The organism is Pseudomonas sp. GW456-L12 (assembly GCF_059424045.1).
Window position 1 is genome coordinate 1 of the sequence record NZ_JBWKZA010000019.1, and the last position, 115,343, is coordinate 115,343.

The 115,343-nt window shown below is 61.5% G+C and carries 99 protein-coding genes and 2 pseudogenes (1 of these 101 running past the window's edge); 39 read left to right on the forward strand and 62 right to left on the reverse strand.

The genetic code is table 11. The features are described 5' to 3' along the window. Positions 1-1,913 (forward strand): T1SS-143 repeat domain-containing protein (locus AC07Y9_RS21480; protein ID WP_371858249.1); only part of this gene is annotated, 1,913 nt, incomplete at its 5' end. A 244-nt stretch (positions 1,914-2,157) separates the two neighbouring features. Here the strand turns inward: AC07Y9_RS21480 and AC07Y9_RS21485 are convergent. From AC07Y9_RS21485 to tagH, 16 genes are all read right to left on the reverse strand, one after another. After that, positions 2,158-2,874, reverse strand: a complete 717-nt coding sequence (locus AC07Y9_RS21485) for a response regulator transcription factor (RefSeq protein ID WP_087092156.1) — start codon at positions 2,872-2,874, stop codon at positions 2,158-2,160. 573 nt (positions 2,875-3,447) lie between these two features. Further along, positions 3,448-4,845 carry a TolC family outer membrane protein gene (locus AC07Y9_RS21490; protein WP_173679807.1) on the reverse strand — a complete coding sequence of 466 codons (1,398 nt, stop codon included), beginning with the start codon at positions 4,843-4,845 and terminating at the stop codon, positions 3,448-3,450. A gap of 2 nt (positions 4,846-4,847) precedes the next feature. Then, positions 4,848-6,161 carry an HlyD family type I secretion periplasmic adaptor subunit gene (locus tag AC07Y9_RS21495; RefSeq protein ID WP_102680777.1) on the reverse strand — a complete coding sequence of 438 codons (1,314 nt, stop codon included), beginning with the start codon at positions 6,159-6,161 and terminating at the stop codon, positions 4,848-4,850. Then, positions 6,154-7,929, reverse strand: a complete 1,776-nt coding sequence (locus AC07Y9_RS21500; protein WP_102680776.1) for a type I secretion system permease/ATPase — start codon at positions 7,927-7,929, stop codon at positions 6,154-6,156. The genes AC07Y9_RS21495 and AC07Y9_RS21500 overlap by 8 nt, the downstream gene beginning before the upstream one ends. A 458-nt stretch (positions 7,930-8,387) precedes the next feature. Beyond that, the gene (tagQ, locus tag AC07Y9_RS21505) at positions 8,388-9,326 is read right to left on the reverse strand and encodes a type VI secretion system-associated lipoprotein TagQ (RefSeq protein ID WP_102680775.1); all 939 of its coding nucleotides are present in this window, start codon (positions 9,324-9,326) and stop codon (positions 8,388-8,390) included. 144 nt (positions 9,327-9,470) lie between these two features. Next, on the reverse strand, positions 9,471-11,135 hold the full coding sequence (locus AC07Y9_RS21510) for a formylglycine-generating enzyme family protein (protein ID WP_173899271.1): 1,665 nt from the start codon (positions 11,133-11,135) through the stop codon (positions 9,471-9,473). 73 nt (positions 11,136-11,208) lie between these two features. Next, a complete protein-coding gene (locus tag AC07Y9_RS21515) occupies positions 11,209-12,396 on the reverse strand; it encodes an ABC transporter permease (RefSeq protein WP_102680774.1) in 1,188 nt (395 codons plus the stop codon). Continuing rightward, positions 12,396-13,112 (reverse strand): ABC transporter ATP-binding protein, encoded by a 717-nt coding sequence (locus AC07Y9_RS21520; RefSeq protein WP_102680773.1) that lies wholly within the window; start codon positions 13,110-13,112, stop codon positions 12,396-12,398. Before AC07Y9_RS21520 ends, AC07Y9_RS21515 begins: the two co-directional genes overlap by 1 nt. Then, positions 13,112-16,171: a serine/threonine-protein kinase gene (locus tag AC07Y9_RS21525; protein WP_102680772.1), complete on the reverse strand. Its 3,060-nt coding sequence runs from the start codon at positions 16,169-16,171 to the stop codon at positions 13,112-13,114. Before AC07Y9_RS21525 ends, AC07Y9_RS21520 begins: the two co-directional genes overlap by 1 nt. 34 nt (positions 16,172-16,205) lie before the next feature. Then, complete coding sequence (locus AC07Y9_RS21530; RefSeq protein ID WP_102680771.1) at positions 16,206-16,931, reverse strand: PP2C family protein-serine/threonine phosphatase; 726 nt, start codon at positions 16,929-16,931, stop codon at positions 16,206-16,208. 34 nt (positions 16,932-16,965) lie between these two features. Next, positions 16,966-17,658, reverse strand: a complete 693-nt coding sequence (gene tagF, locus AC07Y9_RS21535; RefSeq protein ID WP_102680770.1) for a type VI secretion system-associated protein TagF — start codon at positions 17,656-17,658, stop codon at positions 16,966-16,968. Beyond that, positions 17,655-21,167 carry a type VI secretion system membrane subunit TssM gene (tssM, locus tag AC07Y9_RS21540; RefSeq protein WP_102680769.1) on the reverse strand — a complete coding sequence of 1,171 codons (3,513 nt, stop codon included), beginning with the start codon at positions 21,165-21,167 and terminating at the stop codon, positions 17,655-17,657. Before tssM ends, tagF begins: the two co-directional genes overlap by 4 nt. Then, positions 21,164-22,531: a DotU family type VI secretion system protein gene (locus AC07Y9_RS21545; RefSeq protein WP_102680768.1), complete on the reverse strand. Its 1,368-nt coding sequence runs from the start codon at positions 22,529-22,531 to the stop codon at positions 21,164-21,166. The genes tssM and AC07Y9_RS21545 overlap by 4 nt, the downstream gene beginning before the upstream one ends. A gap of 6 nt (positions 22,532-22,537) precedes the next feature. Then, the gene (tssK, locus tag AC07Y9_RS21550) at positions 22,538-23,872 is read right to left on the reverse strand and encodes a type VI secretion system baseplate subunit TssK (RefSeq protein WP_007930438.1); all 1,335 of its coding nucleotides are present in this window, start codon (positions 23,870-23,872) and stop codon (positions 22,538-22,540) included. A 21-nt stretch (positions 23,873-23,893) separates the two neighbouring features. Next, a complete protein-coding gene (tssJ, locus tag AC07Y9_RS21555; RefSeq protein ID WP_102680782.1) occupies positions 23,894-24,364 on the reverse strand; it encodes a type VI secretion system lipoprotein TssJ in 471 nt (156 codons plus the stop codon). A gap of 107 nt (positions 24,365-24,471) precedes the next feature. Next, positions 24,472-25,884 carry a type VI secretion system-associated FHA domain protein TagH gene (gene tagH / locus AC07Y9_RS21560; RefSeq protein WP_102680767.1) on the reverse strand — a complete coding sequence of 471 codons (1,413 nt, stop codon included), beginning with the start codon at positions 25,882-25,884 and terminating at the stop codon, positions 24,472-24,474. A gap of 380 nt (positions 25,885-26,264) precedes the next feature. On the opposite strand from tagH, the gene tssA reads away from it, so the two are divergent. The 18 genes from tssA (at position 26,265) to AC07Y9_RS21650 (ending at position 45,200) form a co-directional block, all read left to right on the forward strand. Continuing rightward, positions 26,265-27,287: a type VI secretion system protein TssA gene (tssA, locus tag AC07Y9_RS21565; RefSeq protein ID WP_256580987.1), complete on the forward strand. Its 1,023-nt coding sequence runs from the start codon at positions 26,265-26,267 to the stop codon at positions 27,285-27,287. A 65-nt stretch (positions 27,288-27,352) separates the two neighbouring features. Continuing rightward, positions 27,353-27,868, forward strand: a complete 516-nt coding sequence (gene tssB, locus AC07Y9_RS21570) for a type VI secretion system contractile sheath small subunit (protein WP_087092181.1) — start codon at positions 27,353-27,355, stop codon at positions 27,866-27,868. A 15-nt stretch (positions 27,869-27,883) separates the two neighbouring features. After that, positions 27,884-29,377, forward strand: a complete 1,494-nt coding sequence (gene tssC / locus AC07Y9_RS21575) for a type VI secretion system contractile sheath large subunit (protein WP_102680766.1) — start codon at positions 27,884-27,886, stop codon at positions 29,375-29,377. A gap of 97 nt (positions 29,378-29,474) precedes the next feature. Then, positions 29,475-29,963 (forward strand): Hcp family type VI secretion system effector, encoded by a 489-nt coding sequence (locus tag AC07Y9_RS21580; protein ID WP_009044340.1) that lies wholly within the window; start codon positions 29,475-29,477, stop codon positions 29,961-29,963. A gap of 75 nt (positions 29,964-30,038) precedes the next feature. Further along, positions 30,039-30,470: a type VI secretion system amidase effector protein Tae4 gene (locus AC07Y9_RS21585; protein WP_037005248.1), complete on the forward strand. Its 432-nt coding sequence runs from the start codon at positions 30,039-30,041 to the stop codon at positions 30,468-30,470. Further along, the gene (locus tag AC07Y9_RS21590) at positions 30,467-30,907 is read left to right on the forward strand and encodes a hypothetical protein (RefSeq protein ID WP_085530539.1); all 441 of its coding nucleotides are present in this window, start codon (positions 30,467-30,469) and stop codon (positions 30,905-30,907) included. The genes AC07Y9_RS21585 and AC07Y9_RS21590 overlap by 4 nt, the downstream gene beginning before the upstream one ends. A 46-nt stretch (positions 30,908-30,953) precedes the next feature. Beyond that, positions 30,954-31,082, forward strand: a complete 129-nt coding sequence (locus AC07Y9_RS21595; RefSeq protein WP_007923470.1) for a hypothetical protein — start codon at positions 30,954-30,956, stop codon at positions 31,080-31,082. Next, positions 31,070-31,585, forward strand: a complete 516-nt coding sequence (tssE, locus tag AC07Y9_RS21600; RefSeq protein ID WP_007923472.1) for a type VI secretion system baseplate subunit TssE — start codon at positions 31,070-31,072, stop codon at positions 31,583-31,585. Before AC07Y9_RS21595 ends, tssE begins: the two co-directional genes overlap by 13 nt. Then, positions 31,582-33,441, forward strand: a complete 1,860-nt coding sequence (gene tssF / locus AC07Y9_RS21605) for a type VI secretion system baseplate subunit TssF (RefSeq protein ID WP_102680765.1) — start codon at positions 31,582-31,584, stop codon at positions 33,439-33,441. Before tssE ends, tssF begins: the two co-directional genes overlap by 4 nt. Beyond that, positions 33,423-34,457, forward strand: a complete 1,035-nt coding sequence (gene tssG / locus AC07Y9_RS21610) for a type VI secretion system baseplate subunit TssG (RefSeq protein WP_062822735.1) — start codon at positions 33,423-33,425, stop codon at positions 34,455-34,457. Before tssF ends, tssG begins: the two co-directional genes overlap by 19 nt. Further along, entirely contained in the window at positions 34,450-37,182 is a 2,733-nt protein-coding gene (tssH, locus tag AC07Y9_RS21615; protein WP_102680764.1) for a type VI secretion system ATPase TssH, read from the forward strand. The genes tssG and tssH overlap by 8 nt, the downstream gene beginning before the upstream one ends. A gap of 30 nt (positions 37,183-37,212) precedes the next feature. Beyond that, positions 37,213-39,438, forward strand: coding sequence for a type VI secretion system Vgr family protein (locus tag AC07Y9_RS21620; protein ID WP_102680763.1), 2,226 nt, complete (start codon positions 37,213-37,215; stop codon positions 39,436-39,438). A gap of 17 nt (positions 39,439-39,455) precedes the next feature. Beyond that, positions 39,456-39,902: a DUF6484 domain-containing protein gene (locus AC07Y9_RS21625; protein ID WP_102680762.1), complete on the forward strand. Its 447-nt coding sequence runs from the start codon at positions 39,456-39,458 to the stop codon at positions 39,900-39,902. A 15-nt stretch (positions 39,903-39,917) separates the two neighbouring features. After that, the gene (locus AC07Y9_RS21630) at positions 39,918-41,030 is read left to right on the forward strand and encodes a DUF2169 family type VI secretion system accessory protein (protein ID WP_102680761.1); all 1,113 of its coding nucleotides are present in this window, start codon (positions 39,918-39,920) and stop codon (positions 41,028-41,030) included. Beyond that, complete coding sequence (locus AC07Y9_RS21635; protein WP_102680760.1) at positions 41,030-42,064, forward strand: 3-oxoacyl-ACP synthase; 1,035 nt, start codon at positions 41,030-41,032, stop codon at positions 42,062-42,064. Before AC07Y9_RS21630 ends, AC07Y9_RS21635 begins: the two co-directional genes overlap by 1 nt. Next, on the forward strand, positions 42,065-43,012 hold the full coding sequence (locus tag AC07Y9_RS21640) for a DUF4150 domain-containing protein (RefSeq protein ID WP_009044350.1): 948 nt from the start codon (positions 42,065-42,067) through the stop codon (positions 43,010-43,012). A 10-nt stretch (positions 43,013-43,022) separates the two neighbouring features. Then, a complete protein-coding gene (locus tag AC07Y9_RS21645; RefSeq protein ID WP_102680759.1) occupies positions 43,023-43,937 on the forward strand; it encodes a beta propeller repeat protein in 915 nt (304 codons plus the stop codon). Positions 43,938-43,940: 3 nt separating this feature from the next. Next, positions 43,941-45,200 carry a TIGR02270 family protein gene (locus AC07Y9_RS21650; protein ID WP_102680758.1) on the forward strand — a complete coding sequence of 420 codons (1,260 nt, stop codon included), beginning with the start codon at positions 43,941-43,943 and terminating at the stop codon, positions 45,198-45,200. A 73-nt stretch (positions 45,201-45,273) separates the two neighbouring features. Here the strand turns inward: AC07Y9_RS21650 and AC07Y9_RS21655 are convergent, their stop codons facing one another. From AC07Y9_RS21655 to AC07Y9_RS21680, 6 genes are all read right to left on the reverse strand, one after another. Next, positions 45,274-46,179: a LysR family transcriptional regulator gene (locus AC07Y9_RS21655; RefSeq protein WP_102680757.1), complete on the reverse strand. Its 906-nt coding sequence runs from the start codon at positions 46,177-46,179 to the stop codon at positions 45,274-45,276. 212 nt (positions 46,180-46,391) lie between these two features. Next, positions 46,392-47,018: an isochorismate family cysteine hydrolase YcaC gene (gene ycaC, locus AC07Y9_RS21660; protein ID WP_007924341.1), complete on the reverse strand. Its 627-nt coding sequence runs from the start codon at positions 47,016-47,018 to the stop codon at positions 46,392-46,394. A 68-nt stretch (positions 47,019-47,086) separates the two neighbouring features. Next, complete coding sequence (locus tag AC07Y9_RS21665) at positions 47,087-48,925, reverse strand: amidohydrolase (protein WP_053262080.1); 1,839 nt, start codon at positions 48,923-48,925, stop codon at positions 47,087-47,089. 118 nt (positions 48,926-49,043) lie between these two features. Beyond that, positions 49,044-49,673, reverse strand: a complete 630-nt coding sequence (locus AC07Y9_RS21670) for an antibiotic biosynthesis monooxygenase (protein WP_102680756.1) — start codon at positions 49,671-49,673, stop codon at positions 49,044-49,046. After that, positions 49,666-50,082, reverse strand: a complete 417-nt coding sequence (locus AC07Y9_RS21675) for a DoxX family protein (RefSeq protein ID WP_087092193.1) — start codon at positions 50,080-50,082, stop codon at positions 49,666-49,668. Before AC07Y9_RS21675 ends, AC07Y9_RS21670 begins: the two co-directional genes overlap by 8 nt. A gap of 125 nt (positions 50,083-50,207) precedes the next feature. Continuing rightward, the gene (locus AC07Y9_RS21680) at positions 50,208-51,131 is read right to left on the reverse strand and encodes a LysR family transcriptional regulator (RefSeq protein WP_102680755.1); all 924 of its coding nucleotides are present in this window, start codon (positions 51,129-51,131) and stop codon (positions 50,208-50,210) included. A 291-nt stretch (positions 51,132-51,422) separates the two neighbouring features. On the opposite strand from AC07Y9_RS21680, the gene AC07Y9_RS21685 reads away from it, so the two are divergent. Next, the gene (locus AC07Y9_RS21685; RefSeq protein ID WP_102680754.1) at positions 51,423-51,848 is read left to right on the forward strand and encodes a helix-turn-helix domain-containing protein; all 426 of its coding nucleotides are present in this window, start codon (positions 51,423-51,425) and stop codon (positions 51,846-51,848) included. A 131-nt stretch (positions 51,849-51,979) separates the two neighbouring features. On the opposite strand, the gene AC07Y9_RS21690 is transcribed toward AC07Y9_RS21685, so the two are convergent. The 7 genes from AC07Y9_RS21690 to AC07Y9_RS21720 form a co-directional block, all read right to left on the reverse strand. After that, positions 51,980-54,226, reverse strand: a complete 2,247-nt coding sequence (locus AC07Y9_RS21690) for a lipase family protein (protein WP_102680753.1) — start codon at positions 54,224-54,226, stop codon at positions 51,980-51,982. Further along, complete coding sequence (locus tag AC07Y9_RS21695; protein WP_102680780.1) at positions 54,223-55,011, reverse strand: hypothetical protein; 789 nt, start codon at positions 55,009-55,011, stop codon at positions 54,223-54,225. Before AC07Y9_RS21695 ends, AC07Y9_RS21690 begins: the two co-directional genes overlap by 4 nt. Positions 55,012-55,106: 95 nt before the next feature. After that, positions 55,107-55,901, reverse strand: coding sequence for a hypothetical protein (locus AC07Y9_RS21700; protein WP_087092197.1), 795 nt, complete (start codon positions 55,899-55,901; stop codon positions 55,107-55,109). Beyond that, positions 55,898-56,746: a DUF4123 domain-containing protein gene (locus AC07Y9_RS21705; RefSeq protein WP_102680752.1), complete on the reverse strand. Its 849-nt coding sequence runs from the start codon at positions 56,744-56,746 to the stop codon at positions 55,898-55,900. The genes AC07Y9_RS21700 and AC07Y9_RS21705 overlap by 4 nt, the downstream gene beginning before the upstream one ends. Further along, positions 56,743-58,818 (reverse strand): type VI secretion system Vgr family protein, encoded by a 2,076-nt coding sequence (locus AC07Y9_RS21710; protein WP_087092199.1) that lies wholly within the window; start codon positions 58,816-58,818, stop codon positions 56,743-56,745. Before AC07Y9_RS21710 ends, AC07Y9_RS21705 begins: the two co-directional genes overlap by 4 nt. Before the next feature lie 348 nt (positions 58,819-59,166). Then, on the reverse strand, positions 59,167-59,991 hold the full coding sequence (locus AC07Y9_RS21715; protein WP_102680751.1) for an alpha/beta fold hydrolase: 825 nt from the start codon (positions 59,989-59,991) through the stop codon (positions 59,167-59,169). A 32-nt stretch (positions 59,992-60,023) separates the two neighbouring features. Then, positions 60,024-60,599 (reverse strand): flavodoxin family protein, encoded by a 576-nt coding sequence (locus tag AC07Y9_RS21720; RefSeq protein ID WP_102680750.1) that lies wholly within the window; start codon positions 60,597-60,599, stop codon positions 60,024-60,026. Between the two features lie 389 nt (positions 60,600-60,988). On the opposite strand from AC07Y9_RS21720, the gene AC07Y9_RS21725 reads away from it, so the two are divergent. After that, entirely contained in the window at positions 60,989-63,805 is a 2,817-nt protein-coding gene (locus AC07Y9_RS21725; RefSeq protein WP_102680749.1) for an ATP-binding protein, read from the forward strand. Here the strand turns inward: AC07Y9_RS21725 and AC07Y9_RS21730 are convergent. Together AC07Y9_RS21730 and AC07Y9_RS21735 are read right to left on the reverse strand one after the other, a co-directional pair. Next, entirely contained in the window at positions 63,752-65,248 is a 1,497-nt protein-coding gene (locus AC07Y9_RS21730) for an ATP-binding protein (protein WP_102680779.1), read from the reverse strand. The two genes, AC07Y9_RS21725 and AC07Y9_RS21730, sit on opposite strands and share 54 nt — an antisense overlap. Positions 65,249-65,400: 152 nt before the next feature. After that, positions 65,401-66,351 carry a GlxA family transcriptional regulator gene (locus AC07Y9_RS21735; RefSeq protein WP_102680748.1) on the reverse strand — a complete coding sequence of 317 codons (951 nt, stop codon included), beginning with the start codon at positions 66,349-66,351 and terminating at the stop codon, positions 65,401-65,403. Between the two features lie 222 nt (positions 66,352-66,573). Between AC07Y9_RS21735 and AC07Y9_RS21740 the strand changes: the two genes are divergently transcribed. Then, positions 66,574-67,296, forward strand: a complete 723-nt coding sequence (locus tag AC07Y9_RS21740; protein WP_085530517.1) for a pirin family protein — start codon at positions 66,574-66,576, stop codon at positions 67,294-67,296. Between the two features lie 210 nt (positions 67,297-67,506). On the opposite strand, the gene AC07Y9_RS21745 is transcribed toward AC07Y9_RS21740, so the two are convergent. From AC07Y9_RS21745 to AC07Y9_RS21755, 3 genes are all read right to left on the reverse strand, one after another. Next, complete coding sequence (locus AC07Y9_RS21745; RefSeq protein WP_102680747.1) at positions 67,507-67,911, reverse strand: DUF3077 domain-containing protein; 405 nt, start codon at positions 67,909-67,911, stop codon at positions 67,507-67,509. A gap of 462 nt (positions 67,912-68,373) precedes the next feature. Then, positions 68,374-69,981 carry an MFS transporter gene (locus tag AC07Y9_RS21750; protein WP_102680746.1) on the reverse strand — a complete coding sequence of 536 codons (1,608 nt, stop codon included), beginning with the start codon at positions 69,979-69,981 and terminating at the stop codon, positions 68,374-68,376. A gap of 109 nt (positions 69,982-70,090) precedes the next feature. After that, positions 70,091-70,735, reverse strand: a complete 645-nt coding sequence (locus tag AC07Y9_RS21755; protein ID WP_092160408.1) for a hydrolase — start codon at positions 70,733-70,735, stop codon at positions 70,091-70,093. A 407-nt stretch (positions 70,736-71,142) separates the two neighbouring features. On the opposite strand from AC07Y9_RS21755, the gene AC07Y9_RS21760 reads away from it, so the two are divergent. Then, the gene (locus AC07Y9_RS21760) at positions 71,143-72,501 is read left to right on the forward strand and encodes an OprD family porin (protein WP_102680385.1); all 1,359 of its coding nucleotides are present in this window, start codon (positions 71,143-71,145) and stop codon (positions 72,499-72,501) included. On the opposite strand, the gene AC07Y9_RS21765 is transcribed toward AC07Y9_RS21760, so the two are convergent. Then, a complete protein-coding gene (locus AC07Y9_RS21765; RefSeq protein WP_102680386.1) occupies positions 72,471-75,353 on the reverse strand; it encodes an ATP-binding protein in 2,883 nt (960 codons plus the stop codon). The genes AC07Y9_RS21760 and AC07Y9_RS21765 overlap by 31 nt on opposite strands. Before the next feature lie 830 nt (positions 75,354-76,183). Between AC07Y9_RS21765 and idi the strand changes: the two genes are divergently transcribed. Then, positions 76,184-76,732 (forward strand): isopentenyl-diphosphate Delta-isomerase, encoded by a 549-nt coding sequence (idi, locus tag AC07Y9_RS21770; RefSeq protein WP_102680388.1) that lies wholly within the window; start codon positions 76,184-76,186, stop codon positions 76,730-76,732. Between the two features lie 130 nt (positions 76,733-76,862). Here idi and dctA read toward each other — a convergent pair whose 3' ends face one another. The 10 genes from dctA to AC07Y9_RS21820 form a co-directional block, all read right to left on the reverse strand. Further along, positions 76,863-78,185 carry a C4-dicarboxylate transporter DctA gene (gene dctA, locus AC07Y9_RS21775; protein ID WP_102680389.1) on the reverse strand — a complete coding sequence of 441 codons (1,323 nt, stop codon included), beginning with the start codon at positions 78,183-78,185 and terminating at the stop codon, positions 76,863-76,865. A gap of 503 nt (positions 78,186-78,688) precedes the next feature. Continuing rightward, on the reverse strand, positions 78,689-78,946 hold the full coding sequence (locus tag AC07Y9_RS21780; RefSeq protein ID WP_124298114.1) for a hypothetical protein: 258 nt from the start codon (positions 78,944-78,946) through the stop codon (positions 78,689-78,691). Between the two features lie 78 nt (positions 78,947-79,024). Further along, entirely contained in the window at positions 79,025-79,963 is a 939-nt protein-coding gene (locus AC07Y9_RS21785) for an AraC family transcriptional regulator (protein ID WP_102680390.1), read from the reverse strand. A gap of 22 nt (positions 79,964-79,985) precedes the next feature. Further along, a complete protein-coding gene (locus tag AC07Y9_RS21790) occupies positions 79,986-80,819 on the reverse strand; it encodes an oxidoreductase (RefSeq protein WP_102680391.1) in 834 nt (277 codons plus the stop codon). A gap of 899 nt (positions 80,820-81,718) precedes the next feature. After that, the gene (locus tag AC07Y9_RS21795; protein WP_102680392.1) at positions 81,719-82,732 is read right to left on the reverse strand and encodes an alcohol dehydrogenase catalytic domain-containing protein; all 1,014 of its coding nucleotides are present in this window, start codon (positions 82,730-82,732) and stop codon (positions 81,719-81,721) included. Between the two features lie 56 nt (positions 82,733-82,788). Next, entirely contained in the window at positions 82,789-83,538 is a 750-nt protein-coding gene (locus AC07Y9_RS21800; protein ID WP_009044397.1) for a glucose 1-dehydrogenase, read from the reverse strand. 638 nt (positions 83,539-84,176) lie between these two features. Beyond that, a complete protein-coding gene (locus tag AC07Y9_RS21805) occupies positions 84,177-85,094 on the reverse strand; it encodes a LysR family transcriptional regulator (RefSeq protein WP_102680393.1) in 918 nt (305 codons plus the stop codon). Between the two features lie 8 nt (positions 85,095-85,102). Beyond that, entirely contained in the window at positions 85,103-85,660 is a 558-nt protein-coding gene (locus AC07Y9_RS21810) for a DUF924 family protein (RefSeq protein WP_085534361.1), read from the reverse strand. After that, positions 85,657-87,411 (reverse strand): monovalent cation:proton antiporter-2 (CPA2) family protein, encoded by a 1,755-nt coding sequence (locus AC07Y9_RS21815; protein ID WP_102680394.1) that lies wholly within the window; start codon positions 87,409-87,411, stop codon positions 85,657-85,659. Before AC07Y9_RS21815 ends, AC07Y9_RS21810 begins: the two co-directional genes overlap by 4 nt. A 27-nt stretch (positions 87,412-87,438) precedes the next feature. Next, positions 87,439-87,708 carry a hypothetical protein gene (locus AC07Y9_RS21820; RefSeq protein WP_053262084.1) on the reverse strand — a complete coding sequence of 90 codons (270 nt, stop codon included), beginning with the start codon at positions 87,706-87,708 and terminating at the stop codon, positions 87,439-87,441. 730 nt (positions 87,709-88,438) lie between these two features. On the opposite strand from AC07Y9_RS21820, the gene AC07Y9_RS21825 reads away from it, so the two are divergent. The 6 genes from AC07Y9_RS21825 to AC07Y9_RS21850 all read left to right on the forward strand — a co-directional run bounded on the left by AC07Y9_RS21825 (position 88,439) and on the right by AC07Y9_RS21850 (position 94,390). Continuing rightward, positions 88,439-89,098 (forward strand): YdcF family protein, encoded by a 660-nt coding sequence (locus AC07Y9_RS21825; protein ID WP_087092260.1) that lies wholly within the window; start codon positions 88,439-88,441, stop codon positions 89,096-89,098. A gap of 934 nt (positions 89,099-90,032) precedes the next feature. Next, entirely contained in the window at positions 90,033-90,491 is a 459-nt protein-coding gene (locus AC07Y9_RS21830; RefSeq protein WP_009044404.1) for a (2Fe-2S)-binding protein, read from the forward strand. Continuing rightward, a complete protein-coding gene (locus tag AC07Y9_RS21835; RefSeq protein ID WP_102680395.1) occupies positions 90,488-92,689 on the forward strand; it encodes a xanthine dehydrogenase family protein molybdopterin-binding subunit in 2,202 nt (733 codons plus the stop codon). Before AC07Y9_RS21830 ends, AC07Y9_RS21835 begins: the two co-directional genes overlap by 4 nt. A gap of 11 nt (positions 92,690-92,700) precedes the next feature. Next, positions 92,701-93,270 carry a hypothetical protein gene (locus AC07Y9_RS21840; RefSeq protein ID WP_009044406.1) on the forward strand — a complete coding sequence of 190 codons (570 nt, stop codon included), beginning with the start codon at positions 92,701-92,703 and terminating at the stop codon, positions 93,268-93,270. 470 nt (positions 93,271-93,740) lie between these two features. Beyond that, positions 93,741-94,031 (forward strand): type II toxin-antitoxin system ParD family antitoxin, encoded by a 291-nt coding sequence (locus AC07Y9_RS21845; protein ID WP_087092263.1) that lies wholly within the window; start codon positions 93,741-93,743, stop codon positions 94,029-94,031. A 2-nt stretch (positions 94,032-94,033) separates the two neighbouring features. Continuing rightward, positions 94,034-94,390: a type II toxin-antitoxin system RelE/ParE family toxin gene (locus AC07Y9_RS21850; RefSeq protein ID WP_102680396.1), complete on the forward strand. Its 357-nt coding sequence runs from the start codon at positions 94,034-94,036 to the stop codon at positions 94,388-94,390. Positions 94,391-94,626: 236 nt separating this feature from the next. On the opposite strand, the pseudogene AC07Y9_RS21855 reads toward AC07Y9_RS21850, so the two are convergent. The 3 genes and pseudogenes from AC07Y9_RS21855 to AC07Y9_RS21865 all read right to left on the reverse strand — a co-directional run. After that, positions 94,627-94,899 (reverse strand): annotated as a pseudogene (locus AC07Y9_RS21855) (Arm DNA-binding domain-containing protein); the annotation flags it as partial. 376 nt (positions 94,900-95,275) lie between these two features. After that, positions 95,276-95,500, reverse strand: coding sequence for a hypothetical protein (locus AC07Y9_RS21860; protein ID WP_102680397.1), 225 nt, complete (start codon positions 95,498-95,500; stop codon positions 95,276-95,278). A 121-nt stretch (positions 95,501-95,621) separates the two neighbouring features. Further along, entirely contained in the window at positions 95,622-95,876 is a 255-nt protein-coding gene (locus tag AC07Y9_RS21865) for a DUF2790 domain-containing protein (protein WP_102680398.1), read from the reverse strand. A gap of 369 nt (positions 95,877-96,245) precedes the next feature. On the opposite strand from AC07Y9_RS21865, the gene AC07Y9_RS21870 reads away from it, so the two are divergent. From AC07Y9_RS21870 to AC07Y9_RS21890, 5 genes are read left to right on the forward strand one after another with little or no spacing between them, the layout of a single operon-like run. Then, entirely contained in the window at positions 96,246-97,181 is a 936-nt protein-coding gene (locus AC07Y9_RS21870) for an MBL fold metallo-hydrolase (RefSeq protein ID WP_087092267.1), read from the forward strand. 14 nt (positions 97,182-97,195) lie between these two features. Beyond that, positions 97,196-97,498: a hypothetical protein gene (locus AC07Y9_RS21875; RefSeq protein WP_087092268.1), complete on the forward strand. Its 303-nt coding sequence runs from the start codon at positions 97,196-97,198 to the stop codon at positions 97,496-97,498. Further along, a complete protein-coding gene (locus tag AC07Y9_RS21880) occupies positions 97,495-98,328 on the forward strand; it encodes an MbnB/TglH/ChrH family RiPP precursor modification enzyme (RefSeq protein ID WP_087092269.1) in 834 nt (277 codons plus the stop codon). Before AC07Y9_RS21875 ends, AC07Y9_RS21880 begins: the two co-directional genes overlap by 4 nt. Next, on the forward strand, positions 98,325-98,984 hold the full coding sequence (locus tag AC07Y9_RS21885) for a putative DNA-binding domain-containing protein (RefSeq protein ID WP_087092270.1): 660 nt from the start codon (positions 98,325-98,327) through the stop codon (positions 98,982-98,984). The genes AC07Y9_RS21880 and AC07Y9_RS21885 overlap by 4 nt, the downstream gene beginning before the upstream one ends. A 12-nt stretch (positions 98,985-98,996) precedes the next feature. Then, the gene (locus AC07Y9_RS21890) at positions 98,997-99,587 is read left to right on the forward strand and encodes an HvfX family Cu-binding RiPP maturation protein (protein ID WP_087092271.1); all 591 of its coding nucleotides are present in this window, start codon (positions 98,997-98,999) and stop codon (positions 99,585-99,587) included. A 178-nt stretch (positions 99,588-99,765) separates the two neighbouring features. Here the strand turns inward: AC07Y9_RS21890 and AC07Y9_RS21895 are convergent, their stop codons facing one another. Then, on the reverse strand, positions 99,766-100,641 hold the full coding sequence (locus AC07Y9_RS21895) for a LysR substrate-binding domain-containing protein (RefSeq protein WP_087092272.1): 876 nt from the start codon (positions 100,639-100,641) through the stop codon (positions 99,766-99,768). A 670-nt stretch (positions 100,642-101,311) separates the two neighbouring features. Here AC07Y9_RS21895 and AC07Y9_RS21900 point away from each other — a divergent pair. Beyond that, the gene (locus AC07Y9_RS21900; protein ID WP_146021780.1) at positions 101,312-101,794 is read left to right on the forward strand and encodes a hypothetical protein; all 483 of its coding nucleotides are present in this window, start codon (positions 101,312-101,314) and stop codon (positions 101,792-101,794) included. 360 nt (positions 101,795-102,154) lie between these two features. Here the strand turns inward: AC07Y9_RS21900 and AC07Y9_RS21905 are convergent, their stop codons facing one another. Continuing rightward, positions 102,155-102,919 carry a hypothetical protein gene (locus tag AC07Y9_RS21905; RefSeq protein ID WP_146021781.1) on the reverse strand — a complete coding sequence of 255 codons (765 nt, stop codon included), beginning with the start codon at positions 102,917-102,919 and terminating at the stop codon, positions 102,155-102,157. A 602-nt stretch (positions 102,920-103,521) separates the two neighbouring features. On the opposite strand from AC07Y9_RS21905, the gene AC07Y9_RS21910 reads away from it, so the two are divergent. Both AC07Y9_RS21910 and AC07Y9_RS21915 read left to right on the forward strand, forming a co-directional pair. Next, positions 103,522-103,998: a flavodoxin-dependent (E)-4-hydroxy-3-methylbut-2-enyl-diphosphate synthase gene (locus AC07Y9_RS21910; protein ID WP_256580968.1), complete on the forward strand. Its 477-nt coding sequence runs from the start codon at positions 103,522-103,524 to the stop codon at positions 103,996-103,998. Positions 103,999-104,005: 7 nt separating this feature from the next. After that, positions 104,006-104,413 (forward strand): hypothetical protein, encoded by a 408-nt coding sequence (locus tag AC07Y9_RS21915; RefSeq protein WP_494990226.1) that lies wholly within the window; start codon positions 104,006-104,008, stop codon positions 104,411-104,413. A 146-nt stretch (positions 104,414-104,559) separates the two neighbouring features. Here AC07Y9_RS21915 and AC07Y9_RS21920 read toward each other — a convergent pair whose 3' ends face one another. Both AC07Y9_RS21920 and sodC read right to left on the reverse strand, forming a co-directional pair. After that, positions 104,560-104,919 carry a CesT family type III secretion system chaperone gene (locus AC07Y9_RS21920; protein WP_087092288.1) on the reverse strand — a complete coding sequence of 120 codons (360 nt, stop codon included), beginning with the start codon at positions 104,917-104,919 and terminating at the stop codon, positions 104,560-104,562. 230 nt (positions 104,920-105,149) lie between these two features. Then, the gene (gene sodC / locus AC07Y9_RS21925; RefSeq protein ID WP_102680399.1) at positions 105,150-105,671 is read right to left on the reverse strand and encodes a superoxide dismutase family protein; all 522 of its coding nucleotides are present in this window, start codon (positions 105,669-105,671) and stop codon (positions 105,150-105,152) included. An 809-nt stretch (positions 105,672-106,480) separates the two neighbouring features. Between sodC and AC07Y9_RS21930 the strand changes: the two are divergent. Then, a pseudogene (locus AC07Y9_RS21930) lies at positions 106,481-107,133 on the forward strand (transposase); the annotation flags it as partial. Between the two features lie 606 nt (positions 107,134-107,739). On the opposite strand, the gene AC07Y9_RS21935 reads toward AC07Y9_RS21930, so the two are convergent. The 10 genes from AC07Y9_RS21935 to AC07Y9_RS21980 form a co-directional block, all read right to left on the reverse strand. Next, positions 107,740-108,669, reverse strand: a complete 930-nt coding sequence (locus AC07Y9_RS21935; RefSeq protein ID WP_158246000.1) for a hypothetical protein — start codon at positions 108,667-108,669, stop codon at positions 107,740-107,742. A gap of 526 nt (positions 108,670-109,195) precedes the next feature. Then, positions 109,196-110,215 (reverse strand): BUD32 family EKC/KEOPS complex subunit, encoded by a 1,020-nt coding sequence (locus AC07Y9_RS21940; protein ID WP_146021782.1) that lies wholly within the window; start codon positions 110,213-110,215, stop codon positions 109,196-109,198. A 584-nt stretch (positions 110,216-110,799) separates the two neighbouring features. Next, entirely contained in the window at positions 110,800-111,270 is a 471-nt protein-coding gene (locus tag AC07Y9_RS21945) for a type II secretion system protein M (protein ID WP_102680402.1), read from the reverse strand. Between the two features lie 7 nt (positions 111,271-111,277). Further along, positions 111,278-112,390, reverse strand: a complete 1,113-nt coding sequence (gspL, locus tag AC07Y9_RS21950; protein WP_256580969.1) for a type II secretion system protein GspL — start codon at positions 112,388-112,390, stop codon at positions 111,278-111,280. 86 nt (positions 112,391-112,476) lie between these two features. Beyond that, entirely contained in the window at positions 112,477-112,926 is a 450-nt protein-coding gene (locus AC07Y9_RS21955; protein ID WP_087092690.1) for a hypothetical protein, read from the reverse strand. Continuing rightward, positions 112,913-113,635, reverse strand: coding sequence for an oxygen-regulated invasion protein OrgB (locus AC07Y9_RS21960; RefSeq protein WP_173679795.1), 723 nt, complete (start codon positions 113,633-113,635; stop codon positions 112,913-112,915). The genes AC07Y9_RS21955 and AC07Y9_RS21960 overlap by 14 nt, the downstream gene beginning before the upstream one ends. After that, positions 113,607-114,179, reverse strand: coding sequence for an OrgA/MxiK family T3SS sorting platform protein (locus AC07Y9_RS21965; protein WP_087092688.1), 573 nt, complete (start codon positions 114,177-114,179; stop codon positions 113,607-113,609). Before AC07Y9_RS21965 ends, AC07Y9_RS21960 begins: the two co-directional genes overlap by 29 nt. Beyond that, positions 114,163-114,885, reverse strand: a complete 723-nt coding sequence (locus AC07Y9_RS21970) for an EscJ/YscJ/HrcJ family type III secretion inner membrane ring protein (RefSeq protein WP_102680405.1) — start codon at positions 114,883-114,885, stop codon at positions 114,163-114,165. Before AC07Y9_RS21970 ends, AC07Y9_RS21965 begins: the two co-directional genes overlap by 17 nt. Further along, on the reverse strand, positions 114,882-115,190 hold the full coding sequence (sctI, locus tag AC07Y9_RS21975; protein ID WP_172963083.1) for a type III secretion system inner rod subunit SctI: 309 nt from the start codon (positions 115,188-115,190) through the stop codon (positions 114,882-114,884). The genes AC07Y9_RS21970 and sctI overlap by 4 nt, the downstream gene beginning before the upstream one ends. A gap of 72 nt (positions 115,191-115,262) precedes the next feature. Then, positions 115,263-115,343, reverse strand: the 3' portion of a protein-coding gene (locus AC07Y9_RS21980; RefSeq protein WP_087092686.1) for an EscF/YscF/HrpA family type III secretion system needle major subunit. Its footprint extends 183 nt past the window's final position; the window shows 81 of its 264 coding nt (coding positions 184-264); its start codon lies beyond the right edge, outside the window; it ends in the stop codon at positions 115,263-115,265.

The following is a 115,343-nucleotide window of genomic DNA, read 5'->3' on the forward strand; positions in this document are numbered from 1 at the left end:
ACGATGAAAACGACATCACCCTCAACCTGGGCACCTTGCTGCAAGCCACCGACAAGGACGGCGACACGGTGACGGCCGCCGCCGAGAAACTGGTGATCACCGTCGATGACGACACGCCAACGGCGAATGGCAGCGCCGAGGCCGGAACCGTCGATGAGGACGGCCTGGCCAACGGCATCGCCGGGGGTATCGGCGACGTACCGGGCGAGGTCACCACGGTCAGCGGCAACGTCAGCGGCATCTTCCAGTCCGGGGCCGACGTACCGCTGAGCTACTCCTTGTCGAGTAACACCAGCGGCTTGCCAGCCCTGAGCTCCGGCGGAGTGGCACTGACCTACAGCGTCCTGGGCAGCACCCTGACCGCCAAGGCCGGCGCGACTGACGTGTTCACCCTCAGCCTGACGGTAGCGGGTGCCTACACCTTCAGCCTGCTCCAGGCCCTGGATCACGCGGCCGGCAACGACGAGAACGACCTGACGATCAACCTGGGCAGCCTGCTGCAAGCCACCGACAAGGATGGCGACACGGTGACCGCCGCGGCCGACAAGCTGGTGATCACCGTCGATGACGACACCCCTACCCTGGCCTTCGGCAACCTGATCGGTACCGGTACCGACCATGCACAACAAGGCTATTGGGACATGGCGGCCGGCGCCGACGGGCTGGGTGCGGCCGGGCTGGACATCTCGCTGGTGAACGGCCAGTTCACCCTGGTCCGGCCGGACGATACGACCACCACCGGCACCGGTACGCTGGTCGAGCAGTCGCCGTCACCAGACGCCAATGGCGCGTATCAGTTCGCGGGCACCTTGACCGGTGACTTCGACAACAACGCGGCAACGGCCAACACCACCGTCCACTACACCCTGAGCGCCTACGCCAACGGCACCTATGCGCTGGACCTGGAGGAAGGCTTCCGTTCGACCGTGGTCCTCAGCAGTGCCGACGGCTCGCTGGATGCCGGTGGCCCGGATCCGGTGCGCACGCTGACCATCGGTAGCGAGGACATCGTGTTCTTCGGTGCCAACCCGCTGGCTCCGGCAAGCGGCGCGAACAGCATTCAGACCGGCATCGGGCTTGGAGCGTCCGACCCTACCGAAGCGCAGTTGCAGACCAACCCGCTACCGTCCTACATCGGCTCGGCGGCCTTGAACGTCAGCACGGCTGGTATCGGCATCGCCAACAATCTGCTCCAGGGAGACAACCAGGCGGCAATCGGCGCGGCCGATGAAAGCTTCGTGGTCAACCCGGAAAGCCTGCTGACGAGCATGAAGGTGTTTATCGACAACTCCGTGGGCGGTTACAACACGGCCACCGAGGACCTGTACTACAGGGTCTTCTACGAAGATGGCACCTTCTCCAACCTCATCGAGGTCAACACCCTGACGCCAGAGGCCGGTGGACAGGTGTCCTTCACCGTCGAGCAATCGGCTACATCGTTGATCGATGCGGTCCAGCTGACGATGGCCCGGGGCGAGATCAAGATCCCGACGATCGAGTTCACCCACGAGACCGAGAGCCTGGCCAGCGACGTCAAGCTGGCGTTCAACGCGACGGTGACGGACAAGGATGGCGACACGGCGACCAGCGCGTTCGACGCCAACCTGTTCGCCAACGACACGACCGACGTGCTCTTCGACTTCAGGCTGGTGGGCACCACGGGTGAGCGGGATGCCTTCAACATCGACCTGTCGGTCGCCGAGAACCAGTACCAGGTCACAGGCTTCGATGCCGGAGCCGGCCAGCGCGATGCAGTGGTGCTCATTGGTGACCCGGGCGCCACTGTGCAGTCGATCAACAACGCCGGCGCCGACAGCATCGTGACGGTGGCCGAGACGGGCGGACAGATAACGACCATTACCCTGGTCGGAGTCGATCTGCTCAATACCGATATCGTAATGGGCAGCGTCTGAAACCTCGCACATGCGAATGAAAGCGAGGGTGGCCTGGAAACCACCCTCGCTTTTTTTTGCCGCTACCGTCCAAAACGCTCTCACTCGCCTCCACGCCAAACGCCCAGGCAGCCCAAGGCTCACAGAGCACGGCGACATGCCTGCGCATTCATGGGGCAGGAAACGACGAGAACGGCATCACCCTCGATCCGGGCAGCCTGGACAGCGACAAGGACAGCCACAGGGCTGCCTTGTCTTGATCAGCTCATTTCAATTCCACCCACGTGGAGTCAGGCGGTTCTTCGTTGTCGGTGAGCCCGTGCTTGAGCGCATACATCAGCAAGTCGATGCGGTTGATCAGGTTGAGCTTCTGATAAATGTTGCTGAGGTGGTTGTGCACGGTGTGCTCACTGATGCCCAGGCGCTCGGCGATGCTCATGTATTTGGCGGACGGGTCGCCGACGATGGCGCGAATCAGCTCCCGCTCGCGCAGCGTCAGCCGCGCCTGCTTCGCCTGCTCCAGGTTGCATCGCACGGGTATATGCCGGGTCGCGGCATAGCCGGAAAGCCCGCCGGACCAGGCGCGGTCCAGTCCAGCGTCGTGATGATGGACCTTGATGATGGCCCGGACGATCGATTCCGTCGGGTCTTCCGCCAGCACGATGCCGCGCGCGCCCGCCTCGATCGCCTGGGCAACCGGAACGGATTCGTACAGGCCCTTGAGCACCAGCAATTTCATTTCCGGGCTGCGGGTCAGCCCTGCGACGACCTCCAGGGGGTTCAGCGCATCCGGAAAGAAACTGAAAAAGATCACATTGGGACGCAGCTGATCGGCAAGGTCCAGCGCATTGGTGTAGGTGGTGGCCTGGCCACTCACCTCCATCCGGGGCCTCCTCGCATTGATCAAATCATGGAGCCCCATAAGCACGAGGGGGCGGCAATCGATCAGCATCACGCGTATCGTTTTTGTATGGTCTGGCATGATCTTCCTGCCTCCCCTTGAAAAACGATGACCTTCATACGCGTTGGCCTTCCTTGATCGGCCACTCGCTCTTGAAGGACGGATGCGAGCGCCGAAAGGCTCTGAAACGTGCCCGCCCGGGTCTTGGCGACCCGGGGTACAGGCAGAAATTGCGCAGGTTTCCCACAGCCGGGCAAAGCTATTGAAACGGCATAAATAAGAATAACTATCAATAGCTTGCACGTGTCGCAGGGCATCCGCGAGCCCTCAACTGAGTCTAGGCCAGCCCACTGCGCTGCCTGCCAACCCATCCGTCGGTCTTCGACCCAAGCCTGGTGCGGGTCGCTGGGCCGAGGTTGCCCTGGGGCGCCCTATCCCCCGCAAATCAAGCTCTTAGGCTCGCCACGAGCGAGCCGCGGGCAAAGTCGGATCCAACCAGGCTCGTCAAGTAACAGACGAATGGCGCGCAGATAAGTCAGTAGGTAATGAGAGCGTCAATTTATCGACGGGACCGGCAGCGCCATTAAATCACCGGTTCAACGCCGGTCCTCTGCGCAAGCGATTCTTCAGCCGGGGCAGAAATGCCCCGGTGTCTTACTCCTGGTCCTCGATGCCAACGCCCATGGCCTGGCCGGCGCTACCGGGACTCAGCCAGGCATTCACATTCTCGACACTTTCGACCGGTGGTTTTCCCGCCCAGCGATTGAGGGTGAAGACGTTGCTGAGGAACTCGTATTGCGTCTTGAGCAGGTCGCGCCGGGCGCGGAACTCGTTGCGCACGCTGGTCAGTACATCGACGGCGTTGACCATGCCGTAGCTCAGCCCCTTCTCCGCCGCCACCCTGGACAGCTGTGCCGAGGCCAGGGCCGAACGACTGGCGTCGATCTTTTCGCCGTTCGAATTGGCGGTCAGGTAGGCGCTGGTGATCTCCTTGACCACCCGGCGCCGGATCGCTTCCAGCTGCTGCTCGGCGACCAGTTGGTCCTGGTAGAGCCCACGGACCCGCGCCGAGGTCGAGCCACCGCTGTACAGCGGCACCTGAACGCCGATACCGGCGACATAGCTGTCGGTGCGGGGCGCCAGGGTATTGTTGTAGCCCTCGTTGGTTTGTTGCGCGCTGAGGTTCAGGCTCACCGTCGGATAGTGCCCGCCCTTGCCACTGCGCAACGCTGCGTTCGCGGCTTCGGCGCCGCTTTCGCTGGCCTTGAGCGTCGGGTTCAGCTCCATGCCATCGCGCACCCAGGACTCCAGGCTCTGCGCCGAAACCCGCAGTTGCGCGCCATCGCGAATCCGGTTGAGCTTCTCCTTGACCGGCCGGCCGACGAGCTCCGCCAGCGCCTCGCGACTGATGCGGGCCTGGTTGCGGGCATCCAGTTCCTGGGCCGCGAGCAAGTCCACCCGGGCCTTGAGGTCGAGCTGGTCGGTAATCATCGCCAGCTGCTTTTCGTACAACGCGTTGACCCGGTCCAGGCTCTTTTGCGTGGTCCGGCGCTCGGCCCTCACCAGCTCCAGCTCATCCTCGGCCGCCAGCGCGGTGAAATAACGCCGCGCCAGCTCCACCGCGGCCTCGGCCTGGGCGTCCAGCGCTTCGGACTCGGACTGCTTGGCCAGGCTCTTGAACTTCTGGTAGTTCTCCCACGCGGCCTTGTTGTAGAGGTACTGGCGCAGCACCAGGCTGTAGCTTTCGCTATCGTAACTGCGCTCCTGTATCAGGTCGTTTTCCTGGTGGATCCGGTTCGTCCCGGCATTCAGCGACAGTTGCGGCAACAGCGCCCCCAGCGCCTCGCGTTGATGTTCCTTGCCGGCCTGCGCTTGCGCAAAAGAGGCCAGGACCTGTGGATCTTCCAGCCGCGCCTCGCGATACAACTGCATGAGGTCGGTGGAATAGGTCGAGGCATTGACCCCGGTTGATGTTCCTGCAGCGGTTTGCGCCAAGGCGGCCCCCGCGGCAAGCATAAATGCACTCCCTAGCAGAATTGACGACGCTCCCACGGTCACTCCTCGATCATTGATTGAGACATCACATCCCGGGCCGGCTGCATCAAGTACTGCAACAGCGTGCGCTGCCCGGTGACGATCAACACGTCCGCCGGCATTCCCGGCAATAACTTGCGCTCACCCAAGGTGCGCGCGCCGTGCTCGGTGACCCGGACCCGCGCCAGGTAATAGGCGGTCCCGGTCTTTTCATTGGTCAACCGGTCGCCCGAGACGCTGCTGACCTCGCCTTCGATCACCGGCGTGGTCGAGCTCTTGAACGCGCCGAAACGGATATCGGCGCGCTTGCCGATGGCGATACGGTCGATGTCCACCGGCGCCACCTGGGCCTCGATGACCAGTTCCGACACCGAGGGCACGATGTCCAGCAAGGGCGTCGCCGAACGCACGACACCGCCAATGGTGTGCACCGTCATGCCAATCACCATGCCCGCGTCGGGGGCGCGGATGACGATACGGCTGAGGCGGTCTTCCAGGGCCGAGGTTTTCTCTTGCAGGTCGTAGATCTTGGTCTGCACTTCGGCCAGCTGCTTGGCCACGTCGGAATCGAAATCCTTGTCGACCTGGAGGATCTGCAGCTGGGTTTCGTTGATCTGCAGGCGCGTCCTGTCGATGGTGGAACGGTGATCGGCCACCTCCGACCTGAGCATCCCCAGCTTGCGGTCCTGCTCGAGCAGGCGTTGCTTGTCGACGAAGCCCTGCTTGAGCAGCTCGGACAATTCGCCGATTTCACCGCTGTAGGATTTCTCGAGTTGCACCTTGACCGCGATCATCGACTCCAGGCCCTTGATCTGCTGGTGCAATTGGCCGATGCGCTCGCGCAGCACCGATATCTGGCCCAGCCGCGAGCCCCGCCGTGCGTTGAATACCTGGGTCTCGCCCTGGCGCGCTTCCTCTCCCCGCACATTGGCGGGATCGATCACCGGCCCGAAGTCGATCGCCGGCAACCCATCGCGCTCGGCAATCAGCCTCGACTCCATGGCCCTGGCCGCGCTCAGCAGGCTTTGGGTCGCCTCGTACTCGGAGCGCAGCTGGGCATCGTCGAGGATGATCAGCGGATCATCACGCTTGACGATGTCGCCATCATGGGCCAGCACCGATTTGACGATGCCGCCTTCCAGGTGCTGGACCGTCTTGCGGTAAGTCTGCACGGTGACCACCCCCGGCGCGTAGGCGGCACCGTCCAGGGGCGCGAGTGCCGCCCAGGTGCCAAACAGGCCGAAGGTCACGCCGACAATGCCCATGCCCAGGCGGTGGGCCTTGCGATCGGACACCGGCAGGTCGGAAAAGCTTTCGATTTGACGACTAGGCATAGGATTCACCGCCATCGTCCTTGCGGGCATCGATCGATGCCACGTTGGTCACCACCGGTACTGGCCCGGCATGTTTGGGTACCGGCGGTTGCTGCCCGCTGAGTTCGGCCAGCACTTCCTCGCGCGGCCCGTAGAGGCCGACAACCCCGGCTTTCATCACCAGCAGCCGGTCGAGTTGCGACACGATGTTGGTGCGGTGGGTAATCACGAACAGGGTCGCGCCGGTGTGCTTGATCTGCCCGATGGCGGCCGCCAGGGCGCGATCGCCGACCTCGTCGAGATTGGAATTGGGTTCGTCGAGAATGATCAGCCGCGGGTTGCCGTACAGCGCGCGGGCCAGCCCGATGCGCTGGCGCTGCCCTGCCGAGAGCATGAAGCCCTCGCTGCCGATGACGGTGTCATAGCCATCGGGCAACAGCAGGATCATTTCGTGGACGCCAGCGGTCCTGGCGGCCTGGATGACCTTCGCCGAATCGATCTCGGCGAAGCGGGCGATGTTCTCGGCGATGCTGCCCTCGAACAATTCGATGTCCTGGGGCAGGTAACCGATATACGGGCCAAGCTCATGCTTGTCCCAGGCGCTGATGTCCGCGCCATCCAGCCGGACCACCCCATTCTGCGGCGACCAGACGCCGATCAGCGCCCTGGCCAGGGTCGATTTGCCCGAGGCGCTCGGGCCGATGATGCCCACTACGCAACCGGCCGGTACGCTGAAGCTGATGTTCTTGAGGATCGGGGTGTGCGAGCCAGGCGCCGCGACAAACAGATTCTCGACCTGCACCTGGCCCTCGGGCGCCGGCAAGGACAGACGCTCGGGTTGCGCCTGTTGCTTGCCGAGGATGTCGTTCAGGCGGTTGTACTGCGAACGAGCCGCGATAAAGCCCTTCCAGCTGCCGATCATCAGGTCGATGGGCGCCAGTGCCCGCCCCAGCAGCACGGCCCCGGCGAACACCAGGCCGGCCCCCACCTGATGGTCCACCGCCAGGTAGGCCCCCAGGCCCAGCACCAGCGATTGCACCAGCAGGCGGAAAGTCCGCGAAAGCGTGGTGACCATGCCGCCCCGGTCGCTCGCCAGGGATTGCAGCAGCAGAACGTTTTTTTGCCGGCGCCCCCAGCGATCCATCAGGGTTTCCAGCATGCCCATGGACTCGATGACTTCGGCGTTGCGCAGGTTCTTGGTGGTATGGAGGGTCGCGCCGATATGCTCCCTGTTGGCCTGGGCCAGTACCGGCCCCGTGAGCTTCTCGTTGACGAAGGCGAGCACTATCAACAGCAGCGCGCTGCACGTCGCGACCCAGCCGAACCAGGGGTGGAACAGGAACATCACGGCGATATAGATCGGCAGCCAGGGCGCGTCGAAAAAGGCGAACAGACCGCTGCTGGAAAGAAACTGGCGCAAGCCCGTCAAGTCGTTGAGCGACTGGGCCGAGGCATCCATGCCGCCGCTGTCCAGGGCCCGTTTGAAACTGGCCTTGTAGACCTGGCGACTGAGCAGCACATCCAGCCGGGTACTGACCCGGACCATGATGCGCGAACGAACCCATTCCAGGGAGCCGAGGGTGATCACCAGCAGGGTCATGATCAACGTCAACATGGCCAGGGTGGTCAGGCTGCCGCTGGTCATCACCCGTCCATACACCTGAAGCATGTAGAAGGTCGGGACCAGCATCAGCGCATTGATGAAGAAACTGAAAAAGCCGACGAAAACAAAGCTGTCTCTACAGACCTTCAACGCATTTTTCAGACTGTTTTCAGGTGTGCTTTGCATTGAAACCTCTGCTCGAAAGGCCAGCCTTTGTGGAGCTTAGATCACGCCGGACAGCTGCGCGCAGCCATTGGCCGGATCGCCTCGGACAACCGGCATGCCCCCGGCAACGGCCCGGCGCGCGAGCACGCGCAAGAGCCCCACGGCTTGGAGACCAGAGGGCTCTGGCACGGGCTATTGGCGCCATAGTGGGCGGTTTGTAGGTGGCTGCTGCAGCGGCGCCACGGAATGCCGGGACAGGCCTTCCAGGCGCGCGACAGGTTCGTCGCACACCTGCTTCGCACAGAAGAATCCGATTGTCGGTAGCGACAGCTGCAGTGCGCGCAGCGCCTGGGTATCCCGATGAGTCTAGTTACTGGATTGGCCGGCCGGCCTTGCGATGACCAGCGGTGCGTTCGCGGATATCGGGTAGGCGGGACTGATGATCGGCATAGACAGGATCCCGCCCCCCTTTTCCCGCATCAGGCTTTCGAGCAGGCAGGCGGTGCCCAGTCCCCCATGTCGGGGTTGCTGCACACGTCGTTGACCATGGTCTGGCCACGGGCAGCGATTTTCTGGCCTTCCTCACGCTTGGCCGTGGCTTGCTGCAAGGTGCGCTCGGTGGTGACGGCTTCCTTGGGCACATTCGTCTTCGTCGCTGTCTTGGTGCTGGCCTTCTTGCTGGCCGCCTTCTTATCGGTGGCGGCCGGAGGCTTCACGGCGGCCACCTGAGCAACGTCCTGGCGTTGCACACCGACCGTCTGCAGGTCTTTCTCATAGGCCTGGGTGTAGACATCGATGCTCTCGCCGGCACGCCCGTCCGCGGCGGCCATCAGCTCGTTGGTTTCCTTCAGGCCGCTGACGATCTCGGCCAAGCGCAGGCGCCCTTCACTGTCGCTGATCTTCTTCGCCTTGCGCGCATTGAGCAGTGAGGTGAACTCACGCTGGTAGCAGTTCTGCGCGGTACGGGTGTAGCTGATGCTGCGGTCGATTTCGCCGGTACTCTGGCCGATGTCGCTGGCGTAGGAAGCAATGCGCGCACGGTCGTCGCTGATCTGCTTCTGGCGTTCGCTGTAGTAGCCGGTCGCGCCGCCGACCAGGGCCCCGGCGGCGGCGCCTATCAGGGCATTGCGGCCGGCATCGCCGCTATTGCCGACCAGGGCCCCGGTCAGGCCGCCGAGCAGGCCACCGGCAATGGCGCCGGTGGCCACCGACTTGGTCATCGACTTGTCGGAACTGCGCAGCTGGCTGACCGGCTCATAGCATTGCGGGTAGTACTCGACCTTGGTTTGGGCCGCGACCTTCGAGCTTGGAGCCCCGAAGCCCGCGCATCCGCCCAGCAGCAGTGCGCAGCAGACCACGGTAGGCACCGGCAGGGTACGAACCAGGATCGAAGCACAGTTCTTGAGTGAAGTATCCATGGTCGTGTCTCTCCTTGTTTTGTGGGTCAATTCCGTTTCGGCTTCCGCGCAGAGCGGGCTGCGTCCAGCGTGAGCGAAGCCTGCCGACGCTACCTCCAGCCTAGCTGGTCTTCGCCGCCACCGACGACCGTTCCGACACCCTGCTCAGGGTCCAAGAAGCTCCTTCAGGATCGTCTCTGGATCGGCTCGGTGCTGCTGGCGAAACTGCCCCACATGCCTGACGAAAAGCGTGGCACGGGCCATGAGGCTTTTTCCCAGCACCGGTTTGTGATTGAGCTCTTCCCGGGTTCGCTGGAACTGCGTCTGGATCACCTCGTCGGTGTAGCGCGTTCCGGTCGCCAGGTTGTCGATGTAGATCGCCAGGGCGCCCTCGAGCGCACTGCGCCCATTGGCGATGGCCGTTTCATAGAGCTTGGCGGTGGCTTCGTCCTGGGCGGCCCGCGCCTGATCGCGATCCTTCTTCAGGTTGGTCAGGCGAATGTTGTAGTTGTTGACCGTCTCGGCCACCAGGGCCGCCGACTGGATCAGGTTGCCCGCGGCCTCCTCGCGCTGCCGGGCGATCAGCGACACATTGCGCTTGAGCTCTTCGTTCACCCGCGCCAGGCGCGCCTGCAGGTTCGGGTCGGTGCTGCTGGCGATGAGACTATCGAGTAATTGGGTCGGGTCTTCGGCAGCCTCGATTTCATCGGTCAGGCCCGCCAGGCGGCCTTCCTTCTGCCACTGCTCGAACAGTTCATCAAAGCGTGAGCGCGGTGCCGACAACGCGCCCAGGGCCACCCGGAAACCGGTGGTGGCGTTGCGCTGTTCGCTGCCGTCGGCGGCGAACAGCGGGTATTCCCGGCGCATGCCGGTGAACAGCGTCAGCTCGCCTTCCAGGTAGTTGCCGCCCTTGACCACAAAGCCGCCGTAACTGCCCTGGCGGCGGCCGGCGTGGACCAGTTGGAAGGACTCCTGGACCATCTCCGCGGCATTGCCGATCACGTCGAACAGTCCCAATGGATTGGGCTTTTTCAGCCCGACCGGCAACAGCCGCGCGCCCTGCCCCGTGCCCCCGGCGACCTGGCTGAACACCGCCCAGTCCCCTAGCGGGCCATCGCTGTCGCTGCCTTGCACCTTGCGCGGAAACAAGCGCGCCTCCAACGCCTGGCGGCTGACCGCATGGCCACCGCGGGCGGCGAATTCCCACTCCACTTCGGTCGGCAGGCGGACGAAGCCCATCCCGCCGTCCTCGGCCGCTTTGCCGCGGCCGCTGACCGGCAACCGGTCGCGGTGGTGCTTGAGCAACCAGGCGCTGTACACCGCGGCAAAGCGCTCGGCCTCGAGGCGCGACAGCTTGACCTTGGGCAAGCGCGCGGACATGTCGCTCATGGGGGCACAGGCCGGTGCCTCGCCCTGCCCGGCCAAGGCCGCCTCCTGGGCCATGACCAGGGCGTATTGGCGCTCGGTGACCTCGTATTTGCCGACAAAATAGAACATCGGCTTGAGCAGGCTGTCGGCCTCGCTCTTGGGCAGGGTCGGGGCGATTCGGGCTTGCCAGTCGGCCGGCAGGTCGTCGAGGACGAACTGACCGTTGATGTAGTCGCGCCGATAACCGGAGATGAAGGATTGCCGGTAGCCCGGATCGTCATCGCTGAAGGGATAGCCAAGATTGACCTCACGGTCGTCCAGGGTGCCCTTGGCGAGGACATAGACGTAGCGGAACACCAATTCGCCTTCGCAAGGCAGCGGCAGGCTGAGGTCATCGGGCAGCGGTTTCGGGTTATCCGCAGGGGCGTCCTGCGCCTGCGCCGCGCCGGCCAGGGCCAGCATGACCAGAGCCCTCAGCCAGACCAGGCCCTTCAGCCAGACTAAGCCCCTCCGCCAGACCAGGACCCTCCGCCAGTTAGACATCGCGCAGTCCTTCCGATGCTTCGATCCGCGCCGCGCGCCAGCCACCGGAGGCCGCCGCCAGCAGGCAGCAGAGCAGCGTCAGCAGCAGGGCCAGCAGGTAGTGGACCGGCAGCAGCCGGCAGGCGAACTCCCCCGTCGCCGGTGCGAACAGCCGGTTCAGCCCGGTCTCGGCCATGCCGTACAAGCCCCAGGCCAGCAGCAGGCCGAACACCCCGGTGTACAGCGCCTGCAGTACGACGAAGGCGACCAGGGCGCCGGTCGAAAAACCCAGCAGGCGCAACACCGACAAGGCCCTGCGCTTGCGCTCGACGGCGGCCAGGGCGCTGGCGGTCATGGCCGCGAAGGCCCCGGTCAGGGCCAGGCTGGCGATGACCCAGAACACCAGGGTCAGGTTGTGGCTGAGGGAGCGCACCTGGGCGATGACGCCGGCCTGGGTCGCGACTTCCAGCTGGCGCTCGGCGAAATACCGGCGCAGGCGCTCCACGCCGTCCAGGTCCGCGGCGTAGAGACGGAACCCCGGATACACCCGCGCCGTGTTCGCTTGTGGCTCGTACCCAGGCCAGCCCTGACCGTCGCGGTAGTCTTCGGCGGCTTCCAGCAGGGCCAGGGGCGCGAACAGCGCATCACGCGGGAAGGCCGCGAGTGGCAAGACCCCCTGCACCCGCAGGCGGGTGCGCTGGTATTCCTGGCGCCCGCCGACCTGACGGCCGAACGCGGCGCTCAGCACGTCGCCGCCCTGGACCCCGAGTTTCTCCGCCGCCCGCTGGCTGAGCAGTACCTGGTCCGGCGCCTGGGGCAGCAGCGCCGGCGCCACCAGCGGGTCGCCCGCGGCGGTGGGGATCATCTCGACCGTCAACGCCTGGCCGGCCGAGTCCGGGTAGAGGTCGGCGGTCGCGGCGATCTGTCGGGTACGCGGCACGACGAAAGCGACCTCGGGACGCGCAGCCAGTTCGGCGATGGCCTGGGCGCTGAAGCGCCCGCCGCCCATGGGCACCACTTCCCGCACGGCGGGGTCGCGCTCCAGGCGTTCGGTCAGGGTGGTGACCAGGCCGAACTTGAGGCCGAACAGCACCAGCAAGGGCGCGAGCACGGCGACCAGGGCCAAAACCGCGCAAACCGACAGGCGCACCTCGGCGCGGTAGTCGTGCCAGGCCAGCAGGGCCATCAGGGCAAGCCGCATCAGCCACCTCCCGCCAGGGTCGCGGTGACCCCGCCATCCGCGCCGCGCTGCACCTGCAAGGGATGCAGCTGCAGCCCGGCGCACCGGGCCAGCGCCTCGTCATGGGTGGCGACCAGGATGCACACGCCGCGCTCCTCGGCCTGGGCCACCAGCAGTTGCATGACCCGTTCGGCGTTCAGCGGGTCCAGCGAGGCGGTGGGCTCGTCCGCCAGCACGATGCTCGGCCCATGGGCCAGGGCCCGGGCGATGCTCACCCGCTGGCGCTGGCCCACGGACAGTGCCGCCGGCAGCTTGTGCAACTGGTCGGCGATTTCCAGCTGCTCGGCCAGGCGCCTGACCGTGGCATCGGCCGGCAGGCCGAGCAGCGCCCGCGACAAGCCGATGTTGCGCTGCACGTCGAGAAAACCCAGCAACCCGCCCGTCTGCAGCACATAGCCCATGACCCGGCTGCGCAGCCCGGCCAGCACATCCTGGCGGCCGCTGCGCCAGAGCCCGGCGATATCCAGCGTACGGTCGTCGGCGCGGCATTCGAAAACGCCGCCCGGGTCCGGGGACAGCACCAGGGCCAGCAGGTCCAGCAGGGTGCTCTTGCCGCTGCCGCTGGGGCCTACCAGGGCCAGGCGCTGGCCCGCTCGCAGGTCAAGCTGGGGCACCACCAGGCTGTAGCGCTGTGGTCCCTCGCCGCGGGTCTTGCGGATATCTCTGAGCTTGAGCATCAGGGCAGCGTCGCCAGGGGGACGCGGTACAACGCATCGCCCGGCTGGGCCTCGCCGAAGCGGACCCAGTTGGCGCTGTCGTTGTGGAAGGTCTCGTACAGGCGGATCTTCGACTCCAGCTCGTCGATGAAGTCCTGCTGCTCGGCCACGCTCAGGGACAGCCAGAGGTCCTGGGTCATGGTCAGCGATTTACTGCGATACGGCAGGCCGTCCAGGTACTCGCCGAGGATGCCGCCTTCCACCAGGTTGCCGCCCTGCTTCAACCGCGTCGGGTCGCGGCTCATGTGAGCGCTAGCGCTGGCGATTTCCTGGAAGAAATCCTTGGGCGAGGTCTGGGTACGGCGGGCCGCGTCGACGATCAGTTTCAGCGACTGCTGCAGGTCGTTGAGTTGCAGCTTGGTCAGCAGCACGCAGACCTGGAAGGCCGGCAGCGAGGGGTTGGTCAGGTCATGGTCGGAGGTCCAGGCGGTGATCAGCTGCGGTGCACGGGCCGCCGACTGGCGACCGAGAAAGTCCATTTGCATGGCGTAGCCGATGGCCGTGGCCTTGCTCGCGACGCTCGGTGCCCCCTGTGGCGGCGGCAGGCTCGGCAGCTGGTTGTTGCGCGCCTGATGCACCTGTTCGGCGAATACCGAGCCGATCTCGGCGACCGTATCGCCGAAGCGACCGACATCGCCGCCCGCCACCGGAATGTACAGGTCGCCGATCTGCGGGTTGGCGTCGGCCGTCAGGCTGCGGTACTGCTGCTCGGCGAAGTCATGATTTTTCCGACCGGCCTCGGTGCGCAAGTGCAGCGCATAGAGCTTGATCCGTTTACTGAGGGCGGCTTCGCGCACCTCGGCTTCGTTCATCTGGGTGTGCCCCAGCGGATCGTTCTTGCGCAGGGCGCCAGCGTCGGTGACCAGCAGGATCAGCCGCCCGGCATAGGGACTCCAGTCCATGCCCTCGACCGCCGCCATCACACCGGCGAAGGCATCTTCATTGAAGGCGTGGCTGGACACCTTGGTGGCCTTGACCTGGCCGGCCAGCTCGAGGAAGCGCTGTGGATCGCGGCCCTCCTCCAGGCTCACCAGGGTTTGCGCCACATACTCCAGGCCCGGGGTTTTCTCGACATTGCTGCGAAACCCCACCAGGCCGAAGCTGACGCTGTCCAGGTCGCCACGACTGGCGATCTGCCGATGCAACGCCTGCACCACCTGGCGCACCCGGTCGATGTAGGGCTGCATCGACACCGAGGTGTCGACCACCAGCACGATCGCCGTGCGAAAGGCATCGCTGCCGGCCTTGGCCGCCCCCCCGGCCTTGCCCAGGGGCGTATTGCCAGGGTCGATGGAGGCCACATTGAGCAGCTGCACCGGCTGACCGTCGGCATCGAAACTCTCGCGGGCCTCGAAAATCGGCAGCAGGTAGAACTGGTCCTGGGGAATGGCGCTGGCCACAGGCTCCAGCGCGACGATCTGCGGGTCCACGCTGCCTTCGTTCTGCGCCTTGTGCAGGGCCGCGCGGGCCTGGGCCGTGTCCGCCAGAAACCGTTCGAGGCTGCTCGCCTCGCGCAGGAACATGACCGGCGAACGACCGGAGCGCTCGGTGAATTTCAGCACCAGGCTCTGCTTCCAGTCGCTGACCTGCTCGGCCGGCAACCAGCCATCGCGCTGGCCATCGCTGGCGGCGCCGACCTCCAGCCAGGTGCCCCCCGCCACCGTCTGGCGCTGATAGACATACAGCACCGAGAACGCCAGCAGCGCGGCACCGCTGGGCGCCGCCCCGGGCTGGCCGGACACCTGCGCGCCGGGCTTGCTCAGCACGCGCTGGAACAGGGTTTTCTTGCCCGGCATCAGCAGCGGCCGGTCGCCGCCGTCGACGTTCGTCGTCAGCGGCGGTTGCTGTTTGCTGGCCGTCTCGGCGGACGAGCCCTGCACCTCGCCAGCCGGCGTTTTTTTGGCCTCGACCTGACCGTTTTCCGGCTCCACCGGCGGCGCCGAGCGCAGCCACCAGTAGCCCCCGCCAGCCAGGGCCAGTGCGCCGGCCACGGCCACTCCGAGCAGCGCCAGCAACGGCCTGCGCGACCCGGCCGGCGGCTGTGCGCCGAGGCTTGCGGCCTGTTCGGATCTGGCCGTGGCGGCTGGCTCGGGCTCTGGCGCAGCGAGCGGCGGCATGTCCAGGGTAACTGGCGTCAGCCCGCCCAGGCTGGTCGTCGCGGATTGGCCGACGACCGTGGCGGGGGGCAACGGCAATGGGCGGATCTGCGTCGCCTCGGCATCGGCCGGCCCGGCGGGCGGCAGGTTGTCCAGCGCGGCGATCAGGGCATCGGCATCGGCAAAACGCTCGGCCGGATCCTTGGCCAGCAGCTTGCGCAGAATCCCCTGGTAATGGCCGTGGGTCATGGGCAGTTCGGGCAGCGGCTCGGTCAAGTGGGCCAGGGCCGTGGACAGCGAGTCGCTGCCGGTATAGGGCAGCTTGCCGGTGAGTATCTCGTAGAGCACCACCCCCAGGGCGTAGAGGTCGGTGCGACCGTCGATCTGCTGGCCGCGGGCCTGTTCGGGACTCATGTAGCTGGGTGTGCCCACGGCGAAACCGGCCTGGGTGAACTGGGTGCTGTCCTCCAGGGACTTGGCGATGCCGAAGTCCGAGAGCACCGCCGAACCGTTGGCGCGGAACAGGATATTGGCCGGCTTGACGTCCCGGTGTACCAACCCCTGGGCATGGGCATACCCCAGGGCCAGGGCGATCTGGCGCAGGTAGACCAGGCCCTGCTGCGGGCTGAGCCCCTCGGCGATCCGTTCCTTCAGCGTCCCGTTCGGCAGGTACTCCATGGCCATGTAATAGAAGTGGCCGACATTGCCGATGTCGTAAATGGTCACGGTGTGCGGGTGGGAGAGCCGCGCCAGGGTCTTGCCCTCGCGCAGGAAACGCTCGCAGAAGCTGCGGTCGGCGGCCAGCGCGGCGGCCATGACCTTGAGCGCCACCTTGCGCTCCAGCGAGCGCTGGGTCGCCAGGTAGACAGTGGCCATGGCGCCCTCGCCCAGCTCGCGCTCGATCCCATAGCCGGGAATGTCCATGTCCGTGCTCGAGCGTTCTTCGGCTGATGCGTTTTCAGTGGGCATTGACGACTACCGCCGTGATGTTGTCGGGAGCGCCCCGGGTCAGCCCCAGGTGCACCAGGCTGCGGACCACCTCATAGGGGCTCGCGTTGCCCAGCACCTCGCGCAGTTCATGGTCCTCGACGGTCTTGGTCAGCCCGTCGCTGCACAGCAGGAAGCTGTCGCCGGGACGCACCTCCAGGTCCACGGCCGAGAGTTCCAGCCGGTCCTGGGTGCCCACGGCGCGGGTGACGATGTTGGCCATGGGATGCTCCCGCGCCTCGTCCTCGCTGAGCAGCCTGCTGTCCAGCAACTCCTGGACATAACTGTGGTCGTGGCTGATGACCTCCAGCTGGCCCTCGCGCAGGCGATACAGGCGGCTGTCGCCGGCCCACAGGCAGGTGGCCTTGTCTGCTCGGGCGGCCAGCAGCACCAGGGTGCTGCCCATGATGCCGACACCGCGCTGCGCGGTTTCCTGGCGAACCGCCACGTTGGCCTGCTCCAGCCCCGCCCGCAACGCCTGGACATAGGCCGCCAAGGAGGGCTCGGGCGGGATGGCGCGCAGCGTATCGACGATCAGGCTGCTGACGAAATCGCCCGCCGTATACCCGCCCATGCCGTCGGCCACCACCCAGAGGCCGGCTTGCACCGCATCCAGGCAGGCGTCCTCGTTGACCTGACGCACCATGCCGACATGGCTGTGGCTGGCGGATTCGTAACGCGTTACGGCTGACGACATGCCCTGGCTCCCGAAATGTCCCTAATTTCCAAAATCAGCTCCCGAAATCGAACTGCGCGGTTTGCGCAAGCGCCGCGTAGCCGCCCTCGCCCAGCAGAAAACCGCTGAAGTCCTGCGCCGCCGGCAACCCCTGGCAACGCAGCAGGCCAGCGGCGACCCGTCCGGAGCCCTTGCCCCACCAGAGGCTCGCGCCCTCGCAGGCGTGCTGCATCAGCACCGCCCCGCGCGCCGCCGCAGTCGTGGCGGCGAAGCGCACCTGCCCCTGCAGCGCCGGCATGCCCGGCACCTGCGTGCTACAGACCGGGCTACCGAGGGCCGGCACCGCGGCCTCGAAGGCCTCGACAGCGGCCTCGGGCTCCAGGGTCGAGAGCAACAGGACCTCGGCGGCCTCGAACCAGTCATCCGGGCCGGCCACCAGCGCGCCCAGATCGGTCTCGGCCTCCAGCAGCAGCGCGATGGTCAGCGGGAAGTAGCGCCCGACCCGGTCGACGCTGGGCATCATCACCCCCACCGCCGCCTCGCTGCCGAGCAGGCCCGGCGCCACGGCAAAGCGCCACAGCGGGCTGACCAGGTAGGCGTCCAGCCAGGCCGACCCCAGCTGCGCCTGGCTGGTGGCCATGCCGGCGGAGAGCCAGGCATCCCAGCGCTCGATAAAGCTCGGCGACAGGCCGCGGTGGATAAAATCCCCGCGGCCGGCCAGCTTGCCGTAGAAACCCGGGCTGCTCACAAGCGCTCCGGCAGGCTGAAACCGGACACCAGCCGGCCCTTGAACGGGTTGAACGCGCTGCTGGCGCGCAGTTCGCAGGAGATGCTCGCAGTGTCGACACGCATGCGCAGGGTAAAGCGGTCCGGGGCGTTGCCCTGGGTCAGGTCGGACTGCTCCAGCAAGCGAAACCAGGCCCAGGGCCCCTCCAGGGTCAGTCCCGAACGACCGGCGCTGGTGGGCGGCGTAACGGACAGGCGCACCACCCCCAGGCTGTTGGGGCTGGGCCATTGCATCGCCATCGGCCGGCTGGGGCCATGGTCGTAGCTGAGCTGCTGGCCGTCCAGATCGAGCAGGAACTGGCTGATAGAGGCGTCCATGGCCACGGGCTTGAGCTCGAAGCGTACCGCCGGCTGGGTGCCTCCGGCGCGGAAGTAGGCATCGCGAATGGCCGCGGCGCGTTGGAAGGTTTGCAGCACGCCCGGGCCGATGCCGAGTTTTTCCGCGGCGCCCGGCTGCCAGCGCCAGTTGCTGGTCGAGGTGTTGACGTAGGGTTGCAGGTACTTGCGAAAGTAGTTGTCCATCACCCCGCCCACGCCGAAGAAGTTGCCGAAGTCCTCCAGGGTGGCCTCCCGCGAACTGGAGTTGACCATGGGGTAACGGCCAGCCAGGGACTGGCGGTAGACATTCACCACCTCACTGATCCAGGCCGCGTTGAGCTGGGTGCGGATGCTGCCCATCATGCTGCTGGTGGTGGCGCTGACCACCGAGTTGACCAGCTTCTGCACCAGTGGCGGCTGACGCTCGGCGCCGAGCTTGACCCGCGATGCCGTGGCCACCGCCTGGTTCTTCGCCTCGCCCAGCAAGGCCTCGCCGCTGGCGCCGCTCATGGCGCTGACCTGCACATAAAGCTCATTGAGCTGGGCCAGCAGATCGTCGATCGGCGCTGGCCCATCCCCATGGCTGGTCACCAGGCTATTGAGCTCGGCGAAGCGCGCGGTGATGGGGTCGACCTGCGAGGTTGCCGACGAATCTTCCTGGGCCGCTTGGCCGACCAGCGAGCCGAGCTGCTGCTTGAGTTTGTCCACGGTGCCGTCGGCAGCCTTGAGCTTCTCGGCCAGCAGGCGATCTTCTTGTTGCAGGTTGGTTTCCCTGGCCACCGCATCGAGCAGTTTCTTCAGTGGCGAGTTTGGCCCGGAGAGCACCCGCAGCACATCGGCGGCCTGGGCGATGCCGTTGATCGCGACGAAGTCGAGATCGCCGAGCAGTGTTTCCCATTGGTTGAGGAAATCCTGGAAGTACAGGGCACGCACCTCCAGCGCCAGGCTGGCGACATCCTGGTTGTCGTTCAGTGGCCGGCCGAGTACCCATTGTTCCTCGGCCAGGGCGCCGGACTGGCTGAGGCTGGCGACCATGAACGCCTGACGGTAGCCACGGTAGGTATAGAAACCGGATAACGGATCGCTCAGCGGCTTGCCGCTCTTGCGCGTGAACACCAGGGCGGCGTCGCGCCCGGCCGCTTCGCTGAGGCGAAAATCCGCTACGCCCTCGGGCAGCTTCTGGCGTTTCACCCGGCTGTAGACCCGCTGCGCCACGGACATCTGTTGCAACTGCCGACGCAGGTCGGCCAGCAGTTCCTCATCCAGCCTTGCCGGCGGTGGCTTGTGGGCGAACAGCGCATTGAGATGCTCCGCCAGGGCCAGGCGCTGTTCCGGGGCCAGGTCGCGCGGCAGGCTGTGGTCCCAGTCGAGGTTGATCCAGGTCTTGACGGCATCGGCGTCATAGTGCTCGGCGCTGGCCAGCATCAGGTAGACCTTGAGGCCTTCGTAGAGAAACTCGGTGTTGCCGCCGCTGCGCAACTGTTCCTCGATGCGCGTCAGCAGACGCGGCGCCAGCACCGCGATCAGCAGCTTGCGGTACACGCTGGCGGCTTCGGCGCCGAGCATGTCGCCCTGGAACAGGCCATAGCCTTCGGCCCAGGACAGCGAATTGTCGGCGACATGGCGAACGGCGTTGAGCAGCGGCAGCACGGCCAATACCTCACGCTGCGCCGGGCTGAGGGATTCGACCTGCCCCTTGAGCGGCGCCAGGCGCGCGTCCACCTCGGCGATATAGGCCTGGTTGGCGCGGTAGCTGGCGACCCAGATGGCCGTCACCGTCAGCAACACCAAGGCACTGGCGGCGAGTACGCCACGATTGATCCAGCGATGCCGGCGCTCGACCTTGGGGTTACTGCCGACCAGGCCGCGCTCGCCGAAGGCGACATCGCGGAACAGGCGGGTGATGAAGTAACTGCGGCCTGTGCCGGTCTGGCGCGCCAGGTGCTGGCGATCCAGGTTCATGCTTTGTGCCATGCTGCCGATCAGACGGTCGATGGGGCTGCCTTCCTGGGTGCCGCTGGTGAAGTACAGCCCGCGCAACAGCGCCCGCTCTTCATAGGGATTGGGCTTGAATACCCCCTCGAGGAAGGACGACAGGTTGTGACGCAACGCCGCGAACTGCTGGATGAAGGCGTAGATCAGATCGCGTCGGTTGGGGTCGCGCTCCTGTTGCAGGCGCTCGACCAAGCGCTCGGTAAGACGCGCCTCGAGTGCGGTGAATTCCTCGTCGAAACGTGCCAGCGGGCCTTGGGGACTCTTGCCATCGTCCAGGGCAAAGGTGACGCCCCAGACCTGCGCGCGCTCTTCCTTGCTCAGCGCGTCGAAGAACTCCATGAACCCCGGCACCAGGTCGAACTTGGTGAGCATCACATAGATCGGGAAGCGCACACCGAGCTGGCTATACAACTCCTGTACCCGCGTGCGGATGGCCCGGGCATGGGCGCTGCGCTCGGCCTCGCTGCCCAATAGCAGGTCGGACAGGCTGATGGCGACGAAGACGCCATCGATCGGCCGGCGCTTGCGCTGGTTCTTCAACAGGTCGAGAAAGCCCAGCCAGGCCGCCTTGTCCACCGCCGCATGGCTGTCCTGGGTGGTGTAGCGCCCGGCGGTGTCCAGCAGCACCGCTTCGTCGGTGAACCACCAGTCGCAGTTGCGCGTACCGCCGACTCCGCGGATCGCCCCACTGCCCATCTGTTCGGCCAGCGGAAAGTGCATCCCGGAATTGACCAGCGCGGTGGTCTTGCCCGAGCCCGGCGGGCCGATGATCACGTACCAGGGCAGCTCGTAAAGGTTGCGCCGCTCGTTACCGCCGAGCTTGCTGCGCTTGAGCAATAGCAGCGCTTCGTCCATGCGTTGCTTGAGGGCCGCCAGCTCTTCGGCGGTGGCGACGCTGGCCGCATCCGGCGCTACCGCCGCCAGGCCCTGCATGACCTTGGCGGCGTTGCGCCGGGCCTGGACGATGCGCAATACGCGCACACCGATCCAGGCCAGGAACAACAGGCCGATCAGCGCCCAGCGTACGGCCGCCGGGGCCAGGGGTTCATAGGCCGCGACGATGATCAGCGGACCGAGGAACCAGATCACCAGGCTCAGTGCGAGCAGGCCGAGCAGCGGCACCACCCAGCGCACCAGGAAATTGATAAAGGCCTTCACTGGTTGCCCTCCGCTAGCACGGTGATCTCCACGCGCCTGTTCCTCGCGCGTCCGGCGGCGCTGTCATTGGAGGCGACAGGTTCGGCGTCGCTGCGCCCTTCGGCGGTGAAGCGCTCGGGTTGCCCGCTGCGGGCGGCGAGGATCTCCATCACTTGCTGCGCGCGATCCTGCGACAGCTTCCAGTTCGAGGGGTAGCGCAAGGTGGCGATCGGTCGGTTATCGCTGTGCCCGGTGACCTGCACCGTGCCCTTGATCTGGCGCAGGGCATCGGCGACGCGCAGCAGCAAGGGCTGCAACTGTTCGGAAATGCTCGCGCTGCCCGAGGCGAACAACTCGTCGCCTCGAATGGTCACCACCGAGCGATCCAGCGCATCCTCCACGGCAACGCGCTGGGCCTTGATGTCCTCGGCGAGGAAGCGCGCCAGGCGCGGGCGTTCGATCAACCTGGGCTGCTGCGGTGGACGGTCGATGGTTTGCACCGGGATCTCGCCCAGGGCGTGGATATTGTGAAACACCGGCTCGGCGTCGGCCGCCAGCTTCAAGCGCAAACCGAACAACAGCAGCAACAGCACGGCCAGGCAAATGGCTACGCCAACCCAGGGCGGCAGGAACTGCGACAAGCGATCGCGCACCACGCTGAGCCCCCGCCAATGCGGCGACAGCTCGCGCTCGAATTCGCCGCGCACACTGCGAATGGTCGCGCTGGTGCGTTCGCGCAAGGCCTCCAGCTGGCTGCGGCCGTCATTCATGACCCGGTAACGGCCCTCGAAGCCCAGGCAGATACAGAGGTACAGCAGTTCGAGAATGTGCAGGCGCTGCTGCGGGTTCTGCAGACAGTGTTCGAGCAGCTGGAAGACTTTTTCGCCGCCCCAGGCTTCGTTGTGCAGGGTAATCAGCAGGCTCTGTTTGCCCCAGTCGCTGGTACTGCCCCAGGGGGTGCTGAGGACCGCCTCGTCCAGCGCGGTACAGAGCACATAACGGCTGAGCATCACCTCATCCTGGGCGACGCCGGCGGCGCGCGCCTGCTCCTCGAACTGGCGCAGGTAGGCCAGCAACTGGGCGCGCAGGCTGGCCGGTTGCGGGTGAGCGAGGGTGCTGCGCAAGCGGGCCAGCAGCGCCAGTATCGGGCCGGCCGCCCGTTCCAGCGGGTTGAGGCCCTGGGCCAGGCTGCTCGCTACCGGCGCGCCCGGCATCGCAATGTGCGGATCGGCGGCGCTGGCGCCATCCTTCCTTGGGGCAGAGGCATCAACGGAGCGCCCGCCAGGCCGCGGCATGATCAGGGTATGGTCGTTGCCGCCCGGCGAGGCGCCGCCTGAAGTGCCGCCTATGCCAGAGCTGCCGAAGGGATCATCGATCGGGTGCATGACGAACTATCCTCGAATGGCCCAGAAGGCCAGGTTCAGGCCCGGGAACTGGCCGGCAATGTGAAAGGCGAATCCCCCTGAGTGGGCCAGCTGTTTCCAGTGCTCGCTGCCACGGTCCAGTTCGAAGTAGCTTGAACCGGCGTGATAGGGAATCTGCCGCGGCGCCACGGGCATGGACAGCAAGGCGATGCCGGGCAACTGCAGATTGACCAGGTCGCGGATGTGTTCCACCGAGCCGATCTTGGCCTGCTGGGGGAAATGCGTGCGCAGGGTTTCGGCCGGCACCTCGGCACGCACCACCAGGACGAAGCTGGCCATCTCCAGCAAGCTCTTGTCGGCCAGCATCGCCACATGCACGCCGTAGGATTTCTCGACGATGGGAATCGGCGTGGCGCGGGTATCGATGACCATCGACAAGGCTTGCCGCAGGTCATGCATCACCGGGGCGAAGCTGCTCGCCAGGTCGTCGTGGGCATAGGCCGGGTAGTCGCTGGGGCGACGTCCGGCTGCGGAAAAGGTGGCGAACTCCCCCGCCAGGCAGACCGCCTCGCGATAGAAGTCCTGCGGGTGCAAGGGACTCAACCGGGCCAGGTGGCTGAGCAAGGGCTCGGCGCGATTGACCAGTTGCAGCAGCAGAAAGTCGGCGATCTCCGAGGCGCCGCCGGCCCCCGAGGCCACCACCCGACCGGCCAGGGCCTCGCCGCGCTGGTGCAACAACCCTTGCAGCTCGCTGCGAAAGGCCGCCAGCACGCTGGAGGCGGCCACATCGAGCAGCGGCGCAATATAGTCCTCGTCCAGTTGCACGGCATTGTCCGCGCGTTTTTCCAGCACCCGCAGCAAACCGAGGCAGGCATATTCGCCGAGGCCGTCGCGCTCGGTCAGCAGGCGCAGGGCTTTGCCGCCGATCGCCAGCGACGCCCGGCTCTCGAAGGCGGCGTTGTCATCGCGCACTTCCCGCACCTGGCTGATGTAGCGCGCACCACCCGGAGCTTCGCCCTCCCCCACGGTGTCGCGGCTGCCGGCACGCTTGAGCGGCAAACCCAGGAAGACCTGCGCATCGCGCAAATTGTCGTTGACGTTCAGTGGCGGCGGCGGCAGATCGTCGCCGGGAATGTCGAAAGGCGTGCCATCGGGTAGCACCCCGCGCGCGCTGACGATTGCCACCTTGCCCTGGCCGAGCAGGGACTCGTCGATGCGCAGCTCGGAGAACCCCCAGCCCCCGGCGCTCAACGGGCGGCAACGGCCATCGATCAGGGCTTCCATATAGCGATCATGCTGCTGGAGATGCTGCGGCCGCAGAAACATTCCTTCGGACCACACCACACGGTTATTCCAGGACATGGACTGGCTTCCTCGACAGGACTAATTCGCAGGTTTCGTGGCGGCCGCGCTGATCGCCCTGGCCTTCAGGGAAACCGTCAATGGCGTGGTTGCATGGCTCGGGATACTGACCATCTGGCGCCACACGGCGCTGTCCAATTCACGGTAGGACACCACCAGGCCGAGCAAACGGCTCTGCTCGTCGAGCGTGCGCTCCAGGGTCAGCCGTTGCCCCGGCTGGATGAGCAATTCGTCCTGCGCCACCAGGTCCGCGGACAAGGTCGCGCCGGTGGCATTCACCAGGGAGAAATAGTCGGCGCGGCTGAAAGCTCCACCGCTCTTCAACTCATACAAACGCACCCGCACCGGCGTCGCCTGGCCGCCCGCCGAAAGATTCAGATCGGCAGCAGCCTGGATATGCATGACAACGACAGTAGGCGCAGCGGGCGGCGGCGGACTCGAAGCACAGGCCGTCAGCAGTAGTACTGTTGCGAACAACAAGAACTTTGGCATGTCGTCCTCCATGACGTTTATTATTCCAAATCGAAACTACCGATCGCCAAACAAGATCAACTCACTATTTAATAGCCATTAGCCTTTATCCAACTAACCGATGGCGCTCAGCCTTTTCGCAACTTGGTATTTTGTTCCTCATAGGCACGACTGAATTCGCGCCCGAACAAATCCTCGAAATCATCTTCGGCCTCCCTGGAAATGCTCGCATAGAGTTCCGTGAACAACTCCCAGTATTGCGCTTGACGTCTACCGGGTAGCAAAGCGCCAATAGCCGAAGGTTGACTTAAACGCGCTTCCAATACCGCGGGCTGAAAACGCTTGAGCAGGTGTTGGATCGAGGCTTGTACGCCCGCCATGACGGCCAGTTGATGGGCTTTCAGGTCGTCGAAGCTTTCCTTGATCGCCTGGTCGGCCGGCATGAAGGCCTGGTTGCCGGAACGCAGCAATAACAGCAGTGCCTCATCGACATTGGGGGCGAATTTGAGGGGGTTGTTCTCCACCGGGCGGATCATGGTCTGGGCCATGCGGAACTCACCCTTGAGGCTGGCACGGGCGCGCAGCACCTCGATCAACCCCTCGACCATATGCCGGTAGCTGCGGCCGATGGCCTCCATTTGCGCGCGGGTTTCGCCTCTGTCGATACGCAATGGCTCGAGCCCCGCCCCCCTGAGAAAGGCTTCCAGCACCTCCCCATTGTCGCCCCCGCTTGCCGGCGCCGGAGGCGCAACCGCGGCCCGTTGCACGGCCGGTTCGGGTGCGCTGCCGGCAATATTCTCCGATACCGCTGGCAATGGTTGCGGCTGGGCCTGCGCGGTGGCTTGCACAGTGGCCGGCGTCACCGGCGCCGGGCCCGCCCGCAGTTCGGTGAAAGGGTCCCAATCCGCCGGAATCGCCGGTGCCGCGCCGGTTTCGCTGGCCGCAGGGGCACTCGGGCGTTGTGGCTCAGGCGGGCGAAAATCATGGCGTTCGGGCGGCACGTGGTCGGCCAGGGCCGCTGGGGGCACTGCCGGGGACGCGAGAAAATCGAACAGGTCGGGCTTGGTGTCCAGGGGCGAACCGCCCGCGTGGATCTGCACCCTGGCGGGGGGCGCCGCCGCTGCGCCGGGCATCTCGCCGGGCGCCTGGCGCTTGATCAGCGCATCGAAGCCGGTAAAGGGATCGCTCATCCCGGGCGCGCCGTTGGCGATCTGCGGGGCGCCGTTGATCTGCACCAGGATGTCGTACTCGCCGACGCGCAGCAGTTCGCCGTCGCGCAAGGGTTCGCTGTTGCCGCGGTGCATGCGCACGCCGGCATTCACCAGCTGTACGCCATTGGTGCTGGTGTCGGTCAGGTAGTAGGTGCCGTCACGCAGTTGAATGACGCAATGCTGGCCGGACACCAGGCGCTCCGGGTCTGGAAGTACCCAGTCGTTCTCGGGGTTGCGACCGATTTTCAGCTCACCGCGATCAAGCTCGAACTCCGCGCGTTGGCCGGGGGTCAGCTTGTGATAACTGGTGATTGTCAAACGCAGCGGCATTGGAACTCCTTGTACGGTATTGCTCAATAACAACAGCTCGGGCATGCCAGCGAGTGCAAAGCGAGTATAGCCCCCTAAAAGATTTCCGTGCCCTCAAAGTTCCTGCGCTTATATTCGCTTTTTTCAAATAAGCCCTATAACAAAAGAAACTAAAAAAACCACCGCCGACCACCTATCTTCAAACATCACAGTGTTCCCCACTGGTCGGAGAGTTTCTTGACAACAATTGAACTGGGCTAAAACTTCAGGTCAATTGTTGAATTTAGAAATGACGCCAAACAGTGGCTCTGGATAGAACACTCATCCGCAGGAAAAGGGATTTAGTCGTGCGCTCACCCTGACCGGGCGCCGATTGTCGGGCCGATATGGAGATCACGTCCGTGGTGGATGTACAGCGCTTGTTGGAAAGCATTTCCCCCGACTCCCCCTGTGGCGGCGACCTCGAGTACGACGCCGCCTTTCTCGAGCTTGAACGCGCGGCGCAAGGCCAACCCGAACGGCAGATGGGCGATGCCGTGTTACCCGCCGCACCGCCGGAATGGCGCCAGGTCCGCGACCTCTGCGTCGAGCTGTTCACGCGCAGCAAAGACCTGCGCATCGCCAACTACTTCCTGCAAAGCGCCATTGCCCTGCACGGCTTGCCCGGCCTGGTGCAAGGGTTACAGCTGATCCAGCAGTTGCTCGCGCAGTATTGGGACGACCTGCATCCCAAGCTGGATGCAGAAGATAACAATGACCCCACCTTTCGGATCAACGCTCTCGCCGGCCTCAACGCCGAGCCGGTCATTCGCCTGCTCTGGGGCATGCCGCTGATCAGCTCGCGGGCATTTGGCAGCGTCGGCCTGCGGGCCGCGCTGAATGCCGCGGGCTTGCAGCGCTTCGCCAGTGAAAGCCTCAGCCCGGACCAGCTCGGCGCGGCCTTTCAGGACTGCGCGGGCGAACAGCTCGAGGCCTGCCGCGCCGCCCTGAACGATGCCCATGGCACGCTGTTGACCATAGAGCGTGAGGTCAACGAACGGGTCGGCTCCACCCACGGCGCGGACCTGGGCACGATCAAGCAACTGCTTCGGCATGCCGTGCAAATCATCGCCGAGCACGCCCCTCGGTCGGACGCTCCCGGCGCTGTCGCGCAGGCCGGCGAGCCTGTCGATGCCGCCATGTCCTCGGCCCCCGGCGCCGCCGCGCCGCGCATCGCCGGCGAGATCGGCAGCCGTGACGATGTGCTGCGCAGCCTTGACCGGATCCTCGGTTATTACGCCAGGCACGAGCCCTCAAGCCCCGTACCGGTGCTCCTGAGCCGCGCCAAGAAACTGGTCAGCGCCGATTTCGCCACCATCGTGAGCAACCTGATTCCGGACGGCTTTTCCCAGTTCGAAAAATTGCGCGGGCCCGAGGGTGAATAGTCCGAGTGAAAACGCTTTAACCGACGCCAATCCAACACAGCCGCATAGGCAGCGCAGGAGGAAAAATGGCTAACACCAGCAGCCAGAAATTCATCGCCCGTAACCGTGCTCCCCGGGTGCAGATCGAGTACGACGTAGAGCTTTACGGTGCGGAGAAGAAGGTGCAGTTGCCCTTCGTCATGGGGGTGATGGCCGACCTTGTCGGCAAGCCTGCCGAGCCGCTGCCGGCGGTGGCCGACCGCAAGTTCCTGGAGATCGATGTCGACAACTTCGACTCGCGGCTCAAGGCGATGAAACCGCGGGTGGCGTTCAACGTGCCCAATGCCCTGACCGGGGAAGGCAACCTGAGCCTGGACATCACGTTCGAGAGCATGGACGACTTCAGCCCTGCCGCGGTGGCGCGCAAGGTCGATGCCCTCAACCAACTGCTCGAGGCCCGCACCCAGCTGGCCAATTTGCTGACCTACATGGACGGCAAGACCGGCGCCGAGGACATGATCATGAAGGTGATCAAGGACCCGGCGCTGTTGCAGGCGTTGGCCAGTGCGCCGAAACCGACCGAACCCGAGCCGCAAGCCTGACAGAGGACGCAGACCATGGCCGACTTGATGAAAGACCCGCAGGCCCAGGCAGACGCCGCGACCGCACCGAGCGACTTCGCCGCCTTGCTCCTGCAAGAGTTCAAACCCAAGACCGAGCACGCCCGCGAGGCGGTGGAAAGCGCCGTGCGCACCCTGGCCGAACAGGCCCTGAGCAAGACCGAGCTGATCTCCAACGACGCGATCAAATCCATCGAATCGATCATCGCCGCGATCGATGCCAAGCTCACCGCGCAGGTCAACCTGATCATGCATCACGCCGACTTCCAGCAACTGGAAAGCGCCTGGCGCGGCTTGAGCTACCTGGTCAACAACACGGAAACCGACGAGCAGCTGAAGATCCGCGTGATGAGCATCGCCAAGGGCGACCTGCACAAGACCCTGAAGAAGTTCAAGGGCACCGCCTGGGACCAGAGCCCGATCTTCAAGAAAATGTACGAAGAGGAATACGGCCAGTTCGGCGGCGAGCCGTTCGGCTGCCTGGTGGGCGATTACTACTTCGACCAGTCGTCGCCGGACGTCGAGCTGCTCGGCGAGCTGGCCAAGGTCTGCGCGGCGATGCATGCGCCCTTCATCAGCGCGGCCTCGCCGACGGTGATGGGCATGGGCTCCTGGCAGGAGCTGTCCAACCCACGCGACCTGACCAAGATCTTCACCACGCCGGAATACGCTGCCTGGCGTTCGCTGCGCGACTCCGAGGATTCGCGCTACATCGGCCTGACCATGCCGCGTTTCCTCGCCCGCCTGCCCTACGGCGCCAAGACCGACCCGGTGGACGCCTTCGCCTTCGAAGAGGAAACCAACGGCGCCGACAGTTCCAAGTACACCTGGGCCAACTCGGCCTATGCCATGGCGGCGAACATCAACCGCTCGTTCAAGCTCTATGGCTGGTGCTCGCGGATTCGCGGCGTGGAGTCCGGCGGCGAGGTGCCGAACCTGCCGACGCACACCTTCCCGACCGACGACGGTGGGGTGGACATGAAGTGCCCGACCGAAATCGCCATCGCCGATCGGCGCGAGGCGGAGCTGGCGAAGAACGGTTTCATGCCGCTGCTGCACAAGAAGAACACCGACCTCGCCGCCTTCATCGGCGCCCAGTCGCTGCAGAAGCCGGCCGAGTATGACGACCCCGACGCCACCGCCAACGCCAACCTGGCGGCGCGCCTGCCCTACCTGTTCGCCACCTGCCGCTTCGCCCATTACCTGAAGTGCATCGTTCGCGACAAGATCGGCTCGTTCAAGGAAAAGGACGACATGCAGCGCTGGCTGCAGAACTGGATTCTCAATTACGTGGACGGCGACCCGGCCCACTCCACCGAAACCACCAAGGCGCAGCACCCCTTGGCCGCGGCGGAGGTGGTGGTCGAGGAGATCGAGGGCAACCCCGGTTACTACAGCTCCAAGTTCTACCTGCGCCCGCACTACCAACTCGAAGGGCTCACGGTATCGCTGCGGCTGGTATCCAAACTTCCATCCGCCAAGGCGGTTTGATTCATCTCAGGAGGCATTCGCCGTGGTGGCGGGTGCCCTGCGACGCAGCGTGGCGAATCACTGGCACACAGTGGTGCAAACCACTTAAGGAGGCATGATGGCTGTTGATATGTTTATCAAGATCGGCGACGTCAAGGGCGAGTCCCAGGACAAGAACCACAAGGAGGAGATCGACGTGCTCTCCTGGAGCTGGGCCATGGCCCAGTCCGGCAACATGCATGTGGGCGGTGGCGGCGGTGCCGGCAAGGTCAATATCCACGACCTGACGTTGACCAAGTGGGTGGATAAATCCTCCCCCAACCTGATGATGGCCTGCTCCAGCGGCAAGCATTACGACGAGGCCAAGCTGACGGTGCGCAAGGCCGGCGGCGACGATCCGGTCGAGTACCTGACCATCACCCTCAAGGAGGTCCTGGTGTCCTCGATCGGCACCGGCGGCAGCGGCGGCGCGGATCGCCTGACCGAAAACATCGCGCTGAATTTCGGCCAGGTGCTGGTCGACTACCAACCGCAGAAGCAGGACGGTTCCAAGGACGGCGGCCCGGTCAAGTACGGCTGGAATATCCGCCAAAACGTCAAGGTGTGACGCCAGCCACCCTGCAGCCCTGCCGCAGGGTGCTCGGCTTGTACCAGGGGCCACGGCGCAACAGGAGGTTCGATGATGGCCAGACCCGCGTTCATCAATCTGTGGAACAACTATCCGGCTGAAAGCCAGCCTTGCGATGGCGGTTGGGAAAATCAATGCGCGATCCGCCTGAGCATTACGCTCAACGCCGAGCGAAGCATCCTCGTGGATGGCCACACCTATTCGGAACCGCGCTGCAGCCACGGCCACGCCCGCGGTGCCGAGTCGCTGGCGAACTGGCTGTGGCGCCAGCATCTGGGCCGACCCAGCATTTTCACCGATGCGGCCAAGGCCAAGCTGCAGCTCAATGAGAAGAACGGGATCATTTTTTTCAAGGATTGCTTTACCCGCAGTGGCGAGAGTCGCGCGGCCGGCGACCATATCGATCTGTGGAGCCGCGGTTTCACCAAGACCTACGACGACCCGGCCAACCACTCCGCCCAGGTGTGGTTCTGGGAGCTGTCATGAGTCAGCGCCTGCTTCGCCTTATCGTCGCGGGCCTGGCGGGTTTGATGTTGCCCGCCTGTGCGCAGAACCCGGCCGATAGCGCCACCCAGGCGCGCTTCCTGGCCCGGGACCTGCTGCTGGAAGAGCGCAATGGCAACTGTCGTGTGCTGGTCCCGCAGCAACCCGGCATCGACCTGAGCCTGAAATGGCCTTGCCAGTTCCACCGTGACCCCAGCGGCACGCTGCGCACCAAGCAGGTGGGGACACGCCAGGTGATATTGGTGGAAAGCAGCGAGCAACTGCCCTCACCCAGCCGGGATTGCCGCACCGAGATCCAGGCGATACGCAGTACCGGGCAGGGTTTGGAAGCCTCGTCGGCGGTGAGCCGGGTGACGGCCTGCCCGCCCTTCCAGTGGGATGAGAAAATGTTTATCGGCTTGTTCGAACCCGACGTTTGAACGCACGCCAGGGCTCGGCGCGAAGCCTGCGAACCAGGAGATGGCGATGAACGCCGAGGAGCCGGTGCACGCCGTCGGCCAGCGCCCGTTGACCACCGACAACGGCGAAACCGGGCTGTTCGAACGGCACAGCCTCAGCTTCACCGACAGGGATAACCGAAGATGGCCGAGCTGACCCTGCAAGAACGCCTGCAACCCTCGTTGCTCGATCGCCTGACCGACGACGACCCGCACAACCCGAAAGAAGCTGCCGAGCGCCGCGTCATGTCGATGTCCCAACTGAAAGCTTGTGTGCTGCGCGATCTGGCCTGGCTGTTCAACACCTGCGTGCTGTTCGATCCGGAGCAGGCTGCGCAGATGCCGGCGGGCAACTCGGTGCTGAATTTCGGCCTGCCGCCCCTGGCCGGACATACCGCCTCGAGTGTCGATGTACAGGCCATCGAAGCCTTGTTCAGCGACACCATCGCCGCCTTTGAGCCGCGCATCCTCAAAGGCTCGTTGAAGGTTCGCGCGCAACTCGACGGCAATGACATGAGCCACAACGCCCTGAGCTTCGAGATCGAGGGCGATCTGTGGGCCGAGCCGGTGCCCCTGCGCTTGCTGCTCAGCACCGCCCTCGACCTGGAAACCGGACACGTCAAGGTGACGCCGGCCGAGCCCGTCAGGAGACGCCGATGAACCCGCGCATGCTCGAGTATTACAACCAGGAGCTGCAGCATATCCGCGAGAGCGCCGCCGAGTTCGCCCAGGAGTTCCCCAAGATTGCCAGCCGCCTGACCCTGTCCGACATCGAATGCGCCGACCCCTATGTCGAGCGTCTGCTGGAGGGCTTCGCCTACCTGAGCGCGCGGGTCCACCTGAAGCTGGACGCCGAATACCCGACCTTCACCCACAATCTGCTGGAAGTCGCCTACCCCCATTACCTGGCGCCAACGCCTTCGGTGGTGGTGGTCCAGCTGGTCGCCGACCCCAACGAGGGCTCGCTGACCAGCGGCTTCACGGTCGAACGCCACGCCGCCCTGCGCGGCCAACTGGGCCATGGCGAGCAGACCGCCTGCGAATACCGCAGCGCCCATGCCGTGACGCTGTGGCCGTTGCAGGTCAGCCATGCCGAATACTTCGGCAACCCGGCCGCGACCCTCGGCCGACTGGCCGCCAGCGAACCCAAGGCCAAGGCCGGGTTGCGCCTGCGCCTGCGCTGCGGCGCCGGGTTGCCGTTCAACGCCCTGGCGCTGGACAGCCTGCCGCTCTACCTCAACGGCGCCGACGAGCAACCTTTCCGCTTGTACGAGCAACTGCTCGGCAACGCCTGCGCGGTGTTTATCAAGAGCGTCGATGGCGACTGGGCCGAGCGCTTGCCTCTGGAGAGCCTCAAGGCGCGCGGCTTCGACGATCAGGACGCGGTGCTGCCGGTGGTGCCCCGGGCCTTCCAGGGGTATCGCCTGCTGCAGGAATATTTCGCCCTGCCCAATCGTTTTTTGTTCGTCGACTTCACCGGGCTGAGCGCCGGTGTGCAGCGCTGCGCCAGCCAGGAACTGGAGGTGGTGGTGCTGTTCGATCGCCTCGACAGCACCCTGGAAGGCACGGTGTCGGCGACCCAGTTCGTGCCCTTCTGCACCCCGGCGGTGAACCTGTTTGCACGCCGCACCGATCGCATTCACCTGAGCGAGCGGGTGCATGAGCACCAAGTGATCGCCGACCGCACCCGGCCGCTGGATTTCGAGATCCATTCCCTGACCCAGGTCACCGGCCATGGCAGCGGCCCCGAGCAGCCGTTCCAGCCGTTCTACGCGATCCGCGATCCGCTGCGTTATGGCCGCGAGCAGGCCTACTACATCGTCCGCCGCGAGCCGCGCCGCTTGTCCAGCCAGCAACGGCGACGCGGGCCACGCTCGACCTATATCGGCAGCGAAACCTTCGTCTCGCTGGTGGATGTCAACCAGGCGCCCTATCGCCACGACTTGCGCCAGCTCGGCCTCAGCGCCCTGTGCACCAACCGCGACCTGCCGCTGCTGATGCCGGTGGGTACCGGCAAAAGCGATTTCACCCTGGAAGACAGCGCCCCGGTGCTGGCCGTGCGCTGCCTGGCCGGGCCAAGCCGGCCGCGGCCGAGCCGCGCGCACGATGCCAGCGCCTGGCGGCTGATCAGCCAACTGTCGCTGAACTACCTGTCGCTGAGCGAACAGGGCCAGGGGGCCGCGGCGCTGCGCGAACTGCTGCGCCTGTACGGCGACCCCGGCGATGCGGCGCTGCAGTTGCAAATCGAGGGCCTGCGCCAGGTGCGCAGCACGCCCTGCACCCGCCGGTTGCCGATGCCGGGACCGATCGTGTTTGGCCGTGGCCTGGAGATCAGCCTGGAGTTCGACGAAAACGCCTTCCGCGGCACCGGCGTGTACCTGCTGGGCGCGGTGTTCGAGCGCTTCCTGGCCCGTTACGTGTCGATCAACAGCTTCACCGAAACCGTACTGCGCACCACCGAGCGCGGCGAAATCATGCGATGGCAGGCGCACCCCGGATGTCGACCGAACCTCTGAAACCGCTGCACAGCATCGAGCGGATGGCCGACGAGCCCTGGGCCTACGACTTCTTCCAGGCGCTACGGCGCATCGAGTGCGAGGCCAGCGACCGGCCGCGCATCGGCCATTCCCTGCGCTTGCACGACGACCCGCTGCGCCTGGGGCAGAAACCCGACTGCGGCTTCGCCCCCTCGACCCTGGCCAGCATCGAGACCGGCCCCGAGGGCGCCGCGCCGCGCATCGAGCAGTTGTTCTTCGGCCTCACCGGGCCCAATGGCCCGCTGCCGCTGCACCTGACCGAATACGCCCGCGATCGCCAGCGCAACAACGACGACGCCAGCTTCACGCGCTTTCTCGATGTGTTCAATCACCGCCTGTTATGCCTGTTCTACCGCGCCTGGGCCGAAGCGCGGCCGACCGTCAGCCATGACCGCCCCGCCCACGACTACTGGTCGATGCGCCTGGCCGCGCTGTCCGGGCGGGGCATGACCAGCCTGCTCGGCCAGGGCCCGATCGCCGACTCGGCGCGCTACCACTTCACCGGCCACCTGGCGGCGCAAACCCGCTACCCGGACGGCCTGCGCGCGATCCTGGAAGACTATTTCGGCGTGCCGGTGAGCATCGAGGAATACGTCGGCCAGTGGCTGGAGCTGCCGCAGCGCAGCCAGCTGGGCGTGGCGCTCTGCTCGCTCGGCAGCGACCTGAGCCTGGGCACCCACGTCTGGGATCGCCAGCATAAATTCCGCATCCGCCTGGGGCCCTTGAGCCTGGAGCAATACCGCCGCCTGCTGCCCGGCCAGGAAAGCTTCGGCGAACTGGCCGCCTGGGTCGCCGAGTACCAGGGCGAAGAGCTGGATTGGGAAGTCAATCTGCTGCTGCGGCACCAGGAAGTGCCGCGCATCGATCTCGACGGCCAGACCCGCCTGGGCTTCGACACCTGGCTCGGCAGCCCGTCGACGGATGCCGGCGACCTGCTGCTGGCCCGCGAATACGCCAGCCATACCACCCCTTCAAGGAGCAGCGATCATGAGTGAGATCAGCCGCGCCGCGCTGTTCGGCAAGTTGAACAGCCCGGCCTACAAGGCCATCGAAGCCGCCACCGTGTTCTGCAAACTGCGCGGCAACCCCTATGTGGAGCTGGTGCATTGGCTGCATCAGCTCCTGCAATTGCAGGACTCTGACCTGCACCGCCTGGTCCGCCAGTTCAGCCTCGACCCGGCGCGCCTGTCCAGGGATATCACCGACGCCCTGGACCGCCTGCCGCGCGGCTCGACCTCGATCACCGACTTGTCCTTGCAGGTCGAGGAAGCCGCGGAGCGCGGCTGGGTCTATGGCAGTTTGCTGTTCGGCGAGAGCCAGGTGCGCAGCGCCTACCTGGTCGTCGGCATGCTCAAGACTCCGAGCCTGCGCCACGCCCTCTCGGCCATCTCCCGCGAGTTCGAGAAGATCAAGGTGGAGCACCTGATCGAGCGCTTCGACGAGTACCTCGGCGATTCGCCGGAAAATGGCCTGGCCGCCAGCGACGGTTTCAACGCCACCGCCGCGCCGGGCGAAGCGAGCGGCGCCCTGGCGCCCAGCGCGCCCAGCGCGCTGGGCAAGCAGGAGGCGCTCAAGCGCTTTACTGTGGACCTCACCGAACAGGCCCGCAGCGGCAAGCTCGACCCCATAGTCGGGCGCGACGAGGAGATTCGCCAACTGGTCGACATCCTCATGCGCCGCCGGCAGAACAACCCCATCCTCACCGGCGAAGCCGGGGTCGGCAAGACCGCGGTGGTCGAGGGCTTCGCCCTGCGTATCGTCGCCGGCGACGTGCCGCCGAGCCTCAAGGACGTCGAACTGCGCACCCTGGACGTCGGCCTGCTGCAAGCCGGCGCGAGCATGAAGGGCGAATTCGAACAGCGCCTGCGCCAGGTCATCGAGGATGTGCAGGCCTCGCCCAAGCCGATCATTCTGTTTATCGACGAGGCCCATACCCTGGTCGGAGCCGGCGGCGCGGCCGGTACCGGCGATGCCGCCAACCTGCTCAAACCGGCCCTGGCCCGTGGCACCCTGCGCACCGTGGCGGCAACCACCTGGGCCGAATACAAAAAGCACATCGAGAAGGACCCGGCCCTGACCCGGCGCTTCCAGGTGGTGCAGGTCGACGAGCCGTCCGAGGCCAAGGCGATCCTGATGATGCGCGGCGTCGCCTCGACCATGGAGCAGCACCACAAGGTGCAGATCCTCGACGAGGCGCTGGAGGCCTCGGTCAAGCTGTCGCACCGTTATATTCCGGCCCGGCAGCTGCCGGACAAATCGGTGAGCCTGCTCGACACCGCCTGCGCGCGGGTCGCCATCAGCCTGCATGCGGTACCGGCGCAAGTGGACGACAGCCGCCGACGCATCGAGGCGCTGAGCACCGAGCAGGCGATCATCGGCCGCGAGCAGGCCATTGGCATTGCCATCGGCACTCGCCAGCAGGAGGTCGAGGCGGCCCTCGCCGAGGAACGCCAACGCCTGGCGACCCTGGAGAGTCGCTGGAGCGAAGAGAAAGCCCTGGTCGATGAACTGCTGGCGACCCGCGCCACCCTGCGCGCCGCCGCCGAACCGCTGGACGACAGCGGTAGCGAGGCCGATACGCCATCGCCACAGCTGGCTGAAGCCGAACGCACGGCATTGCGCGACAAGCTCAACGACCTGCAGAGCCGCCTCGCCACCTTGCAGGGCGAAAGCCCGTTGATCCTGCCCACCGTGGATTACCAGGCGGTCGCCGCGGTGGTCGCCGACTGGACCGGCATCCCGGTCGGACGCATGGCGCGCAACGAAATCGACACCGTGCTCAGGCTCGACGAGCACATGAAAAAACGCATCATCGGCCAGGACCATGCCCTGGCGATGATCGCCAAGCGCATCCAGACCTCGCGCGCCGGGCTGGACAACCCCAGCAAACCGATTGGCGTGTTCCTCCTCGCCGGCACCTCGGGCGTGGGCAAGACCGAAACCGCCCTGGCCCTGGCCGAGGCCCTGTACGGCGGCGAGCAGAACATCATCACCATCAACATGAGCGAGTTCCAGGAGGCGCACACCGTCTCCACCCTCAAGGGCGCCCCGCCCGGCTATGTCGGTTACGGCGAAGGCGGCGTGCTGACCGAGGCGGTGCGGCGCAAACCCTACAGCGTGGTGTTGCTGGACGAGGTGGAAAAGGCCCACCCGGACGTGCACGAGATCTTCTTCCAGGTGTTCGACAAGGGGGTGATGGAAGACGGCGAAGGCCGCCTGATCGATTTCAAGAACTGCCTGATCCTGCTCACCACCAATGCCGGCACCGAGATGATCGCCAGCCTGTGCCGCGACCCGCAACGGCTGCCCGATCCCGATGCCATCGCCAAGGCGCTGCGCGAGCCGTTGCTCCAGGTATTCCCGCCGGCCCTGCTCGGGCGCCTGGTGACCGTCCCCTACTACCCGCTGAGCGACGAGATGCTCAAGGCCATCACCCGCCTGCAACTGGAACGGATCAAGCGGCGCGTGGAAAGCGGGCACAAGGTGCCCTTCGCCTACGACGACAGCGTGGTCGACCTGATCGTCTCGCGCTGCACCGAGATCGAGAGCGGCGGACGGATGATCGACGCCATCCTGACCAATACCCTGTTGCCGGACATGAGCCGGGAGTTTCTCACCCGCATGCTCGAGGGCAAGCCGCTGGCGGGTGTACGCATCAGCCAACGGGACAATGCGCTGCATTACGCATTCGACCCGCATGTTGGCGAGACGACCGACTGACGCCCGAACGCGAGCCGGAGGAAGCCGTTTATGGCAATCACGCAAAGCACCCGCCTGGTGCAGGTCGACAGCCCCCTCGGTGGCGAGGTCCTGCTGCTGCAGGGCATGGAAGGCAGCGAGGAGCTGGGGCGGTTGTTCCATTACGAACTGGACCTCACGTCCGAAGATCGGGCGATCAAGTTCGACCAGTTGCTGGGCAAGCCGATGGGCCTGACCCTGGAGCTGCACGGCGGCGGCAAACGCTACTTCCATGGCATTGCCTGCGGCTGCCGGCAACTGACCGGCCACGGCCAGTTCGCCGGTTATCGGGTCAGCCTGCGGCCCTGGTTCTGGCTGCTCACGCGCACCTCGGACTGCCGGATTTTCCAGAACAAGACGGTGCCGGACATCATCAAGCAAGTGTTCCGCGACCTCGGTTTCTCCGATTTCGAAGACAACCTGAGCGGCAGTTACCGCGAGTGGGAATACTGCGTGCAATACCGCGAAACCAGCTTCGACTTCATCAGCCGGCTGATGGAGCAGGAAGGCATCTACTACTACTTCCGCCATGAGAAAGCGCGTCATGTGCTGGTGCTGGCCGACGCCTACGGCGCCCACTCGACGGTGGCCGACTACGCCTCGGTGCCCTTCTACCCGCCCGACCAGCAGATGCGCGAGCGCGACCACTTCTACGACTGGCAACTGGCGCGGGAAGTCCAGCCGGGCTCGCTGGCGTTGAACGACTACGACTTCCAGCGCCCCGGCGCCAGCCTCGAAGTGCGCTCCAGCGTGTCGCGCAGCCACAGCAACGGCGACCATCCGCTCTACGACTACCCGGGCGAATACGTCCAGAGCAAGGATGGCGAGCATTATGCACGCACCCGCATCCAGGCCATTCACAGCCAGTACGAGCGCGTGCAGTTGCGCGGTCGTGCGCGAGGCCTGGGCTGCGGGCATCTGTTCAAGCTGACCGGCTACGAACGCGCCGACCAGAATCGCGAATACCTGGTGGTGGTCGCACGCTATCAGATCCGCCAGGAGCTTTATGAAAGCGGGCAACTGGACCTGGCTGAGCAGTTCACCAGCGAACTGGACTGCATGGATGCCAGCCAGGCCTTCCGCCCCCTGCCCCTGACGCCCCTGCCGATTGTCCGCGGACCGCAGACCGCCAGGGTGGTAGGCCCCGCCGGCGAGGAGATCTGGACCGACCAGTATGGCCGGGTCAAGGTGCATTTCTATTGGGATCGCCACGACCAGTCCAACGAAAACAGCTCCTGCTGGATGCGCGTGTCACAGGCCTGGGCCGGCAAGAACTGGGGGTCGGTGCAGATCCCGCGGATCGGCCAGGAAGTGATAGTCGGTTTCCTCGAAGGCGACCCGGATCGCCCGATCATCACCGGCCGTGTCTATAACGCCGAACAGACCGTGCCCTACGAGCTGCCGGCCAATGCCACCCAGAGCGGGGTGAAAAGCCGCTCGAGCAAGGAGGGCTCGCCCGCCAACTTCAATGAAATCCGCATGGAGGACAAGAAAGGCGCGGAGCAGTTGTTCATCCACGCCGAGAAGAACCAGGACATCGAGGTCGAGAACGACGAGACCCACTGGGTCGGCCACGACCGCAGCAAGACCATCGACAACGACGAAACCGTGCACGTCAAACACGACCGCACCGAAACCGTCGATAACAACGAAACCATCACCATAGGCGTCGATCGCAAGGAAAAGGTCGGCAATAACGAGACCATCTCCATCGGGGTGAACCGCACCGAGGATGTCGGCAGCGACGAGAAAATCACCATCGGCGCCAACCGCACCGAGAAGGTGGGCAACAACGAGACCATCACCATAGGCGCGGACCGCACGGAAAAGGTCGGTGCCAACGAAACCATCAGCATCGTCAGCAACCGCACCGAGGACGTGGGCGGCAACGAGACCATCGACATCACCGGCAATCGCAACGAAACGGTCAAGGGCAACGAAGGTATCGAGATCAACGGCAACCAGAGCACCCAGATCGGCCAGAACGAATCCCGCGACGTCTCCCAGAACCGCACCACCAACATCCAGCAGAACGACAGCCTGGACGTCGGCAAGAACTTCTCCCTCACCGCCGGCGACTCCATCACCCTGACCACGGGCGCGGCCAGCATCACCATGAAGAAGGACGGCACCATCATGATTCGCGGCAAGGACATCACCATCGACGGCTCCGGCGCCATCAACATCAAGGCCAACAGGAACGTGGTGGTCAAGGGCCAGAAGATCCTGCAGAACTAGCACAATGGAGGCATGCAATGACGGTTCAACACCCGCTACCCATGCAAGCCCGCATCGATGCAGTGGTCATCGGCACCCTGCTCGAGCTGCCGCACGCCAGTGCGCCCAGGGTCCTTTACCCGGGTTGCCCGGATGCCAGCGGCGTCGTTGCCCGCTGCACCGCGCGGCTGGAGCCCGCGGATATCGGCGGCCAGGTCGCGCTGATGTTCGAAGGCGGCGACCCGGCTTGCCCATTGGTGATCGGCCGCCTGCTCGGCACGGATACTCCGCCCGAGCCCGTCGCCAGCGTGCGGCTGGACGACCATTGCCTGGAACTGAGCGCCGAACGCGAGATCGTGCTGCGTTGCGGCAAGGCCAGCATCACCCTGACCCGCGCGGGCAAAGTGATCATCCAGGGCGCCTACCTGTCCAGCCGCTCCAGCGGGGTCAACCGCATCAAGGGCGGTTCGGTGCAGATCAACTAGACAGGTATCCGGCCTATGGAACTGCTCAACGCCAGCCAACTGCTTGCGGCCTATACCCAGGGCCTGGCGCCCGATGGCCGCGAATCCCTGGTGGTGGTGGCCAAGGGCACGTTCAACCTGCCCCTGGACGGCCGCGCGGCCACCCTCGCCGACACCCAGCAACCGCTGCTGATGGCCGACACTTTTCTCGGCGAGCCCGGCCTCAGCGCGCCGCTGCAGGAAATGGACTTCGCCCCGGTCAAGCCATGCTGCGATGTGCTGGTGCGCGGCAAGGCCTACGCCCCAGGCGGGCGTCCCGTGACACAACTGACCGCGGGCATTCGCGTCGGGCGGATGAGCAAGGCTCTTTCCGTCCTCGGTCCACGGCAATGGCAGTCGGGGCTGTTGGGCGTTGCTCCCGGCTTGCCGCAGCCGTTTACCGAGCAGGACATCTCCTACGCCCGGGCGTTTGGCGGCAGCCATCCGATCGCCAACGACCCCGCGTTGCGCCACTGCTACCTGGACAATCCGATCGGTTGCGGCTGGTACCCGCGCAGCGCTGACAGCGCCGACATCGTCGGTATGCCGATGCCGAGCACCGAGGAGTTGGGCAAATCGATCGACAGCCCCTCTGGCGACTTCCGCCCCATGGCCCTCGGCCCCCTCGGCCGTGGCTGGCCGCAACGCGCCCGCTTCGCCGGCACCTACGACGACGCCTGGCTGGCCGACTGCTTTCCCTTTCTGCCGGCGGATTTCGACCACCGCTACTTTCAGGCGGCCCCTGAGGATCAGCAGACCCACTACCTGCGCGGCGGCGAAGATGTGCTGTTGCTCAACCTCACGCCCCAGGAGCGTGCGGGTTTTCGCATCCCCGAAATGGAGGTGCCGGTGACCTTCTTTCTGAAAAAAGGCGGTCATGAAACCGTGCAGGCGGTGATCGACACCCTGCTGATCGACACCGACACGCAACGCATCGAGATCACCTGGCGCACCAGCCGCCCGCTCAAACGCAACCTGTTCGAAATCGCCCAGGTGCTGGTGGGCACCATGTCCACCGGCTGGTGGCGCGCCCGCGAACTGGGCAAGGATTACTACCCGTCGCTGTCGGCTCTGGTGAAAGCCAAACGCACGCCCGAGGAGACGCCCTGATGGCCGCACTGTGCATCATCGGCTCCGGCATGGTCAGCGCCGTAGGCCTTAGCGCCCCCGCGAGCTGCGCGGCGATCCGCTGCGCCATCGATAACTTCCAGGAGACCCGTTTCATTGACCAGGCAGGGGAATGGTTGATCGGCGCGCCCGTGATCCTGCCTGAGCCGTCCTCCGGATATGCACAACTGGTGGGAATGGCCAGCATGGCCATCGCAGAGTGCCTGTCCGGTCTGTCCGACGAGGACGTCCACGACATACCGCTGCTGCTCGGCGTGGCCGAGAGCGATCGGCCAGGACGCCTGGAGCGCCTGGACGAGTCCTTGCTGCTGGCCATCGAGGAGCGCCTCGGCCAGCGCTTTCACGAGCGCTCCTGTGTGATCCCGCGGGGCCGGGTGAGCGCCGCGGTGGCATTGATCAACGCACGTAGACTCATCGAGCAGGGATGTTCGAAGGTACTGATCGCAGGTGTCGATTCCTATCTCACCGGGGCGACGCTCGCGGCCTATCAGGAGCGAGACCGGCTACTCAGCAGTCATTGCGACAACGGCTTCATTCCTGGCGAAGGAGCTGCGGCGATACTGGTGACGGCCGTGCGGGCCAGCGAAGAGCCGCAACTGCTATGCCTTGGGCTTGGTTTCGGAAGGGAAAAAGCTACTGTCGAAAGCGAGGGGCTGCCATTTCGCGCGGACGGGCTCACTCAGGCGGTGAAAGCGGCGTTCGATGACTGCGGCTTCGGCTTCGAGCATATCGACTATCGTCTCGCCGACCTGACGGGTGAGCAGTATTACTTCAAGGAAGCCGCGCTGGCCCTGAGCCGGACCCTGCGGGTACGCAAGGAGCGCGTCGAGCTCTGGAGCCCCGCGGACTGCATCGGCGAGTGCGGGGCAATGACCGGACCCGCGCTGCTGTGCATTGCCCTGGCTGCCTCGCGCAAAGGCTACGGCCACAGCGCGCAGGTACTCTGCCATTCGAGCAATGATGGGGGCGAGCGAGCGGCGATGGTGCTCGGCTACCAGCGTGTGAGGGCGAACTAGATGGCCAATGAGGTCTACGCCAATGGTCGAGAACTTTCCTGCAAGTCGGCCTCGGGGAAATCGATAGCCTCGTTTCCCGACGTCTGCTTCACCCCGCCACAGGCACCGCCTACCCCCTTGGGCGTACCGATCCCCTATCCGAATACCGGCATGTCGAAGGACACGACGCAGGGCACTCGGACCGTCAAGATCACCGGCAAGGAAGTGATGCTCAAGAATAAGAGCCATTTCAAGAAGAGCTATGGCGACGAGGCAGGTCGAGCGCCGAAGAAAGGCATTATCACCAGTACCAATACCGGGAAGGTCTATTTCATCTCCTGGTCGATGGACGTGAAGTTCGAAGGATTGAACGTCGTTCGCCATCTCGACCTGACCACCCACAACCACAATCCGTCTCCTGGCAACACGGCAACCTGGCCGCACACCTCAAAGATGAAGGCGGCCTTCAAGCCGGGCGGCAAGTGCGCCGGCATGGGACACCTGCGCCTGCAGCCCTATAGCAAGGCCTGTCCGAACACAGCGAGCGGAGCGGCGCAAACCGGCCACCATCTGATACCCGGCCGCTGCATGCGCGGCAAGGCCGGTTACAGTCACTCGAAAGCCCCGGTGATCTGCGTGTCGCGCGGCAACCAACACCAGGGTTCGCACAAGCGCTGCCATGCGAAGTTCGATCCGGTCGAATTGGACCACTTCGACAAGGGCAAGCCGTTCAAATATGAAACCGCACGCAACACTGCGGCCGCCTCGGCAGGAGGCGCACTGAGCCCCCCGCGCGACCTGACGAAAAAAGAGCAGGAGTGCGTCGCCTTCCAGCTCGACCAGTACTACAAGGCCAAGCCGAAGAAAGGACCTGGCTGCACCAACACTTTGAACCTCCGTGCCTCGGGCGCGGCGGGCAAAGTCATACCACCCGCACGTTCCGCACCAGCCCCCGCAGGACGCCCATAGGATCTGAACCATGGCAAAGAGCGAAACCGCCCTCTACTTCACCAACATTATCGCGATCGGACCGGAGCAGGCGCTGCTCGGCGGGCATCTCTATCTGGAGGGCGCGGAACCCAGCGTAACCCGGGTGATGATGATCGACCAGGACGACTGGTTCCATGTCTACGACATTCCCGAGGTGGTCTACAGCGCTCTGCAGAGAGCACCGCTGCGCGGGCAGCAGAAAGGTAACTACTGTTTCCTCGGGCGGGCCGGGCTACTCCGTGAACACCCCTCCGGGCAGTCCAGCACCGACACCACGCTGGACATCGACAATGTCTACCTGATGGACCTCTGCGAGGTGGATGGCGAACTGTATGCCTGCGGCACACAGAACCAGGTATTGAGGCAAAGCAAGGGCGTCTGGCAGCGCATCGACCAGGGGCTCTATGTTCCGTTGGTGGACGAGGTCACGGCCTGCCTGAACGGCATTGACGGGTTCTCGCGCGCCGATGTCTATGCCGTCGGCGATGGCGGCGCCATCTGGCACTGGGACGGCAAAGGCTGGCTGGCATCGGTGGCCCCCACCAACCTGCCGCTTTACTGCGTGCACTGCGCCGCCGATGGTGTGGTGTACATCGGCGGGTCCGGCGGGATCCTGCTACGAGGCAGCGCGCAGGCGGGATGGACAGATATCGGTGATCGCGACCTGTGCGCCGAAGTGCTGGAAAACATGGTTGAGTTCGCCGGCAAGCTCTACGTGACCGCAACCGACCAGTTGCTCGAGTACGACGGCGTGCAGCTGCGCGAGACCAAGGTGCCGCTGAGGGGCAAAAAGGCCTACTACGCCATCGATGCCAAGCCCGATGTGCTGTGGGTGGCAGGCGACGAATGCGTGCTCAGTTTCGACGGCAGCACGTGGCGGCGCCATGTTTGCCCAGAAAACTGATCGATGACGAGCCTCAGTATCGTCATCGACCAGCATATTGAGGAGGCCACCTTTCTGGCCGGCCTGCGCGACCTTGCCGTGCACGCCCCCCACTACGACCTGGCGCACCTGCTCGATCTCGACAAGCGCATCGAAGCTCATCTGGATGCTTTGCAGATAGGCGAGCTAAAGAGCCTGGACCTGGTGCTCCAGCAGCTCAACCCCAATGCCCAGGGCGAGATATTCGCGGCCACGGTGCTGGCCTTCGAAGCCGCCAATACTTGCGCAATGACCCAGTTGGCCGAACATCTGCGCGCCCACCCCGACGGTGCCCGTTATATGGGTGCCGCGCTGGGCTGGCTGGACTGGCCCCGAGTCGAACCCTGGGTGGAGAAGCTGCTCGGCTCGCCGCAAGCGTTGTTTCGCTGCATCGGCCTGGCCGCCTGCGGCATGCACCGGCGTGATCCGGGGGCAGTGTTGATTGCGGGGTTGGCGCATGCCGATGCGGCCGTTATCGCCCAGGCCGCTCGTACTGCCGGCGAGTTGCGCCGTCGTGACCTGATGCCGGCGATTCGTGCCCACCGCCAGCATCAGGATGCAGCCACCCGCTTCTGGGCCAACTGGGCCACCGCGCAGATGGGCGACGAGGAAGCGCTGGAGCCGCTGCGCCAGTTCGCCGAGCAACCGGGTGAATTCCAGTACCGCGCGCTCTGCGTATGGCTGGCCTGGCAAAAGCGCGAGCACAGCATCGCCTGGATCCGCCAGTTGATGCAGAACCCCGAACAGCGGCGCATCGGCATCCAGGCCGTCGGGCTGCTGGGCGACCCGGTCAGCGTGCCCTGGCTGATCCAGCAGATGGGCGACCTGCCGCATGCCCGCGTCGCTGGCGAGGCCTTCAGCCTGATGACTGGCGCCGACCTGGCGCTGCTCGATCTGGAATTGCAGGACCTGCCGGATTTCGATGCCGGCCCGAACGACGACCCTGAGGACTCCAATGTCGTCATGGATCCCGATGAGAACCTGCCCTGGCCCGACCCGAAGTTGATCGCAGCCTGGTGGCAAGCCCATGCAGGCGATTTCCAGGCAGGCGTGGGCTATGTGCTGGGGCTGCGACAGAGCGAAAGCAGTTATCGGCAAGCGCTTGTCCGCGGCCAGCAACGCCAGCGAATCGCCGCGGCCTGCGGCATCGCGCGTTTGCGTCCGACCGAAGTGCTGTTCCCCACCAGCGCACCCGCCTGGCGGCAAAAGGCATTGTTGGGAGAGCCAGCGGCGTTCGGGCGCTGAGCCGGCAGCTGCCCCGGATGGCACCGGGCTACACCAGACAGCCCCCACTAACGCCAGCGCATTTCCCCACGCCTTATCGCGCGACCGACGCCACCCCGCGATTCAGCTGTTCGCGCAGGAACTCGATGAACACCTGCACCGGTCGCGAACCCTGGCGGTGCTGCGGGTAGACCGCCGACAAGGCCAGGGGCGCGGGTTCGAAGCCATCCAGCACCGACACCAGTCGCCCGTCGTTCAGCGCCGCTTCGACGATGAAGGTCGGCAGGTAGGTAATGCCCATGCCGGCGATGGCCGCGTCCTTGAGCAATTCGCCGTTGTTGACCCGCATCCTGCCGGTGACGTTGACCAGCAAGGGCTTATTGCCCTGCCCTTCGAAACGCCACTGCACCTGGCGGCCGTGGCCGTAGGGCAAGCAGTCGTGGCCCTGCAGTTCCTCGGGCTTGAGCGGGGTGCCGCGCTCGGCCAGGTACGCCGGGCTGGCGCAATACACCCGCTGGATCGAGGCGATGCGCCGGGCGATCAGCGTCGAGTCTTCCAGCACGCCGATGCGCAAGGCCAGGTCGTAGCCCTCGCCGAGCAAGTCCACCGGCCGGTCGCTGAGATCGACCTCGACCGCGACATCGCGATAGCGCCGCAGGAACAGCGGCAACAGCTCCCCCAGATGGGCCATGGCGAACGACAGCGGCGCGCTCAGGCGAATGGTGCCCCGGGGTTCGACGGTCTGGCCGGCGATGCCCTGCTCCACCTGTTCAACTTCGCTGAGCAGGCGCAGGGCCGACTCGTAGTAACTCTGCCCCAGGGGCGTCACGTCCAGGCGTCGGGTCGAGCGATTGAGCAGGCGCACGCCCAGGCGTTCTTCCAACTGCATCAGGCGCCGGCTGACGAACTGCTTGGACAGGCCCAGCTGATCCGCCGCCGCGGTGAAGCTGCCGGCGTCCATGACCTGGCAAAAAATACGCATGTCTTCGAACGGGTTCATTGTCACTCTCTGGTTGACAGCTGAACGCTTTATAGCGGCTTTTTCGCGTTCCGGCACCTCATTCCACCTGGAAAACCACATCGCCTGGTTTTACGCCGGCTGCGCCGCCGATCGCAGCCTGCGGCAGCGGCTACAGGGATCGCGCTGTCCGCGAGGCAAAAAAATGCCCGCACAATGGCGGGCATTTTTTCAGCTCAGCGATAACACGAGGCTTATTTGGCAGTGAACGCCGAGTAGCTGTTCATCAGGTTGCGGTAGTTCGGGATACGCTGCGACAGCAGGTTGGCCAGGCCTTCCATGTCGTTGCGCCAGTCGCGCTGCAGCTCGCACGCCACGGAGAACCAGTTGACCAGTTGCGCGCCGGCGGCGGCCATGCGGGCCCAGGCAGCCTGCTGCACCACCTCGTTGAAGGTGCCGGAAGCGTCGGTCACGACGAACACGTCAAAACCTTCTTCCAGTGCGCACAGGGTCGGGAACGCCACGCAGACGTCGGTCACCACGCCAGCGATGATCAGTTGCTTGCGGCCGGTGGCCTTGATCGCCTTGACGAAGTCTTCGTTGTCCCAGGCATTGATCTGGCCTGGGCGAGCGATGTAGGGCGCATCCGGGAACATCTGTTTCAGCTCGGGCACCAGCGGGCCGTTCGGGCCGGATTCGAAGCTGGTGGTGAGGATGGTCGGCAGCTTGAAGAACTTGGCGCAGTCGGCCAGGGCCAGCACGTTGTTCTTGAACTCGTTCGGCGAGAAATCCTGGACCAGCGAGATCAGGCCGGTCTGGTGGTCGACCAGCAGGACAACGGCGTCATTAATGTCCAGACGTTTGTAGGGTACGTTGCTCATGTGAAACTCCTAGGTGGATGGATGTCGCTATGGGTGCCGGCCACTGCGGCCGGCACTGTTGTTGATCGTCAGAAGGCAAAGCACGAGCAGCCGAAGGCGCCCCAGAAACCCTGGAAGTCACTGACCGGCACATTCGACAGGCGCGCCCGCTCGTGGCTGTGGGCATGCACCGCGCACGGGCCGCTGCACTGGTGCACCTGGGCCACCAGCGGCGAGGTCGGACGCCAGTGCCCCGGCACCTTGACCACCGGCGACCAGTCCGGCAGCACCGGCACCATCGGCGGCGAAAGCTTGGAGAAGTCGCCGGCGGCGTACACCACCTTGCCGTCGACCACGGTCAGCACCGACTCGATCCACTTGATGGCCTCTTCCTCGACGCTGAAGAAGTCCGCAGACAGCGCCGCCAGGTCCGCCAGCTGGCCGACCTTGATCTGGCCCTTCTTGCCCTGCTCCGAGGAGAACCAGGCGCTGCCATGGGTGAACAGTTCCAGCGCGGTCTGCCGCGGCAGGCCTTCGGCGTGCAGCTCCATGCCGCCCACGGTCTTGCCGCTGACCATCCAGTACAGCGAGGTCCAGGGGTTGTAGCTGGAGACGCGGGTGGCGTCGGTGCCGGCGCCCACCGGCACGCCTTCGGCCAGCATGCGTTTGATCGGTGGGGTCTGTTCGGCGGCCTTGGCGCCGTAGCGATCGACAAAGTATTCGCCCTGGAACGCCATGCGGTCCTGGATCGCGATGCCGCCACCCAGCGCCCTCACCCGCTCGATGTTTTTCGGCGTGATGGTTTCGGCGTGGTCGAAGAACCACGGCAGGCCATTGAACGGAATGTCGCGGTTGACCTTCTCGAACACGTCGAGCATGCGCGAGATCGATTCGTCGTAGGTGGCGTGCAGGCGGAACGGCCAGCGCTGTTCCACCAGATGGCGCACCACCGGTTCCAGTTCCTGCTCCATGGTCTGCGGCAGGTCCGGACGCGGTTCGAGGAAGTCCTCGAAGTCGGCGGCGGAGAACACCAGCATTTCCCCGGCGCCGTTATGGCGCAGGAAGTCGTCGCCCTGGTGCAGCTTGACGCTGCCGGTCCAGTTCTTGAAGTCGGTGAGTTCTTCCTTGGGCTTCTGGGTGAACAGGTTGTAGGCGATGCGCACCGTCAACTGCTGCTCCCGGGCCAGTTGCTCGATCACCGCGTAGTCGTCCGGGTAGTTCTGGAAACCGCCGCCGGCATCGATGGCGCTGGTCAGGCCGAGGCGATTGAGTTCGCGCATGAACTGGCGGGTCGAGTTGACCTGGTATTCCAGCGGCAGCTTCGGCCCCTTGGCCAGGGTCGAATAGAGAATCATCGCGTTTGGCCGCGCCACCAGCATGCCGGTGGGCTCGCCGTTGCTGTCGCGGACGATCTCGCCGCCCGGCGGGTTCGGCGTGTTGCGGGTGTAGCCGGCGACCCGCAGGGCCGCGCGGTTGAGCAAGGCGCGGTCGTACAGGTGCAGGACGAACACCGGGGTGTCCGGCGCCGCCTGGTTGAGTTCTTCCAGGGTCGGCATGCGTTTTTCGGCGAACTGGAACTCGTTCCAGCCGCCCACCACCCGCACCCACTGCGGGGTTGGCGTGCGGTCGGCCTGGTCCTTGAGCATGCGCAGGGCGTCGGCCAGCGACGGCACGCCTTCCCAGCGCAGTTCCAGGTTGTAGTTCAGGCCGCCGCGGATCAGGTGCAGGTGCGAGTCGTTGAGGCCGGGGATCACCGTGCGGCCCTTGAGGTCGATGACCTGGGTGGCGCTGCCGCGCAGGGCCATGGCCTCGGCATCGGTGCCCACGGCGACGAAGCGCCCCTGGCTGATGGCAACCGCACTGGCGCGGGGCTTCTCACGGTCGACGGTGTGGAATTGACCATTGAACAGAATCAGATCGGCGTTCATCGGATGTCCTTCTGAATGGGAAGAGGCAAGGGACAGGCGCGGCCAGAAAGCCGCCGCGGCGCTGAGCAAGGACCCGGCTGCGAGCAAGTGGCGGCGCAGCGGATCGGTCGGGTCATCGTTATTGGCCATGGCCGGGCTCCAGGTGTCGATCGGTGGCAGAGGCTTGCAACCAGGGGGCGAACAGCCGGGTCGCCAGGGGCATGAACAGATAGACCACCGACAGCACGATGGTCAGGGTGATCAGGAAAGTGGCGACCACGTAATTGCCAAGCCAGGCATTCAGTTGCAGCACAGGCCCCCAGATCAGCGGCACCAGCAGGGTGTGCGGCAGAATTACCAGCATAGTCAACAGCGCCTGTTTCCATCGTGGCGGTGGCGAAGCGGTGTCGGTCTGGATGGAAAACCAGAATTCATGGACCGGGTGGACTTCGGTCTGGTCGCCGTCGGCCAGCATCGGCGCGGCTTCGTCCACCAGTGCCCGGCGTTGCGGCGAGTCGAGCCAGCGCTGCATCGCCTCGGTGGAGCAAAAGCGCAGCACGCAGGTGAACAGGTCGAGGCCGCCGCTCTTGCCGCGAATCACGTCCACGCCCAGATGCCCCTCGTACTGTCCGGCAACCCCGACAATGCGCCGCAACCAGGCTTCATAGGGCGCTTCCAGGCCAGCCTTGACCCGGTGCTTGACGATCAGCGTCACGACCTCATCGGAGTCCGGCCACGCAGTGGCTTCGAGGCGATTGGGATCAGACATAACGCAAGGCTCCGGCGAAACGATCATTGAGGGCCAGCCGTCCCGGGCCGGCGATAAAAATGCTGCTGAACAGGATCAACAACAGCCAGGCGAACTGGCCTTCAGCCAGGCTCCACTGCGGATGCACCACCAGCAGTGCCACCAGCAGCACCGCGAGGATCGGCAGGCACGCCAGGCGCACCGCCACCCCGGCGACAATCAGCAACGGGCACAGCACCTCGGCGAAAATCGCCAGCATCAGCGTCAGGTTGGCGCCCAGCCGGAACGGGTCTTCGATGCGTTGCAGTTGCGCGCTGTAATCGAGCAGTTTCGGCAGGCCGTGCACCCAGAGCAGAAACAGTCCGGCGCTGACTCGCAGAAACAGCAGCCCGAGGTCCCGGGCTCGTTCATCCCATGGTGAAGCGTTCATTGGCGCACCCGCACAATTTGAAAATCCCCGGCATCGACGCCGAGATTGCATGGTGCCGCTGCGCGGTCGGGAAAAATTGAATGTATGTGCTCTCTTGCCGCAGGGACCGGATCGACCGCCCGCGCCTAGGCAGCGTGAATCTTCAAGGGCTCGGACATGAACTGGGCGATCCGCGAGCGCAACCAGCGCTCGGCCGGATCGTTGTCATGCACCCCGCTCCAGGCCATGGACAGCTGCGCCGCCTCGATGGCGAACGGCGGGTCCTCGGCGCGCAAGGCGCAGCCTTCGACCAGGGCACAGGCCGCGTAGTCGGGCACGGTGGCGATCATCTCGGTGCCGGCGAGCAAGGCCCGCAGACCGCTGAACTGCGGCACCCCCAACACCACCCGGCGGCTGCGCCCGACCTTGGCCAGGTCGAGGTCGATATTGCCGCTCAGGTCGCCGGAGAACGACACCATGGCGTGGGGCCGCCGGCAGTATTCATCGAGGGTCAAGGGTTCGGGCCGGTTGTCACCGCGCAGCACCTTGCAGCCGATGTCCCGCAGCTTCTTGCGCTTGGCATTGGCCGGCAATTCAGTGGTGTAGCTGACCCCGACCGAGATCTCCCCGGAGGCCAGCAAGGCCGGCATCAACAGGTAGTTGGCCCGGCGCACCACCACGACTATGCCCGGGGCCTCCTCGCGCAACCGGCTCAACAACGGCGGAAACAGACCGAACTCGGCATCGTCCGACAGGCCGATGCGGAACAGGTCGCAGCTGGTCGCCGGGTCGAATTCCTTGGCCCGGCTGACTGCGCCCGAGATCGCGTCCATCGCCGGTTGCAGCTCCTTGAGGATCACCAGCGCCCGGGCCGTCGGCTCCATCGCACGGCCGTTGCGCAACAGCAGCGGATCGTCGAACAGGTCGCGCAGGCGGCCCAGCGCGGCGCTCACCGCGGGCTGGCCCATGAACAGTTTTTCGGCGACCCGGGTCAGGTTCTTTTCGAACATCAGGGCCTCGAAAATCACCAGCAGGTTCATGTCGATGCGGCGCAGATCGTTACGGTTCATCGGTGCAGTTCCATTGTCTTGTCAGCCATGTACGAGCTATCCAGCGGTAGGCCGCCCCGGCTTGCGGCTTGCGGGAGCATGCACGCCTGCCCCACGGAAAAATTGCAGCCATGTGCTGAGTTGCTGCAGATACGCAACCTGCGGCTGAGCGGAATTAACAACGTTTAACTCGCAAGCCCCCGCGCCACCACCAAGAATGAGGCCCTCTGCGCAGACCTGTTTTCTAAATCGGGAAGCGCCCGGCTCACCCCGCGGTGCGCCGGCGCATGCCCACCGACACGGAATTTCGTCATGGCCCACGCTCAGCACAACGCCGTCAGGGCGTCCGTCCCGCAACCCCGAAAAGCCACCCCTGGCGGCCTTTCTCCCTGGCGCGAAAGCCTGGTCAAGCAAATGATCCTCGACGGCCTGAGCGACACCCTGGAAGTCACCGAACTCGCCCGCGCCTGCGCCCTGTCCCGCAGCCATTTCTCCCGCGCCTTCAAGTGCAGCACCGGCCTGTCCCCTCAGGAATGGATTCGCTGCCAGCGCATCGCCCGGGCCAAGCAACTGATCCGCAGCACCGACCTGACCCTGACGCAGATCAGCCTGGAATGCGGCTTCTGCGACCAGGCGCATTTCTGCCACATCTTCACCCACAGCGAAGGCATCAATCCATTCGCCTGGCGGTGCCGGGTCCTGCGCGCCCGCCCCTGCCTCGACCAGGCGAGCGCATAAGGCCGCGGTTCGAATCTTGTCGTATCACGGGCTTGAATCTGGCAAGCCGCACGGAGATAGCCAAGGCTGTTGCGGTTCATTGAGCGTGAGACCGGCAGGGGGCAATTGGGAAGCCCCCTTGTTGCTCCGTTCTACCCTATTGCATCGATGTCCAGATTGAAGGTGGTGCCCGGGACGTGGCCGCCGACCAAAGCAGCAATCGCACGATCGTTGCTGTCGGCATCTGGCGGCGCCATCGCGAGTTGTTCCTGCGTGCGATTGAAGGGGTGCGCTAGCCAGCGGTCCAGACTCATCGCCAATACCTCGGGCTGATCTGCAACCCGTCCGTATACCTTCGCCTTGGTGACACGTTGGCCGCTCAGGTCTTTCAGTCGCGCGGCGGTCTCTTGCAACCTGCCGATTTCAGCGCGCAGCGGTCCTACGATCTGGTGTTCCCTGACAGAACCGCGTGCCGCCGCCTCCTTTTCTCTCAACTGTGTCTCGAAGTCCTGTAGCGCTTCATGGACCCGATCATACTCAGTCGAAGTCACCAGGGGACACCCCTCCTGCAGAGCCTCTTGCGCACGGCGCAAGGCGGCCCAGCAATGCGGGATGTAGCTGACGACCATCTTGTGGTGGGCGTTATCCACCATTTGTTGCAGCAGCCCCCCTCGCTTTGGCAAACCATTCTTGGCATCCAGCGCCTTGGCGCAGACCGCCGCACCACCCCGCTCGGTAATCGTTTTACACCCGGGCGTCCAAAGGATTGCGGACTTGTGGCCATCGGCAAACGACACTGGCATGAAATGCCGCAGTTCGCCGTGGTGCGTATAGGGTTCGCCGGCAATGTTGACGGGACTGAGGAGCAAGACCGCCCCTCCGAGGGCAGGATTGAAGAACGTAAGCACAGCGCCCATCCCCGACATACGCCAGGACGTGTTCATCCAGGTCGCCGGGACACTCGGCACCGGGTCGTTCTGGTTGACTATGCGGTGGTGCACCAAAGCCTTGGCGTTTTCCACGAAGGTCTTGTCGCCTACGCGTGGGCTGCCGTAGGTGTAGAGCACAATATTTGCAGCATATTTTTGGTTGCTCCGCAGCATTTCAGCGACCAACAGGGCCACCGCACCGCCCAGGCTGTGGCCGGTGATCACCAGCTTTTGCCCACTGTAGAATTTGTCCAGATATGTGGTGACGAAGGTCCGAACGGCCTTTGCGGAATCATAGAAGCCGCTATGCACCTTGCCATTGGTCTTCTCGAAGGGTACTTGGGCAGCATCCAAGTCACGCAGCACATCAGCGCCACCGGCTGTCCCCCGTACCGCCAGCAAAACCAACTCATCGTTATGGGTGATGAACGCCTGAGAATCAGTGCGATCATCTTTTTTCGCATCGTCAAAGTAGTGAAGCCTGTCGGGATGCTCCTGTCTCACCCCCAGGTCGGGGCTGTTCACATCCGGGTACAACTCTGGGTCGAAGGGTACGATCTCTAGACGTTTGGAATACGCTACATCGGCATACAAGGGGTAATAGGTCTTCCCGCCCGCCTGTTGCGCGTCCACTTGCCAAATCTCATCAGACTTGGCCAAGGCATCGCCAAACCAGTTCCCGACGCTAGGTTGCGTCGGGAAGCTCACGCTATCGCTCACCACCGGCTGTGTAGCAGGGACCTGACCAAACGGGCTGTAGCTCAGGGTTGCCATCAGGGCCAACTGGTACAGGTTGAGTGAGCAGAATTCTTCGCCCGTGGACAGGACCGGACTCAGTGCCCGCAGCGGACGCACCTCCAGCACATGGTGTTTGTTCGGTAATAGCGCAATGCCCTGCACCTTAGGAGGCGTGGGGCCAAATCCCAATTCCGCCATGGCGGTCGCCTCTGAGGGCCGGCGCATCAGCGAGTGCACATGGTGCTGGGGTGGAAAGTTGCGGGGTGCCAGCGGCGGTAGGTGGGCACGATGCGCCACCAATTCGCCCACCTCGACCTGGCAGAAGAAACCGGCTTGGGCTTGCGCGGGGTTGGACTGAGTTCGGGCGCCGCTTGGGTTCAGAAAGCGGGTCTTTTCGGCGCGTACTTGCAACTCGGTAATGGGCAGCGGGTAATGGTCTCTCCCACTTAAAGCGGTATAGATATCTTCAAGTCCTTGATAGGCTTGATCAACCTTGAGCACTACCGGCCCGCAATAGTGTCGAGTGACCTTGCCTGTGCCTGTTTCGTCCAGGACACCCAGGTAAATGGCGCCCTCGTAATCGGTGGCCTCATAGGCCAAACCGGCATAGGGTGTGCCGTCACCCCTTTCGTCCACCAGTTGAAAGCTGGTCGAATGTGTCTGCATCGGACAAGCATGCATGCGCGTATCGAAGAAAGGCCGCTCCCATTCTTCCATCGGCTCAAGGCTCATGGGGTCACCTCCTTGTCTTCGGTGCAACCTGGATAGATGGTGCAGATGCGGCCACCGGGCATTCTGAATGTGCTGAAATCCTTGTAGTTGCCATAGCAAAACGCGTATTGGTCTGCGAAGTTTTCTCCCATGCAACGCTTCCAACCACCAGGCACCTTGACCCAAGTGTCTCCGACAGCAGGCCTTTCCTCATCGGCCAGCTTGATTTTCATCTTCACGGTTTTACCCGGCAGATCGTCGAGGGTATAGGCTGCGAAAGGTCGGCTCTTCAGCATCTCGCCAGACGCATCCATCTTTTTGCAGTCGAGGATCTTTACGATACGACGCAGGCCACCAGACGTACGGAACAACCACTGGCACTGGCCGGAAAACTCGCTTTCCCCAGTGGAGTTGAATGTGCCTTTATGCTCAGCCGGGAGCTCTTCACGTACGACAACCTTGGCCCAGTCACGTCCAAAATCCCCTCGATCCTTGCCATAGGTCGCGTTGAGCTGCAGCTCGACGTGATCGATCACCAGCTCGCACCCCTTGCGAGTCCGACGTATCTCGATTTGGGCGTCGGGTTTGTATTCGGTGCGCCACTCACGGTTGAACTGCGGCACCCGATTGTCTGCCCTCGGCACGGTGCAGGTTTGCCCTTTGGCGGGCACGTAATACACCGACGCGACATAGGCGAAGTCCGGTGGCAGGTCGGCCGTAAAGGTGAAGCTGTTGGACGTGGCGACGCAGCCCTGCGTCAGTGCCAGACAACTGCCAAGCATCAGACTTTGCAGGGTTCGTTTCACAGCCTCCTGAAAACTGCTCGAATGTGTCCGCATCGGACAAGCATGCATGCGCGTCTCGAAGAAAGGCCGCTCCCATTCTTCCATCGGCTCAAGGCTCATGGAGTCACCTCCTTGTCTTCGGTGCAACCTGGATAGATGGTGCAGCTGCGGCCATCAGGCATTCTGAAGGTACTGAAGTCTTTGTAGTTGCCGTAGCAGAATGCATATTGGTCTTCGAATCCTTTGCCCATGCAACGCTTCCAACCACCGGGCACCTTGACCCAGGTGTCCTTCATGTACGGCCTTTCCTCATCAGCCAGCTTGATCTTCATCTTCACGGTTTTACCCGGCAGCTCGTCGAGGGTATAGGCCGCAAAGGGACGGCTCTTCAATCGCTCGCCGGATGCATCGGTCTTTTTGCAGTCGAGAATCTTGGTGATATAGCGGTTAGGGCCAATCGTGCGGAATAGCCACTGGCACTGACCGGAAAACTCACTTTCCCCAGCGGCGTTGAACGTACCTTTAACCGCTTCTGGCAGTTCTGTGCGCACCGAAACCTGGGCATACTCACGCCCTAAATCACTCCAGTCCTTACCATAGGTCGCGTTGATTTCCAGCTCGACGTAATCGATCACCAGTTCGCAACCCTTGCGAGTCCGACGTATCTCGATTTGCGCATCCGGCTTGTATTCGGTGCGCCACTCACGGTTGAACTGCGGCGCCAGATTATCTGCCGTCGACACGGTGCAGGTTTGCCCTTTGGCGGGCACGTAATACACCGACGCGACATAGGCGAAGTCCGGTGGCAGGTCGGCCGTGAGGGTAAAGCTGTTGGACTTGCCCAGGGCGGCGCAGCCCTGTACCAGCGCCAGGCTGCTGACAAGAATCAGGCTTTGAAGGGTTCGGTTCATACGGCGGCATCTCCTTGCCAAAACTGCACTTGCTGATACACACGCTGAAAATGCGTCAGGGGTGTTTCGTCGAGTTGAGGTGACCAGAACCTGGGCAGTGCATCGCCTGGTGCTTGCAAGCGTTGAACGAGCAGGAACCGGACTTGCTCTGGCGCCTGCCAGCCCCACGCGCGGGCCAACTCTAACTGAGCCTGTAGCCAGGTGTCCGCATCCTGTTGCCTGGCAAGTTCGGCCAGCCGCTCCATCTGCTCAACCATCAGGTAGCGCCGGGCGTTATCGATTTGTATGCCTGCCGCCGTGTCCGCGGTCGGCGGGACAGCGAGCCACGCCGGGGCGGGTGGCACCGGGTATTCGCCCGGGGCGGGATTGTAGGCGGCCGCCCATTGCCCATCCTGCCAGTAACACACGCTGGCTATCGGCCCGAGGAATTCGCTGCGTTGTTCGGGACGCAGGTGTGCCAAGGCTCGCCCCAGGACACGATTGTCATGAAAACGATAGAGGGCCTGGTTCGGCCGCTCCCCCGTTACCAGGCGGGCGCGCCAATGGCGGGCCAGTTGATCCAGATCGCCGCTTGCGCTGCTGGCCAGCCAGCCCCAATGACGCTCCGGCGTTTTGAGCAAGACCTGGATGGCTGGATGATCCAGCGTATCGAGCTGAAAAAGGTATGGGCCTATTGCTGCCAGCGCGCTGGCGGGCGTACCGCTATACAGATTGCTGTACTGGTCGTTATCCCTCTCGTTGAGCAGCGCATTGCGCTCATCCAGCTGACCAACGGAGTCCAGTATCAGGTAGAGGCGCTGGCCGAGCTCACCCTGGACGCGCATCCATTGTTCGGGCGTACTCATGCAACCTCTCCAATAGCGCACTGTCCGTCGCGGCAGGCTTCGCAGAGTGGGCAGAAGTCCGCAGCGCGTTGCCTGGCGGCGGCAACGAGCGCCAACGAATTGGCAACGCTGGTCTGCGGCTCCTCGGCCAGTGCCTGTAGGATCTGTTGCGGCGCAATCCCTGCCACCGGGGCTCCGCCCTGAACGATCGGCACGCTGCTGAAGATCCCCCCAGGGGTAATGACGATGTGCTGGCCGCCTGCTTTAAGCGTCAGGCTTGTACTCGCATCAACCACCACATGGGTAGCGGTGACGCGGGCCTGGGGCCCCGCTTGCACGACCCAGGTTCCGCCTACGGTGATGCTGCCATTGCCCGAGATGGAGAGCAGTTCATTGCCGCCGATCTGGGTGTTCCGTACGCCTTGGGTAGTGTGCAGTTCATCACCCTTGATCAGGCTGGAGCTGTTGCTGCCCACCTGATCAAAGCGGTCGTTGCCGATCAGGCTATGGCTGTCCCGGATGATCTGTTCGCGCCGGTCGTTGCCGATTTGGGTGTCGCTGTCGTTGAGGATCAGCTGCTCGATGTCGCGCTGCGCACGCAGGTAGACTTTTTCCTGCCCGGCACGGTCCTCGATCGACAGTTCGTTGTAGCCGCCGCTGTCCGGCGTGCTGCGGCTGCGTAACACGGTCTTGCTTTTGTTCGCCGGTAACGCGTAAGGCACGGGTGTAGTCTTGTTCGGCACAACGCCCGTAATTAAAGGATTGTCCGGGTTGCCTTCGAGGAAAGTCACCACCACTTCCATGCCGATCCTCGGGATGCTCACTGCACCAAAGTTCTCCCCCGCCCAACTTGAAGAAACCCGTAGCCAGCAGCTGCTTTTGTCGCTACCCAGCTCCCGTCGGTCCCAATGGAGTTCGACCTTCACCCTGCCAAACTCATCGCAGAAGATTTCCTCGCCGGTCGGGCCGGTGACCCGGGCGGTCTGGCAGCCCAGCAGGGGCCGGTGCGTCAGCAGCGGCGGACGGAAAAACACGTCCCACGGAATCGCAGTGAAGCTGTTGCGATAGCCCTGGGTGAAGCCGTCTTCGGGCTGGGTGTCGCTAGGGACGGACTCTTCGAGTGACTGCGGTTGTCGGCCGCAATGCGTGACGCTCAGCAACAACCACAAGTCGTTGCAACTGTTGCGCGGGTGTCCGGTCAGGTTGAAGAAGTGCCCACTGCGCAGCGTCGGCTGATCGCTTTGGCCTTCGGCCAACTGGTAATCGACACGGTGCCGTTCCAGGGCCTGCCTGGCCAACACTCTGCCGCGCTCCAGCGTGGTGATCGGCGCTGGGTAACTGTAGTCCTCAAGCACCGGCTGGAAGTCCGCGGTGAATTGGCTTTCGAGCAACAGACTCGGACGTTTCAGATCGTAATCGCGACGCGTCACGGTGCTGGCACGAGTGCTGAAGCGCTGGGAGAACCGGCTGACCACCGGATGGTCCGCTACCGTGCCGGTGTCCTGCTGATAGGGTGTATCCCCCAACAGGGGGAAACAGGTCTGGTCATCGCTGAACACCAGCCGATGGCCCTCGGCCGAGTGCTGGTGGTGCCAGGCGATGCCGTCCTCGGCGCACAAGCGCTGGATGAACTCGAAATCGCTTTCCCCGTACTGGGTGCAGTATTCGCGCTCCGGACTGGTACTGACATTGAAGGTGTAGACGTCGGCCTGGATGCCGTGGCCACCCAGCACCTGGGCGATGATTTGCGGCACTGTCAGGTGCTGGAAGATCCGCTGGTTGCAGCTGAATTGCAGGTAGTGCAGCACCGGCACCAGGGTCAGGTGATAGCGCGTCAGGCGCTTGCCTGCCTCGCCCACGTACAGGTCTTCGATCTGCCCATGAAGGCCTTCGCCGTTCAGCCCGAACCGAAGGAAGGCCGGCTGATTGAGCAGGCTTTCCAGATCGACGTCAGGGTTCTCGCTGACCAGCTCGACGCGGATCCCATAGAGGGTGCTGAGGGCTTCGGTGCCGTCGAAAGCCAGTACCTTGAAGTCATGGCGGACGGCTGGGATCGATAGCGTGAAGTGCGCGGTGTTGGCGGGCGCAAACATTTAGCTTTTCCTTAAGCGAGACAGCGGGCCTTTCAATGACCCGGAGCAAATGGCTGGCAGGACATTAGCAATGTCGCCCCCCAACGTCTGCGGGACTTTACTTAAAGTCGATGGGGATTTTGAGAGGATTCCAAGGGCCGGATAGGCGTCAGGCGGTCGGCAGTCAGGTCAGGTTTCGCAAAGCACCGGCATAGGTTGAACTCGTCCAAGCAATGGATAAACCTGCTGTATCAGACTGCGGCGTAGTCCAGCAAACTTCGGTACGGGAATCATCGTGAGATAAAAAAACGCCGGGGGGCAAAACCTCCCGGCGTTTTTTCATGGGTCAGGCGCGGGTCGCCGAACCACTCAGGCCTCGATGAACGCCAGCAGGTCGGTGTTGAGCTGATCCTTGTGGGTGTCGGTCAGGCCATGGGGCGCGCCTGGGTAGACCAGCAGCTTCGCGTCCTTGACCAGCTTGGCCGAGGCGATGCCGGCGGCTTCGATCGGCACGATCTGGTCGGCGTCGCCGTGCACCACCAGGGTCGGCACGTCGAACTTCTTCAGGTCTTCGGTGAAGTCGGTTTCGGAGAAGGCCTTGATGCAGTCATAGGCGTTCTTGTGGCCCGCCGTCATGCCCTGCATCCAGAACCAGTCGATCATGCCCTGGGACGGCTTGGCGCCAGGCTGATTGAAACCGAAGAACGGCCCGCTGGCGACGTCCTTGTACAGCTGCGAACGGTCGGCCAGGGACGCTTCGCGCAGGCCGTCGAAGACCTCGATCGGCAGGCCGCCGGGGTTGGCCGCGGTCCTGAGCATCAGCGGCGGCACCGCGGAAATCAGCCCGGCCTTGGCGACCCGCGCCGTGCCGTGGCGACCGATGTAGCGCGCCACTTCGCCACCGCCGGTGGAGAAGCCGAACAGCACCGCGTCTTGCAGGTCCAGGTGTTCGAGCAACTGCGCCAGGTCGTCGGCGTAGGTGTCCATCTCGTTGCCCGACCAGGGCTGGCTGGAGCGGCCATGCCCGCGGCGATCATGGGCGATGACCCGGTAGCCCCTGGATGCCAGGAAGATCATCTGCGACTCCCAGCTGTCGGCATTCAGCGGCCAGCCATGGCTGAAGACGACGGGTTGGCCGCTGCCCCAGTCCTTGTAATAGATCTCGGTACCGTCGCGGGTGGTGAATGTGCTCATGGCGTTTTTGCTCCTTCAGGGGGTTGGGTGACTCAAATCGACGAATGGCCCAGGCGCTCGGCCAGGCGCGCCACCCGCTCGCCCAGGTGCGCGGCGGTGCGGCGGTCTCCCAGGGGCGGCGCGTGTTCGGGGGACTGTTCGACATTCGACTGGGCCATGGCGCCCAGGGAACTGCCGAGGCGATTCAACTGGCCATCGAACACCCCGCGGCTGGAGCGCGCCGGCAGCAGGTCGAGGCCGACCCAGATCATCGAGTGCTGGGCCGCGAAGACCGCCATCTGCAATAAGGTGTTGAGCTTGTCGCCACACAGGCAACCGGAATTGGTGAAGCCGGCGGCGAGCTTGTCGCGCCAGGGCTGGGCCAGGTAGAACGCCGCGGTGGCCTCCATGAACCCCTTGAACGGCGCCGAGGCGCTGCCCATGTAGGTCGGCGCGCCGAAGATGATGGCGTCGGCCCGGTGCAGGCACTCCCACTGCTCGTGCACCTCCTCCACCGGAATCAGCCGGCAGGCGCTGCCCAGGTGACTCTCCACCCCCTGGGCCACGGCTTCGGCCATGACCCGGGTATGGCCATAGCCACTGTGATAGACCACCACCACCTTGCTCATTCCGGCATCCTCCAGAGGTGTTCATCCCTTTTTTCTTCGCGTGGCACGCACAACCGTCCCTTCGATTAGCCAAGGCGACGGCCTCGAGTTTTGGGCATAGAGCGCAGGCAGGACGAGTTAAACGTTGTTAATTTTCAATGGCGCGGGCACCGCCCCTGCCTGCTCCTCGCCAAGGCCACGGCCAATGAATACAGGCGCCATCGCCGGCAAGAAGATTGCTGCGGCCAATGCAGTCGATGCGCGCTCATCCGCGCCGCGTTGCGTTGTTCGGGAAACCTGAGGAACATGCTCGAAAACCGCGCGATAGAAGGCCGCGCCCTTCGTCCGCCCTTCCCGCCCAGGTGCAACGGGAAGCACTAGAAAAAGACCACAGCAGCAGGAGTGAGCCGTTGACCCTAGCCCCCGAACAGGCCGTGCATTTTGGCCCCTACCGGATCTACCCCGGGCAACGCCTGATCCTGGAAGCCGAGCGGCCCTTGCGCCTGGGCCGCCGCTCCATGGACATCCTGCTGATCCTGCTGGAACACGCCGGCGAAGTGGTCAGCAAGCAGCAACTGATCGCCCGGGTCTGGCCCAGGAGCGTGGTCGAAGATACCAACCTGCGGGTGCACATGGCGGCGCTGCGCAAGGCCCTGGGCGACGGCCAGGCCGGCCAGCGCTACATCGTCACCGTGGCCCAGCGCGGCTACAGCTTCGTCGCGCCCTTCTCCCTGGAGCCGTTCGCCCCCGAGCGCTTCGAGCAAGGCCCCAAAGCCCCTTCGGCCGAGCCGGGCGGGCATAACCTGCCGGTGCGCCGCACCCGCCTGATCGGGCGCCAGGCCCTGGTGGACAATGTGCTGACGCAACTGGCGCGCCAGCGCTTCATCACCCTGGTCGGCCCCGGCGGCATCGGCAAGACCACCGTGGCCCTGCGGGTCGCCGAACAGCTGATCGGTCAGTACCGGGACGGCATCCGCCTGCTGGACCTGGCCCCGCTCAACGACCCACGGATGATCACCAGCCACCTGGCGACCCTGCTCGACCTGGCGCTGCACGACGACGAACCGCTGGCCAGCCTGGCGAACTTCCTGCGCGAGCGGCAGATGCTGCTGGTGATCGACAACTGCGAGCACCTGCTCGACACCATCGCGCCGCTCTGCGAAAGCATCCTGCGCGCGGCGCCACAGGTGCATGTCCTGGCCACCAGCCGCGAGAGCCTGCGCGCCGAGGGCGAATTCTTGCAACGCCTGGAATCCCTGGATTGCCCACCGCCCATCGCGGTGCTGGACCGCGCCCAGGCCCTGACCTTCTCGGCCCTGCAATTGTTCGTCGAGCGGGCGATGGCCAGCCATGACAGCTTCGAACTGAGCCAGGACGAACTGCCCCTGGCGATCGATATCTGCCGGCGCCTGGACGGCATTCCCCTGGCCATCGAGCTGGCCGCTGCCCAGGTCGGCAACCTGGGGCTCGCGGGCTTGCTCAGCCAGTTGCACGGCAGTTTCCGCCTGCTGACCCAGGGCTGCCAGGTCACCCCGGGCCGTCATCAGACCCTGCGCGCCACCCTGGACTGGAGCTTCGAACTGCTCAGCGCCTGCGAGCAGGCCTGCCTGCGCCGGCTGGGCGTATTCAGGGGCGGCTTCACCCTGCCATCGGCCGCGGCGGTGATCGTCGACGCGCACATCGAAGCCAGCGTGGTCTTTACCGCGATCACCCAGTTGGTGGCCAAGTCCCTGCTGAACGTGGAGGTCGGCGACGAGGAAGTGTTCTATCGCCTGCTGGACACCACCCGCAGCTATGCCCTGGAAAAACTCGAGCAGGCCGCCGAACTGCCGGCTACCCGCAGGCGCCACGCCGAACGTTGCCTGGCCTTGATGCACCAGGCCCGGGACGATTGGGAACAGACCCCCTCGACGCTGTGGGTCGAGCGGCACGCCCGCAGCCTGGAAGACATCCGCGCGGCGCTCGACTGGGGCTTGAATGCCCAGGGTCCGCAACAGCTGGCGATCCACCTGGCCGCGGCCTCCACACCGCTGTGGCAGGAGCTGTCGCTGCTCAAGGAGCACGGCGGCTATGTGCGCCAAGCCCTGGCCCTGCTTCACGCGGCGGGCGAGGCCTGCCCGCGCCTGACCCAGGCCCTCAAGCTGGCCCTCGGCAGCGCCTGCTACCACACCCAGGGCAGCAGCACCGAGGCCATCGAGGCCTTCGTCGCGGCCAGGGCCCTGGCCGAAAGCACCGACGATGTGGCCGCCCAGCTCAAGGCGGTGTCCGGGCACATGGCGGTCAACCTCAGTTGCGGTCACTACCAACTGGCCCTGGAGCAAAGCCGGCAGTTCGACCACCTGGCGCGGCGCGGCGCCGGCCCGACCGCGATGTCCCTCAGCACCCAGCGCCTGCAGGTGCTGGCCCTGCACTTCGCCGGCGACCAACCACGGGCCCGGGACCAGGCCGAGCAAGTCATCCAGCTGATGGCCCAGAGCGGCAATCTGAGCCGCTTCACCCGCGGCTTTGGCGTGCAGTACGACCAGAGCGTCGCCGCCCTGACGATCCTGGCGCGGATCCTCTGGCTGCAAGGCCACCCGGAAAAAGCCTGGCGCACCGCGCGCCAGGCCCTGGACATCGCCCTGCAGATCAACCACGGCACCTCCATCTGCTACACCCTGGCCCTGGCCGGCTGCCTGATAGCCCACTACAACGGCGACGCCGCGACTGCCCGCGAACTCCTGCGCCTGCTGCTGGAGCAGGCGCAGAAGCATTCGGTGCTGCTGTTCTACACCTGGGGCCGGCACTATGCGCAGGTCATCGAAGGCGCCCCGGAGTTCTCGCCGCCGCAATCCGGCACCGGGCTGATCGGGGAAATCATGGTGACCCTGGACGGCGCTTTCATCGACAACGCCTTGCTGCAACGGGCCGAAAGCGGCACGGCCGGCTGGAGCACGGCGGAGATCCTGCGCACCCGGGCCGAGGCGCTGCTGACCGACAATGCGCCTGACGCCGCCGAAGCGGTGCTGCACCAGGCGTTGGCAGTGGCCAGGGCCCAGGGCGCGCTGACCTGGGAATTGCGCAGCGCCACCTCGCTGGCCCGGCTCTGGCAGCGCCAGGGCCAGGCCCGGCGCGCCCATGAGCTGCTCGAACCGCTCTACGCCCGCTTCACCGAAGGTTTTGCCACGCCGGACCTAACCCGCGTCCGGGAACTGCTCGATGAGCTGCAACGACAGGTGCCTGACTGACAGCCAGCGGGCCTTGCCGATGGCGTGGGCATGCCGCCTTTCGAACACCCGCAGCTGCCCGCTGTGTTCCAGCTTCTGCAGCGCGTAGGCGCGGGTAGTGTTGAGAAAGCGGTAATGCGTCGTGCCCTGGCCGGGCTCCACCACCAGCAGCGATTTGCGCGCCAGTTGCGCCATCACCTCGGCCACGCACTCGGGCCGCAGCACCGCACAGCTGATGACGTCGGTGGCGGCCTGCACAGTGAAGGCCATGTCGAACACCGCCAGGCGCTGCAACAGGCTTTGCTCCAGCGGGCTCAGCCGCTGATAGCTCCAGTCCAGGGCGGACTCGAGCGTCCGATGTCGCGCCACGGCGGTGCGCCGCCCCTGGGTCAGCAGTTGAAAGCAGTTGTCCAGTTGCGCTTGCAGCCCCACCAGCGCCAGCGCATCGATCTGCGCCGCCGCCAGCTCGATGGCCAATGGCAAGCCATCGAGCCGCCGACAGATTTCGCGCACCGCTGCCAGGTCCTGTTCCCGCAAGGCAAAGCCTTGCTGGCGGGCACGGGCACGGCTGACCAACAGCTGCACCGCCGAATGGCTCATGACTTCCGCCACGCTGTGCAACGACGAAGCCGGCGGCACCGACAAGGCCGCCAGGCCATGCACCGTCTCCCCCGAAACCCGCAGCGGTTCGCGGCTGGTGGCCAGGATCGACAGCCGTGGCGCCGAGGCCAGCAACGGCTCCACCACGGCCCGGCAGCGTTCGAGCAGATGCTCGCAATTGTCCAGCACCAGCAAGGCATGCCGGGTTGCCAGCGCCTCCAGGCCGGCGTCCAGTTCGAGGCTGTGCCTGAGGTGCTCGACCAATTGCGCCGGGTTGTCGATGCTCGCCAGGTCGATGAACCACACGCCGTCGCGGTAGTGCTGCAACAGCAGCTCGGCGACCTGCAGCGCGACCGTGGTCTTGCCGATCCCCGCCGGACCGACCAGGGTCATGAACCGGCGCACCGGCAACTGCCGGACCAGGCTGCCGACCACCGGGTCGCGACCGATGACCGGGGTCAGGCGTGCCGGCAGGTTGTGCTGGGGCTTGTGCAGGCTCGCCAGCGCGACCGGCTCCCCTTGCGCCTCACGCCGCACCGGGGCGGTGAAGCAGTAACCGCGCTGCGGAATGTTGACGATGTAGCCTTGCCCGTCCTGGCCCTCGCCGAGGGCGCGGCGCAGGGCGGCGATGTGCACGCGCAGGTTGATGTCCTCGACCACCGAGTTCGGCCAGACACGAGCGATCAATTCGTCCTTGCCCACCACCTGGCCGGCGCGCTCGACCAGCACCCGCAGGATGTCCAGGGCACGCCCGCCCATGCGCAACGGCCGGTCGCCGTCGAGGATCAGCCGCTGCCGCAGGTGGAAGGCGTAGGGGCCGAACCGCAGCAGCCCGTCGCCGTGCAAATCTCTGATGCTGTTCATGCGCATCCACATGCTGGAAACCTGGCCGGTGCCAGGCTCCCGCACCTCCTTTACCAAGGGTTCCCCGGTATCTTGGCAGGCACCGATGACGGTACAACCACCCTGGAGGGAGCGTCACGGCCATCGCGGTGCGCCAGACGGACAAGCCGGCGCTAGCTGAACTGTTCGCGGTACTGGGTGGGGGTCAGGCCGAGCTTTTCGCTGAACAGGAATCGCATGTGCCGCACACTGCCGAAGCCGCTTTTGTAGGCCACGGTCTTGAGCGGCAGGTCGCTGCTCTCCAGCAGGTTCCGCGCCCGGTCGATCCGTGCGCTTTGCAGGAACTCCATGGGCGTCATGTTCACTTCCCGGGCAAACACCCGGGCGAAATGCCGCGAACTCATGTTCGCCAGGCTGGCCATGCGCTCGATGCTGAAGGCTTCGTCCAGGTGTTCGAGCACATGGTTCTGCACCCGGGTCACCGGCGTCTCCTGCGGCGCCACCGTGGCCATCAACGGGCTGAACTGCGCCTGCCCGCCCTGGCGCTTCATCACCACCAGCAACACCTTGGCCACATCCTGGGCGACTTTCTTGCCGTGGTCCCGGGCAACCACCGCCAACGCCAGGTCGATGCCGGCGGTGACCCCGCCCGAGGTGATCAGGTTGCGATCCTCGACAAAGATCTGGTCGGTCTCCACCGTCGCCTCGGGGAAGGCCCGGATCAGGCGTTCCGTGTAGTGCCAGTGGGTCGTCACCCGATACCCGTCGAGCAAACCGGCGTGCCCGAGGATGAAGGCCCCGGTGCAGATCGAGCCATAGACCGCCGAGCGGCGCACGGCCGCCGCCAGCCAGTCGAGCAAGGGTCGGTGCTTTTCGTTGTAGGCCCCCGGCCCCCCGGGCACCAGCAACAAGTCATAGCTGTCGCGCGCCTGGTCGATATGCAGATCGGCCTGCACCTTGACGCCGTTGGAAGCGCGCAACGCGCCGTGCTCGGTACCGATTGTCGAGAGCTGGTAATGGTCCTTCGGCTCCAGATAACGGTTGGCGATGGAAAACACCTCCATGGGCCCGGCCATGTCGAGCAGGAGAAAGTCTGGAAACAACACCATTGCCACGGTTTTCATGGGTAAATATCACTGATATCAAAGGGTTGGAAGCATAACGCCGACCCTGGACATTATGCCCGGACGGCGCGCGCTCAGCGGGCAAGAATACGTGATTCATCGCACAAAATTGTCAACCTGATCAGGACAGTATTTCAGTTTCCATCTACTTATTGCGCCGCAGGGTAAACATTAGCCTTCTCCTCAACCGGACGAATTCCCGTTCCGACAGGAGATTCCCTCATGCTGACCCTTCGCAAAGCCTCTGATCGCGGCGCCGCCAACCACGGTTGGTTGAAGTCGTTCCACACCTTTTCCTTCGCCAACTATCGCAACCCACGGGAACAGGGTTTTTCCGACCTGCTGGTGATCAACGACGACCGGGTCGCCGCCGGCAAAGGCTTCGGCCAACACCCGCACCGGGACATGGAGATTTTCTCCTACGTGCTCGAAGGCGCCCTGGAACACAAGGACACCCTGGGCACCGGTTCGGTGATCCGTCCTGGCGACGTGCAACTGATGAGCGCCGGCAGCGGCGTGGCGCACAGCGAGTACAACCACTCGGCCACCCAGCCGGTGCACTTCCTGCAGATCTGGATAGTGCCGAACGTCAGCGGCGCCAAGCCGCGTTACCAGCAAGAGCATTTCAGCCCGCAGCAAAAACGCGGCCGCCTGCAACTGATCATCTCCCCCGAGGGGGCCGACGGCTCGCTGCAGGTGCGCCAGGATGCGCGGGTGTATGCCGGGCTGATCGACGGCCAGGAAAGCGCCACCCTCAAGCTCGACGCCAACCGCTACGCCTATGTGCATGTGGCCCGCGGCTCGGTCGACCTCAACGGCCTGCTCTTGCAGGAAGGCGATGGCGTGCGGGTACGCGAGGAACAGGCGCTGACCTTGAGCAACGGCGCGAATGCCGAAGTGCTGGTGTTCGATCTGCGGGCGCAGGAACTGCCGGAAATGCCTTGACCGGCACCGGCCCGGGGGCTTGCGTCCCCGGGCCTTTTTTCGACGTTGACAGGCGCCCAGGGGCCAGTGGAAGCCCTCGACCGCAGCGGCTGATAGCCGCTAGCGCCTATTCGTTCGCTTCAACCAGCCTGACCGAGTTGCACAAGGGGCGTTCGCCTTTTCCCCCTGCCCCTCTGCGGCCGTTCGACGGGTGTGCGATGCCCTCCCGCCTCAAAACGTCTGCGCTTCTCCCTGCCTTCGCGCCCCATCCAGCAACGCATCCACCACCGCCCGCGCCATTTCCACCGAATGGATCATCGACCAGATCAAGCCCCGCTCGATCCCGCTGGCACTGGTGATCTCATCCGCCGTCTCCTCGGCGCACTTGAGCAACAACGACACATGCAACAACGCCTCCTCGGCGCTGACGCCAGGGCGAACGGCGAATAGCGGACGGCCGTTGCCGTCATGACAACCGAACGTGCTGCTGCCGGTTTCCTGCAAGGCACGGTGCAAAGGCTCACCCTCAACGCGACTTTCCAGTGCCTGAAGAAGGGTTTGATTGGGAATTTCCAGCTGAACTATTTGTTCGCGGCTGGGCGAAAGAATGGGCGGATCGGGGACGATCTTTTTCATGACGCGGCTCCTTCTTTGATGAAGACCGCCAGCATCACTTGCAGATGATGGGTGGCGGCTACGTGCAGGTCTGCAAGACCGGGAAGAAGAAGCAAACCCGGCAGACCCGAAGGTCTCCCGCACGCAGCCACCATAAATCGAGCTGACATCTCAACGATTCCGTGTGTGCGTCCAGCGCTTCTTGCTTGTTCGGGCTTGCAGTCCCGATCGCTGATTTTGCAGCGACCGGGGCAGCCTAGCCCCGAACATTCAACAGGCACAAGACGCCAAAACCGCAGAAATGTAACCCGGCGATTCTCTCGGAAATGCCCTACAAATCAAAGAGAAAAGCCGCTCAAACCGTGAGCTTTTTTCACGAACAATCGAGCGTCGACCGGCTGCTCCTACAAAGGGCAAATGCACAACCTGAGAACGCCCCAATCCCTGTACGTGAAAGCCCGCATCCGACCACCAGGTGCCCCTTCAGCCCTGCCCCTTGAGCAAATGACGAATCCGGATCTTCACCCCGTCGCTCTGGAAGCGGCGGGCGGCGGCCTCGATCTTCAGCTCGGCGCGGGTCACCCGCTCGTGATGACGCAGGTGGCCGACCCAGGATTCGTCGAAGAACATCTCGCACCACAGGCGCGGGTTTTCGCTGTCCTGCAGCAGGCACCAGGAAAACGAACCGTTGCGCTGGCGCATGCGCCGCACCGGGTTCATCGCCTGCTGGAAGGCCTGGGCGTGTTCGGGGGCGATGTCGTATTCCAGGCTGATCATCACCGGCCCGCGCTCCAGGTCCTGGTCGGCGCCGAGCAGCGGTTGCGGCCAGTGCAGCGACGGCGCCAGGTCTTCGGCGCTGCGCTGGGGCAAGCCGACCCGCCAGGTCAGCCCGACCCCGGCCAGCAGCACCGCTGCCGCCAGGCTCAGGGCAAGGCTCATGGACAACAGGCTGGCCACCCAGCCCCAGAGCAACCCGCCCAGGGCCATGCTGCCGAAGAACATCAGGATATACACCGCCAGCGCTCGTGCCCGCACCCAGGCCGGCACCGAGGTCTGGGCCGCCACCTGGAAACTCGAGAGCACGGCGATCCAGGCACCGCCGCTGATCAGCATCACCGGGATCAACAGATAGAAGTCGCGCAGCCAGGCCAGGGCGAACAGCACCAGGGCGTAGGTCACGCTGGCCAGCGCCACCAGGCGATCCACCGCCAGGCGCTGGCGCAGCTTTGGCAACAGCATCGCCCCCAGCACGGCGCCGAGGCCGACGTTACCGAGCAATACGCCGAACTGGGTCGCGCTGCCCTGCAACTCGCCACGCACGATCAACGGCAGCAAGGACATGCCGGCGCTGGCGCCAAAGAAAAACCCCAGGGTACGAATCAGCACCCGTTGCAGCGGATGGGAACTGCGGGCGTAGCGCCAGCCCACGCGGATCGCACTGAACAGCCGCTCCGCCGGCAACACCGCGACCTTCGGCTCGCGCCGCCAGCAGGCGAGCACGCCGATCACCGCAAAGAACGACAGCGCATTCACCGCGAAGGTCGCCCAGGGCCCGGCCAGGCTCACCAGGACCCCGGCGATGGCCGGGCCCACGGCGCGCGCCACGTTGGTCCCGACGCTGCTCAAGGCGATGGCCGCGGGCAATTCGCCGGCGGGCACCAGTTCCGGGGTCAGGGCCGACCAGGCCGGCATCATCAGGGCGGTGCCGATGCCCATGGCCAGGGTCAACAGCAGCAACAAGGGCACCGTCATCAGGCCGCTGAGGGTCAGGAACGCCAGGAGCATGGCGACGCTGGCCATCCAGCCCTGCACCAGCAACAGGTAGCGGCGCTTGTCGACGATATCGGCCAGCGCCCCCGCCGGCAGTGCGAGGAAAAACATCGGCGCCGCGGCGGCCACCTGCACCAGCGCCACCGTCATCGGGCTGGCCGACAGCGAGGTCATCAGCCAGCCGGCACCCACCTCGTGCATCCAGGTGCCGATGTTCGAGGCGATGCTGGCCAGCCACAGCCCGCGAAACAGGCCATGCTTGAGCGGGCTCCAGGGCGACAGGGAGGCCGCGCTACGGGAGGAATCGAGGGTCTGTTTCATGACGGTCCTTGAGTCGTGGGAACGGTTTGCAGTCCGGGCGTTTTTTATCGCCAACGACCGCAGGCCGGCGCAAGCGGGTTGCGTCGGCCGGTGGTCGTTGACGACAGGCTTACTTGACCTGCCGCTGCGGCGCCTTGTGCACCATGGTGTAGGCGTAGTCCACGCCCATGCCGTAGGCGCCGCTGTGCTCGCGCACCAGGTCCATCACCGCGTCGTAGGTGTCCTTGTGCGCCCAGTCGCGCTGGAATTCGAGCAGCACTTGCTGCCAGGTCACCGGGACCGCGCCGGCCTGGATCATGCGCTGCACCGACATGTCATGGGCTTCCTGGGTGGTGCCGCCGGAGGCGTCGGTGACGATGTACACCTCGTAGCCTTCGGCCAGGGCTTCCAGGGCCGGGAAGTTCAGGCAGACCTCGGTCCACAGCGCGGCCATGATCAGTTTCTTGCGCCCGGTAGCCTTGACTGCTTCCACCAGTTTCTTGTCTTCCCAGGAGTTCATCGAGGTGCGCTCGATCGGCTGGTGGTCCGGGAACACGCTGAGCAGTTCCGGCCAGATGTAGCCGCTGAAGCTCTCGGTTTCCACCGAGGTGAAGATGGTCGGCACGTTGAAGATCTTCGCCGCCTTGGCCAGGCCCACGGTGTTGTTCTTCAGGGTCTGGCGGTCGATCGACTGCACGCCGAAGGACATCTGCGGCTGGTGGTCGATCAGGATCAGGGCGGAATTGGTTGGGTTGAGCAGTTCACGGATAGACATGGCGCGTTCCTTTTGCTGTCGAGTAGGTTCAAACGTTGAGTTGCACAATTCGGGAGCTCGGCGCGGGTTCCGCTGTGGGAGGCTTTGCTGCCGGCTTGGTGGCTAATTTAGGGGTCAAAACAAAAAGGGACAATCCAGCAAAACCGAGAATCATTGATTCCAAAACAGAGACAATTTAAAAACTGCCGCAGCGCCCACTGCGAACGGCACCTGCCGCCTGCCCGCCCGCGCAAACGGCCGAATGCAGCACAGCCGTACAATCCTCGCACCCTGTAATAGGCAACCATGCCTCGCCTCGATCCGATGGCCACGCCGAGCGGACGCGGGTTGACCGAAGGCGTGCCGGCAGCTGCCGGAACCGCGGCCAGCCGCGTCCTGGGCCACCCACCTTGACGCGGGACATAAGCATGCTGCTTGCCTCGAAACACCTCACCACCCCCAGACCGATGCGCCTGCGCCTGAAGCCGCTGTGGCTGCTCGCCTTGCTCAGCGGCGGCGCCCCGGTGCTGGCGGCACAAAGCGCACAGGACACCCCCGGTTTCCTTGAGGGGGCGAACCTTGAAGTGCTCAGCCGCAACTTCTACCTCAACAACGACTATCGCTCCCCGACCCCGGCCGGCAAGAGCTACAAGCAGGAATGGGCCCAGGGCTTCATCGCCTCGTTCGCGTCCGGCTTCACCCCCGGCACCCTCGGCGTGGGGGTCGATGCCCACGGTTTCCTGGGCTTGAAACTGGACGGCGGCAAGGGGCATTCCGGGACGGGCCTGTTGCCGCTGGATCATGACGGGCGCAGCGAAGACAGCTACTCCAGCGCCGGCGGCGCGCTGAAGTTCAAGGCCTCGCGGACCACCCTGGCGCTCGGTGAAATGAGCGTGGCGACCCCGGTGTTCGACACCGCCGACAAACGCCTGCAACCGGAATACGCCAGCGGCCTGCTGCTTTCCAGCCGGGAGATCGAGGGGGTCGAGCTGCAGGCCGGTCACTTCAACGCCTTCAAGAACCAGGACGCCTCGACCGCCCAGGGCGACTTTTCCGGCTACGGGGCGACGACCCGCCACGCCAGCATCGACTTCATCGGCGCCGACCTGTTCACCGGCCAGGCGCTGGGCGGCGCCCTCTACGCCTCGGAGCTGAGCGACACCTGGCGCCAGTACTACGCCAACCTGCATGCCAGCCTTGGCCAGTGGTTCCTCGACGGTAACCTGTACCGCACCCGCGACCAGGGTCAGGCCACGGCCGGCGCCATCGAAACCACGGCCTACAGCCTCTCCGGCAAATACCGGATCGACGCCCAGGCATTCACCCTGGCCTATCAGAAAATCCACGGCGACACGCCCTTCGACTTCGTCGGCGGCGACTCCATCTACCTCGCCAACTCGATCAAGTACGCCGACTTCAACGGCCCCGGCGAACGCTCCTGGCAAGCGCGCTACGACCTCGACCTGGGCGCCCTGGGCATTCCCGGCCTGAGTTTCATGGCGCGCTATGTGAGCGGTCGCGGCATCGACGGCAGCCACGCGCCCCAGGGCGGCGCCTACAACCCCTTCGACAGCGCCAGCGGCACCTACAGCCCGCAACAGGGCCGGGGCGGACGCCATTGGGAACGCGACCTGGACCTGAACTACATCGTGCAATCGGGCCCGGCCAAGGACCTGTCGCTGCAACTGTCCCACGTCAGCCACCGGGCCAACGCCGCCCAGGCCGGCGACGATATCGACCGGCTGTACATCGTCATTCAGTACCCGCTCAAGCTCGGGCCGTTCTGATCCTGCGCGGTGGAGTCGATAGCCTGCCGAAGCGTTTCCAGTGTCGCGGGCTTGAACAGAATCTCGTCCATCCCGGCGGCCTTGCATCGCTCCACCGCACTCGCCTCGATGCTGGCCGTCAGGGCAATGATGCGACAGCGTGGCAGGCCGCTGTGGGACTCCTCCCAGCGGATCCGCCTGGCGAGCTCGAAGCCGTCCATTCTGGGCATCATGCCGTCCGTGAGCACGATGTCGAAGTCCGCGCTCAACCAGCGTTTGAAGGCTTCCTGCCCGTCTTCTGCGACCACGACTCGATGCCCCAGGGTCTCAAGCTGGGTGTTGAGGGTGACGCGATTGAAGGCGTTATCTTCGGCCAGCAAGATGGACAATGGCTGCACTTGGGCAGAAACGGGCTGGGCCTGTTGCGCAGCTTCGCCCTCGACAGCGGCTGGAGGGTCGCAGATGGGCAGGCTCAATTCGAGGCTGAAGCACGACCCTTTGCCAGGTTCGCTACGCGGGTTGATCGTGCCCCCCATCAGTTGCACCAGGCGGCGGCTGATGTTCAGCCCCAGGCCGCTTCCGGACATCTGCTCAGTGCCTGGTACACCCACCTGGGAGAAGGGTTTGAACAGCTTGCCCATGTCTTCGGCGCCAATACCGATGCCCGTATCGATGACATCGAGGTCCAGGCACAACCGCTCCCCCTCACGGCGGGTGCGGGCCTGCAGGGTGACGCCTCCGCGCTCGGTGAATTTGATGGCGTTGCTGAGCAGGTTGAACAGCACCTGCTTGAAATGCAGCGGGTCCAGCAGCACCCATGCCTGCAGGTCACCTTCCATCTTGACGTCCAGGGTCAGGCCTTTTTGTCGCGCCATGCCCGCCACTACCGAGACGACGCCTTCAATCTGTTTTTTGATGAGCACCGGCTCAGGAAACGAATCGATCTTTCCAGACTCGATGCGAGAAATATCCAGCACATTGCCCAGCAGCAACAGGAGCCCCTGGGCCGCTTCCTGGGCCACGGACAGGGATACGCTGTCGGCCTCCCCCTGTTTCGCTCTGCGCAGGGCGAGTTCCTGCAGGCCGATGATCGCGTTCAGCGGCGTGCGTATCTCATGGCTCATCGTCGACAGGAAGACGCTCTTGGCCTGGTTGGCGGCCTCGGCCCGTTCCTCGGCCGCCCGGGTCCTGCGGACCTGGCGTCGCAGGTAGAAGGCCCAGATCAGCGAGATGGCGATCAGGATCGCGAAGAGGCTGCCCAACTGGAGAATCTTGTCGCGATGGTCACGCCAGAAGTCGCTCCCGCCCCTGGAGAAACGCGGCTCCCAGGCTTTGACTATTTCCGCGACCTCTTCAGGCGTGATTGCCAGTTGCGCCTTCTCCAGGATGCTGCGCAACTCCGGCTGGTTCTTCGCCACCCCGATACCGATGGGCGTGGAGGTGCTTTGCAGGATCCCGGTGACCTGGATGCGATTGTCGAAGTACTGGGCCGACAGATAGCGGCCGGTGTAGTCGCTGCTCAGGTACACCTCGTTCTGCCCCGAATCGACCGAGCGCATGGCCTCGAGGAACGTGGGGTATACCTTGAGCTGAATCGCCGGATAGTCACGTCTTATGGTATCGATGAAAAAGTAGCCTTCACCCGTCGCCAGCGTCTTCCCATTCAGATCGGCAAGCCCGGTGAAACGCCTGCCGGCGTGGCGGCCAGCACCGGCCGCGGTCATCAGCACGGTGGAGCTGCGCAGGTACGGCGGCAAGACATCCAGTGGCGTCTCGAACAGCTCGGACTGAGGCATGGCCGGGGTCAACAGCACGCGCCCCTCGGCGATGAGCTTGTTGGTTTCAAGGGTGTTTGGCGTGCCCAGGTAGGAGAACTTCAGGCCGCTGCGCTGGCTGATCAACTCCAGGTAGTCGCGGCCAATGCCGGTGACGTCGCGATCCCGTCCCAGCTCGCCCAGCGCCCCAAGCGAGTAATTGATGGCCACGGGGACCTGCGGGCGGCTGTCCAGCCAGCGCTGTTCCGCGGGCGCCAGCTTCACCCGCGCTTCGTCGATGCTCAAGCGGCGGCCGGCGCTCCAGCTGCGCAGGATGTCGTCCCCATAGCGCTTGGATATCCCGGGGATCGCCCGGTCGATGATGCCCCTCAGCGGCTCGTCGCCCGGACGCAGAAGGAAGCGGAAACCCTGGCTGTCGACAGGAGCGAAGTTGTCGATGCGCAGGCCCAGCAGGTAATGGGTTTGAATCAGGTAATGCGAGGACAGCGCATCCCCCAACACTGCGTCGACATCCCCCAGCACCAGCGCTTCGAGCGCGCGTTGGGGCGAATCGAAAAGCTCGACCTTGCTCTGGGGATAGACCTCCCGTACCGCCTGTTGCTGAAGATAGCCGACGGTCATTCCCAGAACGCTACCGGCCTGGTCGGGATCGAAGGGCTGGGCCTGCGACGTCACCAGCACCGGCCGGTCGGGCAGGTAAGCCTCGCTGAGCAGCAGGCCATTTTCCCGGCCTTCGACATCGCTGCCCACGCCCAGCAGGTCGATCTCGCCACTGCGCAAGGCCGCCAGCGCGGATGCCCGCGACGAGTAGGCGCGCACCTTGGGCGGCCGCTCGAACATCAGGGCCAGATAGTCGGCGGTGATGCCCTGGTAGCGGTCGCCATAGAGCACTGACAGGGGCGGATAATCGAGACGCACGACCCCGACCGTGAGCGGCCCCCGCCCTTCCAGCCACTGCCGCGCCCTGGCATCCAGCCAGGGGTGACTGCTGGTGGTCATCCGACCGGACAATGTGATGTCTTGCGCGTGAGCCGGAAATATCGGTGAAAGAAAACCCAGCAACAGGATGCCGATAGCTGCGAGGGACCTCAGTAGCATGGGGGAACCTTCCTTGAGGTACTTGCGGGATTTGCGGCAGGCGGCGATCCGCAGGCGGTCACTGCGGCGCGATCGAAAATGTCGTGAACTCAACTGCAACTCTAGGTCTTGGTGGCTTTGCCGACAGCAAATACCGCATCGTAGACCATCGAGGACAGGGACTGACAGACGAATACCGCACAATGAGTACGACTGTTTCTTGCCCCTCCATGATTTATCTGAATTGGTCAGCCCAATTCGCGTTGGCTTGATATTCCTGTCGGCAGGTTTGCTGGGGCAGATCTACGGCAGCCTCGTTGCGGGGCGTTGGGGCCTGGGTTACGCCCTCATGCCACGGGTGGTGATCTATGCCGCGACCGCGTTGCGGCTGGCCACGGTCCCGGAAGGAACTCGAGCGGTACCTCCGAATGGCTCGATGTGGGAAGGATATCGGCCCATCTTCACCTTGCTCGGTGTTCGCTGGAGAGGGTGGCCGGACTGTTCTCGCCAGAGGTCAATATCGAGGTCGAAGCGGTATTCGCATTACCTGGCTGAGTTCGGCCACGGAAGCTGTGGATGGCCCTCATCGAAGAAGAGGCGCCATCCCGGTATCGCCACCCGTTTTGTGCCAGCAATTGGCATGCCCGGCGTTCATGCTCGACTCCAGGCAGGACACCGAGTACAGCCAAAAGTCATAAGACGCCCTCTTGCCAAACCAGAATACCCAACTAATGTTCCCCCCAATCAATCCAGGCCTGAACACACCAATTTGTGAGTCGAAAACCATCTCCCACAAGCCTCGATACAACGCCATTTAACCTAGACACCGACCAGGGAGTTTCGCAACCATCATGGAAGAAACCCTTATCCTGGTGGATCAGGATGATCGCCCGACGGGCTTTGCCGAAAAGCTCTTCGTCCATCAAGAAGGGCTCTTGCACCGGGCATTCTCGATTTTCATCTTCGATCAACAGGGCCGTTTGCTGTTGCAGCAGCGAGCGCTCACCAAGTATCACTCTCAAGGTTTATGGACCAATACCTGCTGCGGCCATCCCCGCCAAGGCGAGGAAACCTGCAGCGCCGCCAGACGCCGGTTGCGTGAGGAAATGGGCATAGCGTGCGAGCTCCGCGCCGTGGCGCATCTGCTCTATCGCAAGCCGGTCTCCAATCAATTGATCGAACATGAATATGACCATGTGTTTGCCGGTATCTACTCTCAAGACCCGGCCGCCAATCCCGACGAGGCCCAGGCCTGGCAATGGCTGAGCCTGGCCGAACTGTCGCAGCGCATCAGCGTTGCCCCACACACGTTCAGTGTCTGGTTTCGCAAGATCTTCGAGCGTCACGCAATCGCCGGCCTGCAAGATTGGCAGGCACAGGCGCAAGACAAGCTCCTCTAGTCGATGCGGCCACTGCTGTGTCACGCCGCAGAAGCAGCAGCCGGGGCCGATCCCTCGGCCCTGGCCATGGCCAGCACTGCGTTGGAGATTGCGCCTTCAAGGCACCGCCCCCCGTTGCAAGCTCCTGGCCTCAGGACAACTCGTATTGCTGACGGTTGTTCAATACCCGTTGAGCCTGTTCGCGGTCCAGGTCGCCGACCTTATCGGCCACCACCACGGTGGCCACGCAATTGCCAATCAGGTTGCCCGCCGCGCGTGCCATGCCGATGAACCAGTCAATCGACAACACCAGCACCAGGCCGATCACCGGAATGCTTGGGACTGCGCTCAGGGTCGCCGCCAGGATCACGATGGCCGAGCCCGGCACGCCGTGCGCGCCCTTGGAGGTCACGAGCGACACCCCGAGCACCAGCAGCAGGTCACCTATCGACAAGGGGGTATTGGTGGCCTGGGCAATAAAGACCACCGCCAGGGTCAGGTAGATCGAGAAGGCATCGAGGTTGAACGAATAGCCGGTGGGCACCACCAGCCCCACCACTGATTTTTTCACGCCCAGGACTTCCAGCTTGCGCATGATCTGCGGTAGCACCGAGTCCGAGGAGGCGGTGGCCAGCACGATGGTCAGCTCCTCGCGCAGGTAGGCAATGAACTTGAACACGTTGATCCCGGCATAACGCAACACCGCCCCCAGGATCACGAACACGAATATCAGGATCGAGGCGTAGAACAGCACGACCAGGGAAATCAGCTGCTTCATCGAACCGACGCCGTACTTGCCAACGGTGTAGGCCACCGCCCCTAGCACGCCCAAGGGCGCCAGCCGCACGATCAGGCCCATGGCCTTGAACAGCACCTTGGAAATATCGTCGATGAACGAGGTCACGCGCTCCGCGCTTTTACCCCCCACCAATGCCAGGCTGATGCCGAACAGCAAGGCAAAGAACAGCACCTGCAATACATCGTTGCGGGCCAATGCATCGATTGAGGTCGTGGGAATGATGTTCAGGATGAACGAACCGATGCCGCTGCCCTGGAGCTTGTGGGCATTCTCCGAATAGCTGCTCATGGCCCCGGCATCCAGGGTCGTGGTGTCGATGTTCATGCCATGCCCGGGCCCGAATACGAACGCCAGCAGGATGCCGAGAGCCAGGGCGATGGTGGTCATGATCTCGAAGTAGATCAGCGCCACGCCCCCTACCCGCCCGACGTTTTTCAGGTCGCCCGTACCGGCGATCCCGTGCACCACTACACAAAAGACGATGGGTGCGACGATCATCGAAATCAGCTTGAGAAAACCGTCGCTGAGCACTTTCAGCTTTACCGCGAAATCAGGCACCAGTACGCCGAGCACAATCCCCAGCAGCAGGGCCAGCAACACCTGCGAAAAGAGTGATCCATACCAGGCCCTGGCCGGTGGTTTGACTGCGCTCACAGCATTTGAGTCGTGGGTCATGATGTTTCTCCGTCAAGAATCAACCGAGTCCCTCGCGGGTCGACAACGCTGTCGACCCGCGGACTGCCCCCTCTTCAGCGACTCAGGTCGACTTCTGCCCGGATGAATATCGGGCGACCGAACCACAGCGGAGTCACTTGAAGAATGCATCGTGCAAAGCAGCCCCCATGCCACTTCCCGCGGAAAATCATGGATTTATTATTTACCGATCGAAAAACAAGGTCTTACAGGTCTGACCAGTAAAAGAAGCTGTTCGACTCGTCAGTTTTCTCCAGACTCGCAATCGTGCGCAGGTGGAGGCCCACGCCTCAAGACAGCGCAATCTCCCCCGCCGCCCGGGCCATGGAAGCGTGCACGAATGCTCTGAAATGGGGAGTTCAAGCCGTGAGCAGGACTGCTCGGCTACAAAGATGGCAGATGGATGAGTCCCACCCTTCATAGAGACTCGATCCAGATAAAGCTTGCAGGGTATCCCGGCGGCGGCCAGCGCCGCTGGCGGCAGGTTAGCAACAGCCCTGGCTGGTTGTCGGCCGACGTACCTGACCGTACACCGCCAGGCAATGCACCTGGCTGACCCAATGGCTGGGCACGGGCGTCCAGGACTGGGGGTCGTTGCCGGCCTCATCGGTCGGTTGAATCACCTCGCCCTCCAGCAGCGGGCGATAACCTGGCTCTGGTGTGGGCCGCACGCCAATAACGCCGCCCGCCGCTACGCCTGGGGCAACATCCAAAGGTTGTTGCGTAGAGCGCTTCAAATCCATGCCGCTGAACTCCTGTGGGATGACGTTCAAGCGCGAAGCAAAACGCGCGCCACAGACTTGCTCAGGCAGGTGCGAAAACTAATGCGACGAGACATAGACAGATGGCGTGGCCAGCGCAGGCAACGCATAGGTCGCCTTCATCCATTCGATCTCCGCCTGGGGCGTTCGGCCGAAGAAGCGTTTGAACTCGCGGCTGAATTGCGAGGCGCTTTCGTAGCCTACGTTGAAGGCCGCCGTCGAAGCGCTCATGGCGTTGCGCAGCATCAGCAGTCGCGCCTGGTGCAAGCGCGTCGACTTCAGGTACTGCATCGGAGAGGCGTTCGTCACGCTGCGAAAGTGCAGGTGAAAGCTAGGCACGCTCATGCTCGCTTCCTGGGCCAGGGACTCCACGTCCAGGCGCTCCTGGTAGCAACTGTGGATCTTGCGGATCGCGCGAGTGATCTTGCCGAAGTGCCCCTGGCGATTGAGCGCGACATGCATCGAGCCGCCCTGCTCGCCCGTCAGGATGCGGTAATAGATTTCCCGCACCAGCGATGGCCCGAGTATCTGCGCGTCACCTGGAGTACTCATCGCCTCGAGAAAACGCAGTGTCGAGGCGCGCAGCAGATCGTCCATCGGCGAAGCATACATCCCCTTGGGCTGGGCGTCGCTGGGCCCGAGGACTTCATCCATTTGCAGCATCAACTCGCTGGCCACCTGCAAGTCGAGGCGCATGTAGACCGCCAACATGGGCTCTGCCTCACTGGCGTCAGTCTCCATGGTGAACGGCACGGGGACCGACACCACCAGGTAATGCTGGGCGTCATAGACGTAGACGTCATCACCCAGATAGCCACGCTTGCGCCCTTGGCACAGGATGACGATGCCCGGGTCATACAAAACCGGAGTGCGGGTCAGGGGCCGGTTCGAACGCAGGAAACGGATATCCTCCAAAGCGCTGAGGTTGTAGCCCTCGATCGGAGCCAGCTTTTCCATCAGCTGCACCATGCGCGAAGTCTGTGAGTCGGCCTGATTCATTGACGCCCCCTTGGCTGACCGTTCAACCATCGGTCGAACGGCTCAGCGCTTCCCATTGATCGATCTCATTGGCCGCCTGCTCCAGTCTGGAACGCACCAGGCTCAACGCATCGCTGCCCAGCAGCAGGTGTGCGGGTGGCGTCGGGCTGGTGATGACCTGCAGCATCGCCTGCGCGGCTTTCTGCGGGTTGCCCAGCTGCCTGCCGCTCTTCTCTTCGCGGGCTTTGCGCAACGGGTCGAAACTGGCGTCATAGTCGGCAATGCTCCGTGGAGTGCGCTGCATCGAACGACCGGCCCAGTCCGTGCGAAACGAGCCTGGCGCCACGGCGGTCACGAAGATATTAAACGGCCGCAATTCTTTGCTCAGCGTATCGGAGATACCTTCAAGCGCAAACTTGCTCCCGCAGTAGTAGGCGATACCCGGCATGGTGACTGTGCCGCCCATGGAGGTGATATTGAGAATGTGACCGGCACGCCGCTTGCGAAAATAAGGCAGGAACGCCTTGGTTACCGCGACCGCGCCGAACACATTGACATCGAACTGTCGACGCAGCTCCTCCAGCGGCGACTCTTCGAAGATGCCCTCATGACCATAGCCGGCGTTGTTGACCAAGACATCGACCGGGCCATGAACGGCTTCGACAGCAGCGACCACGCTGTCGATCCGCTCGAAGTCAGTGACATCCAGAATCACCCCATGGGCACGATCCACGGAAAGCGCCTGAAACGCCTGCAAGGCCGCTTCATTGCGCACAGTGCCGATAATCCAATGCCCCGCGGCAAGCGCTTCCCGCGCCAGCGCATTGCCAAAGCCGCTGCTGACACCCGTGATAAATAGGGTCTTTATGCTGTTCATGGCGAGCTCCGATAGATAGGGACGAGGCGGCCATGCTATCCAGGGAAAACCCGGTCACCTATGCCGATTTTTCTTTGAGCATTGCCTATTCCTATCAGAGCCAATAGTTAAGTGGGTAGTCGCCGATCTCCGCTTTCGCGAGTCAGGTCCGCTCCAGCGTGGCAAAAGGGAAAGAAGCAAAAAGCCTCGGAACAACTAAGCAAGATCGTCGTAGGCTATCGAGGGAAAAGTGCCCTGCCTCAAAAACCGCTCTAGTAAAAAGTCACGTCATGCCAAGGCTGCTACGTCCAAACGAGTCTTGAACCAAGGGATGACGGAAAACAGACAGAGAAATGCACTTAAAACCACTGGATGCTGCTGGAACGCAGCCGACGTCAGTGGAATACCGCACAAACGAAAAAAGGACCCGAAGGTCCTTTTTTCGATCGCTGCAGAATTCAGTGGAACTCTATAGCGTTATGTTTGGAGCGGGAAACGAGACTCGCATCTGGCATCCTATGGTTGATGCCCCGCCTGTAATAGACTTGGCGCTCGCCTAGCATCCGGAGAATCACCTGGTGACATTAACAGCATTCCTGAAAGCATTTCGAGAATGAAACCAGGCCTGGCGACCTTTGCAGCCAACTCTTTCGCGAGTCACAGCCAGAAACACCACAGGTAACAACCAAGACGAGAAGTAAGGACCTCAATTCGGAATTCATCTTGATTTTCTGCTTACTTCGGACTTTCCAACTTGTGTCGCCATCATATCGCTCAACACGTGGCTGACATACTGCTGTTGGTAGGTGAGTTGCACCTTCTTGTATTCCATCAACTTGGGGTCGATTGAGGATCGATCTGACAGTCAGAACTGAAAAACCTGGCAACTGTCAGATCAGACCCGCCTTCTACACAATGCGTTAAATCGTAAGTACCGAACGAAATTTCGCCTTGCTCATATTCAGGAAGACTTCCTCTGCGTCTTCAAGCGGATAGGTTTCAATCATTGCTCGCACCCCCTTGAGCGCCGCAAATGCCATAGTTTCCTCGCTGTCTTTGGCATTGCCACTATACCAACCAGCGATACTACGCCGACCAAATACCAGTAAGTCAGGGGAAACACCCAGAGGCTGATGGTCGGTCGCTACAAACACAAGACGACCATTAGGCTTGAGACCCAAGGTCAGATCCACCTGTGCTGCGCCTGATCCTACCGTTGAGAGCACTACTGTCGCTCCACCTAAACGTGCCAGGGCCTCCCCTGCACTCCCCTCAGTACTGTCGATGTATTCGTCAGCTCCAAGCTTGCGGGCCAGGGCTTCCTTGGCGCGACCACGGCTCACCGCTACCGTGCGGAACCCCATTTTATTCGCAAACTGAACGGCAAGATGGCCTAACCCTCCCACGCCATGAATCGCAACTGTATCGCCCGGACGAGCGCCAGAATGACGTAACGCGTTGAATGTTGTAATACCCGCACACATCAGCGGAGCAGCCTCAGCAAAAGACAGCACATTGGGAATCCGCGCTAGAGCATCTTGCGGTACCACCATATATTCGGCATACCCTCCATCGTAACTCGCCCCCACGATCATACGGTCGATGCAGTTGGTGAAGTCGCCCTGACGGCAATACTCACAGTTAGAACAACTCCCCCCGTGCCAGCCAACTCCCACACGGTCTCCAGGTTTCCAGGTCGTCACTTCGGCGCCTACCGAGTCGATCTCACCGGCCACTTCATGCCCGGGTACTCGGGGATAAGTCACACCCAGCATGCCCATTCGAGCAATATTTTCCCCAGCACAGACGCCACACGCATGTACTTTGACCCTAACCTGTCGTGGACCAGGTACGGGTACGGGAACCTGGGACACGACGAAAGTTCCACCTACCTCTACGGCCTGTACCGCCTTCATTAGCATTGTCTCAGTCATTACACACCTCCCAATTAGAGGGCAATAGAAACCGGATGCGGTTTCGTTTGCCCGATTCAGTTGCTTGAGCCGCCATTCATCAGAATCTCTTCACCGGTAATGAAGAACGATTGGTCGCTGGCGAGAAATTCCGCGATATCAGCGACATCTTGTGCCTTTGCGAGCCTCCCAATCGGGATCGTCTCGAGCAAACTCTTTTTGTAAGGATCGTCGTCACCGACTCCGGTGAAGATGCCGGCGCCGTCGATCGGGCCAGGGACAAGTGAATTGACGGTGACTTTGCGATGACCGATTTCCTGGGCTAACACCCGCACGAGATATTTCGGCGCGGATTTGCTAGTCCCGTAAAGACCAAGTCCCGGTTGCGGGCGCGATGTCGAGCTGGAGGCAATATTGATGATTCGGCCGCCATCAGCGATGTGGCGAGCTGCAGCCTGCATGACGAAGTAGGGGCCCTTGGTGTTAACGCGAAAGAGTAGATCAAAGTCCTCCTCGGTCACGTCGACCACCTGAATGTTGACCTTTTCTATGCCCGCGTTGGCCACGACAATATCGATTTTGCCGAATGCCCTGAGCCCGGCCTGAAACAACGCTTCAATTTCAACAACGTTGGACACATCTGCTTGTACGCTGATCGCCTTGACACCTTCAGCTATCGCCGCAGCCACTACTTCATCAGCAGGTGCTTTGTCTCTCGAGTAATTGATCACGACATTGGCACCGCGTTCGGCCAGGCGTAGCGCAATGGCGCGCCCGAGCCCTTTGGACGACCCCGTGACTATTGCAACTTTTCCTTGCAAATTCATGACTGCATACTCCTGTTAATTAACTGCGTTGAATAAAACTGGAGGCGTGGGGTATGTGAGTGTATTCGACGAAGTCGTCGATCACGGTCATCCTGTTTACAGCTAGATAGTCCTCTATGTCTGAAGATTAAGTGTAATTAATCGGACCTCAATGGAAAGCCCATAAAATCCAGACAAACAATCCAGGAAAAACATCCAATCCCTTGCGGATACTGCTTGTACAGCTTGGCAACCGTTTCTGACTTCGAGGCGTCAAGCTCTATGACCTCAACTTGATAGGCTGGTTGATAGATCGCTTTATTCGAAGTGGCAAACCTCTCCGTGTTTGTTCGTCTCTGAACATCAGAATCAGCAAGTGTCTATCGGTCTGGATAACGGCCACGGCGACTGACACTCCTCCTGCACATATATAGATGAGACGACCACATCGGTCCGACCACCCTCCAGGACTTCAACTTCGATACAAATATTGCGCCCTTGCATAGCGCCTCCGACATTGGCGAAGTACTGGAGGTCAAGCTGATGACCGGCCATAGTTATAACGTGGAGGTGGTCAGTAACTTCATTCTGCCCAATCTGATCAAGGCCGAGGCAAAGTCCGCGCCGCGAGTGGCGGATGCTGAACGAACATGAGCGGATCAGAGCGAATCCGGAGACTCAAGAGATGGCAGCATCAACACCTCAAACCATTCGATGAACGCATTGAGCCGACGCGAGCGTTGGCGTCGATGTGGGTACAACAGCGAGACAGGCATCGACGCGGCCCGAAACTCGGGCATGACTTCCACCAGTTGCCTGGAATCGAGCAGGTGCTGCACATCGAACCGGGGGATCTGAATCAACCCCATTCCCGCCATGCAGCAGGCGATATAGCTCTCGGCGTTATTGACGATCACCCAGCTGGGTACAGCCACCTCATGGGTTTTGCCATCGCTTACATACTCCCAAGGTAGCTCACGACCGTTATTCGGCGAGGCATACCCTACCGAGAAATGCCCATGTGTCAGGTCTCCCGGCTCCTTCGGGGTGCCATGCTGGCGAAGATAATCAACGGAGGCACAGTTGATCAGCGCGATATGCCCGATCGTCCGGGCGAACAGACTGCTGTCGAGCAGATGGCCAACGCGGACGACGCAGTCGACCCCTTCCTGCACCAGATCGATAGCACGATCTGTGGAGCCCAAGGCGAGCTGCAGCTCTGGATAGCTGCGCTTGAGAGTCGGCAGGGCCGGTGCGATCAGCCTTCGGGCAATACGGCTGGGAACATTGATGTTCAAGCGTCCAGAGACCTGGTGTTGATGCAGCTGAAACAGCCGCTGGATGTCGTCAGCATCCGCCAGTAGCCGTCGTACCCGCTCCAGCAACTGAGTGCCATCGGCGGTCAATTGCACCCGTCGTGTCGTTCGATGCAATAGCCGTACGCCCAGATCTGTCTCCAACTCCTGAATAGCGGCAGATACCGAAGCCCGCGGCAATTCGAGCATGTGGGCCGCCTTGATGAAGCTGCCCATTTCGGAAACCTGGATGAAAATACGGTACTGGATAAGCTTGTCCATAATAATGCCTAACCGGCGAAGCCCCCCTCCTCCAGAAAACGCTTTTCCTCAGGCGTACTCTCGCGTCCGAGCAGCCGATTGCGATGGGGGAAACGAGCAAATCGGCGGATGACATCCCGATGCCCTTCGGCATGGGCGAGCCAGGGTTGCCCCAATCGAGTATTGAGCAGGACCGAAAAATCCTGGTCGACGAGGTCCTCGGAATGGGCAAAGGGCAGGCAGAAGAACAGCCTCAGGTCAGCATCGACCGCCTCCATATGCCCCGCTGCCTGCGCCAGGCGGGCGACATGTCGGGCCAGGGTGTCCGTTGCGTACATGTCCGCGGTGCCGCGAAAGGCGTTGCGCGGAAACTGGTCGAGCAGGATCAGCAGCGCCAGCGCGCCCTCGGGGGTATCCAGCCAAGCGTCGCGTTCACCGCGAACCACCGACCGATGCAGGTCGAGAAAACGCTCGCGAAAGCGTCGGTCGAACGCTGGGTCCTTGGCGAACCACTGACTGGCGCCCGCCTCCCGCCAGAACCGGACGACGGCAGTTGCCTGCGTGTCGATGATAGAGGCCATGATCATCGGTCCTTGGCGACCGCATTGCCCAGGATCATGGACTTGCCGGCATAAATACCACCCGCTACTTCCAGCGCCAGGCGCTCGGCGTCCTTGCGGCGTAGATCGGCGGCAATCTCCTCGGCCCCATCGGGTGTCGCGCCCAGCACCTTCGATGCCTCTTGCCCAAAGGTCATGGCCGACTCGAAGGTGACGCGGATCTGGTAATCCACATCGGCGTTGATCAGTTCGATAGCGTGCTCCCGGTCGAGTGCGCGTGCCAGCACACGGGCATGGGGGAACCGGGTCTTGGCATACTCGACGATTCGCGTGGCGGCCTTGCGGTCGTCGACGCATACCAGGATGGCGCGGGCGTGGTGCGCCCCGGCGGCATGCAATATGTCGGGGTAGGTGCCGTCGCCGTAGTACACCTTGAAGCCGAAATCCTTGGCGTCGCGTATAACCTGAGGCTGGTTGTCGATGATGGAGATATCGGCGCCCATCGCCAGCACATGCTGACTCACGATCTGCCCAAAACGGCCAAAGCCGATGATCAGCACGCTGCCGGCCAGATTCTCCGGCGCCTGCGTGCCTTCCAGGGAGGCTCCGTGCTTGGGTCCCCAACGCCGGTAGACGATGACCACCAACGGCGTCAGTGCCATGGAGAGCACGACCACGGCAGTCATGTTGGCGTTGACCTGCGGGGCTATCACCCCACTGGCCAAGGCGGCGCCAAAGAGCACAAAGGCGAACTCACCGCCCTGGGCCATCAGCACGGCCCGGTCCATGGCATCGGCGTGGGAACTCCTCGTCAGCCGCGCCAGGCTGTAGATACACAGTGACTTGACGGCCATCATCGCCAGCACGCCGGCGACGATGAGCGGCCAATTGCGTGCGACCACCGTCAAGTCCAGCGACATCCCGACGCCCAGGAAGAACAGCCCCAGCAGCAAACCACGGAAGGGTTCGATATCCGCCTCGAGCTGGTGACGGAAAGTCGACTCCGACAACAGCACCCCGGCGAGGAAGGCCCCCATGGCCATGGACAGACCGCCCAGTTGCATCAACAGTGCCGCGCCCAGCACCACCAGCAATGCGGCCGCGGTCATTACCTCGCGCGCCCTGGAGTTGGCCAGGATGTAAAACAACGGGTTGAGCAGCCAGGTCCCCACGGCGACCAGCGCCGCGAGTGAACCGGCCGCGATGCCGATACTGGCCCAGCGCGAGTCGGCAACCGGCGCAGAAGGATCGAGAGGGGCGATAAACGCCACCAGCGCCAACAGCGGTACGATCAACAGGTCTTCGAAAAGCAGTATCGCCACGATTTTCTGCCCGCGTGCTGCGGCAATGTCGCCACGCTCGCCCAACAACTGCATGACGATGGCGGTGGACGTAAGCACAAAGCCCATCGCGCTGACGAAAGACACCGCCAGCGGAAAACCGAACGCCAACCCTACCCCGGTCAGCAACACACCGCAGGTCAGTGTCTGCAGAGTGCCCAGGCCGAAGATGTCGCGCCGCATGCTCCACAGATGAGAGGGGCGCATTTCCAGCCCGATGACAAAGAGAAACATCACCACCCCTAGCTCGGCGGTGTGCAAGATGGTCTGCGGGTCGTTGAACAGGCCCAGCCCGAAGGGACCGATCACCAGCCCCGCCGCCAGATAGCCCAGTACGGAGCCCAAGCCCAGGCGTTTGAACAGGGGCACTGCCACCACCGCCGCCCCCAGCAAGGTCACGACCTTGACCAGATCACCCGCGCTGCCCTCTACCGACATAAATGAATCTCCCGTATCCAAGGCATGTCAGGCACGGGCGAACTGCCAGAGAGCAATGCCCGCGGCCAGGGTAGGCATGGCGAAGACCAGTAACAGGATAGGCAACTCTTGGCGCACGCTATAACCCGCGTAGGTGACACCCACCCACATATTGATGCCTGCCATCAGAAGCCAGAAAGGGACAAAGGCCTTGGTCGCTAGAGCCATGCCCAGGCTGTCCCCGCCCCAAAGCCAGCCGAACAGAATAAACACCAACAGAAGGAGCAGACCTCCCGCCATGACCATCAGTACATGCATGTCCAACCTCCTGGTTCGCGCAACGTCAGGCTGGGCAAAACGCCCTGCCCCGACAAGCCTCGCGCAATAAGCAAAAAACGCTGTTGCGCCTCGCGGGCACAGGCGAAAATACCGATGTTGAGAAGCCACAAACCGCCCATGCATCGGGTGCGCTGTCCTGCATGGGCAATCGAAAGGGAGCCGCGGCGCTTCGCGTAGAATCGCCCCCCTGCAAGACTGTGCCCTACCGCAGGAACCGCGACGACAGCCCCATAGGCGTACAGCTCTGTTGCAGTCAAGCGAAACCATCTGGTTCAGGTCGCGTGCAAGCAGACCACCCAAGACCCTGGCCTCACTACCGGCGAGAAATACAATTGCTCCAGTGACAGAATGGCGACCATGGGAAATATCCGCCCTGCCTGCTGGATAGCGTTGAAGTCTAGGTAAGAGGGACTGACAGATAAACTCGCCCAATCTGGATAGACAATCCCAAAATTCCGCCCAGTTCAAACTGCCTTTTTCATAAAAGACAACAACTTGATGTCAGCCATCATGTCATCGAGCATTTTTCTGTTTGGCTATCGGCCACCGTGCCCACCACTGCGCACAGTAATCAGCGGTGACATGCTGTACTCGCCGATCCAGACTCCATTTTGGCAATGGAGGACGCTTTCGGGATGACAACCAAGCTACGCCCTTCCTCGTATAATCCGCATTCTCGAATTCGACCCTCCTTGCACAAGGTGATCTGATGACGAACGAAGAGCTGCAGGCGATCGGTGACTACGTAATGCCGGAGATACCGGCCACCCGTTCCGATCTGGCGTTGATCTTTGGCACGCGGCACGGCGTCGAAGAGTTCTGTGCGGAGATCGCTACCCTGTGGCACGCTCAGATGTTTCTGCGGGCTATCGTCTCGGGCGGCCAAACTGGAGAATTCTCCACCATCGAGGCGCACGTCATCGCGAGCCGGCTGATGGAACTCGGCATTCCGGAGACCGCCCTCCTCATAGAGCCCACAGCCACGAACACCGGCGAGAACGTTCGCTTTGCGCGTGCGCTGGCGCAATCGCAACTTGCTCCCGAAGAGCGGCGCAGCGTCCTTGTCGTCGGCAAGGTTTGCTCGGCACGGCGATACCTGATGACGCTGCGGCGCCACTGGCCCGCACCCTCGATAAGTGCGCGGTGGATCAATTATTTCTGCGTCGACAAATCCAGTTGGCATCAAGACCCTGAGTTCTACGCGCGAGTGCTGGGTGAGTATCGAAAGATTCCTGGCTACATCGACAGCGGACTCCTGCGGGAGCTTGAAGAGCTTGGGCCGTATCCAGCAATTCCTGGTTCAAGCCTGGATCGCATCGATCCAGCGAAATCGAATCCGCCGACAACAGAGCCGGGGTCCGTCATCTGACAGAAATACTTGTCGACATCTTGGCATCACCGACTGGCGTGCAGGCAGCACGATGCCCTGAAAAGACGCAGCTCGCGGCGGAGAACACCCTCGCAACTTCCTGCAAGATAGGAAGGTCAAGTTGGTAGTGACAATAAGGCCGTGCCAGTGATGGACCTCTTGCACGCCTGGATGATCGCCCAGAGCCAGTTCGTACACGGCGGCTCGATTATTAGCAAAGCGCTGGATTACAGTCTCAAATGCTACGAACTTATTAAAATCGTTTAACCCATTACCCTTCATGTCGATCCAGCGGGCAAGTGATCTTGCCAAGTCGCTACCCTCATAGATGGGAGCCGGTTTAAGTGTGGGGGACCGGATGTTCGGAGGCATACTTTCATTGTTCAGAAATCAAGGATTGTCTATCCATAAATGACTAGCTTATTTTTAAATTCGAACGTTTTAAAGTAAGCGATATCTCCTGCCTTCAGGGGCAGGCCATGTAGCAGGCTACTCGATCAAAAGTGAAATTGTTTTCATCGACGGGTGAACAGAAAGCAGGTGGATTGATTCCTCGCGACTTGGCACAACAGGGAAGCACACTAGTGATTCACTGCAACAGCGCATCGAGTAAAAGCGATCCAGGTACGACTATTTGTTGAGTATCAAAGCCTTGGATGCCGAAGTGGTATCCCAGGCAAAACCTGCTCTATCGTCACCTCATGCTTTGGCGCTTTGTAGGCACTTCTATTGTCTTACAGTTACCTGGTCATCACCCGTTGATTCCGAGTTGCAGGCACATGCTTGGCTTTAATACCACCACGTTACCCGCTCGAGAAACAGGCCGTAGGGTGCCTACTTCTACTATATCCGCGCCACTCTTGCCACCGGCATCATCGCTACAGCCGTAGGTGAGATTGCTCCATATTTTTCCGTCCAATAAAGAGGGAATATCATGGCTAAGATTAAAGTTAATGGAGATTGGCGAGAAGTTGATGCCTCGAATGGTCGTCCTCTTTTATGGGCATTACGTGAAGACTTGCAACTCACGGGAACCAAGTTTGGTTGCGGTGCGGCGCTGTGCGGTGCCTGCACCGTGCTTCTCGATGGCATACCCGTTAGATCCTGCGTGACGCCTGCCGAAGTTGTGACAGGCAGGTCCATCACCACCATCGAAGCGATGGGGAGTTCTAATATTGGCAAGCGTGTGCAGAAGGCATGGACGGACCTCAATGTCCCCCAATGCGGTTACTGTCAATCGGGTCAAGTAATGGCCGCGGTGGCATTACTTACACAAATACCGAAGCCCACCGACACGGATATTGATCAGGCCATGTCAGGCAACATCTGTCGATGTGGGATGTACCCGCGTATTCGGGCAGCCATTCACCAGATTGCGGAGAGCCTGGCATGAAGCGCATTCTGGATACCTTTGAAACGAAGCACTCTGCCTCAGCCACAGGCCTTAGTCGGCGACATTTTCTTCAATTAAGCGCAATTGCCGGTGGCGGGATCATGGTGGGTTTTCATTTACCCGAAGTGATGGCAGGTACCCCTGTACAGATGCCCCATAAAACCGTGCAGCCTAATGCTTTTGTACGTATCACTGCTGACAACTGGATCACGGTAATTGTGGGTCATACCGAAATGGGGCAAGGCGTCACAACCATAATCCCAATGCTGGTTGCCGAGGAAATGGACGCTGATTGGCAACGTGTGCGTTGGGAGCAGGCACCCACGGCACCCGCCTATCAGAACCCTCTAATGCATCAGCAACTTACGGGTGGCAGCCTGACGACAATCGCCCAATACGAGCCTCAGCGTAAAGCCGGTGCCGCTGTCCGCGAAGTGATGCTAGCTGCCGCCGCAAAGCGCTGGCACGTCGATGTGTCATCACTGCGTACCGACACCGGCCGCGTGATCCACGACGCGAGCGATCGTAGCGCCACTTACGGTGAGCTAGCAGTCGATGCCGTGGGTATTGAGCCGCCAGCAAATCCAAAGCTCAGGGACCCGAAGAACTTCAAGATCATCGGCAAATCACTCCGCCGTATCGACGCCATGACCAAGGTCGACGGTTCGGGCAAGTTTGGCATGGATGCTTATGTACCTGGCATGCTCATCGCGGTGCTCGCGCGCCCGCCGCTTTTCGGTGGCAAAATCTCACACGTCGACGCAACAGTGGCCAAGGCTATGCCCAATGTCGTCGGTGTCTATGAAACGCCGCAGGGGGTCGCTGTGGTGGCCAAGGATTTCTGGTCGGCAAAGCGAGCTCGTGATGCCCTCGTTCTGATGTATAGCGATGTGAATGGCGAGCGCGTTTCGACGGATGAACAGCGCATTATGTATCGTCATCTGATGTCACTTGAAGGAACGGTGGCACGTAGCACTGGCGATATAGAATTGGCACAACGGAGCGCCGCGAAAACATTCACCGCCGACTACTGGTTTCCTTACCTCACTCACGCGCCGATGGAGCCACTCAATGCCACCATCGATTATCGCGGAGGAAACACTGCTGAAGTCTGGATGAGCACGCAATGGCCCGAAGGTGACCAACATGCGGCGGCCTCGGTACTTGGGCTGAAACCGGAGCAGGTAAAACTCAATACCCTGTTGACCGGCGGTGGATTTGGTCGACGCTCTTCGCTCGGTTTCGACGTCATCATTGCGGCCGCGCACATCGCCAAGGCAGTTCGTCGGCCGGTCAAGATGATCTGGACACGCGATCAAGATATCCAGGGCGGTTATTATCGTCCCAGTGCCTACCATCGGCTCAGTGCGACTCTTGACTCTCAGGGCGCTATTACCTCTTGGACCAACCGTATCGCCGTGCAGTCGATCGGTACGGGCACAGTGATGGAACGCTTCATTGTCAAAAACGGCATTGACTCGCTCTCGGTTGAAGGAGCTGAAGATATTCCTTACGCCATCCCGAATCTGCGAGTCGACTTGCACACGCCACGCTTCCAGGTTCCCGTATTGTGGATGCGCTCAGTGGGGCACTCGCATACAGCCTTCGCCGTTGAGCACTTTCTTGAAGAGATTGCGCATGGGATAGGCAAGGATCCTTACCAAATGCGTCGTGAACTGCTGCAAGAAAAGCCGCGTCACCTCGCCACACTCGATGCAGTGGCCAAGTTGGCCAATTGGTCGACGCAACCGAAAGCAGGCGTATTCAGAGGCATTGTGGTCCACGAGTCATACGGTAGTTTTGTAGGGACCGTGGTCGAGGCTAGCGTCACAACTGATCAAATGCTTACCGTGCATAAGGTGTACTCCGTCATTGACTGCGGCGTGGCGGTTAATCCCGACCTGGTCAAGGCGCAGATGGAGTCGAGCATTGCTTTTGGTCTCTCGTCAGCGCTGTACGGCGAAATTACCCTGAACAAAGGCGAGGTACAGCAGGGCAACTACGATGACTATCCAGTCGTCCGCATGAGTCAGATGCCGCAGATCGAAACGATGGTAGTAGAAAGCGCCGAGTCTCCCGGTGGCGCTGGGGAGCCTGGCGTTGCTGGCGTGGCTCCAGCGCTGGCCAACGCAATCCTATGGGCGACCGGGCAGCCAGTACGATCGCTACCGCTACGCCATTCCTTTCGTGTTGTCTAAGGTAACCTGACATGTACATCACAAGAGCGACGATTCTGCGGCTGTCTGCCGCGCTGAGTATTATGTCATTCGACGCACAGGCTCAGGAGCCCAACGCTTATCAATTGTTCGACCCAGTCGTGAGCGTCTTACAAAGCCCCCGCTGTATGAACTGCCATCAGAGTGCACGGCCGACCCAAAAAGATTCGATGATTGCTCATATCCAGAATGTAGTGCGTGGCACGGCAGGTCTGGGAGCACCGACGATGCAATGTATTGCCTGCCATCAAGAGAAGAACACTGCCGACGGCAAGGTGCCAGGTGCTCGCGGGTGGCATATGCCACCGTTGCCTATGGTCTGGGAGGGGCTGACCAGTGCGCAGATATGCCATCAAATGCAGGACCCCAAACGCAATGGCAATCGTAAAACACCCGAAGAAGTCATCGAACATATGAGAACCGATCCGCTGGTGCTATGGGCTTGGGATCCCGGTGCAGGTCGATCCACGCCAAGCATCACACACGATCAGTTTATCGAGCGATTGGAGCTCTGGGCCAAGGCTGGGATGCCATGCCCGGACGAACAAGCAGCGGCACGCTGAGCGTGCCACCACTAACGGGTCCGCAGCTTCCCCTGGGTCAAGTTTTTTGACGGGGACTTAGCCTCCAAAAAGCCAATGCCCCCTGCCCAGTGGGATCAGTGTAGAACGTAGTGTTTCTAGTCCAATGGGCCGCGGAGCGCCGGGGAGGCGGTTTTTTAGGATTTCGATATCCCGGTCTTTCTGCTTGAGCAGGGCCTGGAGCCGCTGAATTCCCCGCTGGTCAGCCGTGATGGCTTTGACCCCTACCTGACGGAACGTCTGCGATAGGGCCGGGGGTATCGGTAGTGGACCGTCGTCGACGGCACCGGCCGTTGGCTATTCAACGTCGGAAAAGCTCATTTGGCTCATGCACTGCTGATGAGCCCTTGCATTCCAGCTCGTCAGATGCCCCCAAATCATGCATTTGCAAGTATGATGGCATAATATGCCAACATTCAAACATGATTATTTTTCCTGATCTGGAGCCAACCATGGCGACTCGAAACGTAGTTCTCACCCCTCACCAGGAACAGGTTATCCAGGATCTGGTGCAGTCCGGCCGTTATCAGAATGCCAGCGAAGTGATGCGCGAAGGCTTGCGGCTATTGGAACAGCGCATCGCCGAAGACACCGCCAAAATCGAGGCCCTGCGTCAGGCGACCTCGATCGGCATCATGGATCTTGAGCACGGGCGCTTCACGCAGTTGAACGAAGGGGATCTGGAGCACTACCTCGAGGGTTTGAGCCTGGAGGCAACCCTGCCCGCGCGTGAGAAACACTGAGCATGCCGCAGTATCGGATTTCCAACGCGGCGCGCGCCGACATTGTCGACATCCTCAGGCTCTCCCAGACGCAGTTCGGCGATCAAGCACGCCAGCGCTACCAGGCGCTGATCCTCGTGGCACTGCAAGCGATTGCCGACACACCTTATCGCATTGGCAGCCACGACCGCGATGAGCTTGCACCGGGCCTTCGCAGCTATCACCTCATCTATTCACGCCAGCAGGCCAAACACCCTCATGGGACGGTCAAAAGCCCACGCCATATCGTGTTTTATCGCGTGGCAAGCGACGACGTGATCGAGGTCGTCAGACTCCTTCATGACGCCATGGAAGTGCAACTGCACCTGCCCAACGACTGATCACCGACCTGGCCCAACGGCTTAACTGGCCGTGAACAGCGAAGGTAAGGCGCCCGCCTCTACATCGCAACCTGGGCGCCCTCGCTGCCAGCCGACTTGGTGGCCAATTGAAGCGGGAGGTTCTGGGTCCAACCGGACTATCGAGACCCACGACCAAAAACGCGATGTTCAACTTTGCATACCACTTTCAATGCTGAACAACCGCTTCTTAGGCCGTTTTCCGCGACTAGGCGCCTGGTATTACGCTCCAGCTGTCGATGGACACGCAGATCGATGCTCCTAGCGACCAGCGCCCTGGCAACATCACGCAGAGCACGAGCATCTCGTAAGCTAATTTCAGGATAGGTACCGAGAGAAATACGGGGTTGCTTATCCGCCCAGGAAAAGCGGAAGTGCCAGCACTTTGTGCCTTTCGTATTCACGAAAAGAGCGAGGCCGTTGTAATCAGGGAGGATGTAGTCCTTTGCACGGGGTTTGGCGTGTCGGACCGCGGTATCGGTGAGGGCCATCGTACAATCTCCACCTCATTTGGGTGAAGGAGATTTGTACGGTTTCCGGTGAGGTGAGTCCCCTGAAAAAGTGATCTACCCAGCGCCGGATTAATGTACTAAAAAATCGTGGCTAGTCATGGTATCGAGTAGAACTTACCGGAAACAAAAAAAGAGGCCGAAGCCTCTTTTTTCAGTTTCTGCAGACTTCAATAGAAGCCTGTAGAACAATAATTGGAGCGGGAAACGAGATTCGCATCTGGTGTCCGACCCATTGAAATCTAAGGGTTTTCTCTTCTTGCCGAAACAGGAAGAGACTCAATTCTGGACTTGTTTTCAGGGAGCATCAAGCGCAGCAAAGCATAGAAGAAGTGAGTGTCGGGAACGGTTCGAACAATCAGGTATCGGGCTGTTGCTTCTGTTCGGTAGTGCCTGTTGCGGAGGAACCGTTGTTTTTGGTCTGGGCTGTCAAAGTCTTCTGCGCGGCTTCAGCGTGGGCCTGCGCATGGCTGGCCTGGAACGCCTCCCAACGGGCGCGGGCCCGGTCAGAGCCGTCTTCGGCAACGGCGGCGATAGAAGTAACGGACAATAAGCAGGCAATGACAAGGGTGGAGCGTTTCATCGAATCAATCTCCTGAGGTGATAAAGGGAAGAGCCGCTTGGGCTAAATGAAAGTTATGGATGGCACTTTAGGAAGTGTCGTTATCAACTGACCGTTAAGTGTTTATAAAGAAAACACGCCATCAGTTTTCGTTCGTGCAATGTCCTTGAACCTGATAGTCCAGAACATGCTCCCGCCCCTGATGGTCCAGATAATCCAGACGCGCGGGAACCACACCGCACTGGTCCGGGATTTGAGTCATGGATATGATTTTTGCTACATCCATATGAACGTAGAAGCCGGTCTTGTCGTGAATGACCGGAGAGGTCTCGGTAGTGTCGGCAAACGCTGAACCGGTGGTGAGCAAGGCAGCAAATCCAAGCATAAACAATTTCATGAAGGTATCTCTCTAGTGGCAGGTTGCTTGTTAACTGGTAATGAACTCACAGCAACTAGCAAGTAACGCGGTATGGGCCGGTGAATGACTCAAATTCATCCTCCCACTCTCTTCCGATATGCACGATGACATTTTTTGCATGCGCGCCATGCCCTAACGGCATGGCTCAAGTCCCCCCAGCCCAGAGAGCGTCAAAGCCACCCACACGGCCGCATCGTGCCAACGCATACCAAAAAGGCATGCGACATATCAAAAACAAGCAATAGTGCATATGTCAGCAGTAGGTGACGATATGTCACACCTCATTGGTGCTGCTTGGCACCACTCGGTGACCTGCACATTCCACTTCAGCCCGCTTGGAGCCTCACTGTGAAAAAAATCTTGCGAATCGCCACCGCTCTCGGCTTGGCGGCACTCTCCACCGGCGCATTCGCCGCTACGACCAATTGCGACACATCGCATTCCATGGGCATCCAACTGCTCGGCTCCGGTGGCCCCATCTCTGACGACGCCCGCGCTTCGTCGGGGGAGATTGTCTGGATCGATGGCAAGTCACGGCTGCTCATCGACGCTGGCGGCGGTACGTACCTGCGTTTTGGTCAGGCCCATGCCCGGCTGGAAGACCTGCACTTCATCGGCATTTCGCACTTCCACACGGACCATAGCGCCGACTTGCCCGCCATCTTGAAGGGCGCATATTTCATGGCCTCGGGCAACAAGACCGCACTGGTCGGTCCGGACGGGTCTGACGCTTTTCCAAGCATGACGCAGTTCTTCCACGACATGTTCGGCGCCAAGACTGGCTCGTTTGCCTACCTCGAGGGGCTGCATGACGGCAGCGATGGGTTGAACCTAAAGGTCAGCCCGATCATCGATGTGGATCGCCACGCCGAGAAAGCGTCCCTCGTTTATCAAGACGCCGAGGTCAAGGTATATGCCTACGGCATTCCGCACGGCGATGTACCGACCCTGGCGTTCCGCATCGAGGGCAAGCGCGGCACGATCGTGATCTCCGCGGATCAGAACGGCAGCCGTGCCGGATTCATCGACTTTGCCAAGGGCGCTGACATCCTGGTCATGCCGGCGGCCATCGACGACGACGCCGACGCCACCTCTAAATTCCTCCATGCAACGCCGACGGTCGTCGGCAAGATCGCCGCAGCCATCAACCCCAAGATGCTCGTTCTCAATCACTTCATGGGCAAGTCCCTGAAGAACAAGGACAGCAACGTTGCAATCATCAAGCGCTACTACCACGGCCCGGTCTACGCAGGCCGTGATCTGTCGCGCTTCGAAATGCCATGACCCGGGAGCATCCAATGAAACACACACTCGCACTCTCCATCGCCGTTGCCTCGCTTGCCTCGTTCGCCGTCATCAGCCAGCCGGCTCACGCCAGTGAAACCCCGCCACCGGCCATCGCCAAGACCACCAAGAGTGGCGGCAAGTGTGCCAGCGGCAAGTGCGGCACCGAGAAGATCTACAGCAAGGCCAAGATCAGTCAGGACCCACAGGATCGCCTGGTCCGTACACGGGACGGTAAATGTGGTCTGACCGCCCAAGGATACGACGTCGCCGAAACGACCCAGAAGAAACTCGCCGAAGGGGTCTGTGGCCAATGATCACCCAAGGACGAGGGCTTGGGCTCCGGCGCGAGTTTGCCTTGCCTCTCGCCAACGACCCCGTTCGGACTGACTTCGACTTTCTAGAAGTCGTACCGGACAACTGGATGGGGTTGGGTGGAGAGAGCACGGAGCAATTCGACGCCATCGCGGATAAATATCCAATGGTGGCACACAGCTTGAGCCTGTCCATCGGCGACGCTCAGCCACTGGATATGGACTACTTGAGCGCAGTGAAGACTTTCTTAGACACCTACGACATTGCGATCTACAGCGATCACGTGAGCATGTCGCGCGATAGCCGCGGCTACCTGTACGAGCTGATTCCTGTGCATCGCACGCAGGCGAGCCTGCAGCTAATGGTCGACAAGGTCAAGGCGGTGCAGGACTACCTGTCCCGGCGTATCACGTTGGAGAACATCTCCTACTACTACGATGAGGAGGGGCAGATGGCCGAAAGCGAATTCATCGCTCGCCTGGTCGACGCCTCGGGCTGTGGGCTGCTATTGGATGTCAATAATGCATATGTCAACGCGCGTAACCACGGATCCGATCCGCGCGCATTCATCGATGCATTACCGGCGGACGCGGTGACCTACTTTCACATGGCCGGCCATCTCGATAATGGTCCTCAAGAGCGAGTCTTGGACACCCACGGCGCCGATGTCTCGGCCACCGTGCTGGGCTTGGGGATTTATGCGGTCCATCGGTTCGGCGAGCGGCCCATTGTGCTGGAGCGCGACAACAATATACCCAGCCTCGACGAGCTATGTGAGGAACTGCGCGGCATCCATCAGGCCATGACGGGCTCGACGGGGAATCTGCAATGAACTTTCACATCGCCCCGGATGTCGCCAGCGAAGCTGAGCGCCGGTGCCAGGCTGTGCGTCGCGGCGATCTTGGTCCGTATGGCGAGTTGGTCCGTGCGAACGCGCAAGAGCTAGTCACCACGATGTTCCCACGGTTTGCCCAACATCGCGGTGCCGAGCGCCTGCGCCAGGATATCGACGCATTCTACAAATGCTTTGGCGCAACGCGGGCCGAATTCATTCACCTCGCGACCGAGTTTGTCCGCTTCATGCAGCCGCGCCTGCCTCCAGGTATCGAGCGCCCCCTCATCGAGTACGAATGGATGTTGTTTGACGTTGAGGTCGATAAAACCCCGGTTCCCCGTCCCCATGGAGAGGGCGCTCGTCGCCCGACCCGCATTCGCCTCAACCCCACCGTGCGATGGCTGGCCACTCCGTTTGACCTGTACGCGGACGACCGACTTGCGGAGCAAGCGCTGCTATACCACGACGCACCTTGTGCCTATGCCGTCTTTCGCACCTTCGACCATAGGGTCGTGACGCAACGGCTTTCAAACCACGACATCGCAGAACTGACCACCTTCACGGGAGGTGAGCGACTCGTATCCCCGATGGAATCAGCCCACTGGTTCACGCACGCACTTCAGCGCGAACTCATCACCTCACACCACGAATAGTAAGGCATCGCCATGGCTAAACTGATCGCACTCCTCAATCGCGGCCTCGAAAAGTCCAAGAAGCTGGATTTCGTAGCGCTACTTTCCATCCGCCTGTACCTGCTGCCCACCCTCTACGAGGGTGCCCACGCCAAAGTCACCGGTTTCAGTGGCCTGGTCGAGTGGTTCTCTACCCCGGTGGCCCAAGGCGGTCTCGGCATGCCCTTGCCCACTCTGATGGCCACGCTTGCTACGGGCACCGAAGTGGCGGGACTCATCTGCATCGCCCTAGGTCTGTTCACCCGTATCGTCACCGTTCCGTTGGCGATCTTGATGACCGTCGCCGGCTTGTCCGTGCACTGGTCGCACGGCTGGGCCGCGATTGCCGACAAGACCACGGAAGCAAGCATGCGCCTCAGTGGTCTCATGACCTGGCTGCAGCATTCCTTCCCGGGCCGCTTCAACTATGTGACGGAACTGGGGGATCCAATCATCCTCAACAACGGTATCGAGTTCACGGTGACCTATGCGGTCATGATCATGGTGCTGTTCTTCTATGGCGCAGGTCGCTATGTCAGCGCCGACCATTGGCTGGCCAAGGTCTTCCCGCGCTGGCCGAAGTGACCGGGTGCCTGGCACAGCGACCCGATCCCATTCAGGGTCGCTATGCCAGCCACAGGGTCAATGTCGCCGGGCATGTCCTTCAACGACCGACGACGGGTAACAGCTAAACCCGAGCGGTGTTCTGATAGCTTTTGGGCAGAGCTCACCGCTCTGCCCTTTTTTTGCCCGTCGTTTGCCGTTACTGCTCGAGCAAGGAAAGCAATTCGCGCTCGGCCGGCCCGTCAGGTACGGCCGCGCGACGCACAATGCTCAAGGTGCGGCGAAGCGTGAGCGGCGCGCAGGGTAAAGGGATGAGTACGTCGTTGGCCAATTCGTCCGCGATACTGATGGCGGGCAGCCAGGCAATGCCGCCGCCATGAATGGCAGCCTGCTTGATGGCCTCGGTGTTGCCAAACTCCATGATCGATCCTTGTTGCACGTCCAGATCTTCGAGTACTGCCGCAATCAATTCCCGCGTACCCGATCCCACTTCGCGCATCAGTAAAGGCTCGTCATCGAGATCCCGGGGTTTGATGGCGGTAGCATCGGCCAACCGATGCCATGCGGCCACTACCGGCAACAAATCGTCCTCGCGAAAATGGGTCGCGGTCAAACCGTTTATATGCAAAGGACCTTCAATGAACCCCAGCGAGTAGCGCATGTCCGCAACGGCCTGAGAAACCTGTTCCGTGTTACTCACGAAGAGACTGACCTTCACACCTGGATTGTTACGGCGAAAACGTGCAAGAACGCGCGGCAATACATAGGTACCGATGGTGTTGCTCGCCGCTATGGATAAGTGCCCAATCCTGGCGCTTGCGAGTTCCTTCATCGCCAGGTCAGCCGTTCTGGCAATATCAAAGAGGCGATCGGCATATTCGGCAAGAACTTCGCCGGCGTGCGTCAAACGCATGCCACGCGGTTGGCGTTCAAAGAGGGTCAAACCGAAGCACTCCTCCAGTTTGCGCAATTCGCGAGACAACGCCGGTTGCGAGATGTGCAACGCTTTTGCAGAGGCGGTAATGCTGCCGGTTTTGGCAATCGTGTGAAAGACTAAGAGGTGATGAAGGTTCATATAAGCGAAGAATGAATGGCTATGAGCAAATGCTAGCGGGTACTCAGTCCATCCAGGATCTGGACGATACAGTCAGCGCCAGCCGTAAACCGAAGTGACATGACAGTGCTGGGCCGGCACCGTGGCTAAGCACGTCAAATAACCGCACGATATTAGCCTATCCGCTACTCCCTGCACATCGCCCCTCCATAAGTATATCCAGCCAGGGTAGAAACACCGCCCTACTCCACCCGATCCGCACACGCAACTGCCCGAGCGTCGAAATGGTTGATGCCTCTAGTCCTCATCTATCGCCCTCGGCAAGACCGAGGAACGTGAAGCACAGATCTCCGATACCAGTGTCTAACCGCTATTATTTGATCCAGGAGTCAGTCTGAAGAGCGGAAAACATATCCACCTTTCACCATCGCCGACCAACGTCTGGTTAATGATCGGGATCATAGGATGAAGACGTGCTGATGTAATACCAACCTTACTGTCACTCTTACGGTAGAAGCGGGTCGGATCGCCATAATCACGGCACAGATCCGGATGGTTTGGCATTTTTCGTACAGAGTCTAGAGCACTTTGATGCTTGAGCTAAAATTGAAAGCCAATCCAGCCTTACCCAACGGATAATCTTCAAACAACATTATTTCTTATATCTTTTGAAAAGCATGAAGCCTACCTTATGAACCTATTTACATGCAAACCCCCTACTTCTGCAGGAGCAAGCTATGCTCGACCTATCACTACCGACCACTATAATAAAAAGCTCCCCCGCCTAGTTTCCCATTACCTCAAAACCAACAATCAACATACTGCACAAGCTGATCTGGCCAAGATTCTAAAATCCTGCTCTAATCACGCACTGGCATTCGGAAAATGCACAAGTCTTGAGGTACTGAAGCACGATTGCAAAAACCTCATTAAATACTTGAACCAACAAACAGATACAGCCAATCAGCAAAAGGCTATTACCCTACACAACGAACTAGCTATGTCGCTCAAAGGCATAGACAATCGTATCCAATCGGAGTCGGAATACCTTCAAGAAGAAAAAGCCCATAACACCACAATGAGCGACACGGCAAAAAAACTACATCAAATGCGTGAACGCCTACTCGAAAAACCGACAATACTCAATACTCAAGCAGCCAAACCTGACGATTAATTTTGGACACTTTTTAAAACCATTAAGCAACCAGCCTTTTCATAGCTATGAGTGATCGATATCGGTTGTAGCTATGGAATCTGGTTCATCCGCACTTCAGCCCCCCCACATACACCACCAGTCAGGCTACGACCCGCATTCAGCACCTTGGCCAACGGCGCAGAAACCATCGGCAGTAAGCAGCGATACTATACCGCCCAACTAGTTGCTCGACCAGAACAAAAAATCTTTGAAGTACAAAACCAGAGAGCACTGGCCTTCTTTTATATCTAAGCCCCCCCTACAAAATCGCCATACAGGCTACGACTCGCCAGAGACTGTATGGCTATGGACTTACAACACAGAACTTAAGCTAATGGACTAACGTGTAGAGCACCAGCGCCCTGAAAGCTTAATTGAATCAGTATGATACAAATGCCTGCGCGATACGGAATTAAAATCGTGAGATGGGAGCCCTGCTGCCCTCGCCTTCATATCGGCCAAATAATCTCTAATAGCTTCAGACAATGCATACCTCAGATCCATATAGGAGCAAGTACCTAGCTCACCAGCAAGTTTCGTACCTATTTCCCTGGCAGCATAATCACAAGCCTGTTCTAATGCAGGATTTTTATTTGACACTTCAAGCCCCGCCCTGCCACACATAATCTTTAGCTGCTGAGTCAATAAACCTGGACCTCCCACATAGGCGACTTTCTCCATCCCTCCTTGCTTACGAACAACGTCAACAATAAACCTTTTAAAATCCCTCTCCACTCCCCCTCTCTCTTTAACGCACAACATATTAGAGTCAACAAAAGCATGGACCCAGTAAGTGCATTGATTAATCAGTAAGTTATATCGCTCCTCTACTGGTAATTGCCTAACCCAAACTTCAGTTTTTTGCTGCACCCGCTTGAACTGATTACGTTCCCAGCTCCCCAGGGGTAATACTACGCGCCGGACGGAAGAGCACACTCTACTCACCCGCGAAAAGGTGGGCTCGATATTCAAACTGCTTTTCGATGTACAACTATTACCTGCACCCTTTAAGCTTATCGCCACCGGTGCCTGTTTAATACTATTGGGCGCAGCACCTGCACTTTTCTTCCCGGCACACCCCATAAACAAACCAGATATATCCATCCAACCATCCTCACTGACACTTTAGCCACATTAACAACATTAAAACCATTTGCTATCAGACTTACTGCAAGCAACCAGCCTCCTAGATAACTTCCAGGCAGCCCCCCCAAAAAAAACACACAAAATTAAATTAACCCCCATTGAATTTTTACTTCAAGACAGCTCTTAACTTAGTCAGGCACATAATCTCTCGAAGCAAAAATCATAAATACCATAAAAAGCTCACAGCCAAGCCTTTTGAAACGACTGGCAACAGCTAAAACATAAAGCCGAACAACCTGAACATGCACCCTCACACATTATCAAGCCAAACCCCACCACCAAAAGAGCCCTTTTTGAAAGACGTACAAAATAAAAATATGCTTATTGATTTCATGAAACCAATATCCTGCTAATACATACACCCAAACACAGGAACTGCACTTTCAGCATTAACCGATAGTTATTCGCAGCACATAAAACCAATGGAGTCCCACAATGAAACCCGATAACCAGCCTGCAACCCCCGGGACCACCCCGCGAAAAAAACACGCCAAGCCAAAGTGCAATGGGCCGACAACATCGTCACACTAGGCGGTGATGCCCCGATACTCGTTCAGTCAATGACCAACACCGATACCGTTGATGCCATGGCTACCGCAGCCCAGATCAAAACCCTGGCAGATGCAGGGTCCGAACTGGTCCGGATAACGGTCAATACACCCGAGGCCGCCGCTGCGGTTCCGATCATTCGCGAGCAGCTCGACCGCATGGGTGTACCTGTACCTCTTGTGGGCGATTTCCATTACAACGGCCACACACTATTGCGCGACTACCCCGCCTGCGCAGAGGCCCTGTCCAAGTATCGAATCAATCCCGGCAACGTCGGCATGGGCGCCAATCACGATCTGCAGTTCAGCCAAATGATCGAGACGGCTTGCAACTACGACAAACCGATACGCATCGGCGTGAACTGGGGGAGCCTCGATCAGGCGCTGCTGGCACGGATCATGGACGAGAACGCGACACGCAGCGAACCATGTCGGCGACACCCTGCGTATCTCGCTGACACCAGAGCCAGGCGCGGCACGGGAAAATGAGGTGATCGTGGCTCAAGAAATCCTGCAGACCATGGGCTTGCGCAACTTCACCCCAATGGTCATTGCCTGCCCCGGGTGCGGGCGCACCTCCAGCACACTGTTTCAAGAACTGGCATCCCGCATCCTGGGATACCTGCGCACACAGATGCCGCAGTGGAAAACCCAGTATCCCGGCGTCGAAGAAATGAACGTCGCGGTGATGGGCTGCATTGTCAATGACCCTGGCGAGAGCAAGCATGCCAACATCGGTATTTCACTACCTGGCTCAGGCGAATCACCTGCCGCACCGGTGTACGTCGATGGCATTAAAGTCAGAACGCTACGTGGCGAATATATAGCAGAAGAGTTTCAGGCGATGGTGCAATCTTATGTAGAGCAGCGCTATTCAAATAGTCTGCTCGTGCGAAATATTTGATTGGATTTTCTGACTTTTTCGAGTTGCTCTAGATCTGCATGAAAAAACAAGGGGCCAAGAAATCAGCCCCTCGCTTTGACCCAGTACATAAACGCCGCGATTACATAACATAATAGCTGACGCAGCACCTTCATCTCACTGACTAATCACACGGGCTCACTCAGTTGGCTCGCGGCATGCACCAGTTGCTCCAACTGATGGTGCACCATGGCACGATCCATCTGCATCAGATGCTGACGATTCCATAACACTTTACCTTGGCTGACCGGATCAAGCCCCAGTACCGGCTTGCATGGATCCTGGCTGAACAGGTTCTGCTCATCGACTGAAACCTGTTCCGAGGGCGTCACACTGACAAACATCAGCAGGTAATCGGCAGGATGCTCGGTCAGATGGCAGACATGGGTATCGAGCTGCAGACTGGTCACCGACTCTATAATTTCTGGCTCCGGTAGTGACAACGAAAGACAGAGCTCCCGGATAGCGGCCTGGTATTGTGAAGTCATTTTATTCACCGAGTAATAAATAGAAGCCCGACGCAATAACTCCATCTTTGTGGCGCGGGCGAAGCCCCTTCACGAGTCAGCTTCATCCCCGTCGTTACCTTCTGGAGTAATGCGCTAGGGAAATTGAATGGGGAAAATGTGTTTCAGCGGCAATATGCTGATTACACACTTCACATCCTTTGATCATTCAAGCCCCTCCCGCCCATGCAGCAGCAAGGAGGCCGCCCAGTTCAGATCACCCCGCAAGCCACACGGTCACCGCCACCACCCAGCGGCTTGGGCATATCCGAATGGTTATCGGAGCCGGTGTGGATCATCAACACACGGCCTTTGATTTCTGCAAGGCTTTTCAGGCGCGGCGCCAACACCGGATAGTCGGATATCCCATCGGCAGTCACGTAGAGCGCAGGCAGATCGCCCAAGTGCCCGTCACCATAAGGGCCCAGATGCTTTCCGGTTTTTTGCGGATCAAAGTGACCGCCAGCTGCCAATGCGGCAATTTTTACCCCATCCTTTGTTCCCGCTGCGCAGCTACCGTTTTCATGCACATGGAAACCATGCACGCCGGCCGGAAGGGCCTTTAAGTCTGGAGTGAACAATAAGCCGTAGGGGGTCTCGCTGACCCTGACAGTCCCAATCGCCTGCGGCGCCCCATCCGCACTCACCAAGTTCATGGGGACATTGAGGGAGGCTGCGTGAGCCGTCCCCATCACGATGGTGCCGACCAAACCAAAATATGCAGAGAATTTCATAGGGGGTCCTAGATTTTTTCGATGAGCGTTTTGAAGATTGGAATGCATTTAGAGTGCAGGGGGACTAAGTGCTGCTCCTGGTCATATTTTCATGGGTTGCCCCGCTTATCCAAACCGTGGATGGCATTCAAAAAATGCACCCATCGCGGAAATAATCATATGGCCTCCTCTTTGCAGGAGGATGCCTCATATGCTGCTTCGAAGAACCCAGCCACGCATTCAAAAAAAGCTCATCATCTTTTTGGAGCCTTACCCGGCCAGCCCCAAGACACCCGAAGGTTTTTTCACAGAGGGCAACGACCAAAGCTTGATTGATTTGGGCACTTGAATAACCAACACAATGCGCCTCTCACGCCTCTCCTTGCATAGCGGATGAAACCGTTGGGCGCTTTTTGAAAATTAGTAGCCTGGGGAGAGATTAACATTGGCTACCCAGAACAACCTGATGAAAAATAGTTCATGGGCTATCTTAATTATCACTACATGTTCCTAGCAACCAAGACAACACAAGGTTAATTATGCATAAAATCTCTTACAACCCTAGCACCTTTAAATACCAAATTGGTCACAACAACCATACCCCTTCCCCACAAACAAAAGAACGAGTCAAACAAATCAACCAAGTATTAGAATCTGAAAAAGGCAAAGAAACATTTAGCATAAACATAGAAAGACAACTACTGACAGTTCGCAACACAGACACCGCCAGACACAGCCATTTTGTCATGGCCCCTCCTCATCCTGAGTCACTTGTTATTCAATCCCTAGGGTTTCGTTGCGATAAGTGGCAGCTGCCAGTTAAAGACCCAATGAAACCGGACACCCATTTAGACAAGAATGCTCGCCAGATAGAGGTGTCTGATGACCAGCAACGTCGTTCCTATTCCGCTGATTTCAAACGCAAGGTCGCAGACCTCGTGCTCGATCAAGGCTATAGCCATATCGAAATCAGCGACTCACTTGGGGTTGTCGAGCCCACAGTGCATCACTGGACTAACAAACTCCAGCAGGAGCGCAATGGTGTTACTCCGCAGAACACAGCGCTGACGCCCGAGCAGCAGAAAATCCAGGAATTGGAAGCTCGAATCGCCCACCTTGAGCAGGAGAACTCCATTTTAAAAAATCTACCACGCTCTTGATGCCGGAAAGCACGAGCGCACACGCTGATTGATCAGTTAAGTGCCCGATAGTCGGTCTATTTCTTTGACATCATTCGCTCGTGTTACTACGCCCACCGCCTCAGACGCCGAGCTCCGGACGTTGAGCGGCTGAGACTGCACGGTTGCAGGAACGAGCTGCTCACGCAAAGTCGACGTACTACCGGCGCCACAGCATCGTGTCGATGATGCAGGACGACGACAAGCAAATCGGGCGGTTCAAGGTGCGCGACCTGATGCAGGAACCGGTATTAGTCAGTAAACAACCCGGATCACATGCCTGCAAACAAGCGACGGTCGACCGCGGGCTACATGACGACTCAAGAAGCGTACCGAGATATCAGCAATTACCCGACGCATCGGTACAACTGGATTTGTCCCCCACCGATTCAACGCTGGGCTGGCGCCAGCTCAAGCCGAGAAAAAACTTATCGCTGTGTCCGGGATTAGTTGACTACTACACTTGATACTGAAGAATCATTCCGATCGCCGAATAGAAAAATATTAGTGCAGTAACTCCAGATCAGACACGCACTGCTTTCACAACCTAATAAACAACATCACCGCAGCAGGTAGCCTTGCCTGGACCACCACAGTTTCAATGATAAAAATAGCTATCGAGGGCTGTAATAACATTCCTGTCATACTGCTTAATTGCCTCAACCCATACGACTCAATGAAAGGCATGGGCCAAGAACGGGGAATACCCGCTCAAGACCCTGCCCACTCCTTATTTATGCACCGAAAGTATCAACATCAAAGGATTTGACGCTCTCCAGCCCTCTCCAGATAACAGGTATCGAGATCGCTCGATAGACCGAACATTATCCAATCAGGGTAGCCAAATTTACATCACCTTAAGGCCGAAAAAGCTGAAGGCCCTCCTTTATGACCCTATCACTAAAGCTGAATCATTTGGTTTTTTCTCTTTGAAGTTCAACAAGGTTTTGATAGATAGGTCCCCCTCCAAGAATCGCTTGCCCACCCTGAAAACGAACTTCTTCATAGATACTTTCTTCCCGAGACTCCGCACCACGAAACGGGCGCTCTGCTGGTTTAGGAAATTCAAGAGTTGCATAAGTAATTTCAGGTGCAGAACCAACCAAAGTGCTGACAGATTGATCGTGGACAAGCTCCCCCTTCAGCTCCCGATCCACCGCCTGCTGCAGTCGACTGATTTTTTTGGAGAGATTGCCAAGCTCTTTTGCTACCCCCCCCAACTGACTGGCAGGGGTCTCACTCACAAATTTGCTAGCCTCCCGACCAGTAGTAGCCCACTGCTGAAAGGCAATCCCTTCAATATTCCACCTCAGTAATTCTTTCGCCTCACGGCGATTACTCTCGCTCTGTGAATGTGTCTGAACGGCGATCAGCGCTGTAGCCACAGCACGGAGGGGTCCATTATTAGTGGCAAACTCCTGATGTCGCTCAGACACCTGCTGTGCAGTGAGACCTGCAAATTGAGTAGCCTTGGCTAATCCACCTGGCGCCTCTTCCAAGGCCTTCCTCCCCATCACCTGCATGATGTCCTCGGGAGACTGCGAAGGCACCTGAACTTGGACTGAAGCCGTATCGGCCGATTTATCCCCCACCCTCTGCCCCAACAGACTGCCAATCCACTCCTGCAACGCAACAAATGGTCGAGCGATTTGAGCAGATATACGCGAGAGCAGACCGCTCCCCTGTGGCTGCTCTTGACGCTCAGCAAGCCTTGCATCCTCAGCAGAAGTAACAACAGAGCACGCTACAGGCTTGCCACCTGGCTCAGTGCGAGTGACTGGAGATTGATATCGCGCAGAAGTATCCGCATGTAAAAAAGACATATTCGGCGTTATCGACATTCTTCTTTTCCTTCTCTGCATGAGAAACATTAAAGTACAAGCAGTACAAAACACTGCACCTAAAAAACTAATCGACATAAAGAGTAGAAACTTTCATATACCGCTCACCACAAAACCAGTCGACGCCAGCCTGGCTTTTCTAATCAAACAGGGAGTATTCCGACACCAATGTCGAGACCATTTCTACTACCGAGTCAATTTATTTGATCCCCACCCAGAATGCTGGATCAAATAGGCAGGCAGCCTGAAAAACAGGCGAACTTGCTTAACTGCACAATCAGCTGCATGCAGTTATTACCGCTGCATCTGCGGAAAGTGATCGCGGGTATCTGACGGGAAGCACGCCAGTTACAGTACCGCGGTGCACAACCTAGAAGTGTGCATAGGAGGCGGGATACACACCGCACAAGTTCGCCGAAGTAGAAAAGCACTACCACATAGATGGGCGACGCCTTAATCCCACAAGGCTTATTGGCGGACAGCGACTAGAGGGTAACCGAGCCTTGCGCGAGACCCGTCTCGAAATTCAGAATCTATTGCCAAAATAACCCAAAGCCTTTAGCTCTAAAGTAGTTGCCAAACGACTTGGACTACTTCTCCCCAGAGACTGATCCATCGCCATTAGTACTTTATTGTACTCAGTCCTTATCCCGTCTCGAACATAGCCAGACCCACCCTTCATATAATCATGAACAATAGAAAACTTGATACGTTCATCAAGGGACTCGTACTCATCGACATTGAACATCTGTCCAAAGTCGATAGGCACAATCCCTTCGCTGGTTACTCTAAAGTTACGCGGACACGGATCCCCCATCATATAACCCTGCTCGTAAAGCGATTTAACCCCTTCAATGACTTCGTTCATGGTCGGCACTCTACCCTCGACATACGGCATCAGCAGTTCTTTCTTCACTAAATAGGCCGAGTCCCGCCCCCCACCAACTGATGCATTATAGCTATTGCACATACTCAACTCATGCAGAACAGCCCCCTCATTGAACTGCTTAAACCGCTTGATCACATAATCTCCGAGTTTCAACACATGCCCATTACTACCTTTCGCCAAAAAAACTGGCTCGCCGTAATCATTCCGTAATTGGTGAAGTCGATCGATACCCTCTTTATTTCTTATACACTGTTGCTCCCTCGCCCCCGAGCCCTGATCCCATTCGACGGGAAGCGCCTTCGCACAGTTGGCCAACCAGGCATTAAATTGTCTTCTAGCATCTTCATTATTTACATTTATTAGGCAATCAGTCAGCACTATGCGCAACTTATTTATAGCTTCTTTATCGATAACCGCACCCTCGACAGGCGCCTTATTTAAAAATACGCTCTCCCCAACGGCACTTGACAGCTTGATATCTCGACTGGCAACACATATGAGCTTTTCAGAAGTTTTCCTTGAGAAACTATGGTTGTCTGCTTTTTTTAACAGCGCCACACTCAGCGAGTCGCTGGCTTGGTGAATTCGGGTTGAAAAAAAATTTAATTTCATAACAATGCAAATAGTTCCAAGATATCGACGATTGTTGTCCAGCAATCACTTGCACTGGGTGCGTAATTCAAAAAATCACAACACATGACCAGCTCTCTCCCGCCAACCGAACAAATGAATCATCCCCTCAGGAGCACAGCATTCATAGGGCTCATCAAGGAGCCATCGCGTCGCCAACGTGGCATCCAGTAAGCAGGCAACTCATGGTAGACCTCGGCTGCGAGGTCCTTCGAGGCAACATTGATCCAGATAAATAACCTATAGAGGTCAGCCTGAGAATCGCCCCGTACATACAGAGGCAACAGGCGCTCAACGGCCCGAGGCTCAATGGGTGCTTGCGTGAGGCGATGGAGCGAAGCCGCTGTCGGTTTGCCTCCTTCCAGATGAAGATTAAGCAAACACGCCGCAGGCTCCTGACCTTTCGGACGACACTTTGAATAGACCGGCGTTAATCGGGACAACTGCATAGACATACTCTTTCGTACAGATTAAAAACAGCTTGCGTCGGGCAGAACCAACTTGCTTGCAGCTTTCGCTCATGCAATACAAAACTACAAGTTTCAAATAATGCTTAAAACAGCCATCTGCGCAACCCACTCTTTCTGGGTTATTACCAGTAACCTGGCTCTTCACTGCCAATGCACAGTTGCCTGCAGCTTGTCGTCGGCAGCCGCTTTTAAATGTAACCGCGTCAAATGCACACCCTGCGCTTCCAGCGACGCCAACCAGTTCAGCAGGGGCCCGGCAGGGCCGCTGAACTGGCTTTGCGTACCCAGACCATCAGCAGATAGGTTGAGCAACTCGATACCTGCCAAGGCAGGGTCCTGACTGAGCTCCTGGCGCAGCCGGTCAGCACTCAATGTCGAGCTAGATGCCCAGGCGTAGCTCGGGCTCCAGGTCAGTCCGCGATTGAGTTGATGGGCCTGTTCAAAACGCACTTCGGCCGCGGCCAATCGGGCCAATATGGGCGTACTCACACCCAGGTGGATCAGACCAAGGACAGCGACTCCACCCAGCACCATCAGTGCACGACGATCGTTTCGGTCGAACGTGGTACACGCCGCTTTGGCTCGGCGCCAGGCAGCAAGCATCTTGGCCAATGACTGATTACCCCGTTAAATTGAATTGAACCCGCACGCCCCGCTCGCTCTTGCGCGCACTGGCGACTTCAGCCCGAAATCCCAGGGTTTGCCAGCGACGCTGCAGCTCATCCATGTCGTCAAAGGACTTGAGCTGTACTTCAAGCGCCCATTTCCCCTGGCCGTATTCCAGACTCAAAACCTGCGCCAGTCGATCCTCAACCGCCGTTGCATAAAGTTGCTGCAAACCCTTGGCAGCACGCTCCTGCTGGAGGGGGTCAGCAACCTGAATAGCGTTGAGCCTGGCGCCGAGCATCGCCAGCGATGCCTGGTCCGCGCTGCGCTGGGCATAGACCGCCACGCTCGCGCTGTCGAGCCGCCGTGCCGCCTGTTCCAGCTGGTGCGCACGGTACAGGTCAAAGCCTGTAGGCATGAACCCGAGAAGCAGCGTCAAGCCCGCCAAGCCAAGCCGAGGCAGACGCGAACGACGGGGACGAAAGTTGCCCTGAAGCAGGTCTGTAGCCCATGCCGCACGCTCGACCAACACCTGCAGGACCCGCGCATCGTGCAACGCAAGATCCGGCCCAGGAATATGCCAGACCAGCCCAGAGCCCATGCGAGCAGCACAGTCCAGCCGCTGGCTCTCATCCACCGCCAGACGCACATCCAGACTGCCGCCCACCAACCAGCGCCCGGCCAGCCACAACGCCTCAGGCGAATCCGGTGACAACAAATCCGCATCGACCACCATCCGCTCAACGTCAACACCTGCTTGATGCAAGGCTTGCTGGAACTCACTAAAGCGCCCGCGGTCGAGCACCCAGGCACTGGCGCAGCGCCGCTTGTCCAAGGAGGCGAAGACCAGATACCGGGAGTCCGGGTCACTGGCCAAATCCCCCTCCTGGGCATCACGCTGACTGGCCGGACCGAGCCCACCTCGACCTGCATAAGCCTCGCCACGACACCAAAGCGCCCACTCCACGGGCAGAATGACCAACTGCCTCGGATTGAGTGTTTGCGTAGCCAGCTGGGCCAGGGTCGTAAGTCTTACCCCCTGCTCGGAACCCTGCAATATCGGCCGCTCGCTCCATGGCAAGGGCACCTGGGCGGGTAAAACATAAAGCCAGGAACGTATCTTCACTCCACTGCCCCATCGGCAGAAACCACCCGTGGGTTACCGTTATCCTTGGTTATGTGCATATCGCTGCCGGAGGATGCGCAGTGCAATTACCAACTGATGTTTGCGCGATCATCTTCATCCTCGGAAGGCTTGAACACGCCCATCATGAATTCCTTGACAAACATGTTGACCGACGACACCGAGACCAACGCGACTTTTATCTCTTTATAAGCTGCGCTGCCCTCCAGCCCCTGCTCTTTCATCCGCACCATCACCTGCGTCAGCACATCCATCTGCTTCTGGGTCGTTCCGTAGGGCAGCTCGCCACCTGCATTGGCGTATTGCTTCAAGTACTGCTGAACACTGCCCGGCGGGAGTGTTGCAGACCCTGCCACCCACTTCATGAGCGTGTCGTAGAACTGAGCAAACTCAGGATCCGAGCTGCTATTGGCCCCTGCGCCCTGAAGCCCCATGCGCTGGTCCAGTGGCACACTTGTCTCGGCACCCTGCTTTGAGGCCTGGCCGGAACCTGCGACCGAGTGGTTATCTATGTTCATCACGGTTATCCGATTCAGGAAAATAATTAGGGCTATCGCCCTCCTTGTTCAGGCTGGCAGCCCAATCGACAAAAAAATCCCTAGACGCCTGATCGAGCTGGCGAACGCTCTCCGGCAACTGCTTGAGCTGGGCAATCAGACGTGGCGACAGGCGCTCCTGGGTGGCACCAATGTCGAGCTCGACCACCTGATCAGCCAAACGGAACAGGTAACGCTCCTGTGCATGGAAACTGATATCCACCTGCTCGACCCCCATGCCCTTCAAGGTAGCTTTCAGCGTCGCCTGTCCGGGCTTGCAGCGCAGCGGCAGGATAATCTGCAGCGCCCCCCGGCCTTGTCCTGCCCATCCACCCTGCCAGCGCTGCAGTAGTGCATCGAGCAGTTGCTCATCCACCAGCAGATCACCCAGCACTGACCGGGCGGCCTGTATCAGTTCGGTCTGCAAGGTGGTCGCCAGAACCCGTGACTGCAACAAAAGCCCGCCCAGATCACCAGCAGCCTGCAGCACTCCCCGGGAATAACCGTCCTGAAAGGCGTTCGCCCGAATAAGGTCGGCCTCTTGCTGTGCTTCTGCCATACAGGACTTGGCCCGCTCGCGGGCCTGCTGCATCAACAACCGGCAATTTCGTGCCGTCGCCCGCTCCTCATGCCGCACCAGGAGGGCATCCGCCGATGGAGTATCAACAAGGGTTCTGATGGATTCGAGCATGCTGTACCGCCAGGATAAAAAGTGACGAATTCGGTGCTTGCGCCGGCAAGTTCTGCTGCAACTCGACCACTCGTGGCGAGAACTGCAGAAACAAACGCTGCATGAGCGCCTCCGGGATGTGCTGATGCCAGGCCGCCAGAGCACCGAGCCCGAGAGCACTGAGTGACTGCTCAAGCCCATCTGCTTCGCTGACCGCGAACGCTGGCCGACTGCCCAAATCGATACGGGCGAACGCCCTTGCCGGCGCATCGAGTTCACGCATCCGTGCCCCGCGAGCCAGCTGCGGCCACATTAGGTGCGCCCCCATGAGACGGGCAACCACTGGCAAATGCCGCCAATGCGCGACCCACAGATCAGTCCACGGATTGCGCTTGAGATGCTGCAGATCGGGACAACCGAGCCCCAACCCTCGCAGCAACGATTGATTGAGCACCGCTCGCACCGCCGGCGCCTCGAACAACGCTGGCACCCCACCCCGATGCGGATGCAGGTAGTCCAGTGGCTGATGCAGGATGGCACGCATTGCTTCAATTGCGCGGAGCATGTTCGATCTCTTTCGTCTGGCGATACAGCATGACCGAGTACGCCACCGCAGCCAGAATGCCTAAAATGAAAACGCCATAGAGCCAGGTAAAGTCATGACCACGGGGCTCCAGGGAGGGGGCCGCATGCTGAATCGGAGCACGCTTGGACAAGACCACGGAGATGTGGTCATAGTCCACGGCCGAAAAACTGTTCTTGAGGAAGCGCTTGATATCGTTGACCAGCAGTTGCGGCTCGCCGTCACGCTCATACACCACCAACGCCGAGAGATGGATGGGCGCAGGCTTGCGACCACTTTCTCCGGATTCCAGGTCATAACTCACATGCACCCGTGCCGAGACCACCCCCACCAGGGTGTTCAACGACTGCTCCAGGCGCTGCTCCAGCGCACTGTACAAACGCGCCTTTTCGGCTCGCGGTGACGCCACCAGTGAATCGGCAGGAAACATCTGGGCAATTTCAACACGCGGCTTGGAAGGGAGCGAGTACAAGGCCAACAGGTCGACCGCTGCCGTGAAATCCGCTTGCGCGATATGCACCGAGTATCCGGCCTTGCCGTTATCCACCTTGGTCGCGCCGATGTTATTGCGCTGCAACACCGAAACCACTTCGTTGACCTGCTGCTGATCAAGCCCTTCCAGCAGACTCGGTTGGCGGCAGCCGACCAACATCAGACAAAGCAGTACAAGACAGCCATATAACTTCATGACGAACGCAACAAGGTTTCGGCCGTAGTCACCCCTTTACGGACCAGGACATTGAGCAACGAGACATCGATGTTGTACTGCGCAGTGAGCAACTGCAGCTCACTCAGGACTTCTGGATTGGTGATATCCGGATGCTTGAGCATGGCATTGATCCTGGCGTGATCACGCTCGGTACCCACGGCGGAACTGGCGAAACTTTGGATCAAACGACCTTCCAGGGAAACCACCGAGCCAGATTCGGGGCGTGCCAGCTCGGCCATCCGAGTCGAATTCACACTCACTGAAGCCAAAGAAGAAACGGACATAGGGACACTCACAAAAAAAGTGCTGACAGGCGCACTGGAACACCTGCCAGCCAAGAGGAAACACAACAAAACTTAACGTGCGGCAGAAACAATCGCCGTATCGATCTCCTTGAAGCCCTTGACGGTATTGGTCGCAACGTTGCGAAAAACGTT

What these genes read in the sequence shown, in the direction of transcription:
- AC07Y9_RS21485 (WP_087092156.1), bottom strand. Translation starts at nt 2,874, where the DNA reads ATGCCAGACCATACAAAAACGATACGCGTGATGCTGATCGATTGCCGC.
- AC07Y9_RS21495 (WP_102680777.1), bottom strand. Translation starts at nt 6,161, where the DNA reads ATGCCTAGTCGTCAAATCGAAAGCTTTTCCGACCTGCCGGTGTCCGAT.
- AC07Y9_RS21500 (WP_102680776.1), bottom strand. Translation starts at nt 7,929, where the DNA reads ATGCAAAGCACACCTGAAAACAGTCTGAAAAATGCGTTGAAGGTCTGT.
- tagQ (WP_102680775.1), bottom strand. Translation starts at nt 9,326, where the DNA reads ATGGATACTTCACTCAAGAACTGTGCTTCGATCCTGGTTCGTACCCTG.
- AC07Y9_RS21510 (WP_173899271.1), bottom strand. Translation starts at nt 11,135, where the DNA reads ATGCTGGCCCTGGCCGGCGCGGCGCAGGCGCAGGACGCCCCTGCGGAT.
- AC07Y9_RS21515 (WP_102680774.1), bottom strand. Translation starts at nt 12,396, where the DNA reads ATGCGGCTTGCCCTGATGGCCCTGCTGGCCTGGCACGACTACCGCGCC.
- AC07Y9_RS21520 (WP_102680773.1), bottom strand. Translation starts at nt 13,112, where the DNA reads ATGCTCAAGCTCAGAGATATCCGCAAGACCCGCGGCGAGGGACCACAG.
- AC07Y9_RS21525 (WP_102680772.1), bottom strand. Translation starts at nt 16,171, where the DNA reads ATGGACATTCCCGGCTATGGGATCGAGCGCGAGCTGGGCGAGGGCGCC.
- AC07Y9_RS21530 (WP_102680771.1), bottom strand. Translation starts at nt 16,931, where the DNA reads ATGTCGTCAGCCGTAACGCGTTACGAATCCGCCAGCCACAGCCATGTC.
- AC07Y9_RS21545 (WP_102680768.1), bottom strand. Translation starts at nt 22,531, where the DNA reads ATGCACCCGATCGATGATCCCTTCGGCAGCTCTGGCATAGGCGGCACT.
- tssK (WP_007930438.1), bottom strand. Translation starts at nt 23,872, where the DNA reads ATGTCCTGGAATAACCGTGTGGTGTGGTCCGAAGGAATGTTTCTGCGG.
- tssJ (WP_102680782.1), bottom strand. Translation starts at nt 24,364, where the DNA reads ATGCCAAAGTTCTTGTTGTTCGCAACAGTACTACTGCTGACGGCCTGT.
- tagH (WP_102680767.1), bottom strand. Translation starts at nt 25,884, where the DNA reads ATGCCGCTGCGTTTGACAATCACCAGTTATCACAAGCTGACCCCCGGC.
- tssB (WP_087092181.1), top strand. Translation starts at nt 27,353, where the DNA reads ATGGCTAACACCAGCAGCCAGAAATTCATCGCCCGTAACCGTGCTCCC.
- tssC (WP_102680766.1), top strand. Translation starts at nt 27,884, where the DNA reads ATGGCCGACTTGATGAAAGACCCGCAGGCCCAGGCAGACGCCGCGACC.
- AC07Y9_RS21580 (WP_009044340.1), top strand. Translation starts at nt 29,475, where the DNA reads ATGGCTGTTGATATGTTTATCAAGATCGGCGACGTCAAGGGCGAGTCC.
- AC07Y9_RS21585 (WP_037005248.1), top strand. Translation starts at nt 30,039, where the DNA reads ATGGCCAGACCCGCGTTCATCAATCTGTGGAACAACTATCCGGCTGAA.
- AC07Y9_RS21590 (WP_085530539.1), top strand. Translation starts at nt 30,467, where the DNA reads ATGAGTCAGCGCCTGCTTCGCCTTATCGTCGCGGGCCTGGCGGGTTTG.
- AC07Y9_RS21595 (WP_007923470.1), top strand. Translation starts at nt 30,954, where the DNA reads ATGAACGCCGAGGAGCCGGTGCACGCCGTCGGCCAGCGCCCGTTGACC.
- tssE (WP_007923472.1), top strand. Translation starts at nt 31,070, where the DNA reads ATGGCCGAGCTGACCCTGCAAGAACGCCTGCAACCCTCGTTGCTCGAT.
- tssF (WP_102680765.1), top strand. Translation starts at nt 31,582, where the DNA reads ATGAACCCGCGCATGCTCGAGTATTACAACCAGGAGCTGCAGCATATC.
- tssG (WP_062822735.1), top strand. Translation starts at nt 33,423, where the DNA reads ATGTCGACCGAACCTCTGAAACCGCTGCACAGCATCGAGCGGATGGCC.
- tssH (WP_102680764.1), top strand. Translation starts at nt 34,450, where the DNA reads ATGAGTGAGATCAGCCGCGCCGCGCTGTTCGGCAAGTTGAACAGCCCG.
- AC07Y9_RS21620 (WP_102680763.1), top strand. Translation starts at nt 37,213, where the DNA reads ATGGCAATCACGCAAAGCACCCGCCTGGTGCAGGTCGACAGCCCCCTC.
- AC07Y9_RS21625 (WP_102680762.1), top strand. Translation starts at nt 39,456, where the DNA reads ATGACGGTTCAACACCCGCTACCCATGCAAGCCCGCATCGATGCAGTG.
- AC07Y9_RS21630 (WP_102680761.1), top strand. Translation starts at nt 39,918, where the DNA reads ATGGAACTGCTCAACGCCAGCCAACTGCTTGCGGCCTATACCCAGGGC.
- AC07Y9_RS21635 (WP_102680760.1), top strand. Translation starts at nt 41,030, where the DNA reads ATGGCCGCACTGTGCATCATCGGCTCCGGCATGGTCAGCGCCGTAGGC.
- AC07Y9_RS21640 (WP_009044350.1), top strand. Translation starts at nt 42,065, where the DNA reads ATGGCCAATGAGGTCTACGCCAATGGTCGAGAACTTTCCTGCAAGTCG.
- AC07Y9_RS21645 (WP_102680759.1), top strand. Translation starts at nt 43,023, where the DNA reads ATGGCAAAGAGCGAAACCGCCCTCTACTTCACCAACATTATCGCGATC.
- AC07Y9_RS21650 (WP_102680758.1), top strand. Translation starts at nt 43,941, where the DNA reads ATGACGAGCCTCAGTATCGTCATCGACCAGCATATTGAGGAGGCCACC.
- AC07Y9_RS21655 (WP_102680757.1), bottom strand. Translation starts at nt 46,179, where the DNA reads ATGAACCCGTTCGAAGACATGCGTATTTTTTGCCAGGTCATGGACGCC.
- ycaC (WP_007924341.1), bottom strand. Translation starts at nt 47,018, where the DNA reads ATGAGCAACGTACCCTACAAACGTCTGGACATTAATGACGCCGTTGTC.
- AC07Y9_RS21665 (WP_053262080.1), bottom strand. Translation starts at nt 48,925, where the DNA reads ATGAACGCCGATCTGATTCTGTTCAATGGTCAATTCCACACCGTCGAC.
- AC07Y9_RS21670 (WP_102680756.1), bottom strand. Translation starts at nt 49,673, where the DNA reads ATGTCTGATCCCAATCGCCTCGAAGCCACTGCGTGGCCGGACTCCGAT.
- AC07Y9_RS21675 (WP_087092193.1), bottom strand. Translation starts at nt 50,082, where the DNA reads ATGAACGCTTCACCATGGGATGAACGAGCCCGGGACCTCGGGCTGCTG.
- AC07Y9_RS21680 (WP_102680755.1), bottom strand. Translation starts at nt 51,131, where the DNA reads ATGAACCGTAACGATCTGCGCCGCATCGACATGAACCTGCTGGTGATT.
- AC07Y9_RS21685 (WP_102680754.1), top strand. Translation starts at nt 51,423, where the DNA reads ATGGCCCACGCTCAGCACAACGCCGTCAGGGCGTCCGTCCCGCAACCC.
- AC07Y9_RS21690 (WP_102680753.1), bottom strand. Translation starts at nt 54,226, where the DNA reads ATGAGCCTTGAGCCGATGGAAGAATGGGAGCGGCCTTTCTTCGATACG.
- AC07Y9_RS21700 (WP_087092197.1), bottom strand. Translation starts at nt 55,901, where the DNA reads ATGAACCGAACCCTTCAAAGCCTGATTCTTGTCAGCAGCCTGGCGCTG.
- AC07Y9_RS21705 (WP_102680752.1), bottom strand. Translation starts at nt 56,746, where the DNA reads ATGAGTACGCCCGAACAATGGATGCGCGTCCAGGGTGAGCTCGGCCAG.
- AC07Y9_RS21710 (WP_087092199.1), bottom strand. Translation starts at nt 58,818, where the DNA reads ATGTTTGCGCCCGCCAACACCGCGCACTTCACGCTATCGATCCCAGCC.
- AC07Y9_RS21715 (WP_102680751.1), bottom strand. Translation starts at nt 59,991, where the DNA reads ATGAGCACATTCACCACCCGCGACGGTACCGAGATCTATTACAAGGAC.
- AC07Y9_RS21720 (WP_102680750.1), bottom strand. Translation starts at nt 60,599, where the DNA reads ATGAGCAAGGTGGTGGTGGTCTATCACAGTGGCTATGGCCATACCCGG.
- AC07Y9_RS21730 (WP_102680779.1), bottom strand. Translation starts at nt 65,248, where the DNA reads ATGAACAGCATCAGAGATTTGCACGGCGACGGGCTGCTGCGGTTCGGC.
- AC07Y9_RS21735 (WP_102680748.1), bottom strand. Translation starts at nt 66,351, where the DNA reads ATGAAAACCGTGGCAATGGTGTTGTTTCCAGACTTTCTCCTGCTCGAC.
- AC07Y9_RS21740 (WP_085530517.1), top strand. Translation starts at nt 66,574, where the DNA reads ATGCTGACCCTTCGCAAAGCCTCTGATCGCGGCGCCGCCAACCACGGT.
- AC07Y9_RS21745 (WP_102680747.1), bottom strand. Translation starts at nt 67,911, where the DNA reads ATGAAAAAGATCGTCCCCGATCCGCCCATTCTTTCGCCCAGCCGCGAA.
- AC07Y9_RS21750 (WP_102680746.1), bottom strand. Translation starts at nt 69,981, where the DNA reads ATGAAACAGACCCTCGATTCCTCCCGTAGCGCGGCCTCCCTGTCGCCC.
- AC07Y9_RS21755 (WP_092160408.1), bottom strand. Translation starts at nt 70,735, where the DNA reads ATGTCTATCCGTGAACTGCTCAACCCAACCAATTCCGCCCTGATCCTG.
- AC07Y9_RS21760 (WP_102680385.1), top strand. Translation starts at nt 71,143, where the DNA reads ATGCTGCTTGCCTCGAAACACCTCACCACCCCCAGACCGATGCGCCTG.
- AC07Y9_RS21765 (WP_102680386.1), bottom strand. Translation starts at nt 75,353, where the DNA reads ATGCTACTGAGGTCCCTCGCAGCTATCGGCATCCTGTTGCTGGGTTTT.
- idi (WP_102680388.1), top strand. Translation starts at nt 76,184, where the DNA reads ATGGAAGAAACCCTTATCCTGGTGGATCAGGATGATCGCCCGACGGGC.
- dctA (WP_102680389.1), bottom strand. Translation starts at nt 78,185, where the DNA reads ATGACCCACGACTCAAATGCTGTGAGCGCAGTCAAACCACCGGCCAGG.
- AC07Y9_RS21780 (WP_124298114.1), bottom strand. Translation starts at nt 78,946, where the DNA reads ATGGATTTGAAGCGCTCTACGCAACAACCTTTGGATGTTGCCCCAGGC.
- AC07Y9_RS21785 (WP_102680390.1), bottom strand. Translation starts at nt 79,963, where the DNA reads ATGAATCAGGCCGACTCACAGACTTCGCGCATGGTGCAGCTGATGGAA.
- AC07Y9_RS21790 (WP_102680391.1), bottom strand. Translation starts at nt 80,819, where the DNA reads ATGAACAGCATAAAGACCCTATTTATCACGGGTGTCAGCAGCGGCTTT.
- AC07Y9_RS21795 (WP_102680392.1), bottom strand. Translation starts at nt 82,732, where the DNA reads ATGACTGAGACAATGCTAATGAAGGCGGTACAGGCCGTAGAGGTAGGT.
- AC07Y9_RS21800 (WP_009044397.1), bottom strand. Translation starts at nt 83,538, where the DNA reads ATGAATTTGCAAGGAAAAGTTGCAATAGTCACGGGGTCGTCCAAAGGG.
- AC07Y9_RS21805 (WP_102680393.1), bottom strand. Translation starts at nt 85,094, where the DNA reads ATGGACAAGCTTATCCAGTACCGTATTTTCATCCAGGTTTCCGAAATG.
- AC07Y9_RS21810 (WP_085534361.1), bottom strand. Translation starts at nt 85,660, where the DNA reads ATGATCATGGCCTCTATCATCGACACGCAGGCAACTGCCGTCGTCCGG.
- AC07Y9_RS21815 (WP_102680394.1), bottom strand. Translation starts at nt 87,411, where the DNA reads ATGTCGGTAGAGGGCAGCGCGGGTGATCTGGTCAAGGTCGTGACCTTG.
- AC07Y9_RS21820 (WP_053262084.1), bottom strand. Translation starts at nt 87,708, where the DNA reads ATGCATGTACTGATGGTCATGGCGGGAGGTCTGCTCCTTCTGTTGGTG.
- AC07Y9_RS21825 (WP_087092260.1), top strand. Translation starts at nt 88,439, where the DNA reads ATGACGAACGAAGAGCTGCAGGCGATCGGTGACTACGTAATGCCGGAG.
- AC07Y9_RS21830 (WP_009044404.1), top strand. Translation starts at nt 90,033, where the DNA reads ATGGCTAAGATTAAAGTTAATGGAGATTGGCGAGAAGTTGATGCCTCG.
- AC07Y9_RS21835 (WP_102680395.1), top strand. Translation starts at nt 90,488, where the DNA reads ATGAAGCGCATTCTGGATACCTTTGAAACGAAGCACTCTGCCTCAGCC.
- AC07Y9_RS21840 (WP_009044406.1), top strand. Translation starts at nt 92,701, where the DNA reads ATGTACATCACAAGAGCGACGATTCTGCGGCTGTCTGCCGCGCTGAGT.
- AC07Y9_RS21845 (WP_087092263.1), top strand. Translation starts at nt 93,741, where the DNA reads ATGGCGACTCGAAACGTAGTTCTCACCCCTCACCAGGAACAGGTTATC.
- AC07Y9_RS21850 (WP_102680396.1), top strand. Translation starts at nt 94,034, where the DNA reads ATGCCGCAGTATCGGATTTCCAACGCGGCGCGCGCCGACATTGTCGAC.
- AC07Y9_RS21860 (WP_102680397.1), bottom strand. Translation starts at nt 95,500, where the DNA reads ATGAAACGCTCCACCCTTGTCATTGCCTGCTTATTGTCCGTTACTTCT.
- AC07Y9_RS21865 (WP_102680398.1), bottom strand. Translation starts at nt 95,876, where the DNA reads ATGAAATTGTTTATGCTTGGATTTGCTGCCTTGCTCACCACCGGTTCA.
- AC07Y9_RS21875 (WP_087092268.1), top strand. Translation starts at nt 97,196, where the DNA reads ATGAAACACACACTCGCACTCTCCATCGCCGTTGCCTCGCTTGCCTCG.
- AC07Y9_RS21880 (WP_087092269.1), top strand. Translation starts at nt 97,495, where the DNA reads ATGATCACCCAAGGACGAGGGCTTGGGCTCCGGCGCGAGTTTGCCTTG.
- AC07Y9_RS21885 (WP_087092270.1), top strand. Translation starts at nt 98,325, where the DNA reads ATGAACTTTCACATCGCCCCGGATGTCGCCAGCGAAGCTGAGCGCCGG.
- AC07Y9_RS21890 (WP_087092271.1), top strand. Translation starts at nt 98,997, where the DNA reads ATGGCTAAACTGATCGCACTCCTCAATCGCGGCCTCGAAAAGTCCAAG.
- AC07Y9_RS21895 (WP_087092272.1), bottom strand. Translation starts at nt 100,641, where the DNA reads ATGAACCTTCATCACCTCTTAGTCTTTCACACGATTGCCAAAACCGGC.
- AC07Y9_RS21900 (WP_146021780.1), top strand. Translation starts at nt 101,312, where the DNA reads ATGAACCTATTTACATGCAAACCCCCTACTTCTGCAGGAGCAAGCTAT.
- AC07Y9_RS21905 (WP_146021781.1), bottom strand. Translation starts at nt 102,919, where the DNA reads ATGGATATATCTGGTTTGTTTATGGGGTGTGCCGGGAAGAAAAGTGCA.
- AC07Y9_RS21910 (WP_256580968.1), top strand. Translation starts at nt 103,522, where the DNA reads ATGACCAACACCGATACCGTTGATGCCATGGCTACCGCAGCCCAGATC.
- AC07Y9_RS21920 (WP_087092288.1), bottom strand. Translation starts at nt 104,919, where the DNA reads ATGACTTCACAATACCAGGCCGCTATCCGGGAGCTCTGTCTTTCGTTG.
- sodC (WP_102680399.1), bottom strand. Translation starts at nt 105,671, where the DNA reads ATGAAATTCTCTGCATATTTTGGTTTGGTCGGCACCATCGTGATGGGG.
- AC07Y9_RS21935 (WP_158246000.1), bottom strand. Translation starts at nt 108,669, where the DNA reads ATGTCGATAACGCCGAATATGTCTTTTTTACATGCGGATACTTCTGCG.
- AC07Y9_RS21955 (WP_087092690.1), bottom strand. Translation starts at nt 112,926, where the DNA reads ATGAACATAGATAACCACTCGGTCGCAGGTTCCGGCCAGGCCTCAAAG.
- AC07Y9_RS21960 (WP_173679795.1), bottom strand. Translation starts at nt 113,635, where the DNA reads ATGCTCGAATCCATCAGAACCCTTGTTGATACTCCATCGGCGGATGCC.
- AC07Y9_RS21965 (WP_087092688.1), bottom strand. Translation starts at nt 114,179, where the DNA reads ATGCTCCGCGCAATTGAAGCAATGCGTGCCATCCTGCATCAGCCACTG.
- AC07Y9_RS21970 (WP_102680405.1), bottom strand. Translation starts at nt 114,885, where the DNA reads ATGAAGTTATATGGCTGTCTTGTACTGCTTTGTCTGATGTTGGTCGGC.
- sctI (WP_172963083.1), bottom strand. Translation starts at nt 115,190, where the DNA reads ATGTCCGTTTCTTCTTTGGCTTCAGTGAGTGTGAATTCGACTCGGATG.